The following is a 101,537-nucleotide window of genomic DNA, read 5'->3' as shown; positions in this document are numbered from 1 at the left end:
AGTGTGACAGTAGGGGCGGCTCCGGTCGCTCAACAGACTCTGGTCAGCTTCAGCCTGATCAATGCCACCACCGATCAGGAGATTCGGGTGTTGAGCAATGGCGAGCAGATCAACCTGGCCACGCTGGGAACGCGTAATATTAACATCCGGGCTAACACCAACCCGGCTACGGTGGGCTCGGTGAAGATGGTATTGGGTGGCAAGCAGTCGCGTACGCAGACCGACAACGGGGTTCCGTATGCGTTGTTTGGCGACAGCAACGGTAACTTCAACAACTGGACGCCTGCTTTGGGCAGTTACACGCTGACGGGCACGCCGTATACGGCTTCCTCAGCCGGGGGAACCGCTGGTGTGCCGCTGACCATCAGCTTTACCGTCGTCGATCAGGCATCCGGAGCACGGGTGTCGGCGGAAGATGCAGGTGAGCTTCAGGTGATGTTGTTAGGGAACCCAATTACAAACGATGAAGTAGCATTTGAAGTGCGGGGAGCGAATGGCCGTCCGTTGCGAATGCAAATTCTGGATACGAAGGGACAGACGGTGACTGAGCGCCAAATCGATGAAGCGGCTCCGCTGGAGCGCCAACGGTTGTCGGTAGCAGGTCAGGCAACGGGTATATTAATCCTGCGGGTTAGTACACCGGAACAAAGCCGAACCCTGAAAGTAATAAAGGCTCAATAAGGAGTACTTAGTCATAAAAACGGTCCAGGTGCGAGCCTGGACCGTTTTTATATAAAAGCAGATCGAATGTTTTATGGACCTTCGCTAGAAGGAACTATCAGATTAAATAGCGTTCGGGATTCCTCTGTAGATAACCGGAGAGCCTTCAGTTATAATTTTTGAGCGAGCCTGAAAGTTGCTTTTTATGTTTTGAATCAGTAAAAAGCCACGAATTAACCCGAATTAAAAGATCTTCATCGTCTAATTCATGACCGCGTTTCTTGAGCATGGCTACCAGCTCCGGATCAGCCTTCATTTTAATACAAACTTTAATCAGGGCGTTGATCAGGCTATTTTTAGTTTTCAGCCGACTACTGGATAAGCTGGCTTTATAGATGGCCACAACCGTGGCTAGCAGGACGAGTATTCCGAGAATGATATATTCCATGGTGTAAGCGCGAGTTAATGGATATATGTACTACAAACGGCATTCCTTTTTCGAATGTTTTGCGGGATATACTCAATCCTTTTATAATTAAAATAGGAAAGATTTGATAGATAGGGGTGAAAATGGTGTTTTTACGAGGTGATAAGATTAAAAAGGCGGCCTGGTAACTGTTTTTGCCCATAAAGGCTTAGCCGATGTTAAGCTGAAAATAATGAGGAATGTGTTTTTTGGGAAAGCAAAAAACACATGATCATCCAATTTTAATTTTGGACGTTTACAGTAGATTTATCAGAAATTCATCGAGCGTATTTGTACCGGTTTTAAGAGAAGGCCGCAAGAAAAAAGAGCCCTGCTAGCGCAGCGCTTGCTGCCTAATCAGAGCCCTTACTTTACGGACAATAGGATTCCGCTTACAGATTCATACCACCTGAGACTTCAATTCGCTGTCCATTGATCCATTTGGCATCATCTGTACAAAGGAAGGCTACAACCCCACCAATGTCGTCGGGAAGGCCAGCACGGCCCAGCGCCGTAACACTAGACACCCATTGATTCAATTGCGTATTATCCCGTACATGACCACCGCCAAAATCCGTTTCAATAGCTCCGGGGGCTATCACGTTCACGGCTATTCCTCTGGCACCTAGCTCTTTGGCCTGATACCGGGTCAGCACTTCGATGGCACCTTTCAGGGCTCCATACGCCGAGGAACCCGGAATGGCGAAGCGGGCGAGACCGCTGGAAACGTTCACAATTCGTCCGCCATCGTTCAGTAGCGGCAGGGCCTTCTGCGTCAGAAAAAACACGCCTTTCAGGTGGATATTCGTTAGTTGATCAAATTGCTCCTCGGTGGTTTCGGCAAACGAAGCGTGAATGCCAATACCGGCGTTATTGATCAGAAAATCGAAATGGTTTGTGCCGAAAGTGGTTTCCAGCGTGGTTTTTAACTGTTCGAAAAAGCCGTCGAAACTTTTTACATCAGCGGTATTCAGTTGCAGAGCTGCGGCTTTCCGACCCGCCTGTTCAATTTCCGCAACGACGGCTAAAGCGTCATCTTTTTGGCTGTTGTACGTAAGGATAACGTCAATTCCTTTTTGAGCCAGGCTTAAGGCCATGTTTTTTCCGAGACCGCGGCTACCGCCGGTTACCAGAGCAATCTTACTGTTGTTCATCGTCGTGTGTGATTTGTTATGACGATACAAAAGTAGAGCAGTGCAGGGCCGGACTGTTTGCAAGCATCAATCCATCATTTGCAAAATTCAAAGCCGGTTAAGCTCGGAAGGACAAGGGCGCAAAGGAAGTCTGTTTCTTGAAAAAATTGGAGAAGTGAGCCACTTCTTCAAAACCGAGGGAATAAGCAATCTCGGAAATGTTCCAGTCGGTTTGTTTAAGCAGGATTTTCGCTTCCTGTATAATGCGGCCACTAATCAGATCAGTGGTGGTTTTACCGGTATTTTCCTTCAGAACTTTATTCAGGTGGTTGACGTGAACGGCCAGCCGGTCGGCAAAATCCTTAGCCGTCCGGAGGCTGAGTCTCTGCTGGGGCGATTCAATTGGAAACTGCCGTTCCAGAAGCTCAATGAACAGCGATGAAACCCGAGCCGACGCGTTGTGGGTTGGGTATAAGGCCGTTGCGGGTTGTAATTTCTGGCCAAGATGGATGAGTTCCAGCACGTAGTTTCGCAACAGATCATACTTGTAAGCATAATCGGATGACAATTCTCTGTACATTTTCTTAAAAACATACGCAATCTCATCGGCTTCTTCATCGGAAAGCTGGAAAATAGGATAGCCGCCGGGATGGTAAATCGGCAATTCGTCCAGCACGACGCCACTTTTACTATGAAGCAGGAAATCGCTCGTAAAAATGCAGAAATAACCAAACTGATTGTCGTCCTGCGGAACGTAGTGATACGGGATTTTTGGGGTCGCAAAAAGTAGCGCGTTCTTTTCAATATCTATGACCTTATCGGCGTATTCGGCCCGATTTCGACCGCTAATCAGACTGATTTTATAATAAGCACGCCGGTTGTAAGGCATAGCGGGCTTGAGATTTTTACGGGTTTGCGCGTGCAGCTCGTCAATTTTAAAGACGTTAAAGTGCCCAATTTCCTTATTGATGCCTTCGGGAAGTAACGCGGTAGTATCCTGATAAAAACTTTCGAGTGTTTTGATTTCCATGACGGGCGGAGTTTGCGAAAATCAAATATAGGCAATAGTGTAGTTCTATCCAGGTAGGTGAGCTTAAACCATATTCGAGCGGCTGATCAAATCTTTCCGACTGGATAAGCTTTCCTATAGGAGAGTGACATTGGGTTCGAAATACCGCCTTTCTCCGCTTTTGCGTATCAGCGCAGGCAGCGCCATCGTTGGAAGAACTGGATTAATCAGACAAACGGAAGCCTTTTTATCGGATTCGGACGGTTTTTACTTCTACTTCATCCTCTGCTAAACGGCCTCTATTTCTTAAAACAAGCCCGGCAAGGGTAGTGAATTGAGATTGCAATTAATTTCCGGTTTTCCAGAATAAAATCTTCGATGATTAAAAAAGGGAGGTGAAATCTGGAAAACAGTGAAATTATTTGACTACGTAGGTAACCAATCAATCACATAAAAGAAATCTTAATTCGCTAACTGCCGTACTCGATGTATGATAATTAATCGCTATAGAGCCGCATATTGTCCAGTAAAGACCAAGTTTTAAGGCTAATTTTAAAAAATAAGATATAATAGTTTAGATATTTTGTCTGATAATCATGGTGAATAGAGTGTAGATATAATGGTAATATATTGTATATCAAGATGTATATTCTGGTAATTAATATTTTAGTTGTCTAGTTAAAGAGTAGTTAATAGTCGTGCTGTTTATTATGGCTATAGAAGTAGTGTGACTAATTATTGAAAGTAAGTGATGACATATTAATCCGGTGCCAAATCAATTAATTAGGGCCGTATAATTAATTTTTACGTTTCGTATATAAGAAGTTTTATTCCGGTAAGTGTAGGGCCCCTTGTGACAGATAGTAGTTGCCTGTTTTTGGGTATTGTGTTGATATTTAATAAGTTGATGATGGTTTTTGGCGTTTGTGAGAACGTTTTTTTAAGAAGAATTGGTCGTCTTTGTTACAGGTATTTGATTATATATACCTATAAATAGGGAGTTGTTTGTGGTGAAAGCTCATTTAGATGTAACTTGGAAATTGAAATTAATAGGTATTTTTATGGGCGAAATAAGAAGTGGTTTCAACTGCTCGGATCGTTAGCTGCCAATCAGAATTTTTGATTTATCGTAACAGAATCTCCTCTGACATGGTGCAAGGAGCTACCACTATATATAGACTATAAGTAGGTTTTTGGTCGTGTACAAATTAGACGAATTTATCCACTGCACAAACAAAGTTTTTCTGCCAGAAATTAACTTTTTCATAAATGAAGAACCATGCAGTTGCAGGGGCATCCCCGGCCAAAAAGAATGAGAACGTTAGTCTCTGCCTGGATGCAAAAAGGGCCGTCAACGCGCCAAAACGGTTGGCTCACTCTTGAACAACAGCACCGTACAGCCCGGCGTAATGTGTCTTAACTTAGCAACTTTTTAAATAGTATAGTAAAAACAGGCAGGTTAGTTTAACCCATAGGGGTCATACAGATAAACGACCCTGCTTTTTAGTTCATTAACGCTTGAGAATCTGATTACTAATTTCGTTTTGTTTCATTTATTTAATCCTGTTATTATCTAATTACGTGCTTCTGTATGAAAAATTATCTTTACCTTTTTTTAGTGCTGCTGGTGTCTCCTTTATTGACATCATCCAGGACTCGAATCAATGATGGCCCCGGCCATAGCAGTAAGGACCCTGGCAACGCGACCAGAATTTCCGCTGTTAAAGTAGGCAATCTGCCTAACGCAAGAGTCGCTCTGGCTGACTGTCCAACTCCTTATGAAGAAAAGAATGGTCTGGTTATCATTGAAGCCGAGAACCTCACATTGCCCACGGGTTGGCAGAAAAGCAATACCGTAACTAACTATACCGGAACCGGTTACATCGGCTGGACCAAGGCTGAAAACCTCAATACCCAGGGAGTGGGCCTGATTGAGACGACTATTAAAATTACAAAAACCGGTAAATACACATTCCAGTGGCGCAATAAGGTAGGTCAGGGAACGGCCGGAAATGAGCATAATGACTCCTGGCTCCGTTTTCCAGACGCCAGCGATTTTTATGCGGAAAAGAACGGTCTTATCGTGTATCCTAAAGGATCGGGCAAAACGCCAGTAGCCTTTGGGTCAGGCGGAGACGGCTGGTTCAAGATTTTTTACAATGCACCCGGCCTAGTCTGGGCCTGGAATACCTTTGCCAACGACGAGGACGGAATGCCCGTAAAGGTGGAGTTCAATACGCCGGGGGTTTACAAGCTACAGATTTCAGCGCGGGCGTCGTACCACCTGATCGACCGGATTGTGTTATTTCACTCTACGGTGAATCAGTCATCGGCTCAATCATTGACCAATGCCGAAACGCTCTGTGCAGGCGCCGTACCCGGCAATAGCGCTCCGGTGGTAACGGCTCCAATTCCCGATCAGTCCGTAACGGCTGGACTAAACTTTTCCTACCAGGTTCCGTCCGCTACCTTCACGGATATTAATGGGGATGCGCTTACGTATTCGGCCAGCCTGCCCAACAACGCGGCACTTCCTGCGTGGCTGAGTTTCAACGGAGCCAGCCGCACATTCAGCGGTATTGCTCCCGGCAACAGCACTCCCGTTACCGTTCGGGTACTGGCCAGTGACGGAAAGGGTGGCTCGTCAGAAGACAGCTTTGTCATTTCGTTTACCAATTCCACCACTAACACCATTCCGGTGTTGACCCCCATTGGCAGCCAAACCGTTACGGTCAACAAGCCATTGACGTTTACGGCACAGGCTACTGACGCGAATGCGGGCCAAACCTTGACATACAGCGTGTCAGGACCTGCACAGGCCAGCATTAATCCGACTACAGGAGTCTTTAATTGGACGCCGACGGCGGTCGGTACCTATAACGTCGCCATCCGGGCAACCGATAACGGAAGTCCCGCGCTGACCGCGCAGGAAGTTGTCACGGTTTCGGTGATTCCGCCGGTGAGTCAGCAGTCGGTAGTGAGTTTTACGTTGATGAACGCGACTAACGATCAGGAAATCAAGACGCTGACGAACGGAGACCGGTTGAATCTGAACATATTGCCCTCACGTAATCTGAACATTCGGGTTAATACCAACCCCAGCCCGGTAGGTTCGGTCAAAATGGTTTTGACGGGTGCGCAAGGCCGTACGCAGACCGACAATGGCTTACCCTATGCTCTCTTCGGTGATACCAACGGCGACTTCAAGAACTGGACTCCCTCAGTGGGTAGCTATACATTAACAGCGACGCCGTATGTGGGTACTGCCGCAACCGACACGGCTGGAACTCCCCTGACGATCAACTTTACCGTGATTGATCAGGTACCGCGTCCACCGGTTGTTGCCAACGCAATCCCGGATCAGCACGCTATAGCGGATCTCAATTTCAACTTCGCGTTTGATGCAAACGCCTTCTCGGACCCCGATGGCGATGAACTGACCTACTCTGCCAGCCTGGGTGATAACACGGCTTTGCCGGAATGGCTAACCTTTACCTCAGCGACGCGTAGCTTCAATGGTACACCGCCTGCGGACGGCCCTGAAAGCATCACCGTGAAAGTAACGGCGAACGACGGAGAAGGTGGAACAGTAAGCGACAGCTTTGTGATCAGCATTGCTCCCCCGGTTGTTGCCGGTAGCTGGCAGAATATCATTCCCGCTTCGGGGAAACCAACCGCCCGTTTTGAGAACGGTTATGTACAGGCTGGCGACAAGTTTTACCTGATTGGTGGCCGGGGAATCAAGCCCGTACAGGTTTATAACCCGATCACGAAGGTCTGGACGAATGCCGCTCAGACCCCGGTTGATATGCACCACTTCCAGGCCGTTGAGATCGATGGTTTGATCTACGTAGTGGGTGCCCTTTCCGGAAACTATCCCCAGGAACCTACCGTCAATCAGGTTCATATTTATGACCCCAAAGCCAATAAATGGTATGTAGGTCCGAATATTCCAGAGAGTCGGCGCCGGGGAAGTGCTGGAGTAGTTGTCTATAACAAGAAGATTTATATCGTTGGGGGCAATACGAAAGGACACAACAACGGCTATGTCGCCTGGTTTGATGAGTACGACCCAGCAACTGGAATCTGGCGGACACTGCCCGACGCACCGCACGCACGCGATCACTTCCAGGCGGTGGTTCATGAAAATAAATTGTATGCGGCTGCCGGACGACGTTCGTCGGCCAATACCAATCAGACCTTTACACTGACTGTACCGGAAGTGGACGTCTATGATCTTACAACCGGTCAATGGTCTACCTTGCCCAATTCAATTCCGACCCCGCGTGCCGGAACATCGGCTGCGGTTCTAGATGGCGAATTGCTTATTATCGGTGGAGAAAGTAATCAGCCAGCCGCTCATGCTGAAACGGAGGCTTTGAATTTCGGGACCGGTATCTGGAAGAAACTGGCCAACATGCAGAAAGGTCGGCACGCAACTCAGGTAATCGTCAATAATGGCGGTGTCTACGTGGCAGCCGGTTCTGGTGCGCAGGGAAGCAGCGCCATCAGCGAGCAGGAAGTTTACTTCAAGGGCGAACCGACAACGCCGACGGTAACGCAGATTACGCCAGGTTCGATCTCGTCCGACGCGGGTTCAAGCCGAGTGCTGGAGCCGGTGCCGGTTAACGGGACTCGCACGACGGTTATTAAACTGTCAAATACCAGTGGTAATCAAGCGATTGTTGTTACGTCAGCCAGCTTCCCGCAAGGCTCTGAGTTTAAGGTGGATCACCCGGTTCCTTTTGTCATACCGGCGCAGGGATCAGTAGATGTACAGGTTAGCTTCAATCCGGTGTCAGAGGGAGATAAAGTATCTACATTAACCATCAGTAACACGGATGAAGATTTGTCTATCGTGCTGCTCGGCGAAGCAACCCCGGCTAACAAACCGCCCGTACTGGCTCCGATTAGCAACAAGACCGCTACGCTTGGCCAGGCCCTGACTTTCACGGCGCAGGCCACTGACCCCGATTCGGATCAAAGCCTAACTTACAGTGTTGAGGGCGCTCCTGCCGCCAGCATCAACCCCAGCACCGGAGCTTTCAGCTGGACCCCGACTACGACGGGTACCTTTAGCCTGACGGTTACCGCTACGGACAATGGTTTACCGGCGCTTTCCGACAAGAAAGTGTTTACGGTGACGGTTCCGCAGATGGTGTTGAGCCTTAGCCTGATGAACGCGACCAACGATCAGGAGATTAAAGTACTGACCAACGGTGAGACCATTAACCTGGCAACGTTGCCTTCGCGTAATCTGAACATTCGGGTTAATACCAACCCCAGCCCGGTAGGATCGGTCAACATGGTGCTGAGTGGCAAACAAAGCCGTAACCAAACGGATAATGGCTTGCCGTATGCCTTGTTCGGTGATACCAACGGTGACTTCAAGAACTGGACGCCGACGGTGGGCAGCTACACCCTGACGGCCACACCGTACACGGCTTCGGGCGCCACCGGAACCGCCGGAACTCCGCTCACGCTGAGCTTTACTGTGATTGATCAGGCTGTGTCCAACACGGCACCAGTGGCCCGGGCCGGTGCTGATCAGACCATTACACTGCCCACGAACAGCGTAACGCTGGATGGATCAACCAGTTCCGACGCCAATGGCAGCATTACCGCCTACAAATGGACGCAGCAAAGCGGTCCGGCAACGGCTACGCTGTCAAACAGTAATGCCGCCACCCTGACGGCCAGCAACCTGGTAGCGGGTACGTATGTGTTCCGGCTGACGGTAACCGATAACCAGAATGCTACAGCCTTTGACGAGCTGACGGTGAAAGTTAACCCGGTAGCCGCTGCTCAGCAGGTGGTGAGTTTTAGCCTGATGAACGCAAACGACGAACAGGAAATTTTGATCCTGACTGAAGGACAGGTCCTGAATCTGGCTGCCTTGCCCAGCAAAAGCCTGAACATCCGGGCGAATACCAACCCCAGTCCGGTGGGCTCGGTGAAGATGGTCCTGAGCGGCAAGCAAAGCCGTACCCAGACGGAAACCGGATTCCCGTATGCGTTATTCGGTGATAGCAACGGAAATTACAACAGCTGGACGCCCGCAGTAGGCAGCTATACGCTGACGGTAACCCCCTATACGGGAGCCAGTGCAACGGGTACGGCAGGTACGCCCTTAACGGTAAACTTCAGTGTGGTTGACCAGGCTCCGGCTGGTCGTCTGAGCGTGTTTGGCAATGCGGAAACGGCAGGGATGTCGATCAGGACGTATCCGAACCCCTTCACACGGTCTTTCAATCTGCAAATCAAAGGCCGGGAGGAAGGCAAACTGCCCGTGGTTGTCTATGACTCTTACGGTCGGGTTGTGTTGCAACTGGACGATGTGGAATCGGATCAGCAGATTCACTTAGGCAGTGAGTTCGTACCGGGTCTGTACGTGATACAGGTAGGGAAGGGCAAGCAGGCCAAACGATTCAAAGTGGTAAAAGGCCAGTAAGCCGTAAATAGTTAAAACAAAAACCGCCGGTCGGGCAGGAAGCGTAAAAACGCCAACTGCGCTGACCGGCGGTTTTGCTTATTATATTTTTTAGCTTACGATACGGCTTCTGTAAAGGTTTCGCGGGCTTTGGCAACCACTTCTTTCGCCGTAGCAACGGCGTCTTTCACATTGTCAAGCCCGCTAAGGAGAGCATCTTTTACATCGGTGTAAACATCATCCGCACCGGATTTTAGTTTACCGGCCTTGTACCGATACCGGGCTTTATCCACGACATTGCTGTTGTTGTAAGCCAGTGCCACGGCGGCTCCGGCAATCACAACGGCTGCAATACCGATTCCCCAGGCCCAGGCTGCTTTGTTGCTTTTTTCTTCGGTCTGAGCCGTATTTTTCGGCTCCATATTTTTCCGCATCATCTGGGCGAGGGTTTCCTGCGGAGTCAGATACGCCATGATTTCCTGCGCTTTGTTACCCAAACCGCCGGGAATCACCTTGGACGCTCCTTTCATCAGGGCGTTGTAGGCATCTTTAGCCACCACGACGGCATCGTCCAGGTTGTCCGTTACCTTCGCATTCGTGGCACCGGCTTTGTTGAAGAAATCAGTATCCGTTGCGTTCGGCAGCAGGGCCGTCACACTGACGTTCGTGTCTTTTAATTCGTTGATCAGGGATTGGGTAAAATTGTAGATGTATGCTTTGGTAGCGGCATAAACCGCCATCAGTGGCGTGGGAGTGATGGATGCAATCGACGCCAGATTCAGAATTTTACCCTCATTGCGCTCAACCATGTCTTTCAGAAAAAGCTTGGTCAGCAGCGTCGTGGTCAGTACGTTCAGGTGGATGAGCGATTTTTCCTTTTCCCAATCGGTTTCGGTAGCGAACAGGCCGTATGTACCAACACCGGCATCGTTGACCAGAATATCGACGGTAATATTTTTCTCTTTGACCTGGTTGTAAACATCCCGGGCGGCATCCTCTTTCGACAAATCCTTGGTAATCACTACGGTTTCAACGCCGTATTCATCCCAAAACTGGCCGCCCAGTTCGTTTAGTTTTTCGGTGCTTCGGGCAACGAGTACGAGGTTGTAGCCATCTTTGGCAAATAGTTTGGCAAGCTCATAGCCGATGCCGCTGGAGGCACCCGTGATCAAGGCGGTTTTCGCTGATTTATTTTCCTGATTAGTCATGATGTGTGAGTGGTTGATTCATCCGTTTCATTCTAACTGCCCAACGGGTCAGATGGTTAGAAATAATTTTGGCTTATTTCAAAAAATCGCCCAGCGCCTTCAGAAATCGTTCGGGTGCCTGAATGTGCGGAATGTGCCCCACGCCGTCTAGCTCGATGAGTTTGCCCGATTGCAGTTGCTTAACGGTTTGCCTGCCCAGTTCGGGGTATAAACCGTGCCGGGCCTGTTCGGTTTTGGAGAGCAGATTCTTGCCAACGACCGTGCGGTCTTCCTGCCCGATAATCAGCAGGGTAGGGGTTTTCAGGCGGTTAAACTCGTAACAGACGGGCTGTTCATAGATCATCAGGTAGGTGACGGCATTGGACCAGGCAATGGCGTTGAAGTCGGGCGATTTCAGGTCGCTGGCCTGCACCTGCACCAGGTCGTCGTATTCCGGTTTCCAGACGGGATAATAGCTTTTCTGGTACTGCTGATAGGATTCGAACGTGGCCGATTTCTCCTTCTGAAACTGCTGTTCAATGGTCTGGTACGGAACAAACGTCTTGTAATCTTCCAGGCCAATTGGGTTTTCGAGCACCAGCTTCTCCACGATTTCGGGATACATCAGGGTGAACCGCGTGCCGAGCATACCGCCCATAGAGTGAGCTAAAACCGTTACTTTCTGAATGCCGAGCGTATCGAGCAGGTGCCGGGTGTTGGCCGCCAGCCGGTGAAAGCTATAATGAATGTCGGGGTGTGACGACTTTCCCCAGCCCACCTGGTCGGGAACGATGGCCCGGTAGCCGTTGGCCGTCAGCCAGCGAATCACGGTCTGCCAGTAATACCCGTTAAAGTTTTTACCGTGCAGCAGCAAAACCGTCTTGCCGTTGGGTTGCGCGGGTCTGACATCCATATAAGCCATCCGGACGGGTTTGGACTCCATGTTCAGGGAAAGAAACTGCACCGGATAAGGATAGTCGACACCAGTAGATTGAGCAACAAGGACGGAAGGCAGAAAAAGAAGGCCCAGGCAGGCCAGAATCTGGAAGCTGAGGAGTCGCATAACAAAAGGAAGTTTGTTAAACCTACCAACGTTCAGCCGGTTGAGATGTTTGCAAATCGGATAAAACCTCCATCAGAAGCTATTTTACCGAAAGCCGGTATACTATTCATCCAGCCCGGTAACCACTGACCCGGTTTTTAAACCGCTAAAGTACTATGTATAGCAAGGTACCTTAGGAGGTTGTTACCTTTGAAACAACAAAGAACAGTAAACAACAAAAACCGAACATCCTTTAACACGCAAACAACAATACGATGAAAACTCTATTTGCCTCCGCCCTCATTGCCCTCACCCTGGTTGCCACCCAGACGTTTGCCGCCGATAACGGTGACAAAGCCAAAGCCACTTTCCAGTCGGCCGTTTATCCGATGATCAACAGCATGAAAGTCGGTGTAAACGTTAGTAAAGAAAAAGACAGTAAGGTAAACATCAAGTTACTCAGCCATACGGGCCGGATACTGGTTACGAGAAAGCTGGGAAAAGGCAGCGAAGCCTCAAATCTTCGTTTTGACCTGAATGATCTGGAAGACGGCGTTTACAAGGTTGAAATTTCGGATGGTAACTATACGGAAGTCAAAACCGTAAAACTGGAAACTAATACACCTGTCGTATATACCCACCGTTTGGTGAGTATGAATTAATAGACGATTAAATTTTCCTGGTTCTGAAAAAGTCCGGCTGAAAAGTCGGATTTTTGTTTTTAAGCCCGGTAAAAGTCCTTAATTTATCAGACAGATTCAGTTGGTTTTAGCGTTGTCTATGAAGAGAGTCTTCCTCTCCGGAAAAGGCGGTTTGTGGCCAGGTTTATTGTACGGTACGGCATAATTGTTGCTTTCTTTATTCTGAAAGTTCCTACCCGCTCCTGCAACGAAATAGTTAGTCGATCTCTAACGGAAGAAATAGTGATACAAATACGGCGTAATCGATTTGAGTATTTACTGATTAGTGGAAACTGGTTTGGGAACGATCAAAAACCCTTTGTTACCAGAGGATTTTCTGCTATCGTGTCCGGCGGTCGGGGTGATCATTATCAGAACGTATTATGCCTTCGATAGAACAGCTTGAACACCAACTCAGTTTGGAACAAAAAGCCCGTCAACAGGCGGAGGCTGTTCTGGCAGAAAGGGAACAGCAGCTTCGGGATGCCAACGAGCAACTTCAGATACTAGGTGAGACGCGAGCGGTTTACGGTAACGTCAGGGAGATTCCTAAAAGCGAAAACCTCTACCGCCACGTCATCGAGTCGGTGCAGGATATCATCTTTACCACGACACTCGACGGGTTTTTTACGTTTGTCAATCCCGTGGTTGAATCGTGTCTGGGTTATTCAGAAGCCGAAATCATTGGGTTGAATTTCATTCATCTGATCATGCCGGAGTGGCGCGCAAGGGTGGCGGATTTCTACCAGAATATGTTGCAAACGGGCGAATCCGGTATGTATACCGAATTTCCGGTCCTGACGAAAGATGGGCGGAAACTGTGGATTGGCCAGACCGTACGGGTGATTGAAGAAGGCGGACAAAAGCTGGAATTAGTCGCCGTGGCCCGCGATATTACCGCCCGGATTGTCAACGAAGATAGATTTCGGAGCACACAGGCCCGGTTAACCTCGCTCATCAAGAACCTGCAAACCGGCGTTCTGGTCGAGGACGAAAACCGGAAAGTGATTCTGGTTAATCAGTTATACTGCGATTTGTTCGGTATTCAACTGACGCCTGATGAGCTGATCGGAACGGATTACAGCCAGTGGGCTAACCCGTCTGACGAACTGTTTACCGGGCCAGCCCTGTTTACCCGGCAAACGGATGAGGCTGTCCATCAAAAGAAAACCATTATTAACGAGGTTTTTGAGCTGGTAGACGGTCGGATTTTAAAACGGAACTACATTCCGATCTTTCTGGAGGGAGAATACCGGGGGCATCTCTGGCAGTATACGGATATTACCGAGAAGTACCGGGCCAATGAGCAGATCCGCAAAAGCGAAGAAAAATACCGGGGCATCATGGACCGGATGGAACTGGGGCTGCTGGAGGTGGACAATAACCAGGTCATCCGGCGGGCCTACGACCGGTTTTGCCATATGGTGGGCTATACCGAGGAAGAACTGATTGGGCAGCGGGCCGACAATCTGCTAATACCCAATGAGTTTGTAACCTTTCAGGCACGGCAGGAGAAGCTGCGGAGTGAAGGGGGAGCCAATTCCTACGAGATGCAGCTTAAACGCAAAGACGGTTCCCGCATCTGGGCCATCATCAGTGGCGCTCCGATTCTGGACGAAGCGGGAAATGTAGTGGGGTCGATGGGAATTCACTACGACATCACGGAACGGAAGCAACTGGAGCAGGAACTGGCTCAGGCTAAACTGATTGCCGAAGATGCCCGCCATACCGAAAAGCAGTTTCTGGCCAATATGAGCCACGAAATCCGGACGCCCCTCAACGCCATTCTGGGCTTTTCGAACCTGCTGGTATCGACGGGGCTGAGTGTTGAGCAAAAAGAGTACGTTGACTACGTGCGGACGGCCGGTAAAAACCTGCTGACCATTGTTAACGACATTCTTGATATTTCAAAGATTGAAGCGGGGATGCTGCCGCTTGAGAGCATTCCGTTCAGTATCTGTTCGCTGGCGGACTCGATCCGGACCATGCTCGATGCCTCGGCCCGCGACAAGGGGTTGTCTCTCCGCATCAAAACCGACCCGGATTTGCCTCCGGTTGTGCTGGGCGATCCAACCCGGCTGACGCAAATCCTGCTGAACCTGCTCAGCAATGCGATCAAGTTTACCAAACACGGCGGGGTAACGGTATCGATTGAAAAAACGGACGTACAAGGCGAGTCGGCCCGGATTCGGTTCGCGGTGGAGGATACAGGAATTGGGATGGAAAAAGACGTTCTGCCCCATATTTTTGAACGCTTCCGGCAGGCCAGCGATTTTACAACCCGCTATTACGGTGGGACCGGGCTGGGTCTGAACATTGTCAAATCGCTGACTGAAATGCAGGGCGGCTGGATTACGGTAGCGAGTGAAGCCGGAAAAGGCTCCTGCTTTACGCTCGAAATACCGTATAAAATAGCCCCGCACCAGTCCGTAGACGATGCCGTGTTGCTGGATGGAGAGGCAGGACCGACCGACCGGGAGGTGAACATTCTGGTCGTGGAAGATAATGTCATGAACCAGAAGCTGGCCTTACAGGTGCTGAAACGGCTGGGCTACACGGCGCAGGTGGCCGAGAATGGTCAGATCGCCCTTGAACTGCTTCAGAAAACCGACTTTGATCTGGTGTTGATGGACATTCAGATGCCCGTCATGGACGGCTATACCACGACCCGTCATGTGAGAGCGACATTGAAAAAACAGGTGCCGATTATTGCCATGACGGCTCATGCCCTGGCCAATGAACGCGAGCAATGCCTTCAGTCGGGGATGAATGATTTTATTCCAAAGCCATTCCAGATTGAGGAATTGCAGCGGATTATCAGAAAATATTTACCAGGTATATCAACAATGACACCCAATCAAAAACCAAACTACACCCCACCGGCTCCCAGTTTTTCGGTGGACCCGCTGCTCGATGCGGTGGGAAATGATATGGACTTTGCTGTAGAAATGATGACGTTATTTCTGCATCAAACACCGAATGAAATTCAACAGTTGAAACAATTCATGGCTGAGGACGACCTGATGGCGATTAAACGACTGATTCATACGCAGAAAGCCATTATTCAGACGTTTGGGCTGACCGAAGCCGCGCGGCTCATCACGACGACGGAAACGCTGATTGCCGATAAAAAAGGCATGGCTGAAATTGCTCCCCTGATGGATCAGTACATTCAGGTGCTCGAATCCGAAATGCCGGTGATTCGGTCGGTCATGGAGGCTTATTTAAACGGTAAAATTCCCGACTGACCGACGGCCTGACCGCTTGAGCCAGCAACGTTCGGGACGCCGTGTTTACCTGGCTAATCAGGCCACTGGCTGGAATTATTTTGGGGCCCGGACGGCTGGCGGGTTTTCCTGCCACCCATCCATCCATACAATTTCGGGTCTGATTAGCCGTTTATAAAACGGCTGAAACCTCAGTATGCCAACCGGCGCTGCGTGAAGCCCACTGACTTTTTATCTATTTCCACAGGATCGGCATGATCAGGCTTCGGCAGATTACCAAACGTAAAACGGCTTTTATCTCTTTCTTTCTCACCCGCCTGAGTGTACTGTTGCTTATGTATACGGCCGGTAGCTGCAAATCCGGTAATGAAGTGGCACCTGATGATTCCCGCTCCGAATACATTGTCGGCTGGGGCGATAGCTTAACCGAGGGGAGCCCCAGCACGTCTACGTACCTGGACGAACTGGAGAAGTTAACGGGAACGACCTATAAATATATTAATAAAGGCATATCGGGCCAGACCAGCAGCCAGGTCACTGAGCGGATGCTGGCGGACAAGGAAAAACATTCATACAATACCATTATCTGGGTTGGTCGGAACAATCTGCTACATCCGGAGCAGATTAAAGCCGACATTGCCTCGATGGTAGCGGCTTTGGGCCACGACCGGTATCTGGTGCTGGGGATGATCAACGGCGATTTTGACGAGAATGAGCAGGTATTTACGCAACGGCATCAGTCGATCATGAAGCTGAACGGGGATTTGTATAAAACCTATGGAGATCATTACGTCAACATCCACGCGTATCTGCTTTCTCAGTACGACCCGGCCCAAATGCAGGATATTGTCGATCATACTTACGACATTGTGCCGAGTTCCCTGCGGGTAGACGAGCTGCACCTCAACCAGAAGGGCAATCAGAAAGTAGCGGAGCGCATTCTACAAAGCATATCGGTTTTAACCCATCAGTAACTCTTCGCAACCCCGGCCGATTTACCGGCCATTACCTAAGAAATAGCCTGTCTGATATCACGTCAACGGCTTTTCGCATTTCCACTCAGTAAGTTACGATCATATAATTATTTATTATACCGGCTTATAGGCATCTTTGTTTATTAATTAGTTAATTATTAGCTGATTATAAAAGGAGCGCCGGGTGTATGGCTTGTTATAGCCGTTTTTCTGCTGTTTTTACCCACCCCAATTTGCCGCCTTCGTATACGCTGGAAAAGGAAGCGGAACGGGGTAGCCACCGGTTTTCCCGTTGAGGGGAACGGTTTTTAAAGAGTGCCTGCCACCCGCGGCATGCATACAATCGGATTTATTTACATAGTATCTATTAACACCAGAGCCACTATGAAAAACATCTTCTCTCGATGCAACGTCCTTGTTTTACTGGTAATGGTCGGGTTTTTCGGGCCGTTAGCCAGCCACACACAGGCGCAGGGAATACCCCCATCCATCAGCCTGCCCGCCGGACGGTTTCAGGTCGATCATAGCCTGGGTCTGATTGTCTGCAACTCCATACCAACGGTTTCAGCCTCACAACCGGCTTCAACCCTTGTTCTCGACAAAACCTACACACTGTCGCCGAGCCTTGGTTCTATTAGGGTCGGAACCGAATACCACGCGACCGACATTGGTGGAAAAACGTATAAACTTTACTTTACCAAACTTCCCCTTGTTCACATCCGGACAAACAGCAATGCGGTGATCAGCGAGTCCGACGATCGGACACCCGGGTCGGTGGTCGTGACCGAGACGGACGGAGAGCCGTTCAGCGCCAGCATGGGTATTCGGGTCCGGGGCAACCTCTCACGGACGTATCCCAAGCGATCGTACAACATGCAGCTCTGGAAAGACGCCACCGGCAGCAAAGAACTGGAGACGGCTTTGCTGGGGATGCGCAACGACAGCAAATGGCTGTTGCAGGCGCTGTATAGCGAGCCGTTGCGTCTGAATAGCGCCGTTTCGTGGTCACTCTGGCAGCGGATTCATACCTTATACTATTCCAAACCGGGTTTTCCGGACGGGGAACCGGGAGCCCTGTCGGCCGTCCGGTCGCGGTATTGCGATGTTTTTCTGAACGGTTCGTATATCGGTATCTACGGTTTGGGTGAAGACATGGACCGGAAGCAGTTGAAGCTGAAGAAAACCGGGGATCAGGGAGAGCTAAACGGGGAGTTGTACAAAGCGTCGGGCTGGTCGGATGCTACAACGTTTTCGGATAAGAATTTTCCTTTTTACGACCCGAATTCCGTGGTCTGGGCGGAGTACGAAATGGATTATCCGAAAGAGCCTTACTGGAATAATCTTTACGACTTTGTGAATTTCGTCGTCACCGAGGAACCGTCGAAACTGAAAGCGGGCTTTCCCAGCCGGTTGAACCTCGATAACATGATCGATTATTTTCTCTTTCTGAACGTTACCGGAGCAAAAGATAACATCGGTAATAACCAGTTCATCGCTCGCTACAAGCAGGGAGAGCCTTATCTATTTATTCCCTGGGATCTGGACGGCACATTCGGGTATTGGAACGGGGCTTATATTCACGAAATCGATCCTGATATGGGCGTCCTGATCAATGGTCTGTTCGACCGCCTGCTTTCAACCAATCCGCATGATTACAAAGGCCGGATGCGCCAGCGGTGGTTCAGCCTGCGGCAGAATGAATTCTCGGCGGTTAGTCTGAAGAAAAATTTCACCGACAGCTTTAACCTGCTGAACAACAACGGGGCCTACGCCCGCGAAAACCTGAAATGGGCCTCTTCGTTGCGGATGCACGATATGGACTATATTCATGACTGGATCGACCGGCGGCTTCTGTTGCTGGATAAATACTTCTCGGAATTTCCACTGCCGAAGTGCACGACACCGGCGACTCCGACCGTAACGGCAACTCCGGCGTCACTCACCGCCGGCCAGTCTACCGTGCTGAAAGCCACCGGCTGCGCCTATACCGTTATCTGGAATACCGGGCAAACCGGATCGCAGATTTCGGTTACCCCACCAATTACCACCGGCTATTTCGCCAAGTGCCAGCAGGCAGCCGGTTGTGAGAGTCCGTTTTCGGCTCCCGTCGAAGTAAAGGTTTCGCCCGCTGCTCCGCCAGCCAATCAACCGCCCCGGGCACCGGTCCTGAGTCCATTGCAGACGACGGTGCATACGGCTTTTGCGGCCACCCTGCCAGCCTTTACCGATACCGACCCGTTAACCTATTCCCTCAAAGGATTACCGGAAGGGCTAAACTTTACGGTCGCAAGCCGCCAGATTGCCGGAACGCCGACCGTCAGCGGCACCTATAGTTTGACCTATACCGCCACCGATAGTAAAAGCGCCAGCACATCGGCATTCGTGCCGTTAACAGTCCATCCGGCCCCGCCGGGCTCCGTTACGGGTAACTTCGAGGGGTATCTCGACATCGTAGGGTGTAGCAGTATACAGGGCTGGGTCTGGGATCGCAGCAAACCCAATACGCCCCTGATGGTGGAGTTTTTTGCCAATGGGAAATCCATTGGAACCGTTGAGGCCAATCTTTACCGGCAGGATTTGAAAGATACCGGGAAAGGAAGCGGTATGCATGGCTATCGTTTTACAACCCCGGCCAGCATCAAAACCGGAGCAACGTTCCAGATCAGTGCCGAGGTGCAGAACAGTACGTATGTGTTAAACTGGGCCCCCAAAGCGTTAATGTGTCCGGTAGCGAGTGTGGAGTCGGGGGAAGGGCTGTCGGTCTGGCCGAATCCCTCAAATGGAAACTTTGAAGTGCAGTATCGGCTGAATGACGGCCCGCCGGGCGAGTTGTCGGTGCTGGATGATACGGGTCGGCGTTGGTACCGGAAGGTGGTTGGTGGTGTGGGTGATCAGCGGCAGTCCGTAAGTCTGCCCGGGGCATCGGGCATGTATCTGATTCAGTTACGGCAGGGTAAAACCGTGCAGACCAGAAAAATCCTTATCGGAAAATAAGTTCGCGTTTCCTTCCTGAACGGGTACAAATCGGGTTGTTGGGCAAAAGCCGTCGCTTTATCTGATGACCCGTTTTTGCGGCCAGGGGTGCCGAAGCATAGATGATTGGCTGGTAATTAAGTAATTATTACTGCCAGACATGAAGGTGGCTCCGGAAATGAGAAAAATACAGTAGTCAGGATGGAGTCTGGGGGTTAGTTATAGGTTAATATGTTATAAGTTAGCTACTTGCATTTGATTCATCACGTGTTGAACTAGGTAAGATTTAAAGGGTTATACTCGTGTTGTTAATTATCGGATTGGGATGGTTGTATTGGGAAATATTATTGTCGCCGTTTAGTAAAAGATGGTATTTTATTCTTGATGTATTTAATAAAAAGATATAAAATTGTGCAAGAGTTTAAATCAAAGAGCTGGCCCATAAGTATATGATATACAAAATGGTAATAAAAATATATGTGAGTAATATTACTAGGTGATAATAGATGTGATATAAAATGACATTTTAAGTAAAAAGATATGGGTTAGTTCTTTTCGAAATGGGTTGGAGGCTTTGCCCCAACCCATTTTACTGGTAGCATACCGAAGCGGGAAGTTGGATAAAAAAGATTTTTCAGCGCCTTTTACTTTTTAAAGACCAGCGCTTTAACCGGCTGTATACGGGTGGCCACCAACGTTGGAAGCCAGAGAGCCAGCGCAATCAGCACAATGGTAGCGACATTGACCAGGGCAATTATCGTGAAGTTCCAGGCAATCGGAACCGTATCCATGTAGTAGTTTTTGGGGTCGAGCGGAATCAGTTTGAAATAATACTGGAGGGCGCACAACCCGATGCCAAGCAGGTTGCCGATAAACAGGCCCTTGAGGACCATGTTCAGGCCGACGTACAGAAAAACCCGCCGAATCAGCGTATTGGAACTTCCGAAGGCTTTCAGTAACCCAATCATGGGCGTCCGTTCCAGCATCAGAACCAGCAGGATGGCAACCATGTTGAAACCGGCCACGAAAAGAATCAGGCCCAGAAAAATGCCGGTATTCTGGTCGAGGAGGGTCATCCAGTCGAACAACGGTTTGTAAATGTCCGTCACGCGCATGGGCCGCATATCGGGCGAGGCAGCTTCCCGAACCTGTCGGTATATGTTGTCCAGATCGTTGAAGTCGTTGACGAAGACTTCGTAACTCCCCACCGAGTCGGCCCCCCAGTTGTTCAGTTGCTGAATCAGCCGTAAGTCCCCGATGACCATCACATTATCGCCTTCTTCGAGTCCTGTATCGTAAATGCCCGTTACCTGAAGTTTGCGGGGGCGTAGCTGGTTGCCAATAAAGTACATGATTACGTCTTTGCCCACGTCGAGCTGAAGCCGTTCCGAAATCCGTTTGCTGATCAGCACCTGACAGGAATAATTCGGGTTGCACTGGGCGCTGTCTTTGTAAAACCGGGGCAGGGTTCCGGCTACCAGTGAACTGCGGAACAGCTCCCAGTCGTATTCGCGTCCGACACCCTTCAGAATCGCACCCGACAGTTCGTCGGCGGTTTTCAGCATCCCGGCTTTGGTTGCCACGCCCTGAATGTGCCGAACGCCCGGAATCGTACCGGCCTGCTGGTAAAGGGGCGTTTTCAGGGCCAGCGGGGTTTCTTCGTACGAATTATTGAGTGAAAATTTCGAGACGGTAATGTGCGACCCAAACACGAAGATTTTCTGCTGAATTGCGTATTTATAACCGAACAATACCGCAAAAGCGACAATGACGCTGGCCAGACCGATGGCGATGCTGGCGACACCCACCTTGGTAACGGTGGCGGAGAAACTCTCGGTCGGCGTATGGCGAATTCGCCGGGCAATGAAAAACGGAACGTTCAAGTGTAAAGAAGTTAACAGTCGGGTGACCGTGTCGGCGAACCGGTTCGGATGGATAACGGAAAAATTGCCAACCGGTTAACGGTTTTCTATAAAATACCACATAAAAGTAACAGATTTGCAGGATAAACGCTTAGCTGATATGACTTCATCCGGAAAATTGCTCTTATTGTTCTGCTTCGTTGCGGTATTCGGACAGCCCATCGGTTGTTCCGGACAAACCAATAAAAAAACGGCTGCGGCCCAATCGACGGACGGGATTCTGACCGGTGCCGAACAAACCAATCTGTATGTGCCCACATTGCTTGGCAAACGGGTCGGGATGATTGTCAACCACACGTCGGTTATTGGCAAGACGCACCTGGTAGACAGTCTGCTGGCGCTTGGGGTTACGATTAAAACCATCTTTGCGCCCGAACACGGTTTTCGCGGACAGGCCACCGACGGTGAAAAAATCAGCGACGGCCGCGACCCCCGGACCGGCGTACCCATCATCTCGCTGTACGGTGCCAACCGTCGGCCCACACAGGCGCAGCTTGACTCGCTGGATGTGGTTATTTTTGATATTCAGGACGTAGGTACCCGGTTTTACACCTACATCAGTACCATGCACTACGCCATGGAAGCCTGCGCCGAATACAAAAAGCCGTTGCTTGTACTGGACCGCCCGAATCCAAACGGCCGCTACGTCGATGGCCCCATTCTGGATAGGCAGTACCAGTCGTTTGTCGGAATGCACCCCATTCCCATTCTGCACGGTCTGACGGTGGGCGAACTGGCGCGTATGATTAATGGCGAAAAGTGGCTCAAACCGTTGAAAGGTACCGCCGAACTGCTGTGTCCGCTGACGGTGGTTCCCGTAAAAAACTACACGCACCAGATGCCGTATACGCTGCCGGTGGCCCCCTCACCGAACCTGCCGAATCAGCAGGCCATCCTGCTGTATCCGACGCTTTGCCTGTTCGAAGGAACAATCGTCAGCGTAGGACGCGGCACCGACAAACAGTTTCAGGTGATTGGCGGACCGGGCAATCCGAAATTTGGCTCCTATCAGTTTACGCCGATGGATAAACCGGGTGCGATGAATCCACCGCAGGAGGGCAAACTCTGTTACGGCATGGATTTGTCCGGAATTGACGCTACGAATCAGGGGTTAACGCTCAAATACCTGATTGATTTTTATAACAAGGCGGTCGATAAAGACAAGTTCTTTCTGGCTACCAATTACATCGACAAGCTGTACGGCAGCGACCAGTTGCGGCTGCAATTGAAAGTCGGAATGACGGAAGAGGCTATCCGCAAAACCTGGGAACCCGGTTTGGGTGAGTACAAAACCAAACGGAAAAAATACCTGATTTACCCGGACTGACCTTCGTTCTGACGCCAATTCGTTCGGCTCCGGTATCTGATATTGGAGCCGAAATATAGATTGCCGGAAGGGTTTCAACGGTTTAAGTTGCCCGGTTCCTAAAAACACCCTAATTTTGTGTTTTGGATACGTACCATGACAACCGAACAAATTCTGATCCTCGATTTCGGTTCGCAATACACCCAACTTATCGCCCGCCGGGTGCGCGAACTCAATGTTTACTGCGAAATTCATCCTTATAACCATATTCCGCCCATCAGCCACGACGTTAAGGGCGTCATTTTGTCCGGCAGCCCGTGTTCAGTCCGGGATGATGACGCACCAATGGTTCATCTGGCGGCTTTTCGGCACAAAATGCCCCTTCTGGGCGTTTGCTACGGTGCCCAATTGATGGCCCACACCAGTGGGGGGGAGGTGCAGCCGTCGGCTATCCGCGAATATGGCCGGGCCAAACTAGGCACGCTTAATACGCAAAATACCTTGTTAAAAGGGCTGGAAGCCAACACGCAGGTCTGGATGTCGCACGCGGATACCATCACGTCGGTACCCGATAATTTCCAGATTATCGCTTCTACGGAAAGCGTACAGGTGGCGGCTTTTCAGGTTGAAAATGAACCTACATACGGCATTCAGTTTCACCCGGAAGTGACGCACTCCACGCAGGGCAAAATGCTGCTCAAAAACTTTGTAGTCGATATCTGCGGCTGTTCGCAGAACTGGACCGCCGAGTCGTTCGTGGAGACAACCATTGCCGATCTGAAAGAAAAAATCGGTAACGACAAAGTGGTCATGGCGCTTTCGGGCGGGGTAGACTCGTCGGTGGCAGCCACGCTCGTTCACCGGGCCATCGGCCAGAACCTGTACTGTATCTTCGTGGACAACGGGTTGCTGCGGAAAGATGAATTCGAAAGCGTGCTGGAGTCGTACCAGCATTTGGGCCTGAACATCAAGGGCGTCGATGCCAAAGATCAATTCTATAAAGCCCTCGAGGGACTGACCGATCCGGAAGCCAAACGCAAAGCCATCGGGCGGACGTTTATCGAGGTTTTCGATCAAGAAGCCCATCTAATTGAAGGAGTAGACTGGCTGGGGCAGGGTACTATTTACCCCGATGTCATCGAGTCGGTTTCGGTAAAAGGACCGTCGGCCACCATCAAATCGCACCACAACGTCGGCGGTTTGCCCGACTTCATGAAGCTGAAAGTTGTGGAGCCGCTCAATACCCTGTTCAAAGACGAAGTGCGGACCGTTGGCAAAACGCTGGGGCTGCCCGATGCCATTCTGAAACGCCACCCGTTCCCCGGACCGGGTTTAGCCATCCGGATTCTGGGCGACATTACCGCCGAAAAAGTACATATCCTTCAGGAAGTAGATGCCCTGTACATCAACGGGTTGAAGAAATACGGTCTGTATGATCAGGTCTGGCAGGCCGGTGCCATTCTGCTGCCGATTCAATCGGTCGGTGTGATGGGGGACGAGCGGACGTACGAACGCGTAGTAGCTCTGCGCGCCGTCACGAGCGTCGACGGTATGACGGCCGACTGGGCGCACCTGCCCTATGAATTCCTGGCCGATATTTCCAACGAAATCATCAACCGCGTCAAAGGCGTCAACCGCGTCGTCTACGATATTTCTTCAAAACCACCCGCAACCATCGAGTGGGAATAAAAGAGTGATGAGTTAAGAATGAAGAGTTATGAATTATGGCTGACGCACGTTAACCGCCGGGCGGCCAACTCATAACTCTTCACTCATAATTCATAATTCTTCAATCCTCACTGGTCAGGCCGTCTTCGTCGTCCTCGTCTTCGTAGAGCGTCGTTGCGTCCAGATCGGGCTCGGGGCCGGGCAGGTTGCCCGATGGACTCAGATCCGGTTCAAGTTCTTCGCCGGTATCGTCGTTATTACGAGCCAGGGTTGAGGCCACGCCCTGATTTTCGTCTTCGGCCGGATTGTAATTTTCCATATACGTTTGCGTTAAGTGCCGCTACCGCCCCGGGCTACTTTGCCGCCGAGCGCGTAGTTGTCGTCGTAATTATGATCGTGTTCGCCGGTCGGATCACCGTCTTTGTCCACCGGTTCGTCGTAGAGGTCGGTTTGTTCCTCTGCTTTGTCCAGTTCGTCCTCATCACCGTCTTCAATGGCCGCACCACTCTGATTGGTGAACAGGCCGGGGTCCATGCGCCACGCACGCGACCCAATCAATTCGGGGTCTTTCATCGCGTATTCAGTTTATGTATAGATAAATAACCACACCGTCAGCGAAAGGTTTTTTTCGTACCTTACTTGTCCTAACATCGTACTTCGTGAAAAACCTGCTCGTTTTTTTCCTGTTCGTTCTGCCCGTTACTACCTCGGCGCAAACCGGGCGCGACCCGTTGTTTACCTCCTTCGATGGTACAAAAATCCATTACGAAGTGGCCGGAAAAGGCAAACCCGTTGTGCTTGTTCACGGGTTCATGGGCAACAGCACCTCCTGGCAAAAAGCCGTTCTGCGGCAAACGCTGCTCGACGCGGGCTATCAAGTGGTGCAGCTCGATTTGCGGGGCAATGGCCTGTCCGACAAACCGCACACGCTGGCGGCTTACCAGAACGATGCCGAAGCCCGCGACATCATGGCGCTCATGAAGCACCTGAAACTGAAAAATTACGACGCTGTGGGGTATTCGCGCGGTTCGATCATCACGGCGCGGTTGCTGGTGCTGGACAAAAATCTGCATTCGGCGGTATTGGGAGGTATGGGGGCGGATTTTACCAATCCCGACTGGCCCCGTCGCCGTGCGTTTGCGGAATTGTTCAGCGGAAAAGCCCACCTGCACCCGGAATTTCAGGGCGCCCTGAATTCGGCGAAAAGCCGGGGGCTGGACACGCTGGCGCTTGGGTTCCAGCAACAAACCCAGCCCTCGACCAGCCCGGCGGAGCTAGGCAAGGTCAGAATACCGGTGTTGATTATCTGCGGAGATCAGGACGAAGACAATGGCCGGGCGGGCGATCTGGCGAAACTTATCCCGACGGCTACGCTGAAAACCGTGCCGGGCAACCATAATACTACGTCGGCTTCGGAAGGGTTTGCGCGGGAGGTACTGGCATTTCTGAAAACAGCAAACTAATACCTTCCCGTCTAAATTTATTGTTGCTTTTTAACCGTATTTCTTTGTATGCGATTGACGGTATTGATACTGATTGACCTGCTTTTTAGCCGTTCATTTTCCTGTTCGCAATCTACCGAAAATCTAAAACTACCGGGCCTGCGCCAACCCGTCGAAATTCTCCGCGACCGCTGGGGCGTAGCGCATATTTACGCGCAGAACGAACACGACCTGTTCTTTACGCAGGGTTACACTGCAGCCTCCGACCGGCTTTTTCAACTCGAAATCTGGCGTCGGCAGGCCACTGGAACCGTTGCCGAACTGCTTGGACCGCAGGAAATCAAGCGGGACCAGGGCACGCGGCTGTTTAAATTCCGGGGTAATCTGGAACAGGAGCTCAAACACTACCACCCACACGGACCGCAGATCGTCCGGGCGTTTGTCGACGGCATCAATGCGTATATCCGGCAGATCAATCAAACCCCCGAACGGCTTCCGGTTGAATTCAAAATCCTGAAAACCCAGCCCGGTTTATGGACGCCCGAAGTCGTGATCAGTCGGCATCAGGGGCTGCTGGAAAACGTGCGCGACGAACTGAATTATGGGCGTCTGGTGCATTTGCTGGGTGCGGAGAACGTTCGGGAACTGGCCTGGTTTCATCCGGCCACCAAAGCCGGTGACCCCGATTTAAGTCTGCACGTCAATGGGGCCGAGTTATTCCAGCCCATTCTGGAACTCTACGAAGCGTTCCGGCTGCCCATCCGGTTTACCGCCAAAGACCGGGGGCTGGGCGCAACGGAAGAGGAAGCATCCGTCTGGTTCGAGAACGAAAAACAATTTGTTGGCTCCAACAACTGGGTGGTCAGCGGCAAGCGGTCGGCGAGCGGTTTTCCCATGCTGGCTAATGACCCGCACCGGGCGCAGGCCATTCCATCGCTGCGGTATTGGGTTCACTTACAGGCTCCTGGCTGGAATGTGGTCGGGGCGGGAGAGCCAACATTACCGGGTGTTTCAATTGGTCACAACGAGTTTGGTGCCTGGGGGCTGACCATTTTTGAAACCGACAATGAGGATTTGTACGTCTACGAAGTTAATCCGTCCCATCCCGATCAATACAAATACCGGGGCAAGTGGGAGTCGCTGCGAATTATCTCCGACACGATACCGGTCAAAGGGCAAAAACCGGCGGTGGTCCAGTTGAAATACACGCGGCACGGGCCGGTGGTGTTTGAAGACGCCAAAAATCACAAGCTGTACGCCGTTCGGGCGGCCTGGCTTGAAACGGGTTGTGCGCCGTATCTGGCCAGTTTGCGCATGAATCAGTCGAAAAACTGGAATGAATTTCGGCAGGCCTGCGCCTTTAGCCGGATTCCGGGCGAAAACATGGTCTGGGCTGGTCGTCCAGCCGGTGGTCAAAACGGGTCGATTGGCTGGCAGGCGACGGGTATTTCGCCCATCCGCCCGAACTGGACGGGTCTGGTGCCGGTGCCGGGCGACGGACGGTTTGAATGGAACGGTTTTCTGCCCATTCTGCAATTGCCCCATAAGGCTAATCCGCCGGAAGGCTTTCTGGCTACGGCCAACAACAACCTGACCCCGGCCAACTATCCATACCGTAAGGCCATCGGCTGGGATTGGGCGTCGCCGTCGCGGGCCAACCGCATTGCGGAGGTCCTGAAAGCTAAGCCGAAGCATTCATTAACCGATTTCAAAACGTTGCAGGCCGACTACCTGTCCATTCCGGCCCGGCGGCTGGTGCCCCTGCTGAACGGTTTGCAGGCATCTGATGAACCCGTGGAGTGGGCCCGGCAGCAATTAGTGGCCTGGGATTTTAAACTGGAGCCGGGGTCCATCACGGCAGCGGTTTATGCCGCCTGGGAAGCCCAATTGCGGGAAACGGTTTATGAGCAGGTGGTGCCCGAAAACGCCCGAAAATACATGAGGTCAATTCCGACGGAAAGGCTGATTGAATGGTTGCAGCCCGGTTCGCCCGGTCCCTTGAAAAACGTTGATCGGAAGGAACTGATGCTGACCTGCCTGGAAGGGGCCGTGGCTGATCTGACCGAACGCCTGGGTTTCGACCGGACGCACTGGTGGTACGGCCAGTCGGCCAACAAACATATTCAACTGACGCATCCGCTCCGGAACCTCATGACACCCCAACAAGCCGCCCAGTACGGTATTGGTCCGGTGGCGAGGGGCGGCTACGGCGAAACCGTCAACAATACCGGCAACAGCCTGAATCAGGAGCACGGAGCCAGTTTCCGAATTCTGGTCGATACACAGGATTGGGATAAAACGCTGGGTATCAATAGCCCCGGCCAGTCGGGCGATCCGGCCAGCCCACATTACCGTGATCTGTTCCCGATCTGGGTCAGAAATGACTATTTTCCCGTTTACTTCACGAAAGAAAAAATAAAAACCGTCACGGAAAAGCGGACGGTTTTGGAGCCGTAATGGCTATAACTTTAGCTTTTTCAGCAGTCCGCCCGGTACTTTTACCGTTGCCAGACTATCGGTTTCCAGCGTCAGCGTGCCGAAGACATCGTGTTCAACCAGCAGGTTGGAACTGTCGCGGGAGGTGATGAGGGCGGTGCCAATCCGGTTCGTTGGTTTGGCGTGCAGATCGCTGCCCTGGGTATCGGTGACGGTCAGGGTGCCGATGGTGCTGTTGGTCAGCATGACGCCCGCACGTTCCTGAACAACGGTCAGTTTGTCGGTCCTGACTTCTTTTAGAATACAACTAATCCGGGTTGTATGCAGGGCATCGAGCGTAGGCGTCATAATGATAGCTACTGGATTGGCGTCAAATTTATAACGATAGCTCGATTGCCAGGCATCCGGCGGTTGGTAACGAACGATTAGCGTGTCGCCCTTTGACTGGAACTTAAAATCTTCTTTGTTTTTTTCTGGCAGATGAATGCCGTATTGCTTACCGGTTTGCACATTCAGCAGGCCAATGCCGGTTTTGCCACCTTCCAGTTTTAGCACCCGGAACGGCTTGACTGGCAGGCTGGAAAGGCCATGAAAGGGGTTATTGAAGTCAATTTTATCGTATTCGGCCCGCAGTGCCATGTTAGTACCGATTAGGGTGAGAAAGCCAGCGAGAAACAGGGCGATCAGGAGTTTATTGCTTGTTTTCATGAGCGGTTTATGAGTTATACTCAGCCATCACTGGTCAATCCAATTAGGGTCAAATTCGGTTTTGATGAAGGTTTTATACCGATCTTCAATGTCTTCCATGCTAATGTTGAGCAGGTAAAGTGTCCGAAAAAATTGGGGCAGTTCGGTTGTCATGAACTGCTCCCGCCGGTAGGCTTTAATGTGCACTGGAGCTTCGTCAGCCGCGAAATAACCGATGCCGCGTTTGTTGTAAATAATGTCTTTCTGCTGCAAAAAATCGTAGCTGCGCATGGCTGTATTTGGGTTTACTTCCAGTTCGACACCCAGATCCCGCACGGAGGGAATCCGTTCGCCCGGCGGCCATTGGTTCAGCAGGATTTTTTCGCAGACGTAATCAACAATTTGGAGGTAAATGGCTTTTTTATCCCGAAAATCCATACTCAAAGTTCTTTCTCTTTAAAACGTACATAGGCGATATACCACAGGGCCGGAATCATCAGTGCCAGAATCGAATTAATGATCAATTTAGGCGTGCCCGTTAATCCAACGGAATACCAGCGCCCGTCCTGGGTGAAATTCACTTCCCGAAACAGCGTTGAACCGTAATAGTCCCGCGCGGGAAAGAGCAGATCAATAATAAAGTCGTTTACGAAAGCAACGGTAACGATCAGCAAGGTAATGGCAAGGGCTCCGGTCTTAACGAACGGTAATTTGGGGAAATACATGGAGCCAACCAGAAAAAAGAAAGGTGTTATGTAGGTTAGGTAACCCAGAAACGGGTCCATGTACGGGCCAACCGGATTTAGTAGCTCATACCGGGGTGATGAGGCCGGCAGACGGGCGTTGATGATTGAAAAGCAGATTCCTTCGGCGGTATAAAAGACACCCAGAAAAATTGGTACGAACAACAGTAGCATCAGAAAAGCCTCCAGAAACTTCTCTAGTTGAGAGGCCGGTAGCATCAGATAGGGAATGCCCCGGAGAGGACCGCTGACCACCCGGAACAATTCGCTGGCAAACCAGGCGGAAGCTCCGCAGAAAAACACGCCAAACAGAAGGGCGTGGTTCTGGTACACGTTTGTGCTAAATACCGAAATCCGGGTGGCATTGGGCAGCAGCAAAGCCAGCAGGAGTCCAAACAGAAGCCCTGCCCCGAGCAGATACGATTTAAGATGCTCGATCAGATGGAGCTTCAGCAGCAGGCCCAAACGGTTGATTGAAAAAGTCTGGTTCATGGTTTAGAAGAGAGACGTGAGATCGGAGATAAAAGAGAGCAGGGGAGCGGGTAAGTCCGACAGGAGCGCCGTTAGCAAAATCTGGAAGATGGGCAGGAGGCTCATACGGTTAGCGGAAAATGTTTTTGATACCGTCCCGGTTGGTAACGACGGCGTTGAAAAGCCGTTCCAGATCAACCCGGCTGTCTTCCTGTTCGAGGTTTTCCATCACCACCGAATAGCCGCGCATCGACGGTTCGGCGTACAGCACCCGGTCGGCTTCGGTTACGCTGCTTAGTGTACTGAACATCAGTCGGTCGCCAATGTGGTTGAGTGAATGATTCAGCAGGATTTCGCTTTCGTCGATGATGATGATACCGTCGATCAGGTTGTCCAGATCGCGCACCTGGTGGGTCGAAATCAGCACAAGCCGTTCGGGGGCGAGGGCGGAGGAAACAATCTTGCGGAACTGGCTTTTCGAGGGAATATCCAACCCATTGGTGGGTTCGTCCATGATCAGCACCCGCGTGTTGGTGGCCAGTCCGAAGCTGATGATGACCTTCTTTTTCTGTCCGTACGACATCGCCGTTAGCTTCTGATCGGGCGGCACGTCAAATTCAACGAGGTATTTCCGAAACTGCGACTCGCTGAACTTCGGGTAAAACGGCCCCATCGTGTCGATAAAGCGGTTGAGCGAAACCGACGGCAGGTAGATTTCCTCCGGAATAAAATACATTTCCTGCAAAAAAGCCGGTTCGCGTTTGCGGGGCGTAAACCCGGCTACGTTGATGGTTCCGGCTGTGGGGTAGAGCAAACCGCCCATCAGCCGCAGCAGGCTCGATTTGCCCGCGCCGTTTTTTCCCAGTAAACCGTAGATACTGCCCGGTTGCAGGGAAAGGTCCAAATCCCGATACAAGATTTTTTTCTGGTTATAACCGAAGGTTAGATTGGTAAGCTCGATCATAGTTTTAGTGTACTATTTGTCTAATACACCGTAAAGGATCAAAATTCTTTTCATAATGTCAAGCATGTGGCCGATTATGATTTCGATCTTTTCGTAAACGGCGGAATATTAAGTGGCTCAAAAGCAGGAAAGTTGTATGAATCTGCTTACCTTTTCCAGACACAAGCGTTGTTTTTAGCTGTAAAGCAAGACGCCGTTATCTCTAACCTTTTTTGCAAAGAACATGAGCCTGGAAGAGGAAGTTATGATTGTTGAATTTGCGCAGGGCATCCGTTCAGAAGATGATTTATTCGATCACTTTCGCCAGCTAAATGACGATGATAAAACAGATCGAATCTTTGACATGACCCGGTTAATCGGTGAACTCGAGCCTACTAATTTTGAGATCGAGCAGGCATCAGCGAATATGCCGACGGAAAGTGCTGGGCCGGTCGAAATCGGTGTTTATTTTCCTCGTAAAAAAAGACTGACTCAGGTGAGCCTGCGAATTGATTTGGCGAATGATGTACTTGAAAAGTCGTATTTAACCTTGTTAAGACTGTTTAAGGCCACCTATCAACGCCAATTCGTGTTGGAAAGGAAAAATGCAGTTGATTGGTGGTTTCAGGATTTGGCTGATAATAATGCGGTAGCGAATATCCTGACCAACCATCGCGCCTTGGTTGAAGAAATTTATCAGCATCCTGGTTTTCGCGGTGAGTTTGCCAGTATCGCCAAGCTCCACCATGCGAGTCAGATGTTGCGGGCGGCTAAAGTTCAGAACGTTCAGGCCAGTGCTTCGGGTACCTACCATTTCGTTCGTTATGAGGAAATAGTAACGGCGTCAATTGAAGATAACAAGTATAATTATGCAGCGTTCATGCTGTCCGGTTCTGTGATGAGAGCACTTTCCAAACGGTATCATTTAAAACCATTCCGGGCCGTACAGGTAATGCAGGAAGTGGTAGGCCGACATACACGGGAACTGGATGAGCCGGGAGAAACAGGGTAGGTTTATCCCGTTGAGAATCATTAATGTACAGTGTTATTCATGGATGGGGCCAGCTTTACTTCCGGGTATCGTACATGATTTCAATGATTTCATTTGATTGCAAAACCCGCGGGTTCAGAATCCTGACCCGGTTGGTGGACGGGCTGTAAGCGTAATCTTTGCCGGGCTGTAGCACGTCTTTACCGACCTGAACAGACAGCGTTTTTTCATCAATTACCGGGTGTATCAGGGAAAGCTCAGCCGGAGTTTGCCCGTTCTCCTTCTGATTGGCCCGGGGCCGGATGATTTGCGTATGATAGCGGGGGCGCGACTGTAAAGCAGGTTGGGATAATAGAAAAGCGGGTTTTGGTTGAAATTTTTGCCCGGCAAGCCCAACCCTGCGCTGCGACGGTATAGAATCAGACTGGACGGTTCTGGAACAGAAAGGGGCCGCTTCAGCTTGCAGCAGGCCAATACCAATGCCTAACAGGGCAACAATCAGGATGGCTTTCATCGGAGCAGTTTTTTTAGTCAATAACGTGCGCAATAGTTTTCTGGTATACCCTTCATGAGGAGATCTTACCAGCCGCACACCCACCGCTAACCGGTCTTCCTGCTGACCCTACGACCAGTGTTGAAGCGGTTGATCCGGCTGTGTTTACCCAACAGACTCCTTCTGATTGGCTGATTCCTGAAATAGTACCATCCTGATTCATCCGACACAATAAGCCATTCATCTGTGATAATACGGTATTCAGCAATTTTGAGTGGCTTCTTCCGCCCAATCGGCCTAACTTGCAGGGTCTGGGTGTTATGCACTCAGATATGTTTTGTAATAATTGGTTTTATTTCGCACAATCCCCGGCACTTCCCGGGGATTTGTCTTAGTGCTGAAGTGTTTACCGTTCGTGGTATTCGGGGTTAACGGCTGAGACGTTATCTTGCTTCGGTCCGGTAACCGTCTATTGAAAACCATATCCCACAACCGGAACAAAACCAATGCATACCGCCATCTCCAGTCATCGGCTTTCAAATCTTCAGAAGTGGCAGCTTGCGGCTACGGTCTTCGTCATTTACTGGCCCATTCGGGTGTACGTCAACTGGCCCATTGTCCGACCGGGCGGAGAAAACGGGTTGGCCGGGCTGTTAATGGAACGAATCTGGCCGCTCTGGATCATGGAAGTTGCGTTCACGATGCTGTTCTTCTGGCTCTGGCTGAACGTAACGGAGTGGATTCAGCAACGGTTTTTCGGGCAATCGGGCAAGGAGTTTCTGGTCGAATTTACACTACCCGCCCAACTGGCGACGCTGATCGTGGCCGGGGCGCTGGCGGTGTTATTCAACAGTGTTTTTCGTTATCTCTGGGTGTCTATCAGCGACTTGCTGGAAAACCATTTATCACGTCCGCCAGCCGTCAACTGGAGGTTGTATTTCAGCGCCGACTGCTGGCAGGTAGACGTAGAACGACGCCGGAAAATCAACGACGGCCTGACGGTCATGGCCATGCTGTCGGCGTTTTACCTGGCCGCTAACCGCCGGGGTTACAAACGGCTCGAAGACCTGCGCGTCAAGGGCGAACAACTCAAGCAGGAAGCCGTACAGGCGCAGTTTTCGGCCCTGAAAAACCAGGTCAATCCCCATTTTCTGTTCAACAGCCTGAGCATTCTGTCGTCGCTGGTCGAAACCAACACCCCGCTGTCGGTACAGTACATCAACCGGCTTTCGAAAGTGTACCGCTATATTCTGGAACAGCGCAACGCCGAGCGAATCAGTCTTAAGTCGGAACTCGAATTCATCAACTCATACCTGTTTCTGCTCAACATCCGTTTTTCGGATAAACTCAGGGTGGTGATCGACATTCCGGAGGGCGACGCGGCCCGGTACGGTATTGCCCCGCTGACCCTGCAACTGCTGATCGAAAATGCCGTGAAACACAACCAGATGTCGAGCGAAAAACCGCTGGTGGTTACCATTCAGAAGCAGCACGACACGCTGATCATCCGGAATGGCCTCCAGCTGCGTCCGAAAAAGGAAGAGTCAACCGGACTCGGGTTGCAAAACATTATCAGTCGTTATAAGCTTCTTACCACCAAACCCGTCGTGGTTGATGAAAAAGAACATGAATTTGTGGTCCATATACCGTTGCTGCCATGAATGTACTGATCGTTGAAGATGAGGAACTTACCGCCCAGCGACTGGTTAAGCTGCTGAACGACTACGACCCCGCCGTTCGGGTTCTGGCCCAGCTGCCGTCGGTGGCCAAGTCGGTCGATTGGTTTGAAAACCACGCCGAAGCAGAGCCTGATCTGATTTTTCTGGACATTCACCTGGAAGACGATCTGGGGTTCAACCTCATCGACCAGCTCAATCTGACCACACCCATTATCTTCACGACGGCGTACGACGAATACGCGCTGCAAGCCTTCAAGGCCAACAGCATTGATTACCTGCTCAAACCAATTGATGCCGACGACCTGGCGCGGGCCATTGATAAATTTAAAACCCTGCGTCACAGTCGCCTAGAACTGTCGGTCAATTCGGACGTGCTGGCCCAGATGAAGGCAAATTACCGGCCCAATACCTACCGCGACCGGTTTATGGTAACGGTCGGCCCACGGCTTTTTTCGGTGCAGACCGACGACATTGCCTACTTCTTCTTCGAAAACAAGGCCACGTTTCTGACGACCCAACAGGGGCAGAATTACGTCATCGACTACAGCCTGGATAAGCTGGGGCAGTTGCTGGACCCTAACCAGTTTTTCCGGATCAACCGCTCGTTTCTGGTGGCATTACCGGCCATTCAATCGGTGTATACCTATTCCGGCAGCAAGCTGAAGCTTGAACTGCTGCCCGAAGCCCGGCAGGAAGTGTTTGTGAGCATCGACCGGGTAACGGCTTTCAAGGAGTGGCTGGGGCGCTGAGCAGCGACTTGTGGGGCCGTTCTTTATGCCGTATAAATCCCCAGACATCCCGGAAAAATTCCGGATAGACCACCGTTCCGACGCTGTAGTACATGCCGTTGTAGTGCTGATTGACGTTGGTTTGGAAAATGGAATACCGGTAGCCCACCTGCGCACTCAGCCCCAGCCAGCGGGTGGCTTTCCACTGCCCATAAACACCCGCCTGAACCGGCATGAAAAAATCCCAGTGCGCCCAGCCTTTCAGCGTATCGGTCTGGGTATCCTGTCGAATGGCCGAGGCTTTTCCGGCCCCGATTTCGAGCGGAATGCTCAACAACCACCGACGGTTATTGATCAGATTGTCCCAGAACAGCAGGCTGGCGTAGGCCATATCGGTTTTGGTGTAATATTCCAGATTGAGCCGTTTGGCCGCATTGCGCTGCCAGTTGATCAGCCGTAAATAGGAATTATACGACAGCCAGTAGTACCCGACCGTGATCTGGTGCCGTTTTTCACCCACCACAATACCCGTATTGACACCCCAGACGTTGACGGGCTGGCGGTTGATAAATGAATTCCGAAAGTCAAGATTAACCGTCCACCGGATCGGTTTCCGACCCGGATTGGGCACCGTATCAATCGGTAATTGGGTCGATACGGTTTGCGCCCAACTGGTTGTGCTGCCCAGCCAAACCAGTCCTATTAAGATCAAAACCGTTTTCATACTTCAAGACAAGACCCGCCAAAATTGATAGGTCTGTACCGATTCTCTGAAAAGATTGTCAAAATATTTTTAAACGGTGCCCCGACACCGCCCCGGATGATACCGAAAAGTACCGCCTGCCGGGGTTGGGCGTGTTAGCGGAATTTGAGGGTGGTACCAATCCGGAAACCGAGCTTCTGGTATTGCCAGTCCTGCCACTGCGAAATCACTTCAATCCGGAAGAAGGGGAATATGCCCGGAATCAAACCGTCCAGGGCGTAGCCTACTTCGGTGTAGTTGCGGGAGCTGGGTGTGCCGAGGTAGTGGACAAATAGATTCTCTTTCAAGCCCGTTAGCCGCACCAGCGTCAGTTGTGTAATCAGAAACTTGCGGTATTCCATCAGGACGTGGCCTTCTACAAACCGCTTGCCGGTGCTGTACTGGTAATAGGGTAACATCCGGAAAATGGCCGTGGGGTCGCCTTGTTGCAGGAAAAACTCGTTGCCCTGAAAGTGCTTGAAATCCGGGAAGAACACGGCTTTGTCGTTCAGGAAGGCCCCCGCCGAAACGTTATAACTCAACCGGCTCCGGATACCGGTTTCAAACGAATGGCTCAGGCCGGCTTGCAGAAAATCGTAATCCACATCGCTGGCTTCCACCACGCCGGACTGAAACGGAATTCCCTTGCGGTAATTTAGCGTCAACTCCGGGCTGTTGTTGCGGCTGGCTACCCGCCGACCGTTTCGAATCCGGTATTTCGTGGCCGCCAGTTTTCCCGAAACCGCAATATTGAAAATAAGCGCCTGGTTCTCCGGAAAACCCGCCGATACCAACTCGGCGTTCGTTGGGCGGTTGGGCGTAAAACTATACTGATTCCAGTTGATCCACGGTTTCAGGTTCTCCCGGTAATTGGCCAGTTCGGTTCGTTCGGCATATTCGAGGCTACCCGTTACGTTAATCCGGCTTTTGAAGGGTTGTGCCGCTACGCCCAGCCGCAGGAAATCCCGCTGGTAGAATTTGGCAAAATTTCGTTCGAACAGCAGACTGGTCAGCGAATTGAGAAACGGGCTGATGGGTTCGTTGGGGTTGAACTGGTTGACCCACCGCCCGCCCGTCAGGCTCACATTTGTGGTTTTGTAATTGTAGGTAATCCCGCCGGTGCCGATAAACCGTTTCATGCCGAATTCGTAGCGTCCTGCTCCGCCCACGGTCAGGTCGGGGGTGGGCTTGTAGGTGACGCGTCGGCGCGTGGAGTCTTTTTGCGGTTTTCGGAGATGGTACCGCAGCCGCAGACCCAGATCAACGGTGTAGCCCTCGACGGTATTGTAATAAATTTTCTCCAGCGGGCTGGCCCAGGTCAGGGCGGTTCGCGGGCTGAACGTCCAGGTGTTGCCCGAAATGATCTGTCCCGGCTTGAAGGTCTTGCTCGAACGCTGCTTACGGGTCGAATCCTTCACGGCTTTGGTGCTGTCTTTCTGCACTTCAATTTTCCGGACAATTTGCAGGCTATCCCGTTTGACGTAGCTTTTGATCTCAGCCGAGGTCAGCGGAACCGTCCGGAGCGAATCCCAGAAGGCATTGCCGCGTTTGCTGGCCAGCGAATCAATAACCGTGGAGTCATTCCGTGCCACTTCTACCTCTTCGTTCCGTTCTTTCTTGGCCTGGTATTCCTGTTTTTCGTATTCTTTCAGCAACTTTTTGAAGTCTTTGGCCGAATACTCCTTTTGCCGGGCAATTTTATCTTCCAGCTTCTGGCCTTTAATATCTTTGTTCGACAGCCGAACCGCCGGTTTTTCCACCTTTTCGTCAATGATTTTCACCTCCTCAACAAAAGCCGGGTTGACCTGAAGTTTGCTGAACGTCTGACTGATCACAAATTGCGCGTTGCCAGCGGCTCCCATAATTTTGCCTTCCAGATTATACCGCTGGTTGACCGGCAGCCAGACGTTCTGAACGGGACTGTAAACCTGCCGGATTTTGATGTCGAAACCGAGCGGATTGCGGGTTTCCAGTTGCAGGCTGTGAATGGCCCAGGTGTCTTCGATGATAAAAATAGTACCCCGGAAAACGCCCTCGCCGTAGGCCCGTGGCTTAACGGCAATCTTGCTCACATCAATACCGCGTTCGCTGAACGTACCCTGATACTCAAACTTGTAATAGGCAAACGCTTTGGGCGACAGGGGTGAAACGGCGTTGTTGACCTCCGGGCGGTAGAAACTCGACAGAAAATAATCGTTGACCGAAACGTTGTCGCCCATCGAACTGCGGGTTGCCATCAGCCGGTGCCGGTAGGTGTTGGGTTGCCGGAACGTAACCTCCGAAACCGACTCGTAGAGCATCGGAACGCCGATTTTGAAACCGTCTTTTTCGGCTTCTTTCAGTTGTTTCCGGTACATGAACTGCATGGGCAGGTCGGTGACGGTGAACGACGTTTTGGTATAGGCGCGGGCCGTGTAGCTCATAACCTGCAATTCGTGGTACTTGGCTTTGGCAATGGCCCGGCGCATGATGCTGTAGGCCGGATCTTCCTTTCCCTGGCGGGCCTGTACCTCCTGCAACCGAAACGCCTGTTCTTCCATTGTGACGTCGATAGTCTGCCAGCCGCTGCCAATTTCGACGGTTTTTTCCTGCGCCTGAAAGCCTAAGTACTGGAAAACGATGGCGTATTTTCCCGGTTTAAGCGGTATTTCGTAGCGACCTTCCGCATTCGTAACCGCCCCGTTCGACGTTCCTTTGACCACAATAGCCGCGTAGGGGAGAACCTCGCCTTTGGTGGTTTTGATCGTTCCCCGAATGCCCTGAGCCGTTGAGAATTGAATCAAACAAAGCGTAAGCAGGAAGGTAAGCAGGTATTTCATCGTTCAGGCTGTATGTTCGTAGGGAGAAAGCTACCGATTTTGGCGTTCCGGTGCAATGGTTTACCGACCAGGCCGGCGCCAGAATGGCGGATTTATAAGATATGATGCAAAAGGAAGGTGTAAAGTTGCCAACGCCCGGAATAAATACCCCATTTTTAACATGATTTGTGATTTCGTCGCACAGACCCATCCTGTAAGATTGTCCTCGACCAATGCGAAGTGATGGCCGATCGGATCGGAAAAGTCTGGCGGTTTGTGGCATTTTTACGGCAGCGAAAGTAGAGGATCAGGTTACTTTACCTCCAAAAATGTCTGATAACCCCAGACAGATCATTTCGCTTTTCAGCCGGTTAAACCGATGTTTTGCGCAATTCAATCCTATGACGGGGCGCTTTTTTGTCCTTTCCCTGCAATTTCGGGCTTCGGATTACGGTGGTAACGCGGTCTGAGCATCTTTCAGGGTGCTTTCTTTAGGCCCAAAACTGTCCGTAGCCGAGGTTCAAATTTTAAGGTAAACCACTCCATCGTTAAAGAATGCGTATGAAAAAAATCGGTTTAATGTTGCTTGTTCTGGCGTCTCTGAGTGGATGCAAAGACAAAGAGGCCAGCCCGTCCCTTGGCGGAACGTTCACGGGCCCCATGAGTGTCGAAGATAATGTGGGCGTTGCTTCGTATTCAAACGCGGATGTGACGGTTAAGCAGGTCGGTACATCGGAAGTGGAAGTCAGTGGGCGCGGATTTACGACGTTTGTCATTGATAACGTCGTTCAGCAGGCCAATTCGTACTACCTGGCGGATCAGGGAGAAAGTGAATTCCGCTATTCCGGCAACTCGTCGCCCAAAACGCTGCTGGTGAACTGGACCGCCCAGGTGAACGGCAAAACACAAACCATCCGTTTTGGCGGCAACAAAAAGAAATAAGCCAACTGGATAGCTGACTTTCGGAGAGCTGCGCCCGTCGGGTGCAGCTTTTTTTGTATTCAATTCATACCCAGTTGTCACCAATTGACGAAGCCTTTGGGCTAATTGGGGTAGGGATGTATTGAAAACCCGTCTTTTATCGACTCATCTTTGCTGTGAAAGCAACATACTATTTCAATGAACGCGATGAAACAGATTTTGATGATGGTGCTGCTCGGTGCAGTGGCCTGTACCAAGCCCGAAGTTGAGGGGCCGCAGGAGCACGGTAAGTCCGGGCAGGGTATTGTTCAGGGCCGGGTGGTCGATAGCCAGGGCAAGGGGGTTGCCAATGCCGAAATTATTGCAAATAGCACGGACATGTATGACAAAACCACTACGGGCTACACCGATGGGCAGGGAAATTACCGCTTTAAAGTCCCCACGGGTATTGCAGAAGGCTCTTACACCCTTAGTGGTTCGCTAACGGTTAAGTACCACAACCGGAACTACCGGATGGTTTTGTACCAGGAAGATACCCGCGCGTTTTCCGCCTACGACGGAGCGGTCCGGAATTTTGTCTTTCGCCTGACGGGCAAACGGACCGCTAATGACGATGAAACGGCGACGCCACTCGGGGCTACGCTGGAAGTTTACCACGATTTTAACCACATCGCCTTGGAGAACATCGAACTTACGCTCGAACCCGAGGGGCCGCTGGTTGACGGCAGCACGGGCAAAAAACTCGTTACGATGATGCCGCGGGGAGACTATCATATTAAAGACATTCCGCTCGGGAAATACACCATTTCGGCCCGCGATAAAGTAACCGGTCGGCGCCTGGGCGTCAGCATTCAGGATTCTTCCCGCGATTACGCACCCTCGGTAACGGCGCTGTTCGAAGACGAGGATTTTGAGGGATCGGAACACTTCCGGCTGGGTCTGCTGGTTGGTGTGCTGTAAGCCGTTATATTAGCCGTCTCTAGAACGGTTTTCTATGTCGGTTTTTACCCAAAAAGTCATCTGGATTACAGGAGCCTCATCGGGCATCGGGGAGGCCATTGCGCTGGAACTGAGCCGGAACGCAAACGAGGCTCATCCCATCAAACTGGTTTTGTCGGCCCGCCGGGCGGACGAACTCGAGCGTGTGGCCCGGCAAACGGGTTTGCCAGCGGCCAATGTGCTGGTACTGCCGATGGATGTTACGGATTTTGGAGCGTTTTCGGCTCACGTTGAACGGGTTCGGCAGCACTTTGGCCGGATTGATTACCTGTTTCTTAACGCCGGAATTTCCCAACGAAGCACCGTTGCCGAGACTGATTTTTCGGTGTACCAACGACTGATGGACGTGAATTTCTTCGGGACTATCGCTCTGACCAAAGCCGTTTTGCCCTTAATGCTGGCGCAGCGGAGTGGGCATCTGGTCGTAACCAGTAGTGTGGCGGGGAAACTGGGAGTCAAATACCGTTCGGGCTACTGCGCCAGCAAACACGCTCTGCATGGCTTTTACGATGCGCTCAGGGCCGAAACCCATTCGGCGGGTTTGCACGTTACCATCGTGTGCCCCGGTTACATCCGCACTCCCATTTCCCTCCAGGCGCTGAACGCAACGGGGCAGGTTCATGGCAAGATGGATGCCAATCAGGAAAAGGGGATGGCCCCCGATGTCTTTACCCGCCGTCTGCTGAAAGCCGTCTCCCGAAAAAAAGAGGAAGTGTACATCGGAGGGCCGGAAACCTTCGGTATTTATCTGAAGCGGTTTTTGCCGGGTCTGCTGTCCCGAATTCTGCGCAATCGGGAGGGGGCCTGACCGGGTTTTCGAGGGCAGGCACACAGGACCGTTAAGTAAGCCCGTTCCCTTTGAGGGTAGCGTATCTCGGTCAGGCTGGCAGGTAAACGCAGAAGGTTGCCCCCTGACCCGGTTGGCTGTCGGCGGTAATGGTCCCCCCGTGGTTTTCGGCCACCCGCTGACAGATGGCCAGCCCGATGCCCGTACCGGCATAGTCGCTTTTACCGTGCAGCCGTTGGAATAACTGGAATATACGCTCCTGGTATTTGTTGTCGAATCCGATTCCCTGATCGATCACGCAAATTTGGTGAAAGTTCTCAGCCATACTGATCGGTTTGGCCCAGGCTGGAATCGCACTGGCCGGAACCCGGGTCGCCCGAATCTGAATCCGGGGCGGAACCATTACCCCCGTCTCGTCTTTCCGGCTGAATTTCAGGGCGTTTGAAAGTAGGTTCTGGAAAAGCTGGCCCAACTGGCTGGCGTCACCTTTAAGCATCGGCAGCGGTTCGATGTCAAACTGGGCCTGAGTCTGTTGAATCTGGTATTCCAGAGTTTGCAGGACTTTTTCCAGAATATGGCTCAGCGAAATCACGTTATACGTCTGCTGGCGGGTTGAAACGCGGGAGTATGCCAGCAAATCCCGAATGAGCGCCGACATTCGTTCTCCGGCCGTTTGCATTCGCTCCAGATAATCGAGGCCATCCGCTCCCAATCGCTCCCCGTACTGGTGTTGCAGGAGCGAACTGAAGGCCTGAACCTTGCGCAACGGTTCCTGTAAATCGTGCGAAGCGATGTAGGCAAACTGCTGCAAATTGTCGTTTGACCGCTTCAGGTCGTGAACCAGGGAGTGCAGCTGTTCATTGATCGAGGCTATGTCTTCATTGGTCGTCTGCAACTCTTCGTTTGCGGCTGCCAGTTCTTCGTTTGCCGTTGCCAGTTCTTCCGTGCGTTGCTGCACCTGCTGCTCCAGCGCGAGTTGCAGTTGCCGCTGCTGGGTGACGTCCTGCGCCGTCCCCATCATTTTCAGGGGGCGTCCCTGATCATCGTAATAAACCCGGCCCTGCGCGTGAATAATTCGAACATGACCCGTACGGTGTTCTACCAGCCGGTATTCTTCATTGTAAAGACCAGGCGAGCCGGGTTCGAACGCAGCCTGAATGGAGGCTTCAACGCGCTGGCGATCGTCTTCATGAATCGGGTTGTAAAGGAGGTTGAGTTTAATTTCATCCTGGGAGACTCCCAGCCACGATTTAATACGGTCCGAATACGTGACCTGCCGCGTCGCAACGTCCAGTTCCCAGGTGCCGAGCTGGGCCAGTTCAACGGCACCCCGGAGGGCACTCTCGGCTTCTTCTATTTTCTGGCGGGCCCTGATGGATTCGGTCACGTCAATGGCAATATCGAGAATGGCATAGGTCTGCCCCTGATCATCGAGCAGGGGGGTATAGGTAATGTTGTAGTAATTATGGGCCATTACCCCATTGCGTTCAATATTGACCTGTATGCCAAAGCTTTGGAACATCTTGCCCGACGTATAAACTTCGTCCAGAATTTGCAGAAGCGTCTGGTTCTCCAGTTCCGGCATGATCGCCCGAAGGGGCTTGCCAACGATGTCGGGACCTTTGCCGACAATATCAATAAACGCCTGATTGGGCAGTTCGACCACTAAATCCCGCCCCACAAACAAGCCCATTGCCGCCGGAGCCGTGGCAATGATCGAACGCAACCGGGCTTCGCTGGCTTCGACCGACTGGCGGGCTCTTACCTGCTGGGTAACATCGGTAGCAATTACCATAATGCCTAAAATAGTACGGTCAATGTCGTACTGGGGCTGAAAGGCCAGATCCACATAAACGGTTTCCAGTTGCTGGCTGCGAATCAGATCGACGGCCACTTCCCGGTTGGTGAACGGCTGGCCGGTGGTCATCACGTCGAGGAGTAGCTGGTCAAAGCCCTGCCCCTGCAATTCCGGAAGGGCGTCCAGGAGCGGTTCGCCAATTAGCTGGTCGTAGGTACGGCCCACCAATTCCAGATAGAAAGGATTGACCATGGTGAAGATCAGCTCCGGGCCGCTGAGGATGGCAATGCCAACCGGCGACTGTTCAAAAAACGCCAGGACCTGACGCTGGGTTTCTTCCTGTTTCTGACGGGCGATAATGCGGTCAAGAATATCGTTGAACAGAACGGCCACTCGGCGCTGTTCGGGTTCGCCAACCCGGAATGCGTATACTTCATAATACCGTCCAAGCTCCACGGCAAAATCTTCAAAACGGGCCGGTACGCCCGTCAGGGCAATCTGGCCGTACCGCTCAAACCAGTGTTCTTCAAAATTAGGGATGAACTGGCGTATGGTTTTGCCAACGGCGTCTGTCAGACCGGTTTGTTTCTCGAAGGCCGGGTTGATTTCCAGAAAACGGTAATCGTACGGTTTTCCGGCAGAATCAAAAAGGACTTCAATGATGCAGAAGCCTTCGTCCATGGTATCGACCAGGGTGCGGTACGTAGCTTCTGATTCGTGCAGGTCCAGTTCGGTTTGTTTTTGCGCGGAAATGTCAATGGCCATACCCACCCACTTGCTCACCAGTCCAGCGGGGGTAAAGACCGGCGTAGCCCGCACATTAGTCCATTGCCAGTGCCCATCCGGGCTGCCCACACGCGCTTCGATGTTAAGTGGAATGCGTTGCCGGAGGGACCGTTGCCACTCCAGGAGGATCTGCTGACGCTGGTCGGGGTGAACGGTTTCGACCCAGCCGTGGCTCTTCCAAGCTTCCAGGCTCTGTCCGGTATAGGTAGGTCCGCCAACCCGGAGAATCGTTCAGATATTCCCCGGCAGGACCGGTTTCCCAGGTAGCCTTAGCGAAAGATTCAACAAGTATTCTAAAATCATCAGTAGCGGGTGCTGACGAATGAAATGGCTTATTATTCATACACGAGCGTTACTTCAGGCTTGCTCCACGGCGAAGTTAAGCAGGAATAGACTATAAATCAGTCCTGGGCTTTGGTAAAGCAAACCCGTATCCCATCCGTTTGGTTATTCAAATAATTGGATTCGCCGGATTTATCTAAATGTTTCTTTCCATCACGGTTTATCAGAGGCTTCATAAAAAGCGGGGAACACCGCCGGATTTGAGTTTACCGGACCAGCAACACATGGCCAGTCTGCTGATAAATCGGGCTATCTGTCAGGTCCGCACGCTGGTAAGTCAGCTTGTAGGTGTAGGTGCCGGGAGCACATTCGGCATTCTGGTAGGTGCCATTCCAGGTGTTTTCGAGCGAATGAGACTGAAAAACGATTTCGCCCCACCGGTTAAAAACCGTCAGTTCAATGGTTAATTCATCCTTCGTTTTGATCTCCAGATGATCGTTCGTTCCATCGGCGTTCGGAGAGAAAACGTCCGGGATATAAACAACCGGTGAGCAGGAGGGAACCTGGAAGCAAACCCGTTGTGTGTTTGCGTTGGACTCCGGCCCGGTTGAGCCGGTCATTCCCCACCAGACCTGCGGACGGTCAGCGAAGATGTTTTTAACCAGATCAACGGTTTTGGTCATTTTTAATTCACAATCGAGAAAGATTCGAAGGGTCGTTGCCGCAGCGTTCCATTCGATCCGGACAAAATGATCACGGCCATCTTTTAAGGTCGCAAAGTTTGAAAACGCCGGGACCGGACCGGCCAGGTCGTGAGTGATGGTGCCATTTTTGTTAATGGCGATGTTATCAAAATTGCCCGTATCGGTATCAAATTCAATACCGATGGAAGGACGGATGCCGGTATAACCCAGCGAACCCGCACGGCCACCGAGGGCATCCAGATTTTGGGCCTGTAAGACAAAAACGAGCCCTTCACCTCCTTCCGGATTATGACCCAGATTGACGGTAAATTCCCAGGTGTGGGATTCGGAAAGGTCAATTGGCTGCGTATTCCAGACCGCTCCGGCCTGCATGGAGGTGTCGGTAGTGATAACATAACAATTGTCCGACTGGCCCGGCTGCGCGTTCCCCATCAGTCGGTATTGCCCGTACAGGAAAGTCGGGAATCCGGTTAAATACCCTGCCAGTAGAACCAGAAGTAAAAACGATCGCATGAAAATGGCACCGTTTGCAGTATACCTACCTCAAATTAGTAAGCAGATCGTTAACAAACGCAAATCCTATGGATAGTGATATACTTTCATTAAATTATAGAGTCATGACGGCTATTCAGCAGAGAAGTGGCTCTTTATCGGAACCCTGATTTGGAATAAAACCGGACGGGGCGCAGCCTGATCAAGCGTTAGATCGCTCCACCGGCCCGACCTCTCCACCAGGCTCTACTCTTAATCGGTATGGCTATTTGTCAGACATTATTGGCCATGCTTTGCCAGACGCCGGAAGGTTTCAAAACTCTTCGGCCACGTAAACAGGAGGGCTTCAGGTAAAGCTAATGTACTATTATAGGGTAGTGGAGTATAACGGGTTTCCTGGAATGCTTTTGAGCTATAACAAGTAATATTGACTAACTGATATTATAGTTAACTGACTTTTTCTGCCCTGTAGGTTGTATCCCCTTGACCTACATAGAATATCAACCTGATATAGCTTATATAGGCGGTTGGTATCCACCGATGAAAACGTTAGGCCGCGGGCTTCGCTTTCCTTATAAAAGTCTGGACTTTCCGGAACCTGTCGAGATTAGCCAGTTTCAGGATTGGTAAAATAAAAAAAATCCTATTTCTCCGTTATAAGTTGAGGAAATGGCTTAAAAAGAAAAATAGCCTGATAATTTCTCAAAACGACGGATTTGTCCACAAGAAATGCACAACTGCCCGGAGCCTTACTAACTCCTGTGTCAGGGCACGTAAGAGCTTGCTAACCTGAGGTCAGATTGGGCTCCTGCGCAGGATTTAACCTTTATTCAGTGGCGGTTGCGGCTGGGCAGCCGTTTGTTTAGATCGGAAATCCGGCGAGTCGGGACGGTCTGGCGGTTACGGGTTCTTTTGGAATTGGGTTATTGTTGGCATCGACCTGTGCATGGGATGAAAGCACCGCGGCACATACCGCAAGCGTGAAGGCAACCATTCCAAAGATGAAAGAGAGAAAACCACCGCAGGTCAGGGTGGCAACGGCGAAAACAACGGCAAGCGACCCTACTAAAAGGATATATTTTTTCATAACGTTGAGTTTTAAACTTTAAAAATCTGTTTCTGGGTTAAGGCAAGCAAAGCTTCTATGACTGTAGACATTCCGCTTTTAAGCCCCATTCGGGGCATTTTCCGGGGAATGTCGTAAAACCGCGCCAGGACTTTTGGTAAACAAATTGTTGGAAGAGCAGCGTAGCGTCCGGTCATCATTCCTGTTTTTTACTTCTGATATACGAATGGCAAAAAAGAGCAATTGTACCTATTGTGCCGAAAATAGCCAGTACGTAAGCGACGGAATGCACGAGTAACTTGATAAGTAAACCAAGGCTAATGGTGGTTCCCAGCAATACGCCTGACCAAATTAAAGGCCCCGTCCAGTCTTTAGGACCAGCGGGTGGTTTGATTGGTTTGGGCATCAGCAGTCGAAAAATCGGCGTCAAAATATAGTTGGTGGGTAGGCAGGAGCGTCTGTTTAAACTGCGCCTGTAGTAACATAAGCATCAATTAAGATGCCGGGATGGGGTCAAAATGACCGCGTATAATAAATTTTGAGGGCAATTTTTAGCCATAAAGGCCGAAATGACCTGTCGGGCCGACCACCGCAACGGCTTACGGATACTCTCCCGGGAGATTGGTCCTGCCTGATCCGATCTTTTCGGCGAGTCGGCCTTGAGCGGCTTTCAATGCGGTGTGCTGGATGGTTCAGAACAATGACCAGATAGGGCAGGGAGGTCAGCGCCTTTGTTGATTTATCTCTATTAATACCTATTAAAAGGCTTGATTTTATGTTGTACGGTAGATATATGATGAAATAATTGTAAATTTGCTGTCTGTTAAATACCGTAACTTACCGTAACTCTTACTCTATGATTCGTCGTGATTCTACCGTTAATGAACACGCCCTATGGGCCGTGCTTGTCTTAATGGCCGTAACTGGTATTGCCTGTATACTTGCAACTTTGGCATAATCTGTATCGTACACGTCGTTCCTTCAGGCAAAAAACGGAAGAACCCGGCCACCAATGGCCGGGTTCTTCCGTTTTAAGGGCACATACCGATTACTTACTATTCAGGAATAAAATAAATTTGGCTTCTTTTTTGCCCTACGTCCTCAGTATTTACTTAGTGGTTAGTGAACGATGTGGCTCTTTTTTTCCATTTTATCTTCCGAAGGCGAGATGAATTCCCATAGCTTTTGTTCTCCTCATCTTGAACAGCATATGGATATCTTAAATGACCTGATGTTAGCCGGTTTTCAGCTATATAATATCTTTATGCTGGATGATGAGGGGAAGCGCTTTGAATTGCCGATGGCAGCGTTTGACGGTAGACCGATCGGGGTTCACATGCGAACGCTGGAGCTGGAATATCAGCAGATTTTAAGCCCGGAACAACTGTAAAAGCTTGCGGCTTTCCTGCTTTCAGATTGCTATTTGCTTCGGTTTGACCGGCATTTTGGAACCAGCGTTTACGTAAGCGAATTCGGGGTAGGAGCTTATGGTTACCGGCTGGCGTTCGGACACAGTAGCCCTGAACCCATTTAGCGCATCCTTGCAGGAGAGTAGCTATCATGGGTTTAATGGAAATGGAACTCTATTTTTGTAATGAACCATCTTTTGCTGAACGATGCCATTCCTCGTAATTGGCGTTACTCCTTCTGCCCATTCTGATAACCTGTGGAATTTGATTCCGGCGCTTTTTCAGGCCGGGTTATCGTATTTGTACATTCGCCAACCTGATTCGAAGGAGCTACGGCGGCAGCTAGACCGAGAGGCTTTACAGCCGTATCAGGCACAACTGATTCTGCCTTTTCCCGTGCTGAATACGGGTTTCCGGCTTCACTGGAAAGAGTCGGCCCGGCGGCAGGCATCTCCCGACAGCCGCGCTTTTTCGACCAGTATACATGATCTGGCCCACTGGCCCGCGCTGGCCGGACGGGTCGAAACGGTATTTTACAGCCCGCTTTTTCCCAGCATCAGCAAGCCGGGCTATGGCCCGACCCTGACGCTGGAAGAACAGGCCAATCGGATTCAGGCACTCCGTCGATCATCCGAAAAGTTGCCCAGATTGATCGGTCTGGGCGGAATCCAACGTGACAACATGGCTCGGGTGCAGCAGGCCGGATTCGACGGAGCGGCCGTATTGGGCGCTTTATGGGAAAGCCCGGACCCGGCTCAAGCCGTACGGGAGTTGGTTCAGCAGATCGCTTAAACGGGGATTGCGCTCAAACCGCCTTTTAAACTCGCTACCTCCTGAAAACCCTGCGCTTGCAGAAACTCAACGGCTTTTTTACTCCGTACTCCCGACTGACAATAGATAATGACGGCTCGATTGGCCGGAATCAGGTCCGGTTGAGCCAGCACCTGAGCCAGTGGAATCAACTGGCCACCCAGCGTTCGGCGGGCGGCTTCTTCCGGCTCGCGAACATCAATCAAAAGCAGATCGGTTTCCTGTTCCAAACGTTCTACGTATTCATCATACGTAATTTCCAGAACCGGCGGGGCGCAAACCGGTTGATCGGCTGATAACCCGGTAATCCGTTTGTTGGCAGGGTCAGCCACCAACCCGAAGGTCTGAAACTGCATTTGCATCGCGTTAAAAATCAGTAGCTTCCCGCTTAGCAGTTCGCCCGTACTCGTAATCAACTTGATTACCTCATTGGCCATCAAACAACCGGTAATTCCGGGCAGGACGCCCAGAACTCCGGCTTCGGCGCAGGCCGGTAAGTCGCTCGGATCGGGATAAAGACAACGGTAGGTGGGGCCGTCACCGACATTAAACACGCTAACCTGCCCTTCAAACCGATAAATAGACCCAAACACCAACGGTTTGTTTAGCATCACGCAGGCATCATTGACCAGATACCGGGTGGCAAAATTGTCCGAACCATCCACCACCACACCATAACCGGCGATCCACTCCAGCGCGTTTTCGCTGGTCAAAAAATCCGGATGAGCCCGAAACTGGATCAGCGGATTTTGCTCCTGTAGCCGGGCAATAGCCGCATGAGCCTTCGGTTTGCCAACATCGGCGGTCGAAAAAAGAATCTGCCGCTGGAGGTTGCTCAGGGCGACGGTATCGCCATCGGCTACCCCAATGGTGCCAATTCCGGCGGCTGTCAGGTATTGGAGTACTGGACAACCCAATCCGCCCGCGCCGATCACCAGCACCCGGGCATTTTTCAACTTTTGCTGTCCTTCCAGCCCAATTTCGGGTAAAAGCAGATGGCGGCTATAACGTTCCTGTTCGATCTGTGTCATGGATATACGATCATTAAGCTGGCGTCCCAATCTTTCCAGACGGGTTCGTAACCGGCCCGCCGGATCACCTCCGCCATTTCAGCCGGTGAGCGTTCGTCGGAAATTTCAAACTGTTCGAGCGACTGCGGTTCAACGGCATAACCACCCGGATTGGTCTTTGACCCCGCGCTGATGCTGGTGATACCAAGTCGAATAATGTGATCCCGGAACGTGGGGCTTTCGCGCGTCGACAGCGACAGTTCAACCTCCGGACTGAACAGCCGGTAGGCACAAATTAACTGAACCAGTTCGCGGTCGGTCAGGCAGTTACCGAAGTCCCGGGAGGTTACGCCCTCGGCTCCCAGCACATCAATAGGCCGCAGACGCGGAAACGACAGGCTGTAGCGGGTTTGCCAATAGGTGCGCTCCAGATAATGCAGGTGCAGGGCCGTAAAAAAGCTGTCGGTGCGCCAGTCCGACAGGCCCAGTAAGGTTCCCAGACCCATCTTATGGATGCCCGCACGGCCCAGTCGGTCGGGGGTTTCCACCCGGTATTGATAACTGGCTTTTTTGCCTTTGGGATGGTGGATTTTATAACTGTCACGGTCGTAGGTTTCCTGATACACCAGCACCGTGTGCAGCCCTTCCGGTATCAGTTCCTCGTAGGCAGCCTGCTCGAGCGGCTGCACCTCCATCGAAATATGGGCAAACCGGCTGCGCAACAGGCGAATGGCATTTTTCAGATACGGCACCCCGACGGTTTGGTTGGCCTCCCCCGTCACCAGCAGGACGTGCTGATACCCCATCGCTTTCAGCGCGTCGGCTTCGCGCAGAATCTCTTCGTCGTTCAGTGTCCGTCGCCGGATTTTGTTATCGACGCTAAAGGCGCAGTACGTACAGATGTTCTGACACTCGTTGGACAAATACAGCGGAGCATACAACTGCATGGTTTTACCAAACCGTTGCTGGGTCAGATGGTGGCTTTGCCGGGCCATTTCTTCCAGATAAGGAGCCGCTGCCGGGGAAATCAGCGCCTGAAAATCAGCCATCGTCCGGTCGGTTCGGGCCAGTGCTACCTCCACATCCCGGCGGGTTTTCGTTTCAATGGCCTGCTTGATTTCCGGCCACCGATACTGTTCTAACAATTCGCTAAACATCGTTACTCTTCCAGAAAAGCGGTGAAAGGACTACTGGCTACGGCCGTCGGCGACGAGGCTGCCAACCGGGCTTCGTAAGCCAGCCGCCCGGCTTCTACGGCCATTTTAAAGGCAATGGCCATCTGTACGGGATTGTCGGCCACGGCAATGGCCGTATTGACCAGTACCGCATCGGCACCCAGTTCCATCGCAGCCGCAGCGTGCGACGGTGCGCCAATGCCCGCATCGACCACCACCGGCACCCGGCTTTGCTCGATGATAATTTCCAGGAAATCCAGCGTCCGCAAACCCCGGTTCGAGCCAATGGGCGCTCCCAACGGCATCACGGCGGCTACCCCCACGGCTTCAAGCCGTTTGCACAACACCGGGTCGGCATGGATGTAGGGCAATACGACAAATCCCAGCTTGACCAGTTCTTCGGCGGCTTTCAGCGTTTCGACCGGATCGGGCAGCAGGTACCGGGGGTCGGGGTGGATTTCCAGCTTGAGCCAGTTGGTTTCGAGGGCCTCGCGGGCCAACTGAGCCGCAAACACGGCTTCGCGGGCGGTGCGTACCCCCGAGGTGTTGGGCAGCAGGTGCAGATGCGGGGCCTTCAGGTGCAGCAGCGTATCGTCGTTGTCGGTGGTCAGATCAACGCGTTTCAGCGCCACCGTAACCAGTTCGGAGCCGGATGCCAGCAGGGCGGCTTCCATCTGGTCGGTCGAGCTAAACTTGCCGGTACCGGTGAACAGGCGCGACGAAAAAGTTTTATCCGCAATCTGCAAAGGTTGTGAAAGTAGGTGTGTCATCGGTTTTCCAGAATTGAAAAAGAAGTAGCGGTTTGAATGGCCTGCCAAAACGCGGGTACCTGACTGGCTGGCTCACGGGTAATGGCCCCCGAAACGGCAATGCCGTGTACACCTTCCCGAAGGAGTGCCGGAACATCGTCCACCTCGATTCCTCCAATGGCGATGATCGGCAATGAAATTCCTTCCGAAGAACAGGTAGTCAACAGGTGGCGGTAGCCCTCCAGGCCCAGGATGGGACTCAGTTTTTCCTTCGTGGTTGTAAACCGGTATGGTCCCAGCCCGATGTAGTCGGCTCCGGCGGCATGGTGGGCCCGAATGTCATCCAGGGTGTTGGCCGTGCCGCCGATGATCACCGAATCACCCAGCCTTCGCCGGGCTTCGGCTACGGGCAGGTCTTCTTTGCCGACATGAACCCCGTCGGCACCCAGTTCAGCGGCTAACGTTACGTTGTCGTTGATGATTAGCCGGGCGTTGTATTGTCGGCATACCGCCAGCGTTTCGAGGGCCAGCGCCTTCCAGTCGGCAGTATTGCGGTTTTTAACCCGCAACTGAACCCAGTCTACCCCCGCCCGGCAAGCCGCTTCGGCCTGTTCGGGGGAGGCTGTTATATAGTGTAATTGACTAATTTTCATGCACGTTTTTGCGTCTTATTGATAAATCTGAGCGCCTTGTTTGACAAACTCCTTAGCTTTGGCCTCCATCGCTTTATCCAGAACTTCGGTTTCTTCCAACCCCTGTTGCTGGGCATACGCACGTACATCCTGCGTAATTTTCATCGAACAGAAATGAGGGCCGCACATGGAGCAGAAATGAGCGATTTTGGCTCCTTCCGCCGGTAACGTCTCATCGTGGAAGGACCGCGCCGTGTCGGGGTCCAGCGACAGGTTAAACTGGTCTTCCCAACGAAACTCAAAGCGGGCCTTGCTCAGGGCATTGTCGCGGTATTGCGCCCCCGGATGGCCTTTGGCCAGGTCGGCTGCGTGGGCGGCAATCTTGTAGGTAATCACCCCGTCTTTAACATCTTTTTTGTTGGGCAGGCCCAGGTGTTCTTTTGGCGTTACGTAGCAGAGCATGGCTGTTCCATACCAGCCAATCATAGCGGCCCCGATGGCAGAGGTAATGTGGTCATAACCGGGTGCTACATCGGTGGTCAGGGGGCCGAGGGTGTAAAACGGTGCTTCGTCGCAGTGCTGAAGCTGTTTTTCCATGTTCTCCTTGATGAGGTGCATGGGCACGTGGCCCGGTCCTTCAATCATCACCTGCACATCGTGTTTCCAGGCAATCTTCGTTAGCTCACCCAGCGTTTCGAGTTCGGCAAATTGGGCCGCGTCGTTGGCGTCGGCAATGGAGCCGGGCCGCAGACCGTCGCCCAGCGAAAACGCCACGTCGTAGGCTTTCATGATCTCGCAGATTTCCTCAAAGTGGGTATACAGGAAGTTTTCCTGATGGTGGGCCAGACACCATTTGGCCAGAATGCTGCCGCCCCGCGAGACAATGCCCGTTACCCGTCTGGCCGTCAACGGAATGTAGCGCAGCCGGACGCCCGCGTGGATCGTGAAATAATCGACACCCTGTTCGGCCTGCTCAATAAGTGTGTCGCGGAAAAGCTCCCAGGTCAGGTCTTCGGCTTTACCGTTTACTTTTTCGAGGGCCTGGTAAATGGGTACGGTTCCCACGGGGACGGGGCAGTTGCGGATAATCCACTCCCGGGTTTCGTGAATGTGTTTGCCCGTCGACAGATCCATCAGCGTATCACCGCCCCAGCGGCAGCTCCACACGGCTTTCTCGACCTCCTCCTCAATGCTGGAGGTGACCACCGAATTGCCGATGTTGGTGTTGATTTTGACCAGAAAATTGCGGCCAATGATCATTGGCTCACTTTCCGGGTGGTTAATATTGGCCGGAATAATAGCCCGGCCGGCGGCTACCTCCTGCCGGACAAACTCCGGCGTTATGATGCCTTTCGGCGTGTTGGCTCCGAAGCTGTTGCCAGAATGCTGCGCTTTCAGCGCGTCGGCACCCCGGATGGCATCAATGCGCTGATTTTCCCGAATGGCAATGTATTCCATCTCCGGCGTAATGATTCCTTTGCGCGCATAGTGCAACTGCGTGACATTCTGACCCGGTTTCGCTCGTAACGGCTTACGAATGTGCTCAAACCGTAACGAATCCAAACGGGTATCGGCCATGCGCTGACGGCAGTAGACAGATGAGAAATCCGGCAACTGCTCAACATCCTTACGGTCCCGAATCCAGGACTCCCGCAACCGGGGCAAGCCTTTTTTCAGGTCAATCGGCACCGCCGGATCGGTATAAGGACCGCTGGTGTCGTAGACGGTAACGGGGGCATTGGCGGTCCGGATCTCCTGACCGTTCAGGTGGCTGATGGTATCCGAAACGGCAATTTCACGCATGGCGACCTGGATGTTGTGCAACGAACCGGGAACGTAAATTTTGCGCGAACCGGTAAGGGGCTGACGCGTGATGGTCTGCTGTGCGGGTAGTTTTTCGGTTTTCTGGCTCATACTTATCCGCCCTGCGTGGCTTGGATGAGGGTGATGGAATCGTTTTCCTGAAGAAGCGTCTGACTCCAGTGGGCGCGCGGAATAATGCGGTCGTTGCAGGCCACGGCAATGCCTTTTCGGTCGGACAGGCCGAGCGTCTGCAACAAGACCAGCAGCGTACCGGCTGGCGGACAATCGACGAATTGAGAGTTGAGTTTGACTTGCATGAGTTGGCAACCGGTTTCGGTTTGGCCAAACAGCAGGGAGGATGAAGACGAATGATCGCAATCGACGCCGGAGCGTACCGATTGGTCTATGGGATCACTTTTCCCTTCGCAGGCATTACCCTGTTCAGGTTCAAAGGGTATCATCTCAGCCCGCCCAAAGGCGGACACCCCTAAAGTTTGGCTTGTGTTAAGCGGAGCAAATATAGGAAAGAAGTGCCAACTTGTAGCTGTCCGACGGCATCAGGGGGAAATTTTGCGGAACTTCATCGCTTTCTGAAGGCTATCTTCCGTTACCCAAGCTGGTTGACAAAGAAGCCAGAAACAAAAAATACCATCCCTGGAAGGACAGCACTTTTTGATACTTGTAAAGACGCTTACAACAACCCACCAGCAACCGTAATTCGTTCACCGGTTACCCAGGCTGCCTCATCAGACGCCAGGAAAACGGCAACTTTGGCAATGTCCTCGGGTTGACCCAGGCGACCCAGTGGCGTAATCGCCAGCATTTGCTTCTCTAAATCGCTGCCCCTGATAGCCTCGCGGGTGCCTTCGGTCTCTGTCATACCCGGTGCAATGGTGTTCACCCGGATTTTCTTGGCGCCCAGTTCTTTCGCCAGTACTTTGGTCATGGTATCAACTCCTGCTTTTGCCGCCGAGTAAACCATCGTACCCGGAACCGGATTCTGGCTTACGGTAGAACTGATGTTGATGATACTGCCCCCATCGTCGCCAAAGAGGTCAACGGCGTGTTGCGTGCACAACACATTGCCCAGAAAGTGCGTGTTTACCTGGGCATAAAAACTATCCTCGGTAACGGCTTCCAGGGGTTCGAGTTTATAAACACCGGCATTGTTGACTAAAATATCCAGCCTGCCAAAAGCATTTTTAGTTTTTTCAAACAGTCTTTTTACATCGGCTGATCTGGTAATATCGGCCTGAATAGCAATGGCAGTCCCTCCATTTTGTGTAATCTCGTCCACAACCCGGTCGCCACCTTCTTTACTTGAAACATAATTGATCACCACTTTTGCACCTGCCTTTGCCAATGCTTTTGCAATTCCGGCACCAATTCCTTTGGATGAGCCTGTAACTAAGGCCACTTTGTCTTTTAAGTTCATCTTGATTTCTTCTAATGAGCTGCAATAGTAGAATGATTAGTATATTTGTGGCAAGTATGTACTTTTTAGTATCTTATGTACGAAAAAGTATCTATTATTGATTATCAGTATTTTAGAGTTGATTAAAATGAAAAATAAATCAAAGGTTTCTGAGCCGATACAACCCTGTGCTGTTGATTATGCCTTTAAGCGCATCGGGGGAAAGTACAAAGCGCGGATTTTGTGGTATTTGAACTTAAAAACGGTATTGCGTTATGGCGAGCTGAGCAGAACCTTGCCTGATATTACCACTAAAATGCTTACCCAGACCTTACGGGAACTGGAAGACGACAAACTGATCATCCGAAAAATGTACCATGAAGTCCCCCCCAAGGTTGAATATTCGCTGAGCGATACCGGGCAGGAATTGATTCCGTTTATAGCGCACTTACACAATTGGGGGAAGAAACAAATCGCCAATGAATTGCTGGCTCATCAAACCAGTCAGGACGAACGAACAGCCCGGGTATGCCAAAATGAGTGCGGGCTCGACTGACGTCTCTCAGGCAGCCGCCACAAAAGTCGCGATCACCGGTTGCATTGTGGCTTTTGTAGCCTCGATCTGCGACTTTTCGCAGACATTACCCTGTTCAGATTCAAAGGGTATCATCTCAAATTATCTTTCCAAGGATGAGCGCAATAACGGCGGCTGAATTGCTAACCCATCAGAACTGTCGGGCATACTCCAGTGGGGTCACGCCATAAAGCTCCCGAAAGCTTTTGGTAAAATAGGCCGGGCTTTCGAAGCCAACCCGGTAGGCCGTCTCCGAGCTATTGTACCCCTGACGAAGCAACTCCCTCGCCTGCCGGAGACGGTAGTTGCGGATCAGATCGCGGGTGGCTAAGCCCGTTAAGGCTTTCAGTTTTCGGTTTAACGTCGTGCGGCTTATGGCAATTTCAGCCGCCAGTTCTTCCACGCCAAAGTTGGAATTTTCCAGGTGTTTTTCGATGATTCCGTAGACCTTCTCTAGAAAGGGGTCCGTAGGCACCGAGTCCACTGAGTCGGGCAAATCCGTATGCGATTCCAGCGAAGCTTTTACCCAGGTCCGCATCCGGCGTTGTCTTTCAAGCCGGTTATGTACCCGCAATTGCAGTTCCTGTACGTGAAACGGCTTGGTTAGATAATCGTCAGCCCCGCGTGAAAGCCCTTCAAAACGGCTTTCCAGGGTTGCTTTTGCCGTCAGTAAAATAACCGGAATGTGGCTGGTGCGCTCGTCCTGTTTGATGTGCTGGCATAACGTATAACCATCCATGACGGGCATCAGCACATCACTAATCACCAGATCCGGAATTTCATCGAAGGCTAGTTTCACGCCTTCGGCTCCGTTGGACGCCCGGATGATGCGATAGGTCGGGGGTAGATTGTCGGCAATGAATTCGGCCAGTTCATCGTTGTCTTCTACCACCAGAAGCAGGGGTGCTTCTTTGGGCCCGGCGGCCTTTTCTTCTGGTTTCAATACGGGTGGAGCGGAAAGCCACGGAACCCTGACAATCGAAGGTTCGGTGCCCGAGAGCGGAGAATCGGTATGATCCGGGGCGGGCTGATGGGATGCCGCCGGTCGGCAGGGCAGCCAGACCTGAAAGCGTGTCTGCCAGGGTGATTCGCTGGCATCCAGTGGAATAACGGTGATGTGTCCTTCGAGCAACTCCACCAGTTCTTTTACCAGGGCCAGACCGATGCCCGTTCCCTGTTGCTGGCGCGTTCTGGAATCATCGGCCTGATAGAAGCGATCAAAGATGTGGGGAAGCTGCTGGGGAGGGATGCCAATTCCGGTATCGGTTACCGTCAACAGCAAGCCGTTTCTTTCGAGTAAACACACGGCCACTTTTCCAGCAGAATGATCGCGGGCCGTGCCGGAAGTAAACTTAATTGCATTGGAAAGCAGATTACTGATAATTCGTTCCAGCTTTTCGTGGTCAAACCAGTAAGGCGAATGCACCTCGGTCGTGTAGGTTAGCTGAATATTTTTGGCCTGGGCTAACTCTTCAAATGGCTGGATCAGGTTTTTGACAAATAACCCCGGCCAGCCAATGGTCTCTTCAACAAGCATGAGGTGGGCGTCGAGTTTGGTCAGGTCCAGCAACTGGTTAATAAGGCCCAGCAACTGCTTGGCGTTCCGGCTGATCAAGCCCAGCCGCTTGGCGTACGGCGTATGCTGTAATTCGGTCAGTAAGGATTCGACGGGGGCCAGAATCAGGGTCAGTGGCGTACGGAACTCATGGGTAATGTTGGTAAAGAAGCGGGTTTTCAGCTCATCCAACGACCTGAGTTGCTGGGTTTCTTTGTTCTGGAAGGCAATTTTCTGCAAATGTAATTCCATCGTCTGCCGTAACCGCAGGCGGTTGATATACGAACGAACGAACGCCCCGACAAGACCCGCTGCGGCCAGAACGTACAACCCATAGGCCCACCAGGTTGCCCACCAGGGCGGATGAATCGTAATGGCTAACCGGCGTATCCGGGGACTCCAGATCTGGGAGGTGTTCGACGCATTCAGCAGCAGGGTGTATCGACCCGGCGGTAAAGACGTGTAAATAGTCTGGGGCTGATCGGTTTCTATCCAGTTGGCATCCAGTCCCTGAAGCTGGTAGCGGTAGCGGTTTTTGGGCGTGTTGTTGAATTGCAGAGCCGCAAACCGAATGGTCAGAAAGTTCTGGTTATGGGGCAGTTCGATTCGGTCAACCGCCTGAATGGGTTGGGTGAGTGGCGAATTGTCTCCGGGTACAATGGTTTTGTTATTGATCAGCAGTTGCGTCAGTTCAACCTTCGGCTGAAAGCGGTCGTCGGCCAGCCCGGCTGGATGAAAAGCCGTGAAGCCTTCCAGACCGGCCATGATGATGGACTCGTTGGTGGGCCCGCGTCTGGGTAAGTGCAGGTAGTGAAACCGATTGAATTCATCGGCCAGCAGCCCATCCTCGTGGGTGTAGGTTTTGGTCTGGAACGTTCGACGGTTCAGACGGCACAGTCCCTGGTTGGTTCCCATCCATAAATAACCGTTCTGGTCCGGTATGACCGAATAAATCACATTATTGGGAAGACCGTTTACGGTGGTCAGACGCCGACTCGAACCGGTTTGTTTATCGAATACACACAGGCCACTTCCAAACGTACCGATCCATAGGCGGTTTGGATCATCCGGGTCGTTTGACAGACTGATTAACACATTACTGTTTAGCGAAGTCGGACGGGAAGGCTGGTGGACAAACTGGCGCAACTGGTTCGTGCGCCGATCGAGTCGAAAGAGCCCGTTCTGGGCGGTAGCCAGCCAGAAAGCCTGCGGATCAATCACCATCTGCACCACTTCGCCGGTATGGGCCGGATCAAACTGGTGAGGCATACGAATCCATTCTTTCCGGTTGGGTTCATAGCGCCAGAGTTGGCCCGCATCCAGCACCAGCACCCGATTCTGTTCGTCAGTAACCATCGGCTTGGTAGGTTTGGGACTGTTGGGCCAGCGGGCGGGGAAAGGAATCTTCACCAGCTGACGCGTCGTTAAATCAACCCGGTAACCCACCGACAACCCCGTATTGAGCCAGGCTATTCCCCGCTGATCAATCGTGTACCGAAAAAAGTAGGGGTCAATCATCCGTTCTTTCGGGATAAGTTGCGGAGAAACGTCAAGCCACCATTGCAGGAGATCCTGGAAGAAACCGCTTTGGTAGGTTGCGGTTTGAAACTGATGAGCCCGCAGATCGTATTTAAGTATACCCGATCCATCCGTGCCCATCCAAAGTACATCCGACTGGTCAATGAACAGGCTAAGACACCGTTTGGAGGGCTTCGGAAAATGGGCAACGACCTGAAGACCCTGTTCTTCGGTATACCGAAAAAGGTAATTTCGGTACGCTGCGTATATAGCCCCCCGGCTGTCCCGGGCTATCTGGAAGCCCCAGTAATCTTTTTCATCCTTCGTAGGCGGTAAGGCATACGGGATAAGCGTACCGGTATGCGTATCCCAGACGGAAAAAAAGTTTTCCGAGCCAAGGAGCAACTCACCGGTAGGTCGTTGATCGAGGGTGTGGATGCGATTTTTTTCCGGCAAGGATCGGGGTGATTTGGCTATAAAGTGTTGCGTGTGTTCATCAAAGTAGGCTAATCCGGTGTTGGTCGTAATCCAGACGGTCTGATCGTTGTCTTCCAGCACGCTTCTGCCGGTCATCGTCGTGGTTATTGGATGATTATTTTGCGGAAACCACCGGAACTTACGGGTTTTCAGGTCAATACAGGCCAAACCGTCGTTCTCAAAGGATACCCACAGCCGGTTGTGATGATCCGGATAAATGCCCCGAACGGAACGCTTCCCGAAGGCACGTTGAAAGAACGGTAGATGGGAGAAATTGGTAAATCGTTCAGTTTTAGGATCCAGCCTGTCAATGCCGCCCTGCTCGGTAAGAATCCAGATTTGACCTTGATTATCAAGCCGTAATTTGGCGACACCGGTATAGGAGAGGGAAGGACGACCATCCGTTGAAGGTTGAAATACTTTAAATTGATGACCATCATAGCGGCTAAGGCCATCGCGGGTGGCTACCCAGATAAACCCCTGTTGGTCCTGCACAATAGAGGTAACAAAAGCCTGGGGTAATCCCTGCTGATAATTAATGGGTACAGGATGTGGTAATTGAATGGATTGCGCAAATAAATAACTATTGGTCAACAACAGAAACAGCCCCCGTATCCTTCGGTAATAGATTTTTACAAACAACCTCATTCGGATATACTCGCAAAATGTTTTATAGAATTGATAAGATGCTGAATACGCTTCTCCTTATATTTTATGCTGGATGATTTTATAAGAGTGTGTTTTGAATTAGCAATTCAATTTCTTGCTATAATTAAGTCAGCATAAGCTACTCTTAAGAATGCTTCGGCTGAGTTACTGGTCTTTTCATAATCACGACTCAACCGACGGTACATGTTCAGCCAGGCAAAGCTCCGCTCAACTTGCCAACGGCCTCGTTGCGGAACAAATCCCTGAGTCGACTCGGGTCTTTGACAGATTTCAACTTGGTATCCGCACCAACCTGCTGCTTCTGCAAACTCGCCCCGGTATGCTTTGTCAGCGGCCAATAAGGTCAGCCGCTGGTTCATTGCTTCGAGCTGCCACAACAGTTCTTTACCGGCTTCTCCATCCTGAACGTTAGCGGCTGATACGTGAATGGCTACTGGCAAGCCTAAACTATCCACTGCCAGGTGACGTTTACGTCCATTGATCCGTTTATTGCCGTCGAGTCCGGTGTCAATACTGACCCACAAGCCTTTACGAACACTCTGGCTGTCTACTGCCAGCCGACTGGGATGAGCAGCACGTCCTTGGCGCTGACGCTCTAACTCCACCAATCGATTGAGCAGTCGTTGCCAAGTTTGGTCGGTTTGCCATCGGCGGAAGTAGTAATAGACCGTCTGCCAGGGCGGATAATCGCCAGCCAGGTTCCGCCATTGACTACCCGTATGAGCCAACCAGCGAATGGCGTTTACTACGGAGCGTAAACTGACTCGGCGTTTTCGACCTGAGTCAACATAGTTTTTAATAACTTGCCAATGGGCATCGGACAAATTGACAAATTGAGTTCGCATGGTGAATAAGATTCGACACCTTAATCTACCACGATGCCCACTTCTTTACTCAAATGTTGCCAAACGGCCAAAAACTCTTCAGATCAACCTCAAACATGCTCTAAGATAGTAAGTATATTTATGAAAATTATAATCTAAATATAAGCGATCTTTATTATTTCAGAAGTGATATTGGTTCTTTCTACGAAAGAAACCTATTTAAGGTGTCAACAACCAAGTTCGTAAAATGCCGGTAGTCGCTCTGCGTAAGTTTATTTATCAGCGGTTTTTTAGGTTATAAAAGACTTAGTGTCGGGTAGTTTCACGAGGAGAACCGCTAGTAAAATTTCAGCTTACATACTAGCACTCAAGCCTTCCTGCGTATATACGTTGCTGACCTGAATTTTTTAATGTATTTGGCTGGACGTTTACCCACCTTGTTGCGCGTTTGGAACTCAAAATCCACTATGTTTGAATGATTTAACAAACGTTTGTCATTATTTTTAACGGTTCGAAACCAAGCTATTTCTGATTTTTTTGGTTTGTCTTTTTATAATCGTCAGTTTAAGGGCCAAGTTCTATTAATCACTTTGAAACGTTTCCGGAAGGAGTTATGCTTCTAAATTTATAGCATTTGTCTTTTCTCTTATAACTTCCCTGAATTTCAAGGTCTATTTTTGAATTCTCTTTGACGAAATCATCGGTATGGCAAGTGGTGCGTAAGGTCCTGTTTTGTCAAAATGACGTACCTGAAACATTTTTAAAAGCTTCATTTGTATGAATAAGATAGATAATACTAAAAATAGACTTGTTACTCTTTTATTAACATATGTCAAATCAGATTTTGTTTTATAATAATTAAGTAAAAACCGCTAGATGGAAAGTGTTTAAGCTTGCTTAATGTTAAATGGAATAAAAGGTGAAGTACTTGTTAGTGTCTATATGTGAATACAAGTGCCTGTTTCATACTAATAGTCTGCTTTATTGTGAAAAGTACAAAAGAATGATAGGTATATTTTACTTTGCTTTATTTTAGTATATTCACCTGTGTTCTCGAGGTTTATACGCATTTGGTGTTGTTTTTATCGCTATTCTTTAGCGGTTGATTAGCTGGTTCGGTCTTATCCAATACAAGACGTAAAAGCTTCTTACATTGATGGGTTGTTCTGCGCATATTGCTTCTCGATAGGGCAGAGGCAGGGAAAATCCTGATGCCTGCGTGTTACCCGATACTTACTTCATTATATCTATTATCCTGTTTCTTAATTAACCATTCACTTACTGAAATCACATGAAAAATACATCTACCCGATTCGCGTTGGTGATGAACAGTATCTGCGTATGGCTGGCACTTGTTATCTGTTTTAACGCTCCCGATGCCTGGGGTCAAGGTAAAGGACCCGATAAAAATAAGTTTAAGGGCCTGTATAAACTTATAAAAAAAGTACGTGGTGGCAAACCTTCCAGGGAACAGGTCCGCAACGGTAGCTTTAACTTTAAGTCCAGCCGGCTCAAAGACAACCCCAACGGCCGGCTCGACATCACCGCCGGTCTGAAAAACCCCACCTCCCTGCAATTCGGTCCCGATGGCAAACTCTATGTGGCCCAGCAGAACGGCCTGATCAAGGTGCTGACCATCGTCAAAAACGCCCCCAACGACTACTCCATCGCCAGCCAGGAAACCATCAGCCTCATCAACACCATTCCCAACCACAACGATGATGGCTCGCTGGCTCCCTCGGTGACCACCCGACAGGTCACTGGTCTGCTGGTCACCGGTACCGCCACCAACCCCATCCTCTACGTCAGCTCCAGCGACAGCCGCATCGGCGGACCCGAGGGTGATTTGAACCTGGACACCAACTCGGGCATCGTCTCCAAGCTGACCAAAACCCCCACTGGCTGGCAGAAAGTGGACCTGGTCCGGGGGCTGCCCCGCTCGGAGGAGAACCATGCCACCAACGGTCTGCAACTGGATGGCAACAAGCTCTACCTGGTAGTGGGGGGCCACACCAATGCGGGTAGCCCCTCAACCAACTTTGCCTATACACCTGAGTATGCCCTGGCGGCCTGTGTGCTCTCGATTGACCTGGCGGTGATTGAAGCACTGCCTACCCGGGGCAGCGGCAACACCGCTTACAAGTATGATCTGCCCACCCTGGACGACCCCAACCGGGCGGGCAACCCCGATGCCAATGATCCCTTTGGGGGCAATGATGGGCTGAACCAGGCCAAGCTGGTAGCGGGTGGTCCGGTGCAGGTGTTTGCCACAGGGTTTCGCAATGCGTATGATCTGGTGATCACCCGGTCCCGCAAGATGTACGTGACGGACAACGGGGCCAACCCGGGTTGGGGTGGTCATCCAGCCAGTGAGGGGGTGGGTACGGCCACCAACAACTATGTAACGGGGGAGCCGGGTTCGACGGGTTCGGGTCCGAATGATCCCAAGGTCAACAACCTGGACAACTTTCACTATGTGGGGGATTTGCGGACGTATGTGCCGGGCAGCTTCTACGGGGGCCATCCGCACCCGATCCGGGCTAATCCAGCGGGGGCGGGTTTGTACACTCACAACGGTACGAGTGGGGTATGGCGTACCAGCAAGACGGGGTCCAACCCACTGCCCAGCGACTGGCCCCCGGTGCCTGTTAATATGGCCCATCCCATCGAAGGCGATTTTCAGAATCCGGGTGAAAAGGACAACGCCTTGATCACCTATACGGTATCGACCAACGGGATTGTGGAGTACACGGCTTCGGGTTTCAACAACGGCCTGAAGGGGCATCTGCTGGTGGCTTCCTTTGATGGGACCATTCAGAAGATCACCCTGAATGCCAGTGGTACGGGGGTGACCAACAGTCTCGGTGCGAAGAAAAAGAATCTGGACCTGCCGTTTGCTTCCAACTTTGGCTCGCAGCCTCTGGACATCACCGCTCAGGGCGATAACGACATTTTTCCCGGTACGGTCTGGGTGGTATGTTACCTGCAAAACCAGATTTATGTCTTTGAACCCGAGGCTGCCGGGGGTGGGTGTTCGGCGGCTTACAGCACGGCTTTTGACGATGATGGGGATGGTTACAGCAACGCCGATGAGATTGATAATGCCTCCAACCCCTGTTCGGCCTCGAGTCGGCCCGGTGATGCGGACGGTGATAAGGTGTCGGACTTAAACGATCCGGATGATGACAACGATGGGCTGGCCGATGAGGTGGACTATTTTGCGCTCGATGCCAGCAATGGCATGACTACCACGCTGCCTCTGGAGTACAACCTGTTCAACAATGATCCGGGCACGGGTTTGTTTGGGTTGGGCTTCACAGGATTGATGCTGCCCATGCAGACCGGAATTGATTACCTGGATTTATTTGATGAGCAGAACCTGGTAGCAGGTGGGGCTGTCGGCGCTTTTTCGGTGGTCGAAGCTACGCCGGGAGATCCCTATCAGGCGGTAAACACCCAGGAAAACGGTTTTCAATTTGGCATCAATACCAACAGCACACCGGGTCCGTTTAGGGTGCAGACCCGCTTGCTAGGTCCTTTCTTCAATAACCGGACTCCGCAGTATCACCAATCGCAGGGCTTATACATTGGTGTGGGCGATCAGGACAACTACCTGAAGGTAGCACTGGCAGCCGATGGGGGAACGGGCGGCATTGAAGTGGTATATGAAAACAACGGGGTAGCCAGCAGCATAACGTATACATTGCCGGGGGGATTGCCTACCGGGTCACTCGATCTATATTTGTCAGTGAATAAAGCAACGGGTAAAGTTCAACCTAGGTACGCAAAAGACGGGGGGGCGCTGGTGGATCTGGGGCCTTCCATTACCGTAGGAGGAACGTTGTTGCAGGCCATTCAGGGGGGACGTGCCCTGGCTGTGGGCATTGTAAGTACCTCACTGAACTCGACGCCCTTCACGGCAACCTGGGATTTTATCCGGGTGACGCCAGAAGCCGCCGTTGCCAACACGGCCCCGGTGCTGGCTTCGATTGGAGGCAAAACCGCCACCGTTGGACAGGCCTTAACCTTCACGGCCCAGGCTACCGATAAGGACCTACCGGCTCAGACGCTGACTTACAGCGTCAGCGGTCCAGCCGGTGTGAGCATCAATGCCAGCACGGGCGCCTTCAGCTGGACGCCCACCACCACGGGCACCTTTAGCCTGACGGTGAAAGTGACAGATAACGGTTCTCCGGCCCTGTCAGCCCAGGAAGTTATCAGTGTAACGGTTAATGCGACCAGTTCCACGGGGCCAGCGGTGGTGAGTGTAAGTTTGATGAATGCCACCACCGATCAGGAGATTCGAGTGTTAACCAACGGTGATCAGATCAACCTGGCTGCGTTCACCTCACGCAATGTGAACCTGCGGGCCAACACCTCGCCGACTACGGTGGGGTCGGTCAAGATGGTGTTGAGTGGTCGCCAGAACCGGACCCAGATTGAGACGGGGGCTCCCTACAGCCTGTTTGGCGACAGCAACGGAGACTACAACAACTGGATTCCACCGGTGGGTAGTTACACGCTGAAGGTGACGTCCTACACGGGGGCGGGGGCGACGGGTACAGCCGGCACACCATTGACCATCAGCTTCACGGTTGTAGAGCAGGCTCCTCAGGCTACCAACACGGCTCCGGTGCTGACGGGCATTGGCAGCAAAACCGCTACAGTGGGCCAGCCGCTGAGCTTCACGGCTCAGGCTACTGATAGCGATGTGCCCGCTCAAACGCTGACTTACAGTGTATCCGGTGCCGCTGGTGCCAGCATCAACGCCAGCACGGGGGCCTTCAACTGGACACCGACCACGACGGGTAGCTTTAGCCTGACGGTGACAGTAACCGATAACGGTTCTCCGGTACTGTCGGCTCAGGAGGTTATCAGTGTGACAGTAGGGGCGGCTCCGGTCGCTCAACAGACTCTGGTCAGCTTCAGCCTGATGAATGCCACGACCGATCAGGAGATTCGGGTGTTGAGCAATGGCGAGCAGATCAATCTGGCCACGCTGGGAACACGCAACATCAACATCCGGGCCAACACCAACCCGGCTACGGTGGGCTCGGTGAAGATGGTGCTGGGTGGCAAGCAGTCGCGCACGCAGACCGACAACGGGGTTCCGTATGCGTTGTTTGGCGACAGCAACGGTAACTTCAACAACTGGACACCTGCTTTGGGCAGTTACACGCTGACGGGCACACCGTATACGGCTTCCTCAGCCGGGGGCACCGCTGGTGTACCGCTGACCATCAGCTTCACGGTTGTAGAGCAGGCTCCTCAGGCCACCAACACGGCCCCGGTGCTGGCTTCGATTGGAGGCAAAACCGCCACCGTTGGACAGGCCTTAACCTTCACGGCCCAGGCTACCGATAAGGACCTACCGGCTCAGACGCTGACTTACAGCGTATCCGGTCCAGCCGGTGTGAGCATCAATGCCAGCACCGGGGCCTTTAGCTGGACACCCACTACGACGGGCACCTTTAGCCTGACGGTGAAAGTAGCCGATAACGGCTCGCCGGCTTTATCGGCTCAGGAAGTTATCAGTGTAATGGTCAATGCGTCCAGTTCCACGGGTCCTGCGGTGGTGAGTGTAAGTTTGATGAATGCCACCAGTGATCAGGAGATTCGGGTGCTAAGCAACGGTGATCAGATCAACCTGGCTGCGTTCACCTCACGCAATGTGAACCTGCGGGCCAACACCTCGCCGACTACGGTGGGGTCGGTCAAGATGGTGTTGAGTGGTCGCCAGAACCGGACCCAGATTGAGACGGGGGCTCCCTACAGCCTGTTTGGCGACAGCAACGGAGACTACAACAACTGGATTCCACCGGTGGGTAGTTACACGCTGAAGGTGACGTCCTACACGGGGGCGGGGGCGACGGGTACAGCCGGCACACCATTGACCATCAACTTCACCGTTGTGGAGCAGGCTCCCAATGGACGGGTTGAGGCTGACGCCGAAGCGGAAGAGATGCAGGTGATCTATTATCCGAATCCGTTCCAGGAATCGTTTACGCTACAGGTGCAGGGACGAAATAAAGGCAAGCTGCCGGTATTTATCCATGATGCTTATGGCCGACTGCTTTTCATGTTGGAGGACCTGACGCAGACAGAACAGCTTATTCAGTCCGGCAAGCAATGGCCAGCGGGCTTATATATCCTTCAGCTAGGAGAGGGGAAAAGAGCCCGGCGGTATAGGCTCGTGAAATTAAAGTAAAATAAAAAAGCATCGTGTTACAGCCCTTTTGGGAAGCAAGATGCTTTTTTTTATGCCTTCTGTTTTTGCTGGAGAGCACCGGGAAGCACAAATTGGGTAAGCTCTCCACAGCCGGAAGTCAACATCTTCCGGCCGTTTTAACTTCGAATAAAGCGTGGTTGCTGAACGTTACGAAACTTATTTTTAATACGGCTGGCTTTTGTTTCGTATTTTAGTTTAAATTTATATTAGATAAGTCTAATTGTGTTGACGTTAGTAGCTGTAATTATTCCCTTTGCTCAAGGTGACCTGCGCCATAAAACAGCCGTTAGGACACGTCTACTGCTTCGTATTTAAGTGTGTCATTAACCCTAACCTTTCTTGTTATGACTTCTTTCATACGCTTCCCTCATTTTTTCTCCTCCGCGTTGTTATCTGGTTGCCTGATCGTCGGGCTCTTTTTTACTCGTTTATCGGCCCAAACCATTCATACCATTGCGGGCAACGGTATTTCGGAGAATAGTGGTAATGGCGGACCCGCAACCAGCGCCGGTCTAAGCGGCCCCCGGGGCCTGGCCCTGGATGCGCAGGGCAATCTGTTTATATCGGGTGTTAGCCAAATTCGGAAAGTAACCACCGATGGTATTATCCGGGCAGCCGTTGGCGATGGAGAACTGGGTTTTAGCGGAGATGGTGGACCGGCTATCAACGCACATCTGAGTGTTGTCGATGATATAGCCATTGACGCGCAGGGCAATCTTTTCTTATCCGATAATTGGAATAACCGCATCCGCAAAGTGACGCCGGACGGTATCATCAATACCGTCGTGGGAAATGGCGTCCGGTGTAGTAAGGAAACCGGTTGTTTCGGTGGCGACGGCGGACCGGCCATCCAGGCGAGTCTGGATGGGCCTACGGGGATAGACATCGACGCGCAGGGCAATCTGTTTATTGCTGATTACTTCAACCACCGGATTCGGAAAGTAACGCCCGATGGCATCATTACCACGGTTGCGGGCAACGGGAGCTATGGCTTTAGTGGTGATGGGGGCCCTGCAACCAGCGCCAGGCTGAACTTTCCAGGGGATGTTGCCGTAGATGCGCAGGGCAATCTGTTTATTGCCGACCAGTATAATCACCGCATTCGGAAAGTGACTCCTCAGGGCGTCATCACCACCTGGGCCGGGAATGGTATTTCGGATTTCGGGGGTGACGGGGGGGCGGCAACCCGTGCCAGTTTAGACTATCCCAGCGGTATACTATTGGATGCAAAAGGTAATTTACTCATTGCGGATGGCGGCAATCACCGGATTCGTCAGGTGACCCCGGACGGTATCATCAGCACAATTGCGGGCAATGGTCTGGCAGGCTTTAGTGGTGATGGCGGCTTGCCTACTCAGGCCAGCTTAAACGGGCCGAGTAGTATAGCGGTCGATGTCCAGGGTAATCTCTACATCAGCGATAGAAACAACTATCGTGTCCGCAAAGTGACGCCGGCTGCCGTCCCGCTGACGGTATTCAGTGTGAGTCTGATCAATGCTCATACCGATGGGCCGATTCGGGAGCTTATGCCGGGAGAGGAGATTAATCTGGCGGGGCTACCCACCCAAAACCTGAACCTACGGGCCAATACCGCGCCGGCCACTGTCGGTTCCGTCGTTATGCAGCTCAGCGGTACGCAGTCGTTGACACAAATTGAGAATGCAGCTCCTTATGCCTTGTTCCAGGATAACAACGGTGATTACAAAGGATGGAAACCGGCAGTCGGCTCTTACACACTGACGGCGACGCCCTATACCGGCCCTAATGGTACGGGGTCGGCGGGTACGCCGTACACCTTCAGTTTTACGGTGGTGGATCACCTTAACGTTGAAAGCTTTAGTTTGATCAATGCGATTACGCAGCAAACCATCCAGGAGCTTACCGACGGTCAGGAGTTGAATCTGGCGAGCCTGCCCAGCCACGTATTTAACATTCAGGCAAACACCAATCCGGCTACAGTGGGGTCGGTGGTGATGCAGTTGAGCGGTACCCAGACGCGCACTCAACTGGAAAATACGGCTCCTTATGCCTTATTTAAAGATGGGAATGGCCAGTACCGAACCTGGAAACCCGTTCCCGGCTCTTACACACTGACGGCGACGCCCTATACCGGCCCCAATGGTACGGGATCGGCCGGTACACCCCTGACGGTGAGTTTTCAATTCGTTGCTCCGGCAGCCGCCCGTTGGGGTGCCGACGTTGCGTTGGAGCCGGGTGCTATCCGGGTATTTCCCAATCCCTTCCGTGAGTCGTTTACCATACAGTTTCAGGGGCCGCAAGCCGTCGGTCAGCCGGTTCGGCTATATGATTTATGGGGCCGTCTGGTCTGGCAGGAAACAAGTGAACGAACGGAGCCGCAAATCACACTGCATCCTGGCCTGAACAACGGCGTATATGTGTTACAGGTCGGCACTGGTCCAGCCGCCAAACGGCACAAACTGGTAAAGGTCCCTTAGGTTTGTGTCCAGAGCCTGTCAGTTTCAGGAACGGTTATTGCCACGTTAATGTCACATAATAGAAGCCGCCCACGCTCGGTCCGGCGACAAACGTGCTATAGGACCGATTCGTCAAATTTGTGGCCCCAAGTTTCAGGTCAAGTTTTAGGCTCTGGATGCGGTAACTCGTTTGAGCATCGACGGTATGAATCGCTGGCACCATGCCGGTTGCCAGCGAGGATTGCCACAAAAAGGAACTCTGGTGTTTATAGGCAACCGAGAAACCGAGGCCGTACCACAGATTGGCGTTCGAAACACGCAGATTCGTGATCCATTTCGGCGTGTTGAATGCTTCTTCCAATCCGTCTCCACTTTCCTTGCGGCTTAGCTGGGCCAGCGATGCGTTGCCGGAGCAATCCGTTCAGCATGATTTTTACCAAACGGCTATTCCGGAAAAGAGCAGGAGCCCGCTTATTTTAAGCGATACGACTGAATGACAAGATCAATTGCGGGATCAAAGCCGGGCTGCCACCGAATTTTCTGATCAAAGGAAATGTCCGTAATTCGTTTGTTGGTTACCTGCCGGGTCGCTAAAAATTCTTTGGCATCGGACAGGTTATCAACCCGGCTGGTGACAATAACACCCTTTTGCAAAAGGCTTGGCACGGCCCGATACTCGACCGCCGAATGGTCTTCGGCGCTGATCGTCATGGTGAGTTGCGGGGGTTGGAAAAACATGTTCAGTGCTTTCCCGTAGGCCGTATACTGCGTCCTGGCATAGACAATATGCAGCAGCGAATCGGTTGTTGCCAGGTGTAACTTCTGACCCATTACAATCCTTTTGGTTTGCTGGCGAACCAAGGTTAGCTGTTTGGTCTGGCGGTTTTTTCTCAGGAAAAGCTGCTGATTGCTTTCGTCAACGGTGCTATAGCGTTGCAGAAGAGCCAGCAGGGTCTGGGTTTCATCCGCGAGGGGGTACTTGCCGTCAATGCCCGTGTATTCGAAAATAACCCATTCCGGGGCGGATTCTGACAGGTATTTGTCCCGGTTTTTGGCATCCAGATACGCATTGTAAGCCTGATACGATTGCAGGGCCGGCCGTGGATTGTAATTTAATCCATTGAAGTATACCGTTGATATTTCATTGGGAATCACATCAACGGTCTGGCGGCCTATCTTTTGGCGAATCGAATCGGGAAGCGTAGCCTGGGGAACGGGGTAGGAGTGGGTGACGGCCTGCTGAAGATAATGCCTGACCAGCAGTGCTTTCTGGGAGAACTCGGTAGCATAATTAACGGGTATTTTTCCGAAAATCGGGATGTAAAACGTCAGATAAATAACGCAGTTCAGGACCAGATACCCAAAGAACGTCTTTTTCAGCCAGGCTTCCGGGACGCTAACCATCACCAGTAACAGCAGCAGGCTAGACTGTTTGATAAAAACGGTAAGATGCCCGTCGTCCGCTCGGGTAAAGGCGTACTTCAGCAGGACAAAGGAGATGATCAGCAGCCAGAAAAGTGTAAAGAGCGTAATGTATGGGCTGTCGTTGCGTTTTTGAGGGGCAAAACGTAGCCGGACCAGATAAACGATGGCGGTAAGAAATTGCAGCAGAAAACACCCGTAAGCCAGCAAAACCACCCGCAGCTTATTTTCCGGATAAAGTGCCTGAGATTCATTGTACCCGTCGATGACATGGAGACTTGAAATCAGGTAGCCAATTAAATCCGTATGCAGCCAGTGGGCTCCGGAGATGAGCAGTAAGCCTAAAACCGTCAGGCTGGCCAGATACTCTTTTACGTTACCACGCTGAACGACAAACCGAAACGACAGTAAACTAGCGGTATAGCCCAGAATAATGATCCCGTAGTTGGCCTTCATAAAAAAATTGACGGCACTAAGCACAAGCAGGTAATAGAGCAGCAGCAGATTGGGCTGGTACAGATAGCGCACACCCCAGTAGATGACCAGGTAAAACCACAGGAAGTGAATCCATTCGCCATGCATGCTATTGACGATGGCCCATAGGGGGAAATAAAGCAGTAAATGCCAAAGTTTGAGAGGGTTGGGCAGAAAACTATAGAGCAGAACGACCAGGTTGATAGCCACGAAGGAATCGACCAGAAAGAGTTCGAACGGGGCGGTGGTGATGACATACCGTTGCAGCCAGCGCCCTAAGGGGCCATAGGTATAGATAACATCTTTTCCCCACACCAGCTTTTTCTCATAAATAATCTCCAGCGCCATACGCCACGAATTATCAATACCGGCACTGGGCGTATGGGCAAAATCGAAATAGGGAAAGGAGAGGATGGCTAAAACAAAGATGTAACCCACTTTGATAAGTTCGCTCTCAATCGCAACATTGAAGATTCTGCCAACCGTAATCGGCTGTGGAAGTCTGTAACTACTCGTAGGAAACATACTGGTGTGGTACTAAATTGTCAAATTGGTAAACTTTAAGTATTACTTTGCGTATAATTACTAATAAAAACAAACTAAATATACTTAGTTTTGAATTGGTTACTTAACGATTTGTACTTAACTTATTAGACGGCGGATAGCGTCCATTTAGTCCTATTTTTACAGGAGAACGAGAAGCGGTATCCAGGCTTACGGTGTAGGATACGGTAAAACTTTTCAACGTAACCCTTTATGTTGTGACCGATAATTGGTCGGTATGAGAAGGCAGGTAGTAGACTGTCCGCGTATACCGGAGCGATCCGTATAGTCGTTAAGAATATACTTTTATGTATATTATCTTGTAATTCAATAATTTATCGACATTGTTGTTCAGCGGACTAAAATGGGTTGGCAGGAAGCCGGTATTCTTACTGAACACCGATTTGTTATTGGATTTTTATGGATGTTGACATATGGATTCAGTCAGGAAGAAGGGTTAGCCGGACACCGTGGAAACTACGGTATGGTTAATGAGATACGGCTTGTTTTGGAATTGCTGTAAAATACCTACTGATAGAATTGTGTATGCGCTACAGAAGTATAAGTTGGTATTTTAAGGGTTTATTTTGAGTTGGAAAAATCCATGATCTTAAAGCCTTGGTTCATATAAATAGGTAAATAGACTTAGATTTGTAGTGTCGTTTTCCGAATGCCGTTCTGCTTTCTGACACGTATTGATGAATCGGAGAGGGAGTAAAAAGGTGATCGGAAAATTAAATGAAAAAATTAGGAGGGGGCTATTCACCTATTCGAACTAGGTCAGATAGATAACCAGAATCGGTCGAAAAGCCGGTTTAAAGAGCAGGAAACCTTGCCTTGGGTAGATTAAAAAGTAGAATACGGCTTAATGGTTAAGAACACTTATCAGCTTTTAGGTGTTTATTGAATCCCGGATTATTGCCTAGACCAGACCCTTTAGATGCTTATGAAAGCCCTGATTAAACAGCTTTTAAACCATATTCCTTATATCCGGAATATGCGCCTGCAATTGGAGCATTATCAGACAATGTTTCCGCCAGGACATTTCTATAGCCCTATCGTCAACGTCGAGGAATTAACCCCGCTTCGCACCACCTTATTCTCCAGGCGTCCCAGGCAGTTAAAAGGCATTGACTTACGCAAGCGGTTTCAATACCGGCTCTTGCAGGAGCTTGCCCTGTTTTACCCAACGATCCCCTTTCCGACTCATCCACAGCCATCCTGCCGGTATTACTACCACAATGATGTGTTTAGTTTTGGCGATGCCATCATGCTGCATACCATGATGCGGCATTTCCAACCGAAGCAGATCATTGAGGTAGGGTCCGGTTTTAGCTCCGCCGTTATGCTCGATACCCGGGAGTTGGTCGGCGATGAGGCCCTCAAACTTACCTTTATCGACCCCAATCCGGAGCGGCTCTACAGCCTGCTTCGTCCCGAAGATCGGTCTGTGGTGACGATTCTGGAGTCTGGCGTACAGTCGGTTCCGGTGCATTTATTTGAGGCACTCCAGGCCAATGATATTCTTTTCATTGATTCGACTCATGTGGCCAAAACCGGCAGCGATGTCAACTACATCTTTTTTGACATTTTGCCCAATCTGAATAGTGGAGTTATTATTCATTTTCACGACATTTTCTACCCGTTTGAATACCCCGAAGAGTGGGTGCTGGGCTGGAAAGGCTTTGGCTGGAACGAAAGCTATATGCTGCGCAATTTCCTGATGTACAATCACGATTTCGAGATTCTTCTTTTCAACTCCTTTCTGCACCAGCAGTATCCGGGCTGGTTTGCCGAGCATATGCCCCTGTTTCTGAACAATCCCGGAGGGAGCCTCTGGCTGCGGAAGAAATAAAGCGTTGATGGTATAACGGTAGTATTCCGATGAATCCGCCTGGTTGTGTTCTGAACGTTTCTATTTCCGGACGTGTAGCGATATACCGGGTAAGCGATGGAAGTAAACCGTTTTATTTGATCGTACTTTCTGGCAAACCCAGGTACTAGCGTAGGAACTCCCTCAAAAAACAGCTATAGAATTGGTCAATGGAAGCGTCCGGTTTGTTAACCTTTGTTTGGGAGGTTTATAAAACATTTACCTATGTTTGTTGTTCAACAGACATACTCATAGCACGTCTCTTATCCTAAGGTTGTAATTCGTTCATCTGAGTTCTTCTCCGCTCCTGTACTCTAAGCTGTCGGCCAAGCTGCTCTAAATCCGACAGATATGTTTTTTACTAAAGATGAGTTAATCCGTGCCCGTCAACTTTTTGCAGCGCAAAGCCAGCATATAAACAGTCAGATGAAGGCTATACTTGATCGGATCGATAAGGTTTTAGAGAAGCAGAAACGTGCGCAGAAGCGTGACCGAACACGCCTTAAATAGGCTGAAGATGCCATGTTGATGGTCTGGCCTGAGCCATAGGTGTACGGTATATCTGGCCTACACGGTTACGATTTGACGGTTTAGGTATTTAGATCATTGAGGGCCGTTTCCTCATTAGTCGGTGAAAGTCAGTGATTGGAAACGTTTTTAAACTGTTACCTATCCCAACCATACATGTTTCTTTATTTCTCCTACTTATGTCCGGATGGATATGAACAGCGTCATCATCTCCATTCGCAGGATATTGAAGAAATTCATCTGGATACATTAAATTGCTTTATTGCTTTTGGTTTTGTTCTCCAATCTGCTTATCTGATTGACGAGCAAGGCTGCCGTACCCATTTGCCGTTAGAAGCATTCGATGGGTGGCCGATGGCCCATCACCTGCAAAAACTGCAGGAGCAGTATCAGGGGGCGTTAATTTCATAAAACGCTGGTGTTACGTATGGATTTAGCTACCTATCTTTAAAACCAATGTGGCTGTTTTTTTCTTCTGTTTCGGCTTCGGGAGAGGTTTCCACTCATAGCCATTATTGCTGCGAGGTTGAAGGCCACTTTGATGTGCTTAATAGGTGTGTTACGGCAGGTTACACGCTTCTATCCGCTTTTGTAATCGACCAGGGCCAACGTACAGACTTACCGTTAGAAGCATTTGATGGTCAACCCGTGAGTGCCTACATCAAGGATTTGCAGGAGCAATATCAGCAGGTATTAAGTTCATAAAACGCAGGAAGGTTGCGTCAACAAACCTCTGACTCTAAGTCATTCAGTTATTGGCTGGATCGTGTGTCTTAATCCTTAAGCGTTGAAAAACATGCGGCAAGGGATTTACGACAGAGTGCCCTTATCAGGAGAAAACGTCCGTTTAATATATTTAAAAACTGTTTAGAATAAGGTGAGTAAAATTTAGCTAAAATTGCTTGGTATAATTTTAGAAGTGAGTATAAGCTTGCACTCGTCCAATACAACCCTGCGAATACAACCCTGCGAAACTCAAATGATTTATGCGTATTTACGAATTTCTACTGGTAGGCAGTCGGTAGAAAACCAACGATTTGAAATCCTTAAGGCCACCAATGCGAAAAAGGTGTTGATAGATGAATGGATCGAAGAAACGGTTTCGGGAACAAAAGGTTCCCAGGAGCGTCAACTTGGATTTATCCTAAATAAGGTGACTAAGGGTGATGTCATTTATGTAACTGAACTTTCTAGGATTGGTCGTTCACTATTGGAAATAATGTCTATCCTTCATCAATGTATGTCAAAGGAAACAATAGTAGTTTCAATCAAAGAAGGATATGAACTAGGAAATAATATCTCTTCTAAAGTTCTGGCCTTTGCTTTTGGACTATCCGCTGAGATTGAACGCCAGTTGATAAGTCAGCGAACAAAAGAAAGTCTTGAACGGAAGAAAGCTGAAGGATTAATTTTGGGGAGGCCAATAGGATCTAAGTCGAAAGAGACTAAATTGTCTGGAAAAGAAGGAGCTATCAGAGAGATGTTAAGTAACAAGATTAGTTATTCTGCTATTGGCCGGATCCTAGGTGTGAATCGTCAAACAGTGACCAATTTTGTAAAAAGTAGAAGATTGTAACAACTAAATATAGTAAGATGGATAAGCATTTGAATTATATGGAAGTTAGGTGGAAAAACTTCAAAGGATTTAAAGATACTGGGTGGATAAAAATTAAGCCTATCACTATAATTTTAGGTTCAAATAATTCTGGAAAAACAAATTTCCTTGCACCTTTTTTATTAATGAATCAGACCATTACCTCTCGCGATAGATACTCTCCACTGATATTAAAAGGGGATATGTATGATGGAGGGCATTACCAAGAAATTGTAAAAGATTACAATATAGAAAATGATTTATATTTCGGATATCGATATCATATTCATGATTCAGATGAGGAGCTTGAAGAGTTAGGGAGTTATCCTCCAGGTGCATTTGAAATTACATTTTCTTTGGAGGATAAAGACGGTGAATTAAAATTAAAGAAGAAGACTATATATGATATATTTAATAGAAAGTTTTTAAGCCTTACTTTGAATTCCTCTGGAGAATATACGTTTTCAGGAATTGGATCAAAGTCAATGAGCAAAGCTGAGAAAAAATCTATAACTAGTAGTGAGCCAGTAAACTTTTTGTTTTCACCAAATACTGTTCTTTCTGATCTGGAGCCAGATAAAGAAGAAAAAGGTGAAGGTGAAAAAATTAAGAGAAAAGTGAATAGGTTTTCAGCAGGTTATTCACAGTTCCTTTCTGCTATATCATATAATAATTCGAGAGTTAGAATGTATTTAGGAGATCTAAGTTTTATTGGACCTATTCGCGAAAACCCTCACAGGATTTATGAAATTACTAATGAGACTTATAATACTGTCGGCAGCAAGGGCGAAAAAATGCCTAACCTCATTAAGTTGATTCGAGATGATCCCAATGACAATCAAGAGTTGAATGACTGGATAAAACGATTTGGATTCGGAGATCGAATTGAGTTACAACATCACTACAGTAACACTTATTCGTTAAGATTTCGTGTAAATGGTTCAGAGCATTATACAAGTATTGCGAATGCAGGATTTGGTGCCTCGCAAGTATTACCGCTAATTGTACAGGCGATAGTTTCTCCAGAAAGGAGCATAACAATTGCCGAACAGCCCGAAATTCATTTGAATCCCAGAATACAATGTGAATTGGCGGAATTATTTGCATCAATGGCAAAAAAAGGGCAAATAGTAGTTGTTGAAACTCATAGTGAACACTTACTTCTAAGATTAAGAAGGCTTATTGCAGAAGAAAAAATTAACTCAGAAGACGTTGCATTATATTTTGTAGAAAGAGAGGGTAGTGATTCTATTATTAAAGAAATTAAATTACAAGAGAATGGTAGTATCAATCCTATAGATTGGCCTAAAGATTTCTTTGGTGAATCGTTAAAAGAAGCATTAGCAATGGCATCTGAACAATCTAAAAGAAGAAAGAAATGATAGATATTGTAATTGATACTTGTACACTTGTGCATGCTAATGACCCAAATTGCGTTTATTATCCTTCTTCTGTTGAACTTATAAGTAGGATGTTAGCTAATTCAACTTGTGCAACAGTAGATGAAGGTTTTGAACTCGATGAAGGTCGGAATAGAAGTTACATCGGTTTAGAATATTTGACACATTTACAGCCTGGTACTTTGGGTTTTAGTTTGATTGTTCACCTAGCTACTAATGATAGAATTAATTTCGTATCAAATACAATTCCAGTACAGCGAAAAAGGTACATTGAACAATTAATTAAGAATAAAAAAGATAGAATGTTTTTAAGAGTCGCTTTTAATTCTGGTGAAAAGACTCTTGCATCGCATGATTACACGGATTATCAAGAAGCTAAGAGGAAGACGATAAGAAATGATCTAGGCGTAAACGTTGTAACGGCTGAAGAAATAAATGATATGCTATAAATTACAACTCTGTACTTTTATAACTTAACTGCTATTAAGTCTTATCTGGCTTTGGATGCGTTCAAAAGAAGGTGGTCGGGATTCCCGACCACCTTACAGCATTCATCCTATAATTAAAAAGTTCTTAAAGGTACATTCACTTACTAAAAGTGCGAAAACAGCCTGATAAACGGCGAAATTTTATACTAAGCGGCACCTTGGCCGCCTTTTTCTGCACTAGCCGTTTGAAAGATTTTATCGAAAACGTTAATCTGTTCTTTCTTCCTGCGTTCACTGATGTGAACGTATTTCATAGTCGTTTCAAGCTTGCTGTGTCCCATGTAATCCTTCAGGGTTACAACATCACCACCTAATTCGATAAACAACGTTTCGAATGTATGCCTGGCGGTGTGGGTAGTCATTTTGAAATCAACGCCAGCCGCTTCGCCAATCCTGGCCAAAAGCCGGTTCATGTACTGATCGCTGAATGTCTGGAATAATTTCCTCAATGTGGTTGAAATTAACGGTCTGGCCGATCACCTTCCCGGCCTTCTTATCGAAGTGTGCCATTGGCCAGGTAGGGAAATAAAAAAGTGCCTTCACGCGCTGTAAAGGCACTTTTTAGCTTGTTTCGTGGTCCCACCGGGAAGAAAAAGCAGCTTGACAATCATGTACTTATAAAAAATTAGGAAAAATTTAGATATCATAGGAAAATAAAATATGAGTAATTATGCATTATCATATTTACTCAATCTGTATAAGAGAATGGTTATAGAGTTTTAAGTACTTCTGGGTGTTTATGATAGCTAATCTTCGCTCTAAATAAATTGAAAACAGGTGGAGCTGGCTTATTATGAGTCACCAACACCTTGAATAAGTCTCGAATAAATGTTAAACTTTTTTCTTGCATAACGCAGTGGTATTCTGTTGCAATTATATGGTAAGCATTTTCATTGTTTCTACGTGTTATTTCCACTTGATGCTCTGATAAATCTATTACAATTCCATCTATTTCAGCATGATTATTATGAATTTCCCCTACTGGAATAGTGTGTTTATTATCAATGAGTGCAGTGTCAAAATAGTATTCATTATTAATGTATACCGGTTTAGAAGGAATACAATGATAAATAATGTAATCTGCAAACTCTCTATCATCAAAATAAACCCATATTTCACTTATAGTAGTATCTATCCCATTGATTTCTAAGCTCCCAAAACTGCTCCGCTTGATTGTCAGTTCAGAGCTTATAAATCCATTATTGATATATAAACTTTCATGGAAATTAGCTTCGTTTGTTATTAATTCGTTGAAAATCTTATCGATACGCTCCTTGCTATTGCTGTAAAATGTACTTTTGTACGCTTTTGGAAAGTTTTGAATACAAATTTTTCTAAATAAGTCAAGATAGTGAAATGGGCTTTTAGGCTTTTTTTCTAATAGTTGTCTTTTTTTTTTATTTGTTTCAGAAACAGTTATTGGCTCAAACTCTTCTAAGTTTGTGCTCTTCTTTAAATTGTCAATTAATTGAAACCCCTTACTAGTGATGGCAAAGATTTCGCCTTTACTACCTCTGTCAGAAATTAAATTATTTGTTATTAACTCTTCAATAGCACTTTGCCAACGGGCTTCATCTCTTGGATTTCCTCTATCAACTAATTCTTGTCCATGGGTTGTCACGGATAATCCATCAAAAGAACGGGTTCTCATGACTTGGCCTTTAGGATCTTTTGCTATTTTCAGTAATAAAATTTGCGCTATATCAGATAATGGAGCAGAATCAATAGATATTGGTATTGAACTTGATTTAGTTTCTAAAGAAGACCCATTATTGTCAAAATATCTTAGGATTGTATGTGCTAGTTGACTAGTAAACTTCTTTCTTAGCTTAGATGTGCTTTCATAAGTTTCCACCAGGGCCTTAGGTCTAATTCCTTTGAGATATTTATCTAATGCTTCAGCTTGCTTCAAATCTAGTTCATGTCTATTAACTTTTGCATTGGATACATAAATCATGACTTGCTTACCAGCTCGGAGGTGCTCATTTATTTCTTCAATAGTGCCACTTTGGGCTTTACCAGTGGGACTACCAATTCTGTTCCAAAACAGAGCGACAAGTAGATCTGCATCATGTAGAACCTGTTGGTTTATAATTTCTTGTGGCCTGCCAAAAGCAGGGCTGGCGTGGCTTTCCCAACCAATAGGCATCAAAACAATTTTCTTGTCTTTTGAATGTATAGAATTCCATTCGTTAATGATCTCACGTATGAGTGCTCTTTCTTTTGGTACATCACTTGGAGATGCGATCATTACTTTGTAAACAGTAGCAGTATAAGGCATTTTTTAGGTATAATTAATTGTAATTCAATGAAATAAGTAATAACGCCCTAATGAGGGCTTCACTTCTGTTCTTCTATCTTTTCACCTTGCTTCTTTAGTAGCTGGCGTTGCATCTCGATTACTTCTTCAGCCTTCATCATTACATAGCCAGCTGGTACTTCCTGCACCACTGTTGGCTGTGCCGCTTCAATTCCTTCAATTAGGTAATTTGTAGTAGTGGACAGGATTTCCGCCAGTTTACGAATGTCAGATAAGGAAGGTTCAGCTTTTCCTTTCTCCCAAGAGCCTACTACGTTTCTATGCTTTTTACCCATCAAACGCGCAAGATCATCTTGTGACATTTTCTTGTCTTCACGCAGGCGTTTTATTCGATCTCCAAAATTCATTTAGCAGAAATAGAAAAATGTACAGCATAAATTTGCTGATGCAATTTTTAAATGTACATTTGCATATTAAGAAATTGCACCACAGGATTTAGTGGCACTCAAACTAGATAAATGTACGCTAAAAGGCTTCAGTGTACAATAGTAGTAGGCATCCTTTAAATAAAATGCAATGCAAAAGCTTACATCTGCCCAGTATTGGAAGAACCGTATGAAAGCGGCCAAACAACGCCTTCCAAAAGAAATAGGCCAGCAAGACGTACTTATGGCGGTGGCCGAACTAGCGCCAGAGCTAGACAGATTGACTAACTCCAACCGCTGGCGGAATGCCTGGTTTATGTACGCCGGTGATCCGCAATTCACAGAAGTAGTCGAAAAGATAGCGGACAGATTTTTAGAGGAAAAGGACGCTTAGGGGCGGCCCCGCCACCCCTTTTTTTGGACTCCCTGTCTGATAATTAACTCCTTAACTAGGTACATATCATCCTTTTACTTTTCTAAAAATGCGATGAATAAAGCCGCTGCCCTGTCCAAGTTTGAAAAAATAGTAGGGGTTAACCTTACTGATCAATTAGCTGGTCAGCCTTCGCCAGCGGCTTTTTATACCTGCAAAGTCATTCATTCCTATAATTTCTAATGAAGAAGAAAATCGAATTATCCGATCTGCTGGCTATCGATGGCGGCCTTTCGTATATCATCCATCGGTTTCCCGATGCGGCCGAAAGTGTCAATCATCGCAACCGGAAGTTCAAGCTACGCCCCGAAGAAAAAACCGCCAGCGCCAGCCTGAAAAACGATAATGGTACCTACATCGTAAAGGATTTTGGATCATCGGATCCAGCCATGAACGCCGTGGCGGTGGCGCAATACCTGGACGGTACCGACTTTATAACGGCCCTGAAGGCCGTGGCCGCCTTCTACAAATACGAAGGTTCGGACGTTCCGGAAGCGAAGCCCGATTATAAATCCTGGGCCGCCAAACCCGAAGAAGCGGAAGGATCCATGAACTTCGAGTACAAGGAATTCGAGATCCACGATCTGAAGGCGTTATTTTCCACCAATGCCTTCAACGCCCTGGGCCATAACGACGAAGCCCGCCTGGCGGAAGGAAGCCGGATTTGCGCCCACTACCATTACAAGTGCCTGAAATCCTACACCCAGACCAAAGAAGGCAAAACCCACCAGTATATCAGTACCGAGCTTTTTCCGATGTTTCTGATCGATGAAGGCGAATGGAAAAAGCTGTATAAGCCCAAAGCCGAAAAACGCTTCCGCTTTCAGTCAACCGGCAACAAGCCCGCCAGCTTCATCCACGGTCTAGCCCAGGCCCAGAAGAAAGTGGCCGAACTGGTGGCCGCCAGTGCGACCGAAGGCGGATCGAGCGAAGAAGATCTGGATGAAGGTGATAAGCCCGCCAAAAAGAAGAAAAAGGCAAAGGAGAAGCTGGAAGAAATAATCCTTTGTACGGGCGGAAGCGATGCCTTAAACGTGGCGGCCCTGGGCTTCACGGTGATCTGGCAAAACAGCGAAACGGCCCTTTTATCGCCCGCCGATTACAAAACCCTTTGCCGCTTGGCCGAGAAGATTTACAACCTTCCGGATATCGATGTAACTGGCAAACGCGAAGCCCACAAACTGGCCATGCAGTACGTAGAAATCCGAACGATCCAGCTTCCGGAAGATCTGAAGAAGCGCCTGGATGCAAACGGGAATCCCTGCAAAGACGTACGCGATTATCTGAAGTATCATCGGAAGGCTGAATTTCTGGAACTGGTGAAAGTGGCGCTTCCGTATCAGTTCTGGGATCAGGATGTGGCGCTGGATCGGGATGGCGAACCGCGAATGAAGTTCGGTAAGCTGTTGATGGAGTATAAATTCAATAACGTACACGCTTACAACTTCTTACGGGTGAACGGCTTCGCCCGCTACCGATCGCCGAAGGAAAAGGATGGCTTTTGCTACGTACGGGAGCAAAACAACATCGTATCGAAAATCGAAGCTTCGGCGGTAAAAGACTTTATCCACGGCTTTCTGGAAGAACGGCGCTATCCGGTTGACCTGCGGAACGCGATGTACAAAACGCCCTATCTGAACGATTCGAGTATTTCCAACCTGGCGTTTTTTGAAGGTGATTTTCAGACCTACGGCCACGATTACCAGTATCTCTTTTTTGCGAAGAATACCTGGAAGATTACGGCGGCCGGGATTACGGAAGAAAAGGTCGGAAACCTGGAAAAACACATCTGGGAACATAAGGTAATTCAGCGGCCGGTGAAGATTCTGGAAGATATGTTCCGGATCAGCAAAACCGAGGGCGGCCAGTACGATATCCAGCTGGGCGATAATCTGCCTACTTTCCTGAAGTTTCTGATTCAAACCAGCCGTTCGCACTGGCGGAAAGAACTGGAAGAACGCCTGGATCTGGGCCTGATGGATCGGGCCGCCCAGCTGGAGTACTGCGAAGAAAACAACTTCAGCCAGGACGATCTAAAGGCGATGCTTCACTGGAGCAAACCGGAAAAGCAAGCTGAATACCGGAAGAAGTACCGTTTCGCCGTGGATGGCGAACTACTAACGGAAGAAGAAATCCAGGAACAAAAGCTTCACCTGATCAATAAGATTTACGCGATCGGCTACCTGTTGCACCGTTACAAAAATCCGGCGAAGCCCTGGGCGGTGTTTGTGATGGATGCCAAGATCTCGGAAAACTCCGAAAGCCACGGCGGGGCGGGGAAAGGGATCCTGGCCAAAGGAATCTATAAGCTGGTGACGAAAGTACAGCTGGACGGACGGAACCCGCAACTGGTGGAGAATAAGCACCTTCTGGAAAACGTCGATCAGGATACCGATATCATCCACCTGGAAGATGCCCACGAAAGCCTTCCGTTCGGTTTCTTCTATGCGCCACTGACTTCGGCCACCACGATCAACCCGAAGCAAAAACGTTCGTTTGAGCTTGAATACGCGGTTTCCCCGAAGTGGCTATTTGATACAAACTTCGGTGATCGGTATACGGATCCATCCAGCCGCCGAAGAAAGTTATACGTGGCGTTTTCGGACTACTACCACGAAAATACGGGTGACTACCGCGAAAGCCGATCGCCAGCGGACGAATTCGGAATGAACCTTTTCGATGATTGGGATGAAGCCGAATGGAACCGCTTTTACAACTTTATGGCCCAATGCGTAAAGTTTTACCTGGGCTGTAATGACAAGCTGGAAGCGCCACTGGCGAACCTGTCGAAGCGGAATCTGATCGCGGTGATGGGGGACCACTTCCGCAACTGGGCCGATGCGTACTTTTCGCCCGAAGCCGCCCGCCTGGATAAGCTGATTCCGAAAGAAGATGCCCAGGAGGATCTGTTCCGTTCCTCTAAAATTAAAATGACCAGCCAGGCCTTTAAACGCGCCCTGAAAGCCTGGTGCAACTTCAACGATTTCGAGTACTGCCCGAAAGAATTACAAGGTAAAACGGGGCTTATTATCCGGAAGAATGCCGAAGATAAAACCGCCGAATTCATCTACATCCGGACGCATGGAGCCGAAATCAACGATATCAAAAAGCTTTAATTCCTCTAACCCTTCATCCTTTATGAAAGCCTTGTATTTAATCATCGGCACCCAGGCCGCGCTGATCGTTCCCTTTTCCCTGGCCTGTCCACTGTCGTTTAAATCGTTGCTGGTAACGATTGGCTGTTTAATGACGGCGGGGCTGTGCCTGGTGAATTACTGGTGGTACACTAGCCCGCTGTACGACGAAAACGAAAATCCGGTTCCAAAGGCGGCCCAGCCCAAAACGCGAAGATTCTTCGGTAAGCCCTCCTAAAAACCGGCGGGATCCGGCCCCATCAGCGCCTGATCCATCAATCATAATTTTTGGTGGAAAACTATCCCGCAATTTTTCATCCATCATTCATTCCTATAATCAGTTTTAAAGATGATAATCCTTCAATTCGTTTACCTGGCCAGCCTCTGCCTGGCGGGGGCGCTTTTGCTTCCCGGCCTGATCTGTCTGGTAATTCTGGCGACCGCCCTGTACTTCTCCTTTCACTTCATAAACAGCGAATCCAATGACAACCGGCAAAAAGAACAAAGTCGTACAATACCTGGTACAAAATACCGCAATGGTATTACTGGCGGCAACACCCAACGAAGCACCGATCAGGGCCGCCACTGAAAAGACACGAAGTAAAATACTGACCGATTCACCGAAGGAAGAAAAGGATCTGATCTTCCATATGCGCGATGTTATCCTGAAGCTGGCTAGTAAGCTGGCCAACTGTGAATCCGTGGATGAATTACGAGCCGCCGAACACCTAATGGAAGAACTGATCGCGGGCCGGATAATCATAGTCGATGATGCAACGGGGAAAATTCTGGAAGAACAACTGAACGAGCAGGATGGTAGCGGTATCTAACCTGGCCACGGTGGCAGCGGCCGAACCCACGGTGGCCCGTACGGTGATGCTGTGGAGTTGGTGGAAAAGCAAAGACGGAAAGCGCCAGTTCGCCGTGGTCGAAAAGATCCTGAAAGGCGTAACGTCGGACGTTCGGACGGTCGGAATCAAGCTTCTGGAAGTAGGCGATTCCAACCCGTTTTATTACGCCCTAGATGAATTCTTTTCCCTGGTGGATAAAGGATCGATGATCGAGATGATTCCCGAACCGAAAGCGAAATGAACGGGTATTATGTGATCATTGCCAATTTTGTACTTATAAATGCAGAAGCGTCAAGCGGCCACTTTAATGAATGAAGTGGCCGCTTCAATGGAAAGTTTATATGAATGAGGATAATATCTAATAAATAGTAAACTTGTAAAACTTTTCCTCTATGGTGTCATCAATAAGCTTACTCAAAGTCCTTTCAAAATTTCTAATTTCCTTGTTAATTAATTTTCGCTCGTTGTTCTGTGTTTTAAGAAATGAATCTGTAAAAAGCTCTTTTATTGTTAAGTAAGAAGCATAAAGTGTTGTAGGAATGTCAAATATGCTTAATATTTGATCTTCTTTAAACTCGCCTTGAAGAAAAAAAGGGTAAGTCCTAGAAGCTGCATTTATAAAAATTTGTTTGTATTCTGATGTATTCCAAGTTAAAACCTCTTTTTTTAGTGAAGCTAGATTCTGAGGAACTCTGATTTCAATTGTTGGATAAGGCTTCTTTATTTCATAGTCAATTGTTTTTGTAGGTTTTCCTGTTCTGTCCCTTTCTAAAATAATTTGAATTGATTTTTGATTGTTGAAAGCTTCAAGTATCTCTCTTAAAAAGTTATAATAGTATCCTACTGCAAGAGAAGTCGAAGGAAGGACAGTGTAGTTAAATAACTCTTCTGCTACTTTCATCCTTTCTTTTATACGAATACATGATGCTCCTAATGCAGAAGTTAAGTTATCTCGGCGAGTAAAGGTACTAGTGGTGATGCCATTCCAGTCGTTAAAAAGGTCAATGCCTTCCTCTAATACGAAAAAAGTTCTATCTAAACCAATTCTACCTAAAAAGAGACCAAATTCAAAAATTACATTATCCCTGGTAACATCTTTCTTCTTCTTTTTTATAATTGCAGTATCATCAGCAGCAAAAACACCAATAAAAAAATCATAGTAGCTCGCCCGATTCATCAATGTTTCCAAAGTCCCTTCATTTTGCTGGAAAATATTCTCGGTCCAGATATCTACTTCTGCTTCCTTATCAAGATTTAACTTAATGGCTTCAGCAATATCACTCGATTTTCCAGATGATGCAATGAAAATTGTAGGTTTCATTGCTTTGTTTACAGTTTCTTTTTTCTTAGACATTTTGTATAACCTTTTTAAGATCTAAATAAATTGATTGGATTTCAGACAATACCTTCTGTACTTCTTTTAATTTTGATTGCCGATATTTGAAAATATATTCTCTTTCGTCCACAGACACTATTCTTTCAGCGTGAGATGGATTAGTGCAAATACTATTAAGTTGCGAAATAACTATTGGAACTAACTCTAAAAATGATGCATTTTGGTATTTTGCAGGTTCAATGTCATAGCATATAGCATTAATGTCAAAACTGTTCAGGTTAATTTCCAGGCTTGAATCCGACTTGATATTTTTTAAGAAACGTATCATTTTTTTGATTCTGCCATTAGTAAGATTTCCTCTTTCGTTTATTCTTTTAATACTTACAAACGGATAATCAGGGTCCTCTCTATCATTAGTTGATTTGTTGAAAATTTGGATTCCTCGGTTTACTCCTTTGTCATATATGACTGATCTTATATCGTCATACCAGTTTGCTACTACAACATCAACAGATCTATTTAAGTCTTGATTTTTTATTTTTATACATTTAGGTTCGTTAATATTACAAATTACATACTTCGACTTTAATATATATTCACTATCGCTTCTTAACTTTTTTAAGTCAGCAATGAAATCCCCTTGATAAAGTGAGAAATTATTTTGTTCATAAATTAATTTATTTATGCTATTAGTGTCCAGTCGTGACCGAAAGTCATTTTCATTAATATACTTTTCAGATTCACTTTTATCCCAAGTATAAAATTTAGAAGAAATTACTAATAGGTCAATGTCACTGTAAGCTTTTATATGCGTGTTTGTCATTACAGAGCCTTGAAATTGAAACTCTACATCCTCCAATGGCTTTAAATGACTTTTCACGTTTTCACCAGCTTGTTTACTTACCTGCGTATATGCTGGCTCCACGCCTTTCATTGCGTAGCGTATGTAAACAAGTACATCACTATACTCAATTGATGATAGTTCCTCTCTAAATGATCTTTGAGGAATGAAATTCTCAGGATTGTTTCTATTTTTAATCCCTTCGGTTAACGTTCTATACCCTTTGTTCATAGTGGATTTTAGAAATGATTACAAAATACAAGCTGATACGATTGATGAAGATTGTTTCTACGTGCTCTTATTATAGTTTTAGAGGCCTGATGAAATATAGTAAGTATCCTATAATTTAGTACCACTAATTTTTTAAACGGTTGAATCTTTCGATAGCTATATATTAGGCAGGTGGAAGGCTTATGTCAATTAGCTTTTACTGAGCTATTTTTTGAGTTTTGGATTTCTTTGCAATTTTCCAAAAAGAATTTTTCCATAACTCATTGAAAAAGTTTCGGGCGCTGGGAAAATCTTTCTGGTACCCGGTGAAAGCCCGCCGAAGCCGCTGATGTTTACCGATGCGTTATAAAGCCGTTAGGGCGTTGTTTGTCAACAGGTAAGCAATTCGTTACCGTCCACTAAATAAACCCGCCACGGCCTTAAAAGGCGGTTAAAACAGCCGCCAGGCGACAAGAATCAGGAATCCTTCTTAAATACAAAGTTAAGCCCGCCCGAAAGCCTTCGTTTTCGGGCTTTTTTTGCGCCTGGCCCGGCCTTTGGGTTTCCTTTCAACCTTCCAAGAAGAATTTCTTCCAAAATTCTTTAACTTCTTAAACTAAGCGGATTTTTACCGATAATTAGCTGTTTATCAACCGTTAAACTTTTTAAAATTTCTTTAACCTGGTTTAAGAAGTTAAAGAAATTAAAGAAAGTTTAAATATGAAGGGGGCAACATTTTTGAACAAAATCGCCAGGTTAAAAAAAAAATTGGCCCTGGTTAAAGTTTTTTTTTAATTCTTTAACCATTTTTTGGATTTTAAAATATTGATAATCAATTCTTTAATCAGGCCGGTTTAAAGGTTTAAGAAGTTAAAGAAATTTCTGAGTTTTTCCCTACGCAAGTTTTGCAAGCTGACGAGTGGGAAGCGGGCGCGGGCGGGTGGTTGCGGCTTCGGGGCATATCGGAAAAGTACAGCCGTTTCCAGTCTTTAACGGCTTATAAGTTACTTTTCGGTGGGGATATTGCTATAAAAAAAGTATTCTGGTATTATTTATGCAACGGGAAATATATCTACATTTAACAGACGGAAGAAGAATGGCGGGCTGATCAGTAATACCTAGTGGCTAAAACCGCCAAACGTGTGCGAAGGCCTTTATAACCGACTGATTTTCAGCAAGTGCATTTTCCTTCTTTGTCAACATCCTATAATTAAAAATTCTTCCTCTTTTTATGATCTTAATTATCCCTGTTAAACCCCACGTTAAGGAGTTTTACCAATCTTCCCATGTATTAGGATCTGAAGCGATTAGCGTACGGCGGAATTCCCGCCTGGGCGAAATGGTGGCCGCCGTGTTTTGCGCCTACCCGCTTCAGGATGTAGATCAGGAAGATCTGGCACCCGTGGATTTCCTGGATCCGGATCGCCTACACCTTCAGCTAACCTTCCCGGTTCGGGAATGCCTGGTAACGGATGATCGACTTCTTCAGCTGGGTAAACTGCTGGAAGTGATTTTCGAGTTTTACGCCATCGGCTGGTGTAAGGGTCGGATGGATATCTACCCAAGTTTGAACGGGGCGGCCGAACGCTTCAGCGATAAGCACCAGCTGAGTGAAGAACATTATTCGCCCGATGCGGTGCGCAAGCTGGTGGGACGCGCCACGAAGGCCGCCGATACGGTGTATAACAAACTGTCGGTTCGGGATAAAAAAAACGTGGCCAGTTTTGCGGGATAGTTGTCCTTTTTTGGGGAAAACCTGTCCAGAATAGGGCGGTTTTGTCCAGCCTTTTTTTCTCTGTCTAGTAACCCCACAAAAGCCAGCTTTAACGCGATATCCAAGCGTTAAACGCTGGCTTTTCTCTTGTTTTCCCGTCCTACTTTCTTCGCCTTCGGCGGCCGTCCTTCGTAGTATGTATTTACGAATCTTGGACACGCCTTCCGGTGGGCTGGAAGCGGCCGAAGGAGAAATGAACGCGGGCGGAATTACGCGCCTTCGGCTGATGCCCGCCAGCCGCTTGATGATCGAGCTTCCGGATCTGATACCGACCTGCCCAGGGCTTCCGGATCCGTATATCGATGGCCGTTCCATCTTCCAGCTGGAAGAAGGCGATTTCGTGGATATTGATGTGATCCCGAAGTACGCTTCCTACAGCGAAAACCTTCAAACCAATCCCAACGGCGAATATTACCAGACCCAGCTTCAGCTGGTGCTTCCGAAAGATCGCCCGGCCGTTACGGCCTGGATTCACCGAAAGCGCGGGATCCGCTGGATCGCCCTGTTTCGGGATCGCAACGGCTTTAACCGCCTGGCCGGAACGCAAAGCCACCCGCTTCGGATGGAAGTACAGGGCGGAACCGGAACGGGCGATGGCCAGAACGCCCGAACGCTCACCTTCAGCGCAAACACGCCTTTCCCAGCCTTGTACGTGGAAAGCCTGGAAAGCCAGGATCTATTCGCCAATACTGAATTCGACTTCGCCTTCAGCTTCGATTTTAATACTTAACTATTCTTTGATTTATGACTACCGATGAAATTCATTCATTAGTGGACGCGGCTTTGCAGAATTCACCACCTGCCCAATCGCGTTCCATTACAGCAAACATTTTACGGACGCTGTTAAAACAGATTGCGGGTGATCTGATCAGCCAGCAAAACAACCGTTTACGGCGGGTACCCTTTAACCTGGGCCTTACCGGCGTGGACGATGACGAAGTACAGTTTCAGGGGGCCACCTGGATTAAAGAAGCCGGAACAATCGCACCCGGCCAGGCGGGTTACGGCGGGGTTTTACTTCCGGGAAAGGCCGGTTTCCGCTACCGGCGCAAAAAAGATTACATCTCCGTACTCGACTTCGCGGATCGGGTGGTGGGAAGCAACTGGACGATGGCCCTGCAAGCGGCTTTGGATGCGGCCAAAGACAACCCACTGAAGCGAACGAATGTCTATTGCCCGGCCCAGCAATACCTGATCGACCAGGTGGTTATTCCAACTGGCGTGAACCTGTTTGGTGATGGCGCTCTGGAACGGGGCGACCGCGCATCGACCAAGTTCATTCAAAATTCGGCGGTGGATGTCATCCGCATTGACGGCGATATTGATACTTCATCTGGTCGGGCCTACTGGTTTGGCAAGCTGTACAACTTCAGCATTATGGGGAAACCATCGGCTGGATCGGGGTATGGTATTAGTTTTCGCCGGGCCGATGGTACCACGGTTACACCGCAGGATCTCACCCATATTCATAATATCATCATCCGGGCAACGCCCAGCGGGGGTATTGAATTTCCGGATGGAGCCTTGCCGTTGACGGTTGATACCGTGAAATTTTTGTGGTGTAATGGCCCAGGCATTGACTTTGCCGTAACCGGCGCGAATAAGTTTCAATCGTGCCTATTTTCGGGCGTTTCAGGCGACGGTAATAACGGTGGGTTAATTCGCTTCAAGAATCTCGATGCCCAGGGTAGCATTACGATTCTAAACCTGAAGTCCGAACAGCGGGTGAATTCGCATTACGGCAATGTGGGAATGCAGAACAACCCCATTGTTTTTGATAACTGTGCGGGTACTCCGGTTACAATTCTGGGGGCCAGCCACATCTGTTCGTGGGTCTACTCAAGTAATCCGGTTGTCAACAACAAACCCGGCTCGCTGATTAAGGTCTTAGGAGTCGGTCAGCCCAAAATAAGCTGGAAAGGCGTTTCGATTCGCGTTCGCGCCACGGATACGCCCACGGATCCGGATCCGATGATCATCGACGGCCAGGATATTCCCTACACCGTATCGGAAGGCAAGTATGGCGATTTTACCAGTGGTCACTGGTCAGGAACGAAATTAGGGGTGATCTTTGGTAAGGTAGCGCGGTGGCTGGGCCGAAGTATTTTAAATGAAACCCATGTCGTTCAAGTGAACGGCGAAGTACCCGCCTTTTCGCTGTTCTCCACCGATTCACCCGCCAATCAACAGCACTGGCTGGATGTGGTATCGGGGGGCGTTCGCTCGAAGCGCCTGGTGAAAGACGACCGCAACTTCACGCTGTACGAACGTGATGTGGCCGATGCAAACGGCCTGGTTATTCGGAAGCAATTCGACCTGGGCGAAATCCGCCACACCGACGCGGCCCCCAAACAAACGATCAGCAACACCAGCGCGGCCACCGATGAAAAGAACTGGCGCTGGGTCGCTAACGCCCAGGAGTTAATTCTTCAGCTCTTTAACGACGCTTACGCGGCCGGGGTTAGTGGGTTAGGCTTGCGCCGGAATGGCACTACTCCGGACGGCGTTACCCTGCGCCAACGACTGATTCTGACGGGATCGGGTGGTTCGCTGTCGTCCTTAAACGTTTCGGCTGCAAATGGCGATGCGCGGCCCGCTTCGCTATTTACGGTTTCGGCCGCTTCAGCCCAGAATCTCACCTTTTTAGGGTCAGGGACGGTCGGCCAACTAGTGATTCTGCACTTTACGGATTCAAACACTACGCTGGTTCACTCAACCGCTGGGGCGACTGGCTCGTTGAACCTGGCCGGTGGTCGAAACTGGAATCCGAAGGCGGGCGACTGTATTATTTTCTACCGGAACGGCACAACCTGGGAAGAAGTAACCCGATCGGCGGCCGCTTACACCTACGTACAAGCGGCCGGAGCGCCCACGGTGAACGCTTCCAGGGTGGGGGAAGAATATTTCGATCCATCCGCAAAAATCTGGTACAAGGCCGTACAAACCGGAACCGGGGCCACGGACTGGAAGCCGATCACGAACTGATTACTAAAAAAGCCCGAATCAATGGATCCGGGCTTTTTTTATGTCCTATGCCCGCGCCCGGCGATCGAATAACCTTGCATTACTATTTCACTTCGGTAATGCTAGAAACGTACTTAAATGCAAAGTGGGCGCTGGAATCGACCTTCCATGATCGGATGGCGAAGATCGCCCTGGAACGGGTGGCCAACGGCCATACGCCTTTCGCGGCCACGGCCGAAGGGGTCGAAAAGGGTCGGCGGGATCCCTACTTCGTATCGGTGTACCCTGGCCAGGCTCAGGACGCTTCCACGGTGGCCGCTTCCACGGTGGCCGCTGGATCCTGGGGGTACGAAAAGCTTCAGAAAGAAAAGGCCGAATCCGGCCGGATCGTCGTTTTGCCGATCATCGGCACCATGTCGCGGTACGGTGATTTCTGCACCTACGGAACGGAAGATTACGCGCAATGGATCATCGAAGCCAACGACGATCCATCGGTTTCGGCGATTGTGCTGGAACTGAATTCACCAGGCGGCCAGGTGGACGGAACCGAATACCTGGGCGAAGTGATCCGCCAATCCAAAAAGCCCGTGGTGGCCTTCGTGGCTGGAATGGCGGCTTCAGCCGCTTACTGGATCGCCAGCCAGGCGAAAATGATCGTTATGGAATCGGCTACCAGTTCCGAAGTGGGGTCGATCGGTGTGCTGGCCATGCACGTAGACGCTTCGGCCGCTTATGAAAAAGTAGGCTATAAAGTCACGATCGTACGGGCGACCGGCTCCACCGATAAAGCCCTTTTTAACTCCATTGAGCCACTTTCTGAAACCGTACTGGCCGAAACAAAAGAAATCCTGGATGCTATCCGCGATACGTTTGAAGCAACCGTGAAAGCGGGGCGGCCGGGGATTGCCAGCGATGTTTTTACCGGAAAAATGTACATCGGGCGCGATGCCCTGAAAAAGAAAATGGCGGACAAAATCGGCTTTCTGGGCGATGCGATCGCCGAAGCGAACCGGCTGGCGCTGGCCGCTTAACCGAAGTATTCATTCATCCTATAATTCATATTTTTTATGTGCGCTAAAACGCTTAAAAGCTTCGCCCGTAAACAGATCAGCGAAGAACAAAAAGACACCGAAGCCACGGCGGCCGAAGTCCCAACGACGGAAACGGAAGAAACCCCAACCGAGGAAACCGAAACCGAGGAAGCCGAAGAAGCTGAAGGAACGGAAGAAACTTCAACCGAAGGAACACAAACCGAAGCCACGGACAAAAAATCGGCGAACGTCTTGAAGGCGGGCCAGGTGGCCATCGATGCTTCGGAGCTAAAGCAGATCAAAGCCGATGCCGCCGAGTGGAACAAAAACAAACAACAGTTTGCCACCCTGTCCGACTGGCACAAGTCCATGAAGGAAGCGGGCGCGAGTGTTCCCGGCAAGGAAGATACGTCGAGCCAGCACGATAAAACCGCTTCTGCCGTATCGGATAAGCCGTGGAATAAGAAGGCTTCGGAAGTCTACGGCAAAGGTCAAAAGGCCTGATTTTCCCTGTTCGTCAACGCTTTATCAATCAAATCTTTTCATTCATCCTTTAATTAATTTACAAAGTGGCAGATTCATTAAATCTTACTAAGCTGGCGGACTCACTGGAAGAATACGCCCGCGAAAACTACGACAACATTTACGGCCGGGCGATGATCCCAGGCGTGGATCAGGGCGTGGATGGGTCGGCAATTGTGCCGATCGACGATTACATGACTTCGATTCAGACTTCTGACGAAGTGGTATTATCCGAACTGGAAATTGGCGATGTGGCCCAACCAGGCGGAAAAGACTCGTTCAACCCCACGGAAAACGCGGTTACGCCATCGGCGCGGATCGGTAAAGTTCGCCAGGTGAAAGTGGACGTTCTGTTCTCTCACACGAAGATTATGGCGCTTTACAAGTCCTGGCTGGGCAAGGTGAAGGCCAAGCGGATCAATCCGGAAGAAGTACCGCTGGAAGAATACATCACGGCGGGAATCCTGGCCAAATACCGGGAAAATATTCGGGTGAAAACGCTGTTTAACGGGGTTTACAACAAAGCCGGAAATACGCCACTGGACGTAATGGATGGGCTTCGTACGCAAATCCTGGCCGAAATTACCAGCGGTGGCATTCCTTCGGCGAACATCATCGATACCGCCGTTATTACGGTGGATAACGCCGTGGCTGAATTTGAAAAGATGCTGGCGGCCATTCCGGATGCCGAGCTTTACGGGGATATGGTTTGTGTGACTTCGCGCCAGTTGAAAACGTTCTACGAACTGAACTTCCGCAAGTTGTACGGTACGCTTCCTTACAATACCGGCCAGGAAAAGGCGGTCATCGTCGGATCAAACATCCGCTTCGTGGTGGAACCGGGTCTGGCGGACTTCAAACGCCCGCTTTTCACGCCGAAAGGCAACCTGGTTTACCTGTACGATGATATGGATGGCGCGGACACGCTGGCCACCGATTACAACAAGCGGGAACGGAACCTGGCCTGGTTGATGGATGCCCAGGTGGGCGCGGGTATTGCCCAGCCTAACCGGATCTGGACCAACGACGGCGTTTAATCATCCCGGAAGCCGTTCACGCCGAACGGCTTCCACCTCTTTTTCTTGAGTCCTGATTTTTAATTTTCATTCATCCTGTAACAATCATTTTTTTTCCCATGAAGTCTTTTTTGAAAGTTGTTGTTGGCCTTTTCGCCCTGGCGGTGGCCTTCTTTCCGAACGAAGTGGCCAGCCTGGTTTCGGGCGTGGATAGCCTGTCGTTTCTGCACGATTCTTTGATCAGCGGCCCGGTGGTGATCGGTTCGTTTATCAGCCTGGCGAACATCGATGCCACCAGCTACCAAACGCCCAACCCTGGCGGGGTTCGTTCGCTGTTTATCGCTCTGCGGAAAGATATTAAGGGGATCTGGCCGAAAATCGCCGATATCGACGCGGGCGAAATTAAGAACGCGCCCGTAATGGTAGAAGGTAGAAAATTCGCGGAATACCAGTTTCCGGATGGTACCTGTTCGCTGGATGATGACGCTTCGGGCGATCCGGGTTTCCAGTCGTATAAGCATACGCTGGAACTGATGATGGCGGGTTTCAGTAAGGAACTGGCGGCCGAAATCCTGAAGCACCTGAACGCGGGCGCGGTAGTGATCGTGGAAATGAACGATGGCCAGTACGTGGTGGGCGGATCTTCCGACAATCCGATTTACATCAAGCCCGGCTTCAAATCGGGCAAGAAAGGCGCAGACAAGCGTGGTTACACGCTGAAGGGCGAACAGGATGGCTTCATGTGGGGGATCTTGCCGCTGAAGCCCACGGTGGTTACTGAACTGGCCCTGTTGCCGGATACGGAAGAAGAAGCGCCAGCCGGTGGCGGTGCCTAACCTGGAACGGTCAATGCTGACAAAGTATAACCTGATCCACGTTCCCAGCGGGGGCGTGGATCATTTGCTAGATGGCGTTCGGGTACGGATCGACCATCGGCTAACCGACGAACAGGCCGACCGCTTAAAGGCCTGTGGCCTACCGTACTTTGAAGAAATTTCCAACCTTGAAAACTCCCCAACTGATGGGACTGACGAAAGCACAAAAGGAACAACGGGCGAAGGAGAAAGCCCAAAAAGAAGCCGAAGCAAACGCGCAAAACGCGCCAGCGCCGAATGAATCTGATAATAATGGGGCCGGGCCTGGATCTGTCGATAGCGTACCAGCTGGCGCTGATGGCTCCGGAGCCGGAATACCAGCTGATTCTGATTCATCCGGAGCCGAAGCTGGATCCGTACCTGGATCATCTGATGGATCAAACGCCGAATCTGATTCTGGTGCTACCCAAACCGATGGAACCGGAATCAATTCCGAGCCTGGATCAACTGGTGAAGGAGTTTCGGGAACAGATGCCGCCACGGCTGGATCTGAACCTGGATCTGGAACAGTGGATGAAACAACGCCAGGCGGATCTTCTGATGGATCCCAGGCCGATCCCGAACTTTCCACCGATCCGGATTCGGCTTCACCGGGTACCGATCCGGAAACGGATCCGGCCGATGATTCGGAATCAGTTGAAGAATGGAACACGGAAGAAGATCGGGCGGCCCGAATTCGCGCCCAGGCTCAGGCGGAACTGGATCAGCTGAAGGCCCGATCGAACGCCAAAGCGCCAGCGGCCGAAGCCGATCCGGAGCCAGAAGAAGCGCCAGCGGTGGAAACTGAATCCACGGTGGCCGATCCGGCCCTGGAACGTACGAAACAGATCCGGAAGGCCGCCTTTATGGAATTAATGGAAATGCGGGTGGATGCCGCCTTACGGGTGGCCAAATCGGTTAAAGAAGCCCAGAAAGCCCAGGCTGATCGGCGGGATAAATAACCAACCTAACGAGCAAAAAGGCGGCCTAGATTCAGGCCGCCTTTTGCCATTTAATTCGCCTTATGAAACTAAACGTTATACCCGCCTTAAACGACGAACTGGAAGCCCAGGAAATTCACCCTGGCGGGCTTCTGGTGGCCCTGGAACGGTACGCTGAAGCCTTCCGCCATTTTATGGATTTGAACCATGATCAGTACGCCCGGCCGGTGGAATGGCTGGAAGCAAAGGATATGGAAAAAACAATCCAGGATTTTCTGGCCCTGATGCCGAAAATCTGCCCGTGTGATGATGGTTTTTCATTAGAAGCTGAAGATGATGAATGAAGCCGAATTAAAAGCCCAGCGGAACAAAGCCCTGGCGAATTACGAACTAAAGAAGATGCTGGCCCGATCCGGCCGCGTTTCGGCCCAGGAAGTCGAAGAAGCCCGCCGGATCTGGGAAGCCCTTCGGGATTATAAACCTACCGAAGCCGCCCGGCCAATCGTGGCCACGGTACCGGATCCGCCCGCGCCAAAGCCGCCAGATTCCGCCGTGGTGGTTCCCGCGATGGCGGTGGATGAGTTTACCCGGTTGATTGAAGATCTAACGATCGAGCGCCACGAAGCCCATAAACAGATGTGTATGCGCTCGAACCGCCTGGCGGATTATCCGGATGATCAGAATGTAAAGGATCTGGTGGATGAAATTCAGGAATGGAAACGAAAGCGGAACGAAGTAGCCGAAAAAATCACGTTTCTACGCAACAACGGCCGCCTACCGGAACCAATGCCCGCCCAGGCGGCCGAACGTTCGCCAGAAGTCCCGGAATCGGCCTTCCTGGCGAACCTGCCCGCTGATCGGTACGAGTTGAACAAACTGCTGGTGAATTCGCTAAATCCGAAGCTGTACCGGGCGAAGCAAGGCCTGAAGAACGCCAAATTGGAAATCTGGAAAGCCCACTATCAGAAAGAAGTGGCCAAATGCCAGGCGGCCGTGGATCTGGCTAAAAGTCAATTATCGGCGCTGGCGTAAAATAATCTTCGGAAATAAAGCCGCTGCGGCCGGTGCCGGCCGAAATATTCTTCTGAAAATCTGAAAAAGCCTGATCGGAATGGATCGGGCTTTTTTATGTCCTACCCGGCCTGATTTTCGGGCGTTAACATTGCCTAAAACGGAAAATTTTTCTGGAGAAATGGCAAAAACAACCGCCCTTCAGCGGATGAAAAAGGCGCTGAAGATTGACGAAAACAAGCTGGATAAATATCTGGCGTACTACCACGAAAACGCGAAGCTGTCGGCCGATGATCAGCTGATGCTGGAGAAGTACCGCAAGGCCTGGAGCTTTTTAAGCCTGGGCCATACCTACGATATGACGCTGGCAATGCTGATGAAGGATTATAAAATCCAGGAACGCCAGGCGCGGTATATCATCGCCGAAGCCAGCTATCTGTATGGATCGATCCAAACGATCGACAAACAGGCGAAGAAAATGGCCAGCGCCAACTATTTCCGCCTTCTATCGAACATCGCCAGGGCAAACGGCGATATCGAAGCGGCCAGCCGCGCCTGGGAACGCGCCGATAAGCTGGAAGGACTGCACGAAGCCGATCAGGTGGGCTTGAATCCGGATGATTTCTTACGGGCCGCCAAGTTCGTCTTTACCGACAACATCAACGTTCTGATCAACCAGCAAAAACGCGCCGACGATGAATAAAGCACCTACCACGCGCCAGATCTACGCCAACGCGAAACAGCTGAAGTTTTTTCGCTCCAGGGCGAAGCGGAAAACCTTCCAGGGCGGCCGGGGATCGGGCAAAACGACCACCCTGGGCAACGTAGTCGGAATGATGTTTGAACACCTACCCAGGGCAAAAGTGGTGCTGGCGGGTCTGACCTATGTACAGCTGGATCTGATCGTACTTCCGGAAGTGAAAAACGCCCTGTCGAGAATGGGGTATCTGGAGTACAACAAGGTCACGCCCCACGGCGTGTATGTCATCGGGCAACAGCCGCCCGATCACTGGTACAAACCCTACTCCAGCCCTGGGAAAAAAGGCTGGCAGTACTGCATCTGTTTCATCAACGGCTTCACGCTCCAGCTGGTGAGCCAGGACCGGCCCGATTCCCAGCGGGGTATTAACTCCGATGGGATCCTGGTGGATGAATCGGCCACGATGAAGCACGAATTTATCAAAACGGTACTACTGCCCGCCATGCGGGCGAACCGACACGCCAGCTTTGCCAAATCCCATTTGCATTTATCGTTTTACGATTTTTCGTCGGCCGCCTGGAGCCAGGAAGGAATGTGGATTTACGAAACGGAAGAACAGTGGAAAGCCGACCTGGAAAAACGCGCCCTGATGAGCGACCAGGAAAAAGAGCTTATACCGCCAGAAACTCTTTTTTTGGAATCCACTTTCCAGGACAACGCCGATGTACTGCCGCCGAACTACCTGAAAACCCTGGAAGATTCCCTGGATCCGCTGACGCTGGATGTGGAAGTATACAACAAGCGAACCGGCCGCCGACCAGACGGTTTTTATTTCGCTTTTTCAACGCTGAAGCATTGCTATTACGAAAGCTATCGGTACGAATACGACGATAAAACCAAGCTTCATTTACACCAGTCGAACGACTACCGGGAAAACAAACTGCTGGAATTAAGCCTGGATTTTAACGCGGCCATTTGCTGGATGGTCATTTGCCAGGAAATCGGCCCGGAATTCCGGATCATAAACAGCGAGTTTCGGAAGCCCACGATTGAAATCGATAAGAACCTGCTGGTTCAGCTGGCCGAAGCCTTCGATCAGAAGTACGAAAAGCACCCAGGGAAAGAGGTGGCCGTCTGGGGCGATCCTTCGGGGAAGTCCAAATCGGCCGCTAGTAGCCAGGAGAATCGGCCCTTCTTTGATCAGTTCTGTGATGTGCTGATTAAGAAGGGCTGGAAGGTACGCCGGGAGTATCAGCGGTTCACCTATCCCAGCCACAAGGATAAATACATCCTGATTAACCACCTGATGGAAGAAGCGTCAGATCGTACCCCACGCCTACGATTCAATCAGAACTATAACAAGCCGCTGTTGATAGCGTTACAGATGGCTCCGGTAACGGGCGACTTCAAGAAGGACAAGAGCAGTGAGCAGAGTAGCCGGAACCGCGAGTACGCCACCGATGGCACCGATGCACTCGACTACATCGTATGGGGCAAGTACCGTAAGCTGATGCCCAACAGCCGCGCAGGCCAGCAAAACCAGCTATACATCTACCGGGGCTGATAGGCCATCGCTCTTAGAAATTCAGGGAAGATTCTTGCAGATCCAGCCCGATCCCGGCCGGGGTTTAGGGAGTTATATTCCGTTTTTTGGGGGCCGCCGTGGCGGTCGGCGGTAAAGGGCGGTGTCAGCTATAGAGATAGAAAGGCCGGTTTTTTGGGCGCGGGGCGGTCTAACTGATTTACCATCAGGAAGATCGCCCTTTTTTAGACTGCAAAACGTCCGTTTTTGACCAGCATTCGCCCTGAAAAAGTGTCCTATTACGGGCGAAATCCCTGGATTAACCTTGCATCGACTTAGAAAAAGCCGATGCAAGACCGAACGATTACACTGAAAACCGTACTGCACGAAATCCAGGAGCCGGGCAAAACCTTCAGCCTGAAATTCCGGAAGCTGGACGGATCCACCAGCTACAAAGCCCAGGTAAAGAAAAACCCCACGAAAGCGAAGCTTCCGGCCGGATCCGAAGGCGGCAACCGGAAGGATCTTCAGGGGATTCGGCGAAACATGAATTTCGCCGGGGCGCTGCTGCTGTGGGACTGTGAACAGAAGCACACGTTTGAAGTGAAGATCGAATTAATGGAGTACTACAACGGCTACCGAATTTTTCACAACTACTAACCATGTCAACATTTCGGAAGCTGGGCGCGGGCGTATACGCCTTATCGTTTGGAAGCAAAAAAGAAGCGGCCCTGGTGACGTTTGGCGAAGCGGATGTTTCCGCCCACGTCGCGGGCGCGGGCTATAAATCCCGATCGGAGTACGTTCCCTGGGGGGCGAAGGATGATCAGCTGGTGAAAATGCACAAGCTGGCCAGTGATTCGCCGAATAAATGGCGGCTGATCAAAACGCGTCGGGATTTTACCGTGGGCCTGGGCGTGTATACCCACGCCGGAAAGGAAATCAAAGGCCAGCCCACCAGGTACGAACCCGTTATTTTTCCCGAATTCCAGGCCTGGAAAGACCTGGTGAACTGGGATCTGGAATTCGTATCGATGGCGCTTCAGTACGGCTTCAGCGCAAACGCGTTTGTGGTGCTGACGCTGGACACCAGCAAGAAGCTGGCGGACGTGGAAGTACTGGACGCTTTTAAATGCCGGGTCAGAAAGCTAAAGGCGGGCGAACTGAAGAAATCCGCCTTCCTGGTGAATCCCAACTTCGGAACGAAGGCTTACAAAGCCAGCGATACAAAGGTTTATCCGGCTTTTGATCCGAAGGATCCGACCAAATACCCGGTTTCGATTCTCCAGCTGATGGATCTGATGCCCGGCCAGGATTATTACAGTTTTCCGGAATGGTGGTCCACCGAAGCCTGGGCAAAGGTGGCCAACAAGATCCCGAAGTTTCACGATTCGGGGCTGGATAACGGCTATAATCTGAAGTACCATATTTCGGTGCCGGAC

82 protein-coding genes and 1 riboswitch (1 of these 83 cut by a window edge) are annotated in these 101,537 nt (G+C 50.0%); of the genes, 48 read left to right on the top strand and 34 right to left on the bottom strand.

The annotated features are described in order from the left end of the window. Positions 1-681 (top strand): T9SS type A sorting domain-containing protein (locus LX87_RS26190; protein WP_146624565.1); only part of this gene is annotated, 681 nt, incomplete at its 5' end. 145 nt (positions 682-826) lie between these two features. On the opposite strand, the gene LX87_RS26185 is transcribed toward LX87_RS26190, so the two are convergent. The 3 genes from LX87_RS26185 to LX87_RS26175 all read right to left on the bottom strand — a co-directional run bounded on the left by LX87_RS26185 (position 827) and on the right by LX87_RS26175 (position 3,289). Beyond that, positions 827-1,108, bottom strand: a complete 282-nt coding sequence (locus tag LX87_RS26185; RefSeq protein WP_111631265.1) for a hypothetical protein — start codon at positions 1,106-1,108, stop codon at positions 827-829. Between the two features lie 410 nt (positions 1,109-1,518). Further along, positions 1,519-2,280, bottom strand: coding sequence for an SDR family NAD(P)-dependent oxidoreductase (locus LX87_RS26180; RefSeq protein WP_111631264.1), 762 nt, complete (start codon positions 2,278-2,280; stop codon positions 1,519-1,521). A 97-nt stretch (positions 2,281-2,377) separates the two neighbouring features. Further along, a complete protein-coding gene (locus LX87_RS26175) occupies positions 2,378-3,289 on the bottom strand; it encodes a helix-turn-helix domain-containing protein (protein WP_111631263.1) in 912 nt (303 codons plus the stop codon). Between the two features lie 1,570 nt (positions 3,290-4,859). Between LX87_RS26175 and LX87_RS26170 the strand changes: the two genes are divergently transcribed. After that, positions 4,860-9,719: a putative Ig domain-containing protein gene (locus LX87_RS26170; protein WP_111631262.1), complete on the top strand. Its 4,860-nt coding sequence runs from the start codon at positions 4,860-4,862 to the stop codon at positions 9,717-9,719. A 95-nt stretch (positions 9,720-9,814) separates the two neighbouring features. Here the strand turns inward: LX87_RS26170 and LX87_RS26165 are convergent, their stop codons facing one another. Further along, positions 9,815-10,906: an SDR family NAD(P)-dependent oxidoreductase gene (locus tag LX87_RS26165; RefSeq protein ID WP_111631261.1), complete on the bottom strand. Its 1,092-nt coding sequence runs from the start codon at positions 10,904-10,906 to the stop codon at positions 9,815-9,817. A 73-nt stretch (positions 10,907-10,979) separates the two neighbouring features. Then, a complete protein-coding gene (locus LX87_RS26160; protein WP_111631260.1) occupies positions 10,980-11,948 on the bottom strand; it encodes an alpha/beta fold hydrolase in 969 nt (322 codons plus the stop codon). Positions 11,949-12,202: 254 nt separating this feature from the next. Between LX87_RS26160 and LX87_RS26155 the strand changes: the two genes are divergently transcribed. The 4 genes from LX87_RS26155 (at position 12,203) to LX87_RS26140 (ending at position 19,802) form a co-directional block, all read left to right on the top strand. Further along, positions 12,203-12,589 (top strand): T9SS type A sorting domain-containing protein, encoded by a 387-nt coding sequence (locus LX87_RS26155; protein ID WP_111631259.1) that lies wholly within the window; start codon positions 12,203-12,205, stop codon positions 12,587-12,589. Between the two features lie 401 nt (positions 12,590-12,990). Then, positions 12,991-15,855, top strand: a complete 2,865-nt coding sequence (locus tag LX87_RS26150; protein ID WP_111631258.1) for a PAS domain S-box protein — start codon at positions 12,991-12,993, stop codon at positions 15,853-15,855. Positions 15,856-16,088: 233 nt separating this feature from the next. After that, on the top strand, positions 16,089-16,808 hold the full coding sequence (locus tag LX87_RS26145; RefSeq protein ID WP_111631257.1) for an SGNH/GDSL hydrolase family protein: 720 nt from the start codon (positions 16,089-16,091) through the stop codon (positions 16,806-16,808). Positions 16,809-17,192: 384 nt separating this feature from the next. Further along, positions 17,193-19,802 carry a CotH kinase family protein gene (locus LX87_RS26140; RefSeq protein WP_170139463.1) on the top strand — a complete coding sequence of 870 codons (2,610 nt, stop codon included), beginning with the start codon at positions 17,193-17,195 and terminating at the stop codon, positions 19,800-19,802. A gap of 623 nt (positions 19,803-20,425) precedes the next feature. Here LX87_RS26140 and LX87_RS26135 read toward each other — a convergent pair. Then, the gene (locus LX87_RS26135; RefSeq protein ID WP_111631255.1) at positions 20,426-21,664 is read right to left on the bottom strand and encodes an ABC transporter permease; all 1,239 of its coding nucleotides are present in this window, start codon (positions 21,662-21,664) and stop codon (positions 20,426-20,428) included. A gap of 139 nt (positions 21,665-21,803) precedes the next feature. Between LX87_RS26135 and LX87_RS26130 the strand changes: the two genes are divergently transcribed. Together LX87_RS26130 and guaA are read left to right on the top strand one after the other, a co-directional pair. Continuing rightward, the gene (locus LX87_RS26130; protein ID WP_111631254.1) at positions 21,804-23,030 is read left to right on the top strand and encodes an exo-beta-N-acetylmuramidase NamZ family protein; all 1,227 of its coding nucleotides are present in this window, start codon (positions 21,804-21,806) and stop codon (positions 23,028-23,030) included. A gap of 135 nt (positions 23,031-23,165) precedes the next feature. Then, positions 23,166-24,698, top strand: a complete 1,533-nt coding sequence (gene guaA / locus LX87_RS26125) for a glutamine-hydrolyzing GMP synthase (RefSeq protein ID WP_111631253.1) — start codon at positions 23,166-23,168, stop codon at positions 24,696-24,698. 100 nt (positions 24,699-24,798) lie between these two features. Here the strand turns inward: guaA and LX87_RS26120 are convergent, their stop codons facing one another. Next, entirely contained in the window at positions 24,799-24,996 is a 198-nt protein-coding gene (locus tag LX87_RS26120; protein WP_111631252.1) for a hypothetical protein, read from the bottom strand. An 11-nt stretch (positions 24,997-25,007) separates the two neighbouring features. After that, positions 25,008-25,250: a hypothetical protein gene (locus LX87_RS26115; RefSeq protein WP_111631251.1), complete on the bottom strand. Its 243-nt coding sequence runs from the start codon at positions 25,248-25,250 to the stop codon at positions 25,008-25,010. Between the two features lie 86 nt (positions 25,251-25,336). On the opposite strand from LX87_RS26115, the gene LX87_RS26110 reads away from it, so the two are divergent. Beyond that, entirely contained in the window at positions 25,337-26,140 is an 804-nt protein-coding gene (locus LX87_RS26110) for an alpha/beta fold hydrolase (RefSeq protein ID WP_111631250.1), read from the top strand. A 48-nt stretch (positions 26,141-26,188) separates the two neighbouring features. After that, entirely contained in the window at positions 26,189-28,576 is a 2,388-nt protein-coding gene (locus LX87_RS26105; RefSeq protein ID WP_111631249.1) for a penicillin acylase family protein, read from the top strand. A 3-nt stretch (positions 28,577-28,579) separates the two neighbouring features. On the opposite strand, the gene LX87_RS26100 is transcribed toward LX87_RS26105, so the two are convergent. The 4 genes from LX87_RS26100 to LX87_RS26085 all read right to left on the bottom strand — a co-directional run bounded on the left by LX87_RS26100 (position 28,580) and on the right by LX87_RS26085 (position 31,420). Then, positions 28,580-29,263 carry a hypothetical protein gene (locus LX87_RS26100; RefSeq protein WP_111631248.1) on the bottom strand — a complete coding sequence of 228 codons (684 nt, stop codon included), beginning with the start codon at positions 29,261-29,263 and terminating at the stop codon, positions 28,580-28,582. A gap of 27 nt (positions 29,264-29,290) precedes the next feature. Continuing rightward, positions 29,291-29,680 carry a GntR family transcriptional regulator gene (locus LX87_RS26095; protein WP_111631247.1) on the bottom strand — a complete coding sequence of 130 codons (390 nt, stop codon included), beginning with the start codon at positions 29,678-29,680 and terminating at the stop codon, positions 29,291-29,293. 2 nt (positions 29,681-29,682) lie between these two features. Beyond that, positions 29,683-30,477 (bottom strand): hypothetical protein, encoded by a 795-nt coding sequence (locus LX87_RS26090; protein WP_111631246.1) that lies wholly within the window; start codon positions 30,475-30,477, stop codon positions 29,683-29,685. 109 nt (positions 30,478-30,586) lie between these two features. Then, positions 30,587-31,420 carry an ABC transporter ATP-binding protein gene (locus LX87_RS26085; protein ID WP_111631245.1) on the bottom strand — a complete coding sequence of 278 codons (834 nt, stop codon included), beginning with the start codon at positions 31,418-31,420 and terminating at the stop codon, positions 30,587-30,589. Positions 31,421-31,643: 223 nt separating this feature from the next. On the opposite strand from LX87_RS26085, the gene LX87_RS26080 reads away from it, so the two are divergent. Beyond that, complete coding sequence (locus LX87_RS26080; protein ID WP_111631244.1) at positions 31,644-32,411, top strand: DUF5958 family protein; 768 nt, start codon at positions 31,644-31,646, stop codon at positions 32,409-32,411. A gap of 55 nt (positions 32,412-32,466) precedes the next feature. On the opposite strand, the gene LX87_RS26075 is transcribed toward LX87_RS26080, so the two are convergent. Next, positions 32,467-32,904, bottom strand: coding sequence for a hypothetical protein (locus LX87_RS26075; protein ID WP_111631243.1), 438 nt, complete (start codon positions 32,902-32,904; stop codon positions 32,467-32,469). Positions 32,905-33,389: 485 nt separating this feature from the next. Between LX87_RS26075 and LX87_RS26070 the strand changes: the two genes are divergently transcribed. Together LX87_RS26070 and LX87_RS26065 are read left to right on the top strand one after the other, a co-directional pair. Next, a complete protein-coding gene (locus tag LX87_RS26070; RefSeq protein ID WP_111631242.1) occupies positions 33,390-34,544 on the top strand; it encodes a sensor histidine kinase in 1,155 nt (384 codons plus the stop codon). After that, positions 34,541-35,311 (top strand): LytR/AlgR family response regulator transcription factor, encoded by a 771-nt coding sequence (locus LX87_RS26065; RefSeq protein ID WP_111631241.1) that lies wholly within the window; start codon positions 34,541-34,543, stop codon positions 35,309-35,311. Before LX87_RS26070 ends, LX87_RS26065 begins: the two co-directional genes overlap by 4 nt. Here LX87_RS26065 and LX87_RS26060 read toward each other — a convergent pair. Both LX87_RS26060 and LX87_RS26055 read right to left on the bottom strand, forming a co-directional pair. Beyond that, positions 35,289-36,002, bottom strand: a complete 714-nt coding sequence (locus LX87_RS26060; RefSeq protein ID WP_229310826.1) for a hypothetical protein — start codon at positions 36,000-36,002, stop codon at positions 35,289-35,291. The genes LX87_RS26065 and LX87_RS26060 overlap by 23 nt on opposite strands. A gap of 146 nt (positions 36,003-36,148) precedes the next feature. Continuing rightward, positions 36,149-38,851 (bottom strand): DUF5686 and carboxypeptidase regulatory-like domain-containing protein, encoded by a 2,703-nt coding sequence (locus LX87_RS26055; protein WP_111631239.1) that lies wholly within the window; start codon positions 38,849-38,851, stop codon positions 36,149-36,151. A 540-nt stretch (positions 38,852-39,391) separates the two neighbouring features. On the opposite strand from LX87_RS26055, the gene LX87_RS26050 reads away from it, so the two are divergent. From LX87_RS26050 to LX87_RS26040, 3 genes are all read left to right on the top strand, one after another. After that, positions 39,392-39,772, top strand: a complete 381-nt coding sequence (locus tag LX87_RS26050; RefSeq protein WP_111631238.1) for a hypothetical protein — start codon at positions 39,392-39,394, stop codon at positions 39,770-39,772. Positions 39,773-39,958: 186 nt separating this feature from the next. Beyond that, entirely contained in the window at positions 39,959-40,711 is a 753-nt protein-coding gene (locus tag LX87_RS26045; RefSeq protein WP_170139461.1) for a carboxypeptidase-like regulatory domain-containing protein, read from the top strand. A gap of 34 nt (positions 40,712-40,745) precedes the next feature. After that, on the top strand, positions 40,746-41,558 hold the full coding sequence (locus tag LX87_RS26040; protein ID WP_111631236.1) for an SDR family oxidoreductase: 813 nt from the start codon (positions 40,746-40,748) through the stop codon (positions 41,556-41,558). Between the two features lie 70 nt (positions 41,559-41,628). Here the strand turns inward: LX87_RS26040 and LX87_RS26035 are convergent, their stop codons facing one another. The 3 genes from LX87_RS26035 to LX87_RS26025 form a co-directional block, all read right to left on the bottom strand. Next, on the bottom strand, positions 41,629-44,349 hold the full coding sequence (locus LX87_RS26035; RefSeq protein ID WP_262511107.1) for a PAS domain S-box protein: 2,721 nt from the start codon (positions 44,347-44,349) through the stop codon (positions 41,629-41,631). Between the two features lie 320 nt (positions 44,350-44,669). Continuing rightward, a complete protein-coding gene (locus LX87_RS26030; protein WP_111631234.1) occupies positions 44,670-45,620 on the bottom strand; it encodes a lectin-like domain-containing protein in 951 nt (316 codons plus the stop codon). Positions 45,621-46,461: 841 nt separating this feature from the next. Continuing rightward, positions 46,462-46,686 carry a hypothetical protein gene (locus tag LX87_RS26025; protein WP_111631233.1) on the bottom strand — a complete coding sequence of 75 codons (225 nt, stop codon included), beginning with the start codon at positions 46,684-46,686 and terminating at the stop codon, positions 46,462-46,464. Between the two features lie 1,108 nt (positions 46,687-47,794). On the opposite strand from LX87_RS26025, the gene LX87_RS26020 reads away from it, so the two are divergent. Further along, positions 47,795-48,055, top strand: coding sequence for a hypothetical protein (locus tag LX87_RS26020; protein WP_170139460.1), 261 nt, complete (start codon positions 47,795-47,797; stop codon positions 48,053-48,055). A 226-nt stretch (positions 48,056-48,281) separates the two neighbouring features. Then, the gene (locus LX87_RS26015; protein ID WP_111631231.1) at positions 48,282-48,866 is read left to right on the top strand and encodes a thiamine phosphate synthase; all 585 of its coding nucleotides are present in this window, start codon (positions 48,282-48,284) and stop codon (positions 48,864-48,866) included. Here the strand turns inward: LX87_RS26015 and moeB are convergent. The 7 genes from moeB to LX87_RS25980 form a co-directional block, all read right to left on the bottom strand. After that, positions 48,863-49,915 (bottom strand): molybdopterin-synthase adenylyltransferase MoeB, encoded by a 1,053-nt coding sequence (gene moeB / locus LX87_RS26010; protein WP_111631230.1) that lies wholly within the window; start codon positions 49,913-49,915, stop codon positions 48,863-48,865. The genes LX87_RS26015 and moeB overlap by 4 nt on opposite strands. Beyond that, positions 49,912-51,051 (bottom strand): 2-iminoacetate synthase ThiH, encoded by a 1,140-nt coding sequence (gene thiH / locus LX87_RS26005; protein WP_111631229.1) that lies wholly within the window; start codon positions 51,049-51,051, stop codon positions 49,912-49,914. Before thiH ends, moeB begins: the two co-directional genes overlap by 4 nt. 2 nt (positions 51,052-51,053) lie before the next feature. Then, complete coding sequence (locus LX87_RS26000; protein WP_111631228.1) at positions 51,054-51,839, bottom strand: thiazole synthase; 786 nt, start codon at positions 51,837-51,839, stop codon at positions 51,054-51,056. Next, positions 51,836-52,471: a thiamine phosphate synthase gene (locus LX87_RS25995; protein WP_111631227.1), complete on the bottom strand. Its 636-nt coding sequence runs from the start codon at positions 52,469-52,471 to the stop codon at positions 51,836-51,838. The genes LX87_RS26000 and LX87_RS25995 overlap by 4 nt, the downstream gene beginning before the upstream one ends. Positions 52,472-52,486: 15 nt before the next feature. Beyond that, complete coding sequence (gene thiC, locus LX87_RS25990; RefSeq protein WP_111631226.1) at positions 52,487-54,364, bottom strand: phosphomethylpyrimidine synthase ThiC; 1,878 nt, start codon at positions 54,362-54,364, stop codon at positions 52,487-52,489. Between the two features lie 2 nt (positions 54,365-54,366). Next, a complete protein-coding gene (gene thiS / locus LX87_RS25985) occupies positions 54,367-54,570 on the bottom strand; it encodes a sulfur carrier protein ThiS (protein ID WP_111631225.1) in 204 nt (67 codons plus the stop codon). A gap of 84 nt (positions 54,571-54,654) precedes the next feature. After that, positions 54,655-54,752: riboswitch (TPP riboswitch) on the bottom strand. 192 nt (positions 54,753-54,944) lie between these two features. Then, complete coding sequence (locus LX87_RS25980; protein ID WP_211325374.1) at positions 54,945-55,688, bottom strand: SDR family NAD(P)-dependent oxidoreductase; 744 nt, start codon at positions 55,686-55,688, stop codon at positions 54,945-54,947. Positions 55,689-55,785: 97 nt separating this feature from the next. On the opposite strand from LX87_RS25980, the gene LX87_RS25975 reads away from it, so the two are divergent. Beyond that, on the top strand, positions 55,786-56,223 hold the full coding sequence (locus tag LX87_RS25975) for a winged helix-turn-helix transcriptional regulator (protein WP_229310825.1): 438 nt from the start codon (positions 55,786-55,788) through the stop codon (positions 56,221-56,223). Between the two features lie 169 nt (positions 56,224-56,392). Here LX87_RS25975 and LX87_RS25970 read toward each other — a convergent pair whose 3' ends face one another. Continuing rightward, on the bottom strand, positions 56,393-60,439 hold the full coding sequence (locus LX87_RS25970; RefSeq protein ID WP_111631223.1) for a hybrid sensor histidine kinase/response regulator transcription factor: 4,047 nt from the start codon (positions 60,437-60,439) through the stop codon (positions 56,393-56,395). A gap of 107 nt (positions 60,440-60,546) precedes the next feature. Then, positions 60,547-61,305 (bottom strand): IS5 family transposase, encoded by a 759-nt coding sequence (locus tag LX87_RS25965; RefSeq protein ID WP_111631222.1) that lies wholly within the window; start codon positions 61,303-61,305, stop codon positions 60,547-60,549. A gap of 1,270 nt (positions 61,306-62,575) precedes the next feature. Between LX87_RS25965 and LX87_RS25960 the strand changes: the two genes are divergently transcribed. Together LX87_RS25960 and LX87_RS25955 are read left to right on the top strand one after the other, a co-directional pair. Then, positions 62,576-67,492: a putative Ig domain-containing protein gene (locus LX87_RS25960; protein WP_111631221.1), complete on the top strand. Its 4,917-nt coding sequence runs from the start codon at positions 62,576-62,578 to the stop codon at positions 67,490-67,492. Positions 67,493-67,857: 365 nt separating this feature from the next. Then, positions 67,858-69,969 (top strand): NHL domain-containing protein, encoded by a 2,112-nt coding sequence (locus LX87_RS25955; protein ID WP_111631220.1) that lies wholly within the window; start codon positions 67,858-67,860, stop codon positions 69,967-69,969. Positions 69,970-70,003: 34 nt separating this feature from the next. On the opposite strand, the gene LX87_RS25950 is transcribed toward LX87_RS25955, so the two are convergent. Both LX87_RS25950 and LX87_RS25945 read right to left on the bottom strand, forming a co-directional pair. Beyond that, positions 70,004-70,309, bottom strand: coding sequence for a TonB-dependent receptor (locus LX87_RS25950; protein ID WP_111631219.1), 306 nt, complete (start codon positions 70,307-70,309; stop codon positions 70,004-70,006). Positions 70,310-70,419: 110 nt separating this feature from the next. Further along, the gene (locus LX87_RS25945; protein WP_111631218.1) at positions 70,420-72,369 is read right to left on the bottom strand and encodes a hypothetical protein; all 1,950 of its coding nucleotides are present in this window, start codon (positions 72,367-72,369) and stop codon (positions 70,420-70,422) included. Between the two features lie 964 nt (positions 72,370-73,333). Between LX87_RS25945 and LX87_RS25940 the strand changes: the two genes are divergently transcribed. The 6 genes from LX87_RS25940 to LX87_RS25920 all read left to right on the top strand — a co-directional run bounded on the left by LX87_RS25940 (position 73,334) and on the right by LX87_RS25920 (position 78,231). After that, a complete protein-coding gene (locus LX87_RS25940; protein WP_211325373.1) occupies positions 73,334-74,242 on the top strand; it encodes a class I SAM-dependent methyltransferase in 909 nt (302 codons plus the stop codon). 702 nt (positions 74,243-74,944) lie between these two features. Further along, positions 74,945-75,199 (top strand): hypothetical protein, encoded by a 255-nt coding sequence (locus LX87_RS25935; RefSeq protein WP_111631217.1) that lies wholly within the window; start codon positions 74,945-74,947, stop codon positions 75,197-75,199. Positions 75,200-75,244: 45 nt separating this feature from the next. Continuing rightward, a complete protein-coding gene (locus tag LX87_RS28660; protein ID WP_146624563.1) occupies positions 75,245-75,493 on the top strand; it encodes a hypothetical protein in 249 nt (82 codons plus the stop codon). Between the two features lie 274 nt (positions 75,494-75,767). Then, positions 75,768-76,364: a master DNA invertase Mpi family serine-type recombinase gene (locus LX87_RS25930; RefSeq protein WP_111631216.1), complete on the top strand. Its 597-nt coding sequence runs from the start codon at positions 75,768-75,770 to the stop codon at positions 76,362-76,364. Between the two features lie 17 nt (positions 76,365-76,381). Next, positions 76,382-77,764: an AAA family ATPase gene (locus tag LX87_RS25925; RefSeq protein WP_111631215.1), complete on the top strand. Its 1,383-nt coding sequence runs from the start codon at positions 76,382-76,384 to the stop codon at positions 77,762-77,764. Then, positions 77,761-78,231 carry a hypothetical protein gene (locus tag LX87_RS25920; protein WP_111631214.1) on the top strand — a complete coding sequence of 157 codons (471 nt, stop codon included), beginning with the start codon at positions 77,761-77,763 and terminating at the stop codon, positions 78,229-78,231. Before LX87_RS25925 ends, LX87_RS25920 begins: the two co-directional genes overlap by 4 nt. 185 nt (positions 78,232-78,416) lie before the next feature. Here the strand turns inward: LX87_RS25920 and LX87_RS25915 are convergent, their stop codons facing one another. The 3 genes from LX87_RS25915 to LX87_RS25905 all read right to left on the bottom strand — a co-directional run bounded on the left by LX87_RS25915 (position 78,417) and on the right by LX87_RS25905 (position 80,937). After that, positions 78,417-78,719, bottom strand: a complete 303-nt coding sequence (locus tag LX87_RS25915; protein WP_111631213.1) for a tyrosine-type recombinase/integrase — start codon at positions 78,717-78,719, stop codon at positions 78,417-78,419. Between the two features lie 260 nt (positions 78,720-78,979). Further along, positions 78,980-80,551 (bottom strand): DUF4062 domain-containing protein, encoded by a 1,572-nt coding sequence (locus tag LX87_RS25910; protein ID WP_146624561.1) that lies wholly within the window; start codon positions 80,549-80,551, stop codon positions 78,980-78,982. A gap of 59 nt (positions 80,552-80,610) precedes the next feature. After that, a complete protein-coding gene (locus tag LX87_RS25905) occupies positions 80,611-80,937 on the bottom strand; it encodes a helix-turn-helix domain-containing protein (protein ID WP_111631211.1) in 327 nt (108 codons plus the stop codon). Positions 80,938-81,106: 169 nt separating this feature from the next. Here LX87_RS25905 and LX87_RS25900 point away from each other — a divergent pair, with 169 nt between their 5' ends. The 5 genes from LX87_RS25900 to LX87_RS25880 all read left to right on the top strand — a co-directional run bounded on the left by LX87_RS25900 (position 81,107) and on the right by LX87_RS25880 (position 85,614). Next, positions 81,107-81,349, top strand: a complete 243-nt coding sequence (locus LX87_RS25900) for a hypothetical protein (RefSeq protein WP_111631210.1) — start codon at positions 81,107-81,109, stop codon at positions 81,347-81,349. Between the two features lie 221 nt (positions 81,350-81,570). Then, positions 81,571-84,504, top strand: a complete 2,934-nt coding sequence (locus LX87_RS25895) for a hypothetical protein (RefSeq protein ID WP_111631209.1) — start codon at positions 81,571-81,573, stop codon at positions 84,502-84,504. Between the two features lie 22 nt (positions 84,505-84,526). Then, positions 84,527-84,760 carry a hypothetical protein gene (locus LX87_RS25890; protein WP_111631208.1) on the top strand — a complete coding sequence of 78 codons (234 nt, stop codon included), beginning with the start codon at positions 84,527-84,529 and terminating at the stop codon, positions 84,758-84,760. A 244-nt stretch (positions 84,761-85,004) separates the two neighbouring features. Continuing rightward, positions 85,005-85,352, top strand: a complete 348-nt coding sequence (locus tag LX87_RS25885) for a hypothetical protein (protein ID WP_111631207.1) — start codon at positions 85,005-85,007, stop codon at positions 85,350-85,352. Next, positions 85,336-85,614, top strand: a complete 279-nt coding sequence (locus tag LX87_RS25880) for a hypothetical protein (RefSeq protein WP_111631206.1) — start codon at positions 85,336-85,338, stop codon at positions 85,612-85,614. The genes LX87_RS25885 and LX87_RS25880 overlap by 17 nt, the downstream gene beginning before the upstream one ends. A gap of 117 nt (positions 85,615-85,731) precedes the next feature. Here the strand turns inward: LX87_RS25880 and LX87_RS25875 are convergent, their stop codons facing one another. Next, positions 85,732-86,727, bottom strand: a complete 996-nt coding sequence (locus LX87_RS25875; protein ID WP_111631205.1) for a TIR domain-containing protein — start codon at positions 86,725-86,727, stop codon at positions 85,732-85,734. Next, positions 86,720-87,781 (bottom strand): nucleotidyltransferase-like protein, encoded by a 1,062-nt coding sequence (locus tag LX87_RS25870; protein WP_111631204.1) that lies wholly within the window; start codon positions 87,779-87,781, stop codon positions 86,720-86,722. Before LX87_RS25870 ends, LX87_RS25875 begins: the two co-directional genes overlap by 8 nt. A gap of 1,210 nt (positions 87,782-88,991) precedes the next feature. Here LX87_RS25870 and LX87_RS25865 point away from each other — a divergent pair. The 16 genes from LX87_RS25865 to LX87_RS25795 form a co-directional block, all read left to right on the top strand. Beyond that, positions 88,992-89,495, top strand: a complete 504-nt coding sequence (locus tag LX87_RS25865) for a hypothetical protein (protein WP_111631203.1) — start codon at positions 88,992-88,994, stop codon at positions 89,493-89,495. A gap of 175 nt (positions 89,496-89,670) precedes the next feature. Beyond that, positions 89,671-90,264, top strand: a complete 594-nt coding sequence (locus tag LX87_RS25860; RefSeq protein ID WP_111631202.1) for a hypothetical protein — start codon at positions 89,671-89,673, stop codon at positions 90,262-90,264. 14 nt (positions 90,265-90,278) lie between these two features. Beyond that, complete coding sequence (locus tag LX87_RS25855; RefSeq protein WP_111631201.1) at positions 90,279-92,519, top strand: pectate lyase family protein; 2,241 nt, start codon at positions 90,279-90,281, stop codon at positions 92,517-92,519. A gap of 98 nt (positions 92,520-92,617) precedes the next feature. Next, positions 92,618-93,529: a S49 family peptidase gene (locus LX87_RS25850; protein ID WP_170139459.1), complete on the top strand. Its 912-nt coding sequence runs from the start codon at positions 92,618-92,620 to the stop codon at positions 93,527-93,529. Between the two features lie 36 nt (positions 93,530-93,565). After that, a complete protein-coding gene (locus tag LX87_RS25845) occupies positions 93,566-94,033 on the top strand; it encodes a hypothetical protein (RefSeq protein WP_111631199.1) in 468 nt (155 codons plus the stop codon). Between the two features lie 65 nt (positions 94,034-94,098). Continuing rightward, the gene (locus LX87_RS25840; protein WP_111631198.1) at positions 94,099-95,088 is read left to right on the top strand and encodes a hypothetical protein; all 990 of its coding nucleotides are present in this window, start codon (positions 94,099-94,101) and stop codon (positions 95,086-95,088) included. 98 nt (positions 95,089-95,186) lie between these two features. Then, positions 95,187-95,903 (top strand): hypothetical protein, encoded by a 717-nt coding sequence (locus tag LX87_RS25835; RefSeq protein WP_111631197.1) that lies wholly within the window; start codon positions 95,187-95,189, stop codon positions 95,901-95,903. A gap of 13 nt (positions 95,904-95,916) precedes the next feature. Continuing rightward, positions 95,917-96,183, top strand: coding sequence for a hypothetical protein (locus LX87_RS25830; RefSeq protein ID WP_111631196.1), 267 nt, complete (start codon positions 95,917-95,919; stop codon positions 96,181-96,183). Further along, positions 96,180-96,653, top strand: coding sequence for a hypothetical protein (locus LX87_RS25825; protein WP_146624560.1), 474 nt, complete (start codon positions 96,180-96,182; stop codon positions 96,651-96,653). Before LX87_RS25830 ends, LX87_RS25825 begins: the two co-directional genes overlap by 4 nt. 65 nt (positions 96,654-96,718) lie before the next feature. Beyond that, positions 96,719-96,883, top strand: coding sequence for a hypothetical protein (locus LX87_RS28915; protein WP_170139458.1), 165 nt, complete (start codon positions 96,719-96,721; stop codon positions 96,881-96,883). Between the two features lie 62 nt (positions 96,884-96,945). Then, the gene (locus tag LX87_RS25820; protein WP_111631194.1) at positions 96,946-97,206 is read left to right on the top strand and encodes a hypothetical protein; all 261 of its coding nucleotides are present in this window, start codon (positions 96,946-96,948) and stop codon (positions 97,204-97,206) included. Beyond that, positions 97,196-97,894 (top strand): hypothetical protein, encoded by a 699-nt coding sequence (locus LX87_RS25815; protein WP_146624559.1) that lies wholly within the window; start codon positions 97,196-97,198, stop codon positions 97,892-97,894. The genes LX87_RS25820 and LX87_RS25815 overlap by 11 nt, the downstream gene beginning before the upstream one ends. A 160-nt stretch (positions 97,895-98,054) precedes the next feature. After that, positions 98,055-98,576 carry a hypothetical protein gene (locus LX87_RS25810; protein WP_146624558.1) on the top strand — a complete coding sequence of 174 codons (522 nt, stop codon included), beginning with the start codon at positions 98,055-98,057 and terminating at the stop codon, positions 98,574-98,576. After that, a complete protein-coding gene (locus LX87_RS25805; RefSeq protein WP_111631191.1) occupies positions 98,569-100,137 on the top strand; it encodes a hypothetical protein in 1,569 nt (522 codons plus the stop codon). The genes LX87_RS25810 and LX87_RS25805 overlap by 8 nt, the downstream gene beginning before the upstream one ends. A gap of 306 nt (positions 100,138-100,443) precedes the next feature. Next, the gene (locus LX87_RS25800) at positions 100,444-100,755 is read left to right on the top strand and encodes a hypothetical protein (protein WP_111631190.1); all 312 of its coding nucleotides are present in this window, start codon (positions 100,444-100,446) and stop codon (positions 100,753-100,755) included. Between the two features lie 2 nt (positions 100,756-100,757). Further along, a protein-coding gene (locus LX87_RS25795; RefSeq protein WP_111631189.1) for a phage portal family protein crosses the window boundary here: on the top strand, positions 100,758-101,537 show its 5' portion. 543 nt of this gene lie beyond the right edge of the window; the window shows 780 of its 1,323 coding nt (coding positions 1-780); the start codon lies at positions 100,758-100,760; its stop codon lies off the right edge, out of view.

The sequence above is a fragment of the Larkinella arboricola genome (genome assembly GCF_003259745.1).
Classification (GTDB): Bacteria; Bacteroidota; Bacteroidia; order Cytophagales; family Spirosomataceae; genus Larkinella; species Larkinella arboricola.
Note: the sequence above shows the minus strand (reverse complement) of the source record. Positions and strands in the feature narration are given on the sequence as shown.

Excerpts from the sequence above, each read along its gene's own strand:
- LX87_RS26185 (WP_111631265.1), bottom strand. The coding sequence starts at position 1,108 with ATGGAATATATCATTCTCGGAATACTCGTCCTGCTAGCCACGGTTGTG.
- LX87_RS26180 (WP_111631264.1), bottom strand. The coding sequence starts at position 2,280 with ATGAACAACAGTAAGATTGCTCTGGTAACCGGCGGTAGCCGCGGTCTC.
- LX87_RS26175 (WP_111631263.1), bottom strand. The coding sequence starts at position 3,289 with ATGGAAATCAAAACACTCGAAAGTTTTTATCAGGATACTACCGCGTTA.
- LX87_RS26170 (WP_111631262.1), top strand. The coding sequence starts at position 4,860 with ATGAAAAATTATCTTTACCTTTTTTTAGTGCTGCTGGTGTCTCCTTTA.
- LX87_RS26165 (WP_111631261.1), bottom strand. The coding sequence starts at position 10,906 with ATGACTAATCAGGAAAATAAATCAGCGAAAACCGCCTTGATCACGGGT.
- LX87_RS26160 (WP_111631260.1), bottom strand. The coding sequence starts at position 11,948 with ATGCGACTCCTCAGCTTCCAGATTCTGGCCTGCCTGGGCCTTCTTTTT.
- LX87_RS26155 (WP_111631259.1), top strand. The coding sequence starts at position 12,203 with ATGAAAACTCTATTTGCCTCCGCCCTCATTGCCCTCACCCTGGTTGCC.
- LX87_RS26150 (WP_111631258.1), top strand. The coding sequence starts at position 12,991 with ATGCCTTCGATAGAACAGCTTGAACACCAACTCAGTTTGGAACAAAAA.
- LX87_RS26145 (WP_111631257.1), top strand. The coding sequence starts at position 16,089 with ATGATCAGGCTTCGGCAGATTACCAAACGTAAAACGGCTTTTATCTCT.
- LX87_RS26140 (WP_170139463.1), top strand. The coding sequence starts at position 17,193 with ATGAAAAACATCTTCTCTCGATGCAACGTCCTTGTTTTACTGGTAATG.
- LX87_RS26130 (WP_111631254.1), top strand. The coding sequence starts at position 21,804 with ATGACTTCATCCGGAAAATTGCTCTTATTGTTCTGCTTCGTTGCGGTA.
- guaA (WP_111631253.1), top strand. The coding sequence starts at position 23,166 with ATGACAACCGAACAAATTCTGATCCTCGATTTCGGTTCGCAATACACC.
- LX87_RS26120 (WP_111631252.1), bottom strand. The coding sequence starts at position 24,996 with ATGGAAAATTACAATCCGGCCGAAGACGAAAATCAGGGCGTGGCCTCA.
- LX87_RS26115 (WP_111631251.1), bottom strand. The coding sequence starts at position 25,250 with ATGAAAGACCCCGAATTGATTGGGTCGCGTGCGTGGCGCATGGACCCC.
- LX87_RS26105 (WP_111631249.1), top strand. The coding sequence starts at position 26,189 with ATGCGATTGACGGTATTGATACTGATTGACCTGCTTTTTAGCCGTTCA.
- LX87_RS26100 (WP_111631248.1), bottom strand. The coding sequence starts at position 29,263 with ATGAAAACAAGCAATAAACTCCTGATCGCCCTGTTTCTCGCTGGCTTT.
- LX87_RS26095 (WP_111631247.1), bottom strand. The coding sequence starts at position 29,680 with ATGGATTTTCGGGATAAAAAAGCCATTTACCTCCAAATTGTTGATTAC.
- LX87_RS26090 (WP_111631246.1), bottom strand. The coding sequence starts at position 30,477 with ATGAACCAGACTTTTTCAATCAACCGTTTGGGCCTGCTGCTGAAGCTC.
- LX87_RS26085 (WP_111631245.1), bottom strand. The coding sequence starts at position 31,420 with ATGATCGAGCTTACCAATCTAACCTTCGGTTATAACCAGAAAAAAATC.
- LX87_RS26080 (WP_111631244.1), top strand. The coding sequence starts at position 31,644 with ATGAGCCTGGAAGAGGAAGTTATGATTGTTGAATTTGCGCAGGGCATC.
- LX87_RS26075 (WP_111631243.1), bottom strand. The coding sequence starts at position 32,904 with ATGAAAGCCATCCTGATTGTTGCCCTGTTAGGCATTGGTATTGGCCTG.
- LX87_RS26070 (WP_111631242.1), top strand. The coding sequence starts at position 33,390 with ATGCATACCGCCATCTCCAGTCATCGGCTTTCAAATCTTCAGAAGTGG.
- LX87_RS26065 (WP_111631241.1), top strand. The coding sequence starts at position 34,541 with ATGAATGTACTGATCGTTGAAGATGAGGAACTTACCGCCCAGCGACTG.
- LX87_RS26055 (WP_111631239.1), bottom strand. The coding sequence starts at position 38,851 with ATGAAATACCTGCTTACCTTCCTGCTTACGCTTTGTTTGATTCAATTC.
- LX87_RS26050 (WP_111631238.1), top strand. The coding sequence starts at position 39,392 with ATGAAAAAAATCGGTTTAATGTTGCTTGTTCTGGCGTCTCTGAGTGGA.
- LX87_RS26045 (WP_170139461.1), top strand. The coding sequence starts at position 39,959 with ATGAAACAGATTTTGATGATGGTGCTGCTCGGTGCAGTGGCCTGTACC.
- LX87_RS26040 (WP_111631236.1), top strand. The coding sequence starts at position 40,746 with ATGTCGGTTTTTACCCAAAAAGTCATCTGGATTACAGGAGCCTCATCG.
- LX87_RS26030 (WP_111631234.1), bottom strand. The coding sequence starts at position 45,620 with ATGCGATCGTTTTTACTTCTGGTTCTACTGGCAGGGTATTTAACCGGA.
- LX87_RS26025 (WP_111631233.1), bottom strand. The coding sequence starts at position 46,686 with ATGAAAAAATATATCCTTTTAGTAGGGTCGCTTGCCGTTGTTTTCGCC.
- LX87_RS26020 (WP_170139460.1), top strand. The coding sequence starts at position 47,795 with ATGTGGCTCTTTTTTTCCATTTTATCTTCCGAAGGCGAGATGAATTCC.
- LX87_RS26015 (WP_111631231.1), top strand. The coding sequence starts at position 48,282 with ATGCCATTCCTCGTAATTGGCGTTACTCCTTCTGCCCATTCTGATAAC.
- moeB (WP_111631230.1), bottom strand. The coding sequence starts at position 49,915 with ATGACACAGATCGAACAGGAACGTTATAGCCGCCATCTGCTTTTACCC.
- thiH (WP_111631229.1), bottom strand. The coding sequence starts at position 51,051 with ATGTTTAGCGAATTGTTAGAACAGTATCGGTGGCCGGAAATCAAGCAG.
- LX87_RS26000 (WP_111631228.1), bottom strand. The coding sequence starts at position 51,839 with ATGACACACCTACTTTCACAACCTTTGCAGATTGCGGATAAAACTTTT.
- LX87_RS25995 (WP_111631227.1), bottom strand. The coding sequence starts at position 52,471 with ATGAAAATTAGTCAATTACACTATATAACAGCCTCCCCCGAACAGGCC.
- thiC (WP_111631226.1), bottom strand. The coding sequence starts at position 54,364 with ATGAGCCAGAAAACCGAAAAACTACCCGCACAGCAGACCATCACGCGT.
- thiS (WP_111631225.1), bottom strand. The coding sequence starts at position 54,570 with ATGCAAGTCAAACTCAACTCTCAATTCGTCGATTGTCCGCCAGCCGGT.
- LX87_RS25980 (WP_211325374.1), bottom strand. The coding sequence starts at position 55,688 with ATGAACTTAAAAGACAAAGTGGCCTTAGTTACAGGCTCATCCAAAGGA.
- LX87_RS25970 (WP_111631223.1), bottom strand. The coding sequence starts at position 60,439 with ATGAGGTTGTTTGTAAAAATCTATTACCGAAGGATACGGGGGCTGTTT.
- LX87_RS25965 (WP_111631222.1), bottom strand. The coding sequence starts at position 61,305 with ATGCGAACTCAATTTGTCAATTTGTCCGATGCCCATTGGCAAGTTATT.
- LX87_RS25960 (WP_111631221.1), top strand. The coding sequence starts at position 62,576 with ATGAAAAATACATCTACCCGATTCGCGTTGGTGATGAACAGTATCTGC.
- LX87_RS25955 (WP_111631220.1), top strand. The coding sequence starts at position 67,858 with ATGACTTCTTTCATACGCTTCCCTCATTTTTTCTCCTCCGCGTTGTTA.
- LX87_RS25945 (WP_111631218.1), bottom strand. The coding sequence starts at position 72,369 with ATGTTTCCTACGAGTAGTTACAGACTTCCACAGCCGATTACGGTTGGC.
- LX87_RS25940 (WP_211325373.1), top strand. The coding sequence starts at position 73,334 with ATGAAAGCCCTGATTAAACAGCTTTTAAACCATATTCCTTATATCCGG.
- LX87_RS25935 (WP_111631217.1), top strand. The coding sequence starts at position 74,945 with ATGTTTCTTTATTTCTCCTACTTATGTCCGGATGGATATGAACAGCGT.
- LX87_RS28660 (WP_146624563.1), top strand. The coding sequence starts at position 75,245 with ATGTGGCTGTTTTTTTCTTCTGTTTCGGCTTCGGGAGAGGTTTCCACT.
- LX87_RS25930 (WP_111631216.1), top strand. The coding sequence starts at position 75,768 with ATGATTTATGCGTATTTACGAATTTCTACTGGTAGGCAGTCGGTAGAA.
- LX87_RS25925 (WP_111631215.1), top strand. The coding sequence starts at position 76,382 with ATGGATAAGCATTTGAATTATATGGAAGTTAGGTGGAAAAACTTCAAA.
- LX87_RS25920 (WP_111631214.1), top strand. The coding sequence starts at position 77,761 with ATGATAGATATTGTAATTGATACTTGTACACTTGTGCATGCTAATGAC.
- LX87_RS25910 (WP_146624561.1), bottom strand. The coding sequence starts at position 80,551 with ATGCCTTATACTGCTACTGTTTACAAAGTAATGATCGCATCTCCAAGT.
- LX87_RS25905 (WP_111631211.1), bottom strand. The coding sequence starts at position 80,937 with ATGAATTTTGGAGATCGAATAAAACGCCTGCGTGAAGACAAGAAAATG.
- LX87_RS25900 (WP_111631210.1), top strand. The coding sequence starts at position 81,107 with ATGCAAAAGCTTACATCTGCCCAGTATTGGAAGAACCGTATGAAAGCG.
- LX87_RS25895 (WP_111631209.1), top strand. The coding sequence starts at position 81,571 with ATGAAGAAGAAAATCGAATTATCCGATCTGCTGGCTATCGATGGCGGC.
- LX87_RS25890 (WP_111631208.1), top strand. The coding sequence starts at position 84,527 with ATGAAAGCCTTGTATTTAATCATCGGCACCCAGGCCGCGCTGATCGTT.
- LX87_RS25885 (WP_111631207.1), top strand. The coding sequence starts at position 85,005 with ATGACAACCGGCAAAAAGAACAAAGTCGTACAATACCTGGTACAAAAT.
- LX87_RS25880 (WP_111631206.1), top strand. The coding sequence starts at position 85,336 with ATGGTAGCGGTATCTAACCTGGCCACGGTGGCAGCGGCCGAACCCACG.
- LX87_RS25875 (WP_111631205.1), bottom strand. The coding sequence starts at position 86,727 with ATGTCTAAGAAAAAAGAAACTGTAAACAAAGCAATGAAACCTACAATT.
- LX87_RS25870 (WP_111631204.1), bottom strand. The coding sequence starts at position 87,781 with ATGAACAAAGGGTATAGAACGTTAACCGAAGGGATTAAAAATAGAAAC.
- LX87_RS25865 (WP_111631203.1), top strand. The coding sequence starts at position 88,992 with ATGATCTTAATTATCCCTGTTAAACCCCACGTTAAGGAGTTTTACCAA.
- LX87_RS25860 (WP_111631202.1), top strand. The coding sequence starts at position 89,671 with ATGTATTTACGAATCTTGGACACGCCTTCCGGTGGGCTGGAAGCGGCC.
- LX87_RS25855 (WP_111631201.1), top strand. The coding sequence starts at position 90,279 with ATGACTACCGATGAAATTCATTCATTAGTGGACGCGGCTTTGCAGAAT.
- LX87_RS25850 (WP_170139459.1), top strand. The coding sequence starts at position 92,618 with ATGCTAGAAACGTACTTAAATGCAAAGTGGGCGCTGGAATCGACCTTC.
- LX87_RS25845 (WP_111631199.1), top strand. The coding sequence starts at position 93,566 with ATGTGCGCTAAAACGCTTAAAAGCTTCGCCCGTAAACAGATCAGCGAA.
- LX87_RS25835 (WP_111631197.1), top strand. The coding sequence starts at position 95,187 with ATGAAGTCTTTTTTGAAAGTTGTTGTTGGCCTTTTCGCCCTGGCGGTG.
- LX87_RS25830 (WP_111631196.1), top strand. The coding sequence starts at position 95,917 with ATGCTGACAAAGTATAACCTGATCCACGTTCCCAGCGGGGGCGTGGAT.
- LX87_RS25825 (WP_146624560.1), top strand. The coding sequence starts at position 96,180 with ATGAATCTGATAATAATGGGGCCGGGCCTGGATCTGTCGATAGCGTAC.
- LX87_RS25820 (WP_111631194.1), top strand. The coding sequence starts at position 96,946 with ATGAAACTAAACGTTATACCCGCCTTAAACGACGAACTGGAAGCCCAG.
- LX87_RS25815 (WP_146624559.1), top strand. The coding sequence starts at position 97,196 with ATGATGAATGAAGCCGAATTAAAAGCCCAGCGGAACAAAGCCCTGGCG.
- LX87_RS25810 (WP_146624558.1), top strand. The coding sequence starts at position 98,055 with ATGGCAAAAACAACCGCCCTTCAGCGGATGAAAAAGGCGCTGAAGATT.
- LX87_RS25805 (WP_111631191.1), top strand. The coding sequence starts at position 98,569 with ATGAATAAAGCACCTACCACGCGCCAGATCTACGCCAACGCGAAACAG.
- LX87_RS25800 (WP_111631190.1), top strand. The coding sequence starts at position 100,444 with ATGCAAGACCGAACGATTACACTGAAAACCGTACTGCACGAAATCCAG.